General features: G+C 52.1%; 131 protein-coding genes, 4 tRNA genes, 1 other RNA gene, 2 pseudogenes, 1 CRISPR repeat array and 1 riboswitch (2 of these 140 running past the window's edge). Of the genes and pseudogenes, 24 read left to right on the top strand and 114 right to left on the bottom strand.

The features are described from left to right. From HMPREF0721_RS05535 to HMPREF0721_RS05580, 11 genes are all read right to left on the bottom strand, one after another. A protein-coding gene (locus HMPREF0721_RS05535; RefSeq protein WP_006598632.1) for a non-ribosomal peptide synthetase crosses the window boundary here: on the bottom strand, window positions 1–77 show its beginning. It extends 9,601 nt beyond the left edge of the window; only the first 77 of its 9,678 coding nucleotides appear in the window; it begins with the start codon at window positions 75–77; its stop codon lies beyond the left edge, outside the window. Then, a complete protein-coding gene (locus tag HMPREF0721_RS05540; RefSeq protein WP_006598633.1) occupies window positions 74–793 on the bottom strand; it encodes a thioesterase II family protein in 720 nt (239 codons plus the stop codon). Before HMPREF0721_RS05540 ends, HMPREF0721_RS05535 begins: the two co-directional genes overlap by 4 nt. Further along, entirely contained in the window at window positions 790–2,091 is a 1,302-nt protein-coding gene (locus HMPREF0721_RS05545; protein ID WP_006598634.1) for a class I adenylate-forming enzyme family protein, read from the bottom strand. The genes HMPREF0721_RS05540 and HMPREF0721_RS05545 overlap by 4 nt, the downstream gene beginning before the upstream one ends. Before the next feature lie 14 nt (window positions 2,092–2,105). Next, entirely contained in the window at window positions 2,106–3,401 is a 1,296-nt protein-coding gene (locus HMPREF0721_RS05550) for a radical SAM protein (protein WP_006598635.1), read from the bottom strand. 4 nt (window positions 3,402–3,405) lie between these two features. After that, window positions 3,406–4,236 (bottom strand): thioesterase II family protein, encoded by an 831-nt coding sequence (locus HMPREF0721_RS05555; protein WP_006598636.1) that lies wholly within the window; start codon window positions 4,234–4,236, stop codon window positions 3,406–3,408. Continuing rightward, window positions 4,233–4,472 carry a hypothetical protein gene (locus HMPREF0721_RS05560; protein WP_006598637.1) on the bottom strand — a complete coding sequence of 80 codons (240 nt, stop codon included), beginning with the start codon at window positions 4,470–4,472 and terminating at the stop codon, window positions 4,233–4,235. Before HMPREF0721_RS05560 ends, HMPREF0721_RS05555 begins: the two co-directional genes overlap by 4 nt. Next, window positions 4,473–4,712 carry an acyl carrier protein gene (locus HMPREF0721_RS05565; protein WP_006598638.1) on the bottom strand — a complete coding sequence of 80 codons (240 nt, stop codon included), beginning with the start codon at window positions 4,710–4,712 and terminating at the stop codon, window positions 4,473–4,475. 560 nt (window positions 4,713–5,272) lie between these two features. Continuing rightward, entirely contained in the window at window positions 5,273–7,471 is a 2,199-nt protein-coding gene (locus HMPREF0721_RS05570) for an ATP-dependent helicase (protein WP_242821857.1), read from the bottom strand. A gap of 104 nt (window positions 7,472–7,575) precedes the next feature. Then, window positions 7,576–8,745 (bottom strand): 1-propanol dehydrogenase PduQ, encoded by a 1,170-nt coding sequence (locus HMPREF0721_RS05575; RefSeq protein ID WP_006598641.1) that lies wholly within the window; start codon window positions 8,743–8,745, stop codon window positions 7,576–7,578. A gap of 220 nt (window positions 8,746–8,965) precedes the next feature. Further along, an RNA gene (gene ffs, locus HMPREF0721_RS11490) (signal recognition particle sRNA large type) lies at window positions 8,966–9,233 on the bottom strand. Between the two features lie 46 nt (window positions 9,234–9,279). After that, a complete protein-coding gene (locus tag HMPREF0721_RS05580; protein WP_006598643.1) occupies window positions 9,280–9,948 on the bottom strand; it encodes an NUDIX hydrolase in 669 nt (222 codons plus the stop codon). 127 nt (window positions 9,949–10,075) lie between these two features. Between HMPREF0721_RS05580 and HMPREF0721_RS05585 the strand changes: the two genes are divergently transcribed. Further along, window positions 10,076–10,453: a desulfoferrodoxin family protein gene (locus tag HMPREF0721_RS05585; RefSeq protein WP_006598644.1), complete on the top strand. Its 378-nt coding sequence runs from the start codon at window positions 10,076–10,078 to the stop codon at window positions 10,451–10,453. Window positions 10,454–10,599: 146 nt separating this feature from the next. Here the strand turns inward: HMPREF0721_RS05585 and HMPREF0721_RS05590 are convergent, their stop codons facing one another. Together HMPREF0721_RS05590 and HMPREF0721_RS05595 are read right to left on the bottom strand one after the other, a co-directional pair. Then, on the bottom strand, window positions 10,600–12,237 hold the full coding sequence (locus tag HMPREF0721_RS05590) for a DEAD/DEAH box helicase (protein WP_050786967.1): 1,638 nt from the start codon (window positions 12,235–12,237) through the stop codon (window positions 10,600–10,602). A 111-nt stretch (window positions 12,238–12,348) separates the two neighbouring features. After that, entirely contained in the window at window positions 12,349–13,008 is a 660-nt protein-coding gene (locus HMPREF0721_RS05595) for an ECF transporter S component (protein ID WP_006598646.1), read from the bottom strand. A gap of 289 nt (window positions 13,009–13,297) precedes the next feature. Here HMPREF0721_RS05595 and HMPREF0721_RS05600 point away from each other — a divergent pair, with 289 nt between their 5' ends. Next, on the top strand, window positions 13,298–14,548 hold the full coding sequence (locus tag HMPREF0721_RS05600) for a glycosyltransferase family 2 protein (RefSeq protein ID WP_006598647.1): 1,251 nt from the start codon (window positions 13,298–13,300) through the stop codon (window positions 14,546–14,548). A gap of 190 nt (window positions 14,549–14,738) precedes the next feature. Here HMPREF0721_RS05600 and HMPREF0721_RS05605 read toward each other — a convergent pair whose 3' ends face one another. Beyond that, on the bottom strand, window positions 14,739–16,481 hold the full coding sequence (locus HMPREF0721_RS05605; protein ID WP_006598648.1) for a hypothetical protein: 1,743 nt from the start codon (window positions 16,479–16,481) through the stop codon (window positions 14,739–14,741). Between the two features lie 262 nt (window positions 16,482–16,743). On the opposite strand from HMPREF0721_RS05605, the gene HMPREF0721_RS05610 reads away from it, so the two are divergent. After that, window positions 16,744–18,153, top strand: coding sequence for an LCP family protein (locus tag HMPREF0721_RS05610; protein WP_006598649.1), 1,410 nt, complete (start codon window positions 16,744–16,746; stop codon window positions 18,151–18,153). Window positions 18,154–18,205: 52 nt separating this feature from the next. Here HMPREF0721_RS05610 and HMPREF0721_RS05615 read toward each other — a convergent pair whose 3' ends face one another. The 10 genes from HMPREF0721_RS05615 to HMPREF0721_RS05655 all read right to left on the bottom strand — a co-directional run bounded on the left by HMPREF0721_RS05615 (window position 18,206) and on the right by HMPREF0721_RS05655 (window position 26,935). Next, the gene (locus HMPREF0721_RS05615; protein WP_006598650.1) at window positions 18,206–18,760 is read right to left on the bottom strand and encodes a DUF3793 family protein; all 555 of its coding nucleotides are present in this window, start codon (window positions 18,758–18,760) and stop codon (window positions 18,206–18,208) included. Between the two features lie 36 nt (window positions 18,761–18,796). Further along, window positions 18,797–19,228: a flavodoxin gene (locus HMPREF0721_RS05620; protein WP_006598651.1), complete on the bottom strand. Its 432-nt coding sequence runs from the start codon at window positions 19,226–19,228 to the stop codon at window positions 18,797–18,799. Window positions 19,229–19,454: 226 nt separating this feature from the next. Then, window positions 19,455–21,545 (bottom strand): heavy metal translocating P-type ATPase, encoded by a 2,091-nt coding sequence (locus HMPREF0721_RS05625; RefSeq protein ID WP_006598653.1) that lies wholly within the window; start codon window positions 21,543–21,545, stop codon window positions 19,455–19,457. 9 nt (window positions 21,546–21,554) lie between these two features. Further along, window positions 21,555–21,833, bottom strand: a complete 279-nt coding sequence (locus HMPREF0721_RS05630) for a DUF6110 family protein (RefSeq protein WP_006598654.1) — start codon at window positions 21,831–21,833, stop codon at window positions 21,555–21,557. A gap of 278 nt (window positions 21,834–22,111) precedes the next feature. Beyond that, entirely contained in the window at window positions 22,112–22,321 is a 210-nt protein-coding gene (locus tag HMPREF0721_RS05635) for a FeoA family protein (protein WP_040639942.1), read from the bottom strand. A 67-nt stretch (window positions 22,322–22,388) separates the two neighbouring features. Continuing rightward, window positions 22,389–22,526: a hypothetical protein gene (locus HMPREF0721_RS11775; protein ID WP_006598656.1), complete on the bottom strand. Its 138-nt coding sequence runs from the start codon at window positions 22,524–22,526 to the stop codon at window positions 22,389–22,391. 253 nt (window positions 22,527–22,779) lie between these two features. Beyond that, complete coding sequence (locus HMPREF0721_RS05640; protein ID WP_006598657.1) at window positions 22,780–22,989, bottom strand: FeoB-associated Cys-rich membrane protein; 210 nt, start codon at window positions 22,987–22,989, stop codon at window positions 22,780–22,782. A gap of 2 nt (window positions 22,990–22,991) precedes the next feature. Next, window positions 22,992–25,145 (bottom strand): ferrous iron transport protein B, encoded by a 2,154-nt coding sequence (feoB, locus tag HMPREF0721_RS05645; RefSeq protein ID WP_006598658.1) that lies wholly within the window; start codon window positions 25,143–25,145, stop codon window positions 22,992–22,994. A 45-nt stretch (window positions 25,146–25,190) separates the two neighbouring features. Beyond that, window positions 25,191–25,412 carry a FeoA family protein gene (locus HMPREF0721_RS05650; protein WP_006598659.1) on the bottom strand — a complete coding sequence of 74 codons (222 nt, stop codon included), beginning with the start codon at window positions 25,410–25,412 and terminating at the stop codon, window positions 25,191–25,193. A gap of 558 nt (window positions 25,413–25,970) precedes the next feature. Continuing rightward, window positions 25,971–26,186, bottom strand: a riboswitch (cobalamin riboswitch). Window positions 26,187–26,197: 11 nt separating this feature from the next. After that, window positions 26,198–26,935 (bottom strand): NAD-dependent protein deacylase, encoded by a 738-nt coding sequence (locus tag HMPREF0721_RS05655; protein WP_006598660.1) that lies wholly within the window; start codon window positions 26,933–26,935, stop codon window positions 26,198–26,200. A gap of 141 nt (window positions 26,936–27,076) precedes the next feature. Here HMPREF0721_RS05655 and HMPREF0721_RS05660 point away from each other — a divergent pair, with 141 nt between their 5' ends. Next, the gene (locus HMPREF0721_RS05660; protein ID WP_040639943.1) at window positions 27,077–27,295 is read left to right on the top strand and encodes an RDAC family protein; all 219 of its coding nucleotides are present in this window, start codon (window positions 27,077–27,079) and stop codon (window positions 27,293–27,295) included. A 149-nt stretch (window positions 27,296–27,444) separates the two neighbouring features. Here the strand turns inward: HMPREF0721_RS05660 and HMPREF0721_RS05665 are convergent, their stop codons facing one another. The 4 genes from HMPREF0721_RS05665 to HMPREF0721_RS05680 all read right to left on the bottom strand — a co-directional run bounded on the left by HMPREF0721_RS05665 (window position 27,445) and on the right by HMPREF0721_RS05680 (window position 31,132). Then, window positions 27,445–28,203, bottom strand: a complete 759-nt coding sequence (locus tag HMPREF0721_RS05665) for a zinc-ribbon domain-containing protein (RefSeq protein ID WP_040639944.1) — start codon at window positions 28,201–28,203, stop codon at window positions 27,445–27,447. A gap of 448 nt (window positions 28,204–28,651) precedes the next feature. Then, window positions 28,652–29,284 (bottom strand): nitroreductase family protein, encoded by a 633-nt coding sequence (locus HMPREF0721_RS05670; protein ID WP_006598664.1) that lies wholly within the window; start codon window positions 29,282–29,284, stop codon window positions 28,652–28,654. Between the two features lie 11 nt (window positions 29,285–29,295). Further along, window positions 29,296–30,207, bottom strand: coding sequence for a restriction endonuclease (locus HMPREF0721_RS05675; protein WP_006598665.1), 912 nt, complete (start codon window positions 30,205–30,207; stop codon window positions 29,296–29,298). Window positions 30,208–30,220: 13 nt separating this feature from the next. Further along, the gene (locus HMPREF0721_RS05680) at window positions 30,221–31,132 is read right to left on the bottom strand and encodes an HAD family hydrolase (protein WP_040640317.1); all 912 of its coding nucleotides are present in this window, start codon (window positions 31,130–31,132) and stop codon (window positions 30,221–30,223) included. Between the two features lie 176 nt (window positions 31,133–31,308). Here HMPREF0721_RS05680 and HMPREF0721_RS05685 point away from each other — a divergent pair. Then, window positions 31,309–31,384 (top strand) — tRNA-Ala (locus HMPREF0721_RS05685). A 373-nt stretch (window positions 31,385–31,757) separates the two neighbouring features. On the opposite strand, the gene HMPREF0721_RS05690 is transcribed toward HMPREF0721_RS05685, so the two are convergent. The 42 genes from HMPREF0721_RS05690 to HMPREF0721_RS05875 form a co-directional block, all read right to left on the bottom strand. Beyond that, complete coding sequence (locus HMPREF0721_RS05690; protein ID WP_006598667.1) at window positions 31,758–31,949, bottom strand: hypothetical protein; 192 nt, start codon at window positions 31,947–31,949, stop codon at window positions 31,758–31,760. Further along, window positions 31,927–32,052 carry a hypothetical protein gene (locus tag HMPREF0721_RS12590; RefSeq protein ID WP_278224166.1) on the bottom strand — a complete coding sequence of 42 codons (126 nt, stop codon included), beginning with the start codon at window positions 32,050–32,052 and terminating at the stop codon, window positions 31,927–31,929. The genes HMPREF0721_RS05690 and HMPREF0721_RS12590 overlap by 23 nt, the downstream gene beginning before the upstream one ends. Window positions 32,053–32,363: 311 nt before the next feature. Next, window positions 32,364–32,525: a hypothetical protein gene (locus HMPREF0721_RS11780; protein ID WP_156788703.1), complete on the bottom strand. Its 162-nt coding sequence runs from the start codon at window positions 32,523–32,525 to the stop codon at window positions 32,364–32,366. Further along, window positions 32,519–32,743: a hypothetical protein gene (locus HMPREF0721_RS05695; protein ID WP_040639945.1), complete on the bottom strand. Its 225-nt coding sequence runs from the start codon at window positions 32,741–32,743 to the stop codon at window positions 32,519–32,521. Before HMPREF0721_RS05695 ends, HMPREF0721_RS11780 begins: the two co-directional genes overlap by 7 nt. Before the next feature lie 35 nt (window positions 32,744–32,778). Continuing rightward, entirely contained in the window at window positions 32,779–33,255 is a 477-nt protein-coding gene (locus HMPREF0721_RS05700; RefSeq protein ID WP_006598671.1) for a DUF2335 domain-containing protein, read from the bottom strand. Then, window positions 33,224–33,430 (bottom strand): hypothetical protein, encoded by a 207-nt coding sequence (locus HMPREF0721_RS12245; RefSeq protein ID WP_006598672.1) that lies wholly within the window; start codon window positions 33,428–33,430, stop codon window positions 33,224–33,226. Before HMPREF0721_RS12245 ends, HMPREF0721_RS05700 begins: the two co-directional genes overlap by 32 nt. Before the next feature lie 169 nt (window positions 33,431–33,599). Then, window positions 33,600–34,508 carry a GH25 family lysozyme gene (locus tag HMPREF0721_RS05705; RefSeq protein WP_006598673.1) on the bottom strand — a complete coding sequence of 303 codons (909 nt, stop codon included), beginning with the start codon at window positions 34,506–34,508 and terminating at the stop codon, window positions 33,600–33,602. Continuing rightward, window positions 34,508–34,801 (bottom strand): phage holin, encoded by a 294-nt coding sequence (locus tag HMPREF0721_RS05710; RefSeq protein WP_006598674.1) that lies wholly within the window; start codon window positions 34,799–34,801, stop codon window positions 34,508–34,510. The genes HMPREF0721_RS05705 and HMPREF0721_RS05710 overlap by 1 nt, the downstream gene beginning before the upstream one ends. Before the next feature lie 11 nt (window positions 34,802–34,812). After that, window positions 34,813–35,070: a hypothetical protein gene (locus HMPREF0721_RS05715; protein ID WP_006598675.1), complete on the bottom strand. Its 258-nt coding sequence runs from the start codon at window positions 35,068–35,070 to the stop codon at window positions 34,813–34,815. A 16-nt stretch (window positions 35,071–35,086) separates the two neighbouring features. Beyond that, window positions 35,087–36,262 (bottom strand): hypothetical protein, encoded by a 1,176-nt coding sequence (locus HMPREF0721_RS05720; RefSeq protein ID WP_006598676.1) that lies wholly within the window; start codon window positions 36,260–36,262, stop codon window positions 35,087–35,089. A gap of 91 nt (window positions 36,263–36,353) precedes the next feature. Continuing rightward, window positions 36,354–36,824, bottom strand: coding sequence for a hypothetical protein (locus HMPREF0721_RS05725; protein ID WP_006598677.1), 471 nt, complete (start codon window positions 36,822–36,824; stop codon window positions 36,354–36,356). Between the two features lie 13 nt (window positions 36,825–36,837). Next, complete coding sequence (locus HMPREF0721_RS05730) at window positions 36,838–37,308, bottom strand: hypothetical protein (protein ID WP_040639946.1); 471 nt, start codon at window positions 37,306–37,308, stop codon at window positions 36,838–36,840. Between the two features lie 2 nt (window positions 37,309–37,310). Then, a complete protein-coding gene (locus HMPREF0721_RS05735; protein ID WP_006598679.1) occupies window positions 37,311–38,354 on the bottom strand; it encodes a hypothetical protein in 1,044 nt (347 codons plus the stop codon). Next, the gene (locus tag HMPREF0721_RS05740; RefSeq protein WP_006598680.1) at window positions 38,351–40,621 is read right to left on the bottom strand and encodes an RICIN domain-containing protein; all 2,271 of its coding nucleotides are present in this window, start codon (window positions 40,619–40,621) and stop codon (window positions 38,351–38,353) included. The genes HMPREF0721_RS05735 and HMPREF0721_RS05740 overlap by 4 nt, the downstream gene beginning before the upstream one ends. After that, a complete protein-coding gene (locus HMPREF0721_RS05745) occupies window positions 40,614–43,121 on the bottom strand; it encodes a phage tail tape measure protein (protein ID WP_006598681.1) in 2,508 nt (835 codons plus the stop codon). Before HMPREF0721_RS05745 ends, HMPREF0721_RS05740 begins: the two co-directional genes overlap by 8 nt. Before the next feature lie 178 nt (window positions 43,122–43,299). Then, a complete protein-coding gene (locus tag HMPREF0721_RS05750) occupies window positions 43,300–43,674 on the bottom strand; it encodes a hypothetical protein (RefSeq protein ID WP_006598682.1) in 375 nt (124 codons plus the stop codon). A gap of 11 nt (window positions 43,675–43,685) precedes the next feature. Then, window positions 43,686–44,267 (bottom strand): major tail protein, encoded by a 582-nt coding sequence (locus HMPREF0721_RS05755; protein WP_006598683.1) that lies wholly within the window; start codon window positions 44,265–44,267, stop codon window positions 43,686–43,688. Further along, entirely contained in the window at window positions 44,260–44,592 is a 333-nt protein-coding gene (locus HMPREF0721_RS05760; RefSeq protein WP_006598684.1) for a hypothetical protein, read from the bottom strand. Before HMPREF0721_RS05760 ends, HMPREF0721_RS05755 begins: the two co-directional genes overlap by 8 nt. Next, on the bottom strand, window positions 44,589–44,981 hold the full coding sequence (locus tag HMPREF0721_RS05765; RefSeq protein WP_006598685.1) for a hypothetical protein: 393 nt from the start codon (window positions 44,979–44,981) through the stop codon (window positions 44,589–44,591). Before HMPREF0721_RS05765 ends, HMPREF0721_RS05760 begins: the two co-directional genes overlap by 4 nt. Continuing rightward, window positions 44,978–45,280: a phage head closure protein gene (locus tag HMPREF0721_RS05770; RefSeq protein ID WP_006598686.1), complete on the bottom strand. Its 303-nt coding sequence runs from the start codon at window positions 45,278–45,280 to the stop codon at window positions 44,978–44,980. Before HMPREF0721_RS05770 ends, HMPREF0721_RS05765 begins: the two co-directional genes overlap by 4 nt. Further along, on the bottom strand, window positions 45,280–45,558 hold the full coding sequence (locus tag HMPREF0721_RS05775; RefSeq protein WP_006598687.1) for a phage head-tail connector protein: 279 nt from the start codon (window positions 45,556–45,558) through the stop codon (window positions 45,280–45,282). Before HMPREF0721_RS05775 ends, HMPREF0721_RS05770 begins: the two co-directional genes overlap by 1 nt. A 48-nt stretch (window positions 45,559–45,606) precedes the next feature. Next, the gene (locus HMPREF0721_RS05780) at window positions 45,607–46,806 is read right to left on the bottom strand and encodes a hypothetical protein (RefSeq protein ID WP_006598688.1); all 1,200 of its coding nucleotides are present in this window, start codon (window positions 46,804–46,806) and stop codon (window positions 45,607–45,609) included. After that, complete coding sequence (locus HMPREF0721_RS05785) at window positions 46,803–47,426, bottom strand: HK97 family phage prohead protease (RefSeq protein WP_006598689.1); 624 nt, start codon at window positions 47,424–47,426, stop codon at window positions 46,803–46,805. Before HMPREF0721_RS05785 ends, HMPREF0721_RS05780 begins: the two co-directional genes overlap by 4 nt. A gap of 9 nt (window positions 47,427–47,435) precedes the next feature. Next, window positions 47,436–48,569, bottom strand: coding sequence for a phage portal protein (locus HMPREF0721_RS05790; protein ID WP_242821858.1), 1,134 nt, complete (start codon window positions 48,567–48,569; stop codon window positions 47,436–47,438). A gap of 62 nt (window positions 48,570–48,631) precedes the next feature. After that, window positions 48,632–50,302 carry a terminase large subunit gene (locus HMPREF0721_RS05795; protein ID WP_006598691.1) on the bottom strand — a complete coding sequence of 557 codons (1,671 nt, stop codon included), beginning with the start codon at window positions 50,300–50,302 and terminating at the stop codon, window positions 48,632–48,634. Continuing rightward, window positions 50,292–50,627 carry a hypothetical protein gene (locus tag HMPREF0721_RS05800; protein WP_006598692.1) on the bottom strand — a complete coding sequence of 112 codons (336 nt, stop codon included), beginning with the start codon at window positions 50,625–50,627 and terminating at the stop codon, window positions 50,292–50,294. Before HMPREF0721_RS05800 ends, HMPREF0721_RS05795 begins: the two co-directional genes overlap by 11 nt. Before the next feature lie 134 nt (window positions 50,628–50,761). Further along, entirely contained in the window at window positions 50,762–51,079 is a 318-nt protein-coding gene (locus HMPREF0721_RS05805; RefSeq protein WP_006598693.1) for an HNH endonuclease signature motif containing protein, read from the bottom strand. 486 nt (window positions 51,080–51,565) lie between these two features. Then, entirely contained in the window at window positions 51,566–51,817 is a 252-nt protein-coding gene (locus tag HMPREF0721_RS05810; protein ID WP_006598694.1) for a DUF2335 domain-containing protein, read from the bottom strand. 192 nt (window positions 51,818–52,009) lie between these two features. Further along, window positions 52,010–52,435 (bottom strand): sigma-70 RNA polymerase sigma factor region 4 domain-containing protein, encoded by a 426-nt coding sequence (locus HMPREF0721_RS05820; RefSeq protein ID WP_006598696.1) that lies wholly within the window; start codon window positions 52,433–52,435, stop codon window positions 52,010–52,012. A gap of 33 nt (window positions 52,436–52,468) precedes the next feature. After that, window positions 52,469–52,774: a DUF4406 domain-containing protein gene (locus HMPREF0721_RS05825; protein WP_006598697.1), complete on the bottom strand. Its 306-nt coding sequence runs from the start codon at window positions 52,772–52,774 to the stop codon at window positions 52,469–52,471. A 12-nt stretch (window positions 52,775–52,786) separates the two neighbouring features. Further along, entirely contained in the window at window positions 52,787–52,963 is a 177-nt protein-coding gene (locus HMPREF0721_RS11785) for a hypothetical protein (RefSeq protein WP_006598698.1), read from the bottom strand. 18 nt (window positions 52,964–52,981) lie between these two features. After that, complete coding sequence (locus HMPREF0721_RS12410; RefSeq protein ID WP_006598699.1) at window positions 52,982–53,470, bottom strand: hypothetical protein; 489 nt, start codon at window positions 53,468–53,470, stop codon at window positions 52,982–52,984. Between the two features lie 2 nt (window positions 53,471–53,472). After that, a complete protein-coding gene (locus HMPREF0721_RS05835) occupies window positions 53,473–53,727 on the bottom strand; it encodes a hypothetical protein (RefSeq protein WP_006598700.1) in 255 nt (84 codons plus the stop codon). A 17-nt stretch (window positions 53,728–53,744) separates the two neighbouring features. Beyond that, window positions 53,745–54,158 carry a dUTP diphosphatase gene (gene dut / locus HMPREF0721_RS05840; RefSeq protein WP_006598701.1) on the bottom strand — a complete coding sequence of 138 codons (414 nt, stop codon included), beginning with the start codon at window positions 54,156–54,158 and terminating at the stop codon, window positions 53,745–53,747. Beyond that, window positions 54,155–54,529, bottom strand: a complete 375-nt coding sequence (locus HMPREF0721_RS05845; protein WP_006598702.1) for a hypothetical protein — start codon at window positions 54,527–54,529, stop codon at window positions 54,155–54,157. The genes dut and HMPREF0721_RS05845 overlap by 4 nt, the downstream gene beginning before the upstream one ends. Window positions 54,530–54,635: 106 nt before the next feature. Beyond that, a complete protein-coding gene (locus HMPREF0721_RS05850) occupies window positions 54,636–55,352 on the bottom strand; it encodes a rolling circle replication-associated protein (RefSeq protein WP_006598703.1) in 717 nt (238 codons plus the stop codon). Window positions 55,353–55,538: 186 nt separating this feature from the next. Next, entirely contained in the window at window positions 55,539–55,856 is a 318-nt protein-coding gene (locus HMPREF0721_RS05855) for a hypothetical protein (RefSeq protein ID WP_006598704.1), read from the bottom strand. 256 nt (window positions 55,857–56,112) lie between these two features. Next, window positions 56,113–56,322 (bottom strand): hypothetical protein, encoded by a 210-nt coding sequence (locus HMPREF0721_RS05860; RefSeq protein ID WP_040639947.1) that lies wholly within the window; start codon window positions 56,320–56,322, stop codon window positions 56,113–56,115. 11 nt (window positions 56,323–56,333) lie between these two features. Further along, entirely contained in the window at window positions 56,334–56,624 is a 291-nt protein-coding gene (locus HMPREF0721_RS05865) for a helix-turn-helix domain-containing protein (RefSeq protein WP_006598707.1), read from the bottom strand. Between the two features lie 57 nt (window positions 56,625–56,681). After that, complete coding sequence (locus tag HMPREF0721_RS11790) at window positions 56,682–56,834, bottom strand: hypothetical protein (protein ID WP_006598708.1); 153 nt, start codon at window positions 56,832–56,834, stop codon at window positions 56,682–56,684. Between the two features lie 226 nt (window positions 56,835–57,060). Further along, window positions 57,061–57,327 carry a helix-turn-helix domain-containing protein gene (locus tag HMPREF0721_RS05870; RefSeq protein ID WP_006598709.1) on the bottom strand — a complete coding sequence of 89 codons (267 nt, stop codon included), beginning with the start codon at window positions 57,325–57,327 and terminating at the stop codon, window positions 57,061–57,063. Window positions 57,328–57,348: 21 nt separating this feature from the next. Then, window positions 57,349–57,540 carry a helix-turn-helix domain-containing protein gene (locus HMPREF0721_RS05875; RefSeq protein ID WP_006598710.1) on the bottom strand — a complete coding sequence of 64 codons (192 nt, stop codon included), beginning with the start codon at window positions 57,538–57,540 and terminating at the stop codon, window positions 57,349–57,351. A 106-nt stretch (window positions 57,541–57,646) separates the two neighbouring features. Here HMPREF0721_RS05875 and HMPREF0721_RS11495 point away from each other — a divergent pair, with 106 nt between their 5' ends. Further along, the gene (locus HMPREF0721_RS11495; protein WP_083798147.1) at window positions 57,647–57,814 is read left to right on the top strand and encodes a YjzC family protein; all 168 of its coding nucleotides are present in this window, start codon (window positions 57,647–57,649) and stop codon (window positions 57,812–57,814) included. 390 nt (window positions 57,815–58,204) lie between these two features. Here HMPREF0721_RS11495 and HMPREF0721_RS05880 read toward each other — a convergent pair whose 3' ends face one another. Further along, the gene (locus HMPREF0721_RS05880; RefSeq protein ID WP_006598713.1) at window positions 58,205–58,447 is read right to left on the bottom strand and encodes a helix-turn-helix domain-containing protein; all 243 of its coding nucleotides are present in this window, start codon (window positions 58,445–58,447) and stop codon (window positions 58,205–58,207) included. A gap of 136 nt (window positions 58,448–58,583) precedes the next feature. On the opposite strand from HMPREF0721_RS05880, the gene HMPREF0721_RS05885 reads away from it, so the two are divergent. From HMPREF0721_RS05885 to HMPREF0721_RS05905, 5 genes are all read left to right on the top strand, one after another. Then, the gene (locus tag HMPREF0721_RS05885) at window positions 58,584–59,243 is read left to right on the top strand and encodes a helix-turn-helix domain-containing protein (protein ID WP_006598714.1); all 660 of its coding nucleotides are present in this window, start codon (window positions 58,584–58,586) and stop codon (window positions 59,241–59,243) included. 67 nt (window positions 59,244–59,310) lie between these two features. Next, complete coding sequence (locus HMPREF0721_RS05890) at window positions 59,311–59,760, top strand: hypothetical protein (protein ID WP_156788704.1); 450 nt, start codon at window positions 59,311–59,313, stop codon at window positions 59,758–59,760. A 149-nt stretch (window positions 59,761–59,909) separates the two neighbouring features. Next, window positions 59,910–60,284 carry a hypothetical protein gene (locus HMPREF0721_RS05895; RefSeq protein ID WP_006598716.1) on the top strand — a complete coding sequence of 125 codons (375 nt, stop codon included), beginning with the start codon at window positions 59,910–59,912 and terminating at the stop codon, window positions 60,282–60,284. Between the two features lie 116 nt (window positions 60,285–60,400). After that, window positions 60,401–61,423, top strand: coding sequence for an Abi family protein (locus tag HMPREF0721_RS05900; protein ID WP_006598717.1), 1,023 nt, complete (start codon window positions 60,401–60,403; stop codon window positions 61,421–61,423). Between the two features lie 154 nt (window positions 61,424–61,577). Further along, complete coding sequence (locus HMPREF0721_RS05905) at window positions 61,578–62,663, top strand: site-specific integrase (protein WP_006598718.1); 1,086 nt, start codon at window positions 61,578–61,580, stop codon at window positions 62,661–62,663. A 289-nt stretch (window positions 62,664–62,952) separates the two neighbouring features. Here HMPREF0721_RS05905 and HMPREF0721_RS05910 read toward each other — a convergent pair whose 3' ends face one another. The 7 genes from HMPREF0721_RS05910 to HMPREF0721_RS05925 all read right to left on the bottom strand — a co-directional run bounded on the left by HMPREF0721_RS05910 (window position 62,953) and on the right by HMPREF0721_RS05925 (window position 66,192). Beyond that, window positions 62,953–63,330: a cysteine peptidase family C39 domain-containing protein gene (locus HMPREF0721_RS05910; RefSeq protein ID WP_006598720.1), complete on the bottom strand. Its 378-nt coding sequence runs from the start codon at window positions 63,328–63,330 to the stop codon at window positions 62,953–62,955. A gap of 35 nt (window positions 63,331–63,365) precedes the next feature. Beyond that, on the bottom strand, window positions 63,366–64,286 hold the full coding sequence (locus HMPREF0721_RS05915) for a CPBP family intramembrane glutamic endopeptidase (RefSeq protein ID WP_006598721.1): 921 nt from the start codon (window positions 64,284–64,286) through the stop codon (window positions 63,366–63,368). Continuing rightward, window positions 64,287–64,568 carry a CPBP family intramembrane glutamic endopeptidase gene (locus HMPREF0721_RS12810; protein ID WP_083798148.1) on the bottom strand — a complete coding sequence of 94 codons (282 nt, stop codon included), beginning with the start codon at window positions 64,566–64,568 and terminating at the stop codon, window positions 64,287–64,289. It lies immediately after the preceding gene. After that, complete coding sequence (locus tag HMPREF0721_RS05920; protein WP_006598722.1) at window positions 64,525–64,959, bottom strand: hypothetical protein; 435 nt, start codon at window positions 64,957–64,959, stop codon at window positions 64,525–64,527. Before HMPREF0721_RS05920 ends, HMPREF0721_RS12810 begins: the two co-directional genes overlap by 44 nt. Window positions 64,960–65,044: 85 nt before the next feature. Further along, entirely contained in the window at window positions 65,045–65,215 is a 171-nt protein-coding gene (locus tag HMPREF0721_RS11505; RefSeq protein ID WP_006598723.1) for a bacteriocin, read from the bottom strand. A 31-nt stretch (window positions 65,216–65,246) separates the two neighbouring features. Further along, window positions 65,247–65,417: a hypothetical protein gene (locus tag HMPREF0721_RS11795; RefSeq protein WP_006598724.1), complete on the bottom strand. Its 171-nt coding sequence runs from the start codon at window positions 65,415–65,417 to the stop codon at window positions 65,247–65,249. Window positions 65,418–65,997: 580 nt separating this feature from the next. Further along, window positions 65,998–66,192, bottom strand: coding sequence for a hypothetical protein (locus HMPREF0721_RS05925; RefSeq protein ID WP_006598726.1), 195 nt, complete (start codon window positions 66,190–66,192; stop codon window positions 65,998–66,000). A 128-nt stretch (window positions 66,193–66,320) separates the two neighbouring features. Here HMPREF0721_RS05925 and trkA point away from each other — a divergent pair, with 128 nt between their 5' ends. Together trkA and HMPREF0721_RS05935 are read left to right on the top strand one after the other, a co-directional pair. Further along, window positions 66,321–67,676 carry a Trk system potassium transporter TrkA gene (trkA, locus tag HMPREF0721_RS05930; protein WP_006598727.1) on the top strand — a complete coding sequence of 452 codons (1,356 nt, stop codon included), beginning with the start codon at window positions 66,321–66,323 and terminating at the stop codon, window positions 67,674–67,676. Between the two features lie 9 nt (window positions 67,677–67,685). Continuing rightward, window positions 67,686–69,227: a TrkH family potassium uptake protein gene (locus HMPREF0721_RS05935; protein WP_006598728.1), complete on the top strand. Its 1,542-nt coding sequence runs from the start codon at window positions 67,686–67,688 to the stop codon at window positions 69,225–69,227. On the opposite strand, the gene csm6 is transcribed toward HMPREF0721_RS05935, so the two are convergent. The 21 genes from csm6 to hisS form a co-directional block, all read right to left on the bottom strand. Further along, window positions 69,208–70,617: a type III-A CRISPR-associated CARF protein Csm6 gene (gene csm6, locus HMPREF0721_RS05940; protein ID WP_006598729.1), complete on the bottom strand. Its 1,410-nt coding sequence runs from the start codon at window positions 70,615–70,617 to the stop codon at window positions 69,208–69,210. The genes HMPREF0721_RS05935 and csm6 overlap by 20 nt on opposite strands. 20 nt (window positions 70,618–70,637) lie before the next feature. Then, complete coding sequence (gene cas2 / locus HMPREF0721_RS05945) at window positions 70,638–70,961, bottom strand: CRISPR-associated endonuclease Cas2 (protein ID WP_006598730.1); 324 nt, start codon at window positions 70,959–70,961, stop codon at window positions 70,638–70,640. A gap of 4 nt (window positions 70,962–70,965) precedes the next feature. Continuing rightward, window positions 70,966–71,964: a CRISPR-associated endonuclease Cas1 gene (cas1, locus tag HMPREF0721_RS05950; RefSeq protein WP_006598731.1), complete on the bottom strand. Its 999-nt coding sequence runs from the start codon at window positions 71,962–71,964 to the stop codon at window positions 70,966–70,968. Between the two features lie 354 nt (window positions 71,965–72,318). Continuing rightward, window positions 72,319–72,498 carry a YjcQ family protein gene (locus tag HMPREF0721_RS12815; RefSeq protein ID WP_006598733.1) on the bottom strand — a complete coding sequence of 60 codons (180 nt, stop codon included), beginning with the start codon at window positions 72,496–72,498 and terminating at the stop codon, window positions 72,319–72,321. Between the two features lie 22 nt (window positions 72,499–72,520). Further along, window positions 72,521–72,700 (bottom strand): hypothetical protein, encoded by a 180-nt coding sequence (locus HMPREF0721_RS05955; RefSeq protein WP_006598734.1) that lies wholly within the window; start codon window positions 72,698–72,700, stop codon window positions 72,521–72,523. A gap of 184 nt (window positions 72,701–72,884) precedes the next feature. Next, window positions 72,885–73,645: a CRISPR direct-repeat array (repeat unit 36 nt; unit sequence GTCTCCGTCCCCTTACGGGGGCTTTTGTTTTTAAAT). 133 nt (window positions 73,646–73,778) lie between these two features. Then, window positions 73,779–74,870: a type III-A CRISPR-associated RAMP protein Csm5 gene (gene csm5 / locus HMPREF0721_RS05960; protein ID WP_006598737.1), complete on the bottom strand. Its 1,092-nt coding sequence runs from the start codon at window positions 74,868–74,870 to the stop codon at window positions 73,779–73,781. After that, window positions 74,867–75,811 (bottom strand): type III-A CRISPR-associated RAMP protein Csm4, encoded by a 945-nt coding sequence (gene csm4 / locus HMPREF0721_RS05965; protein ID WP_006598738.1) that lies wholly within the window; start codon window positions 75,809–75,811, stop codon window positions 74,867–74,869. The genes csm5 and csm4 overlap by 4 nt, the downstream gene beginning before the upstream one ends. Beyond that, window positions 75,808–76,509: a type III-A CRISPR-associated RAMP protein Csm3 gene (csm3, locus tag HMPREF0721_RS05970; RefSeq protein WP_006598739.1), complete on the bottom strand. Its 702-nt coding sequence runs from the start codon at window positions 76,507–76,509 to the stop codon at window positions 75,808–75,810. The genes csm4 and csm3 overlap by 4 nt, the downstream gene beginning before the upstream one ends. Before the next feature lie 5 nt (window positions 76,510–76,514). Next, a complete protein-coding gene (csm2, locus tag HMPREF0721_RS05975; RefSeq protein ID WP_006598740.1) occupies window positions 76,515–76,913 on the bottom strand; it encodes a type III-A CRISPR-associated protein Csm2 in 399 nt (132 codons plus the stop codon). Continuing rightward, window positions 76,900–79,311 (bottom strand): type III-A CRISPR-associated protein Cas10/Csm1, encoded by a 2,412-nt coding sequence (cas10, locus tag HMPREF0721_RS05980; protein ID WP_006598741.1) that lies wholly within the window; start codon window positions 79,309–79,311, stop codon window positions 76,900–76,902. The genes csm2 and cas10 overlap by 14 nt, the downstream gene beginning before the upstream one ends. Beyond that, the gene (gene cas6 / locus HMPREF0721_RS05985; protein WP_006598742.1) at window positions 79,301–80,065 is read right to left on the bottom strand and encodes a CRISPR-associated endoribonuclease Cas6; all 765 of its coding nucleotides are present in this window, start codon (window positions 80,063–80,065) and stop codon (window positions 79,301–79,303) included. Before cas6 ends, cas10 begins: the two co-directional genes overlap by 11 nt. 180 nt (window positions 80,066–80,245) lie before the next feature. Continuing rightward, a tRNA-Thr gene (locus HMPREF0721_RS05990) sits at window positions 80,246–80,321 on the bottom strand. A 22-nt stretch (window positions 80,322–80,343) separates the two neighbouring features. Beyond that, a tRNA-Tyr gene (locus tag HMPREF0721_RS05995) sits at window positions 80,344–80,428 on the bottom strand. 110 nt (window positions 80,429–80,538) lie between these two features. After that, a complete protein-coding gene (gene fsa / locus HMPREF0721_RS06000; RefSeq protein WP_006598743.1) occupies window positions 80,539–81,192 on the bottom strand; it encodes a fructose-6-phosphate aldolase in 654 nt (217 codons plus the stop codon). Window positions 81,193–81,289: 97 nt separating this feature from the next. Continuing rightward, window positions 81,290–82,225, bottom strand: coding sequence for a transketolase family protein (locus HMPREF0721_RS06005; RefSeq protein ID WP_006598744.1), 936 nt, complete (start codon window positions 82,223–82,225; stop codon window positions 81,290–81,292). Between the two features lie 30 nt (window positions 82,226–82,255). Beyond that, the gene (locus HMPREF0721_RS06010; RefSeq protein ID WP_156788706.1) at window positions 82,256–83,062 is read right to left on the bottom strand and encodes a transketolase; all 807 of its coding nucleotides are present in this window, start codon (window positions 83,060–83,062) and stop codon (window positions 82,256–82,258) included. A gap of 56 nt (window positions 83,063–83,118) precedes the next feature. After that, a complete protein-coding gene (locus HMPREF0721_RS06015) occupies window positions 83,119–83,403 on the bottom strand; it encodes an HPr family phosphocarrier protein (protein ID WP_006598746.1) in 285 nt (94 codons plus the stop codon). A 139-nt stretch (window positions 83,404–83,542) separates the two neighbouring features. After that, window positions 83,543–84,085 carry a YacP-like NYN domain-containing protein gene (locus tag HMPREF0721_RS06020; protein ID WP_006598747.1) on the bottom strand — a complete coding sequence of 181 codons (543 nt, stop codon included), beginning with the start codon at window positions 84,083–84,085 and terminating at the stop codon, window positions 83,543–83,545. Then, entirely contained in the window at window positions 84,082–84,879 is a 798-nt protein-coding gene (gene rlmB, locus HMPREF0721_RS06025) for a 23S rRNA (guanosine(2251)-2'-O)-methyltransferase RlmB (protein ID WP_006598748.1), read from the bottom strand. Before rlmB ends, HMPREF0721_RS06020 begins: the two co-directional genes overlap by 4 nt. After that, complete coding sequence (locus HMPREF0721_RS06030) at window positions 84,863–86,089, bottom strand: THUMP domain-containing class I SAM-dependent RNA methyltransferase (RefSeq protein ID WP_006598749.1); 1,227 nt, start codon at window positions 86,087–86,089, stop codon at window positions 84,863–84,865. The genes rlmB and HMPREF0721_RS06030 overlap by 17 nt, the downstream gene beginning before the upstream one ends. Beyond that, window positions 86,076–87,323, bottom strand: a complete 1,248-nt coding sequence (gene hisS, locus HMPREF0721_RS06035; RefSeq protein ID WP_006598750.1) for a histidine--tRNA ligase — start codon at window positions 87,321–87,323, stop codon at window positions 86,076–86,078. Before hisS ends, HMPREF0721_RS06030 begins: the two co-directional genes overlap by 14 nt. Before the next feature lie 233 nt (window positions 87,324–87,556). Here hisS and lspA point away from each other — a divergent pair, with 233 nt between their 5' ends. Further along, window positions 87,557–88,054, top strand: coding sequence for a signal peptidase II (lspA, locus tag HMPREF0721_RS06045; protein ID WP_006598752.1), 498 nt, complete (start codon window positions 87,557–87,559; stop codon window positions 88,052–88,054). A gap of 42 nt (window positions 88,055–88,096) precedes the next feature. Here lspA and HMPREF0721_RS06050 read toward each other — a convergent pair whose 3' ends face one another. Then, window positions 88,097–88,819 (bottom strand): GntR family transcriptional regulator, encoded by a 723-nt coding sequence (locus tag HMPREF0721_RS06050; protein ID WP_156788707.1) that lies wholly within the window; start codon window positions 88,817–88,819, stop codon window positions 88,097–88,099. 75 nt (window positions 88,820–88,894) lie between these two features. After that, on the bottom strand, window positions 88,895–89,746 hold the full coding sequence (locus HMPREF0721_RS06055; protein ID WP_040640334.1) for a 4-(cytidine 5'-diphospho)-2-C-methyl-D-erythritol kinase: 852 nt from the start codon (window positions 89,744–89,746) through the stop codon (window positions 88,895–88,897). 244 nt (window positions 89,747–89,990) lie between these two features. On the opposite strand from HMPREF0721_RS06055, the pseudogene HMPREF0721_RS06060 reads away from it, so the two are divergent. The 3 genes and pseudogenes from HMPREF0721_RS06060 to HMPREF0721_RS06070 all read left to right on the top strand — a co-directional run bounded on the left by HMPREF0721_RS06060 (window position 89,991) and on the right by HMPREF0721_RS06070 (window position 91,888). Continuing rightward, window positions 89,991–90,713, top strand: a pseudogene (locus HMPREF0721_RS06060) (uracil-DNA glycosylase). Window positions 90,714–90,716: 3 nt separating this feature from the next. Beyond that, window positions 90,717–91,259, top strand: a complete 543-nt coding sequence (locus tag HMPREF0721_RS06065; RefSeq protein ID WP_006598757.1) for a phosphatase PAP2 family protein — start codon at window positions 90,717–90,719, stop codon at window positions 91,257–91,259. A gap of 53 nt (window positions 91,260–91,312) precedes the next feature. Further along, the gene (locus HMPREF0721_RS06070; RefSeq protein WP_156788708.1) at window positions 91,313–91,888 is read left to right on the top strand and encodes a hypothetical protein; all 576 of its coding nucleotides are present in this window, start codon (window positions 91,313–91,315) and stop codon (window positions 91,886–91,888) included. Here the strand turns inward: HMPREF0721_RS06070 and HMPREF0721_RS06075 are convergent. Continuing rightward, window positions 91,803–92,444 (bottom strand): class II aldolase/adducin family protein, encoded by a 642-nt coding sequence (locus HMPREF0721_RS06075; RefSeq protein WP_050786970.1) that lies wholly within the window; start codon window positions 92,442–92,444, stop codon window positions 91,803–91,805. The genes HMPREF0721_RS06070 and HMPREF0721_RS06075 overlap by 86 nt on opposite strands. 198 nt (window positions 92,445–92,642) lie before the next feature. On the opposite strand from HMPREF0721_RS06075, the gene dhaM reads away from it, so the two are divergent. Further along, the gene (gene dhaM, locus HMPREF0721_RS06080) at window positions 92,643–93,044 is read left to right on the top strand and encodes a dihydroxyacetone kinase phosphoryl donor subunit DhaM (protein ID WP_006598760.1); all 402 of its coding nucleotides are present in this window, start codon (window positions 92,643–92,645) and stop codon (window positions 93,042–93,044) included. A gap of 62 nt (window positions 93,045–93,106) precedes the next feature. Here dhaM and HMPREF0721_RS12415 read toward each other — a convergent pair. Together HMPREF0721_RS12415 and HMPREF0721_RS06090 are read right to left on the bottom strand one after the other, a co-directional pair. After that, window positions 93,107–93,301: pseudogene (locus HMPREF0721_RS12415) on the bottom strand (ZIP family metal transporter); the annotation flags it as partial. Between the two features lie 195 nt (window positions 93,302–93,496). Further along, a tRNA-Ser gene (locus HMPREF0721_RS06090) sits at window positions 93,497–93,589 on the bottom strand. 183 nt (window positions 93,590–93,772) lie between these two features. Here HMPREF0721_RS06090 and HMPREF0721_RS06095 point away from each other — a divergent pair. From HMPREF0721_RS06095 to HMPREF0721_RS06105, 4 genes are all read left to right on the top strand, one after another. Next, the gene (locus HMPREF0721_RS06095) at window positions 93,773–94,396 is read left to right on the top strand and encodes a TVP38/TMEM64 family protein (RefSeq protein ID WP_006598762.1); all 624 of its coding nucleotides are present in this window, start codon (window positions 93,773–93,775) and stop codon (window positions 94,394–94,396) included. Further along, the gene (locus tag HMPREF0721_RS06100) at window positions 94,393–94,824 is read left to right on the top strand and encodes a DUF188 domain-containing protein (protein WP_006598763.1); all 432 of its coding nucleotides are present in this window, start codon (window positions 94,393–94,395) and stop codon (window positions 94,822–94,824) included. Before HMPREF0721_RS06095 ends, HMPREF0721_RS06100 begins: the two co-directional genes overlap by 4 nt. A gap of 252 nt (window positions 94,825–95,076) precedes the next feature. Further along, window positions 95,077–95,391: a hypothetical protein gene (locus HMPREF0721_RS11800; protein WP_156788709.1), complete on the top strand. Its 315-nt coding sequence runs from the start codon at window positions 95,077–95,079 to the stop codon at window positions 95,389–95,391. Between the two features lie 153 nt (window positions 95,392–95,544). Then, window positions 95,545–95,895 carry a TnpV protein gene (locus HMPREF0721_RS06105; protein WP_006598766.1) on the top strand — a complete coding sequence of 117 codons (351 nt, stop codon included), beginning with the start codon at window positions 95,545–95,547 and terminating at the stop codon, window positions 95,893–95,895. Between the two features lie 328 nt (window positions 95,896–96,223). On the opposite strand, the gene HMPREF0721_RS06110 is transcribed toward HMPREF0721_RS06105, so the two are convergent. From HMPREF0721_RS06110 to HMPREF0721_RS06125, 5 genes are all read right to left on the bottom strand, one after another. Continuing rightward, a complete protein-coding gene (locus tag HMPREF0721_RS06110; protein WP_006598768.1) occupies window positions 96,224–96,439 on the bottom strand; it encodes a hypothetical protein in 216 nt (71 codons plus the stop codon). Next, window positions 96,439–97,545, bottom strand: a complete 1,107-nt coding sequence (locus tag HMPREF0721_RS06115; protein ID WP_006598769.1) for a hypothetical protein — start codon at window positions 97,543–97,545, stop codon at window positions 96,439–96,441. Before HMPREF0721_RS06115 ends, HMPREF0721_RS06110 begins: the two co-directional genes overlap by 1 nt. Window positions 97,546–97,866: 321 nt before the next feature. Next, window positions 97,867–98,580 carry a hypothetical protein gene (locus HMPREF0721_RS06120; RefSeq protein WP_006598770.1) on the bottom strand — a complete coding sequence of 238 codons (714 nt, stop codon included), beginning with the start codon at window positions 98,578–98,580 and terminating at the stop codon, window positions 97,867–97,869. Window positions 98,581–98,869: 289 nt separating this feature from the next. Next, window positions 98,870–99,022: a hypothetical protein gene (locus tag HMPREF0721_RS11805; RefSeq protein ID WP_006598771.1), complete on the bottom strand. Its 153-nt coding sequence runs from the start codon at window positions 99,020–99,022 to the stop codon at window positions 98,870–98,872. Between the two features lie 70 nt (window positions 99,023–99,092). Next, window positions 99,093–99,383 (bottom strand): hypothetical protein, encoded by a 291-nt coding sequence (locus HMPREF0721_RS06125; RefSeq protein WP_006598772.1) that lies wholly within the window; start codon window positions 99,381–99,383, stop codon window positions 99,093–99,095. Window positions 99,384–99,861: 478 nt separating this feature from the next. Between HMPREF0721_RS06125 and HMPREF0721_RS06135 the strand changes: the two genes are divergently transcribed. Continuing rightward, window positions 99,862–100,299 carry an RrF2 family transcriptional regulator gene (locus HMPREF0721_RS06135; protein ID WP_006598774.1) on the top strand — a complete coding sequence of 146 codons (438 nt, stop codon included), beginning with the start codon at window positions 99,862–99,864 and terminating at the stop codon, window positions 100,297–100,299. A 21-nt stretch (window positions 100,300–100,320) separates the two neighbouring features. Continuing rightward, on the top strand, window positions 100,321–101,496 hold the full coding sequence (locus tag HMPREF0721_RS06140) for a MalY/PatB family protein (RefSeq protein WP_006598775.1): 1,176 nt from the start codon (window positions 100,321–100,323) through the stop codon (window positions 101,494–101,496). Between the two features lie 258 nt (window positions 101,497–101,754). On the opposite strand, the gene HMPREF0721_RS06150 is transcribed toward HMPREF0721_RS06140, so the two are convergent. The 5 genes in view from HMPREF0721_RS06150 to HMPREF0721_RS06170 are tightly spaced (each overlapping or abutting the next) and all read right to left on the bottom strand, a layout consistent with a single transcriptional unit that may run on beyond the window. Beyond that, a complete protein-coding gene (locus HMPREF0721_RS06150) occupies window positions 101,755–102,351 on the bottom strand; it encodes an MptD family putative ECF transporter S component (RefSeq protein ID WP_006598777.1) in 597 nt (198 codons plus the stop codon). Continuing rightward, window positions 102,344–103,828: an ABC transporter ATP-binding protein gene (locus tag HMPREF0721_RS06155; RefSeq protein WP_006598778.1), complete on the bottom strand. Its 1,485-nt coding sequence runs from the start codon at window positions 103,826–103,828 to the stop codon at window positions 102,344–102,346. The genes HMPREF0721_RS06150 and HMPREF0721_RS06155 overlap by 8 nt, the downstream gene beginning before the upstream one ends. Beyond that, window positions 103,821–104,525: an energy-coupling factor transporter transmembrane component T gene (locus HMPREF0721_RS06160; RefSeq protein ID WP_006598779.1), complete on the bottom strand. Its 705-nt coding sequence runs from the start codon at window positions 104,523–104,525 to the stop codon at window positions 103,821–103,823. Before HMPREF0721_RS06160 ends, HMPREF0721_RS06155 begins: the two co-directional genes overlap by 8 nt. Next, complete coding sequence (locus HMPREF0721_RS06165; protein ID WP_006598780.1) at window positions 104,518–106,257, bottom strand: ABC transporter ATP-binding protein; 1,740 nt, start codon at window positions 106,255–106,257, stop codon at window positions 104,518–104,520. Before HMPREF0721_RS06165 ends, HMPREF0721_RS06160 begins: the two co-directional genes overlap by 8 nt. Further along, a protein-coding gene (locus HMPREF0721_RS06170; RefSeq protein WP_006598781.1) for an ABC transporter ATP-binding protein crosses the window boundary here: on the bottom strand, window positions 106,250–107,896 show its 3' portion. The gene runs 99 nt beyond the window's last position; only the last 1,647 of its 1,746 coding nucleotides appear in the window; its start codon lies beyond the right edge, outside the window — the gene reads right to left on this strand; it ends in the stop codon at window positions 106,250–106,252. The genes HMPREF0721_RS06165 and HMPREF0721_RS06170 overlap by 8 nt, the downstream gene beginning before the upstream one ends.

Below are 107,896 nucleotides of genomic sequence, written 5' to 3' on the forward strand. Positions count from 1 at the left end.
AGTGCATAGCGCTGGGATCGGCCCATATAGTATGCGAGCTGCGCATTCGTCATCGGAAATGAGAGCCTGTTATTCATTCGTATGCTCCTTTTTCATCAGAGCATCGGCACGCCCGGCTAAGTAACTGGCTGATATATGCAATAACCGAATCGTTCTGAGCATTCATATAAAAGTGTCCGCCTTCAAAGTATTTAACGCCGTAAAAATTCAATGCGCACTGTTTCCACGCCGTTAGATCGGTCTGCCCCACTTCCGCGTCATCCCTGCCGCAGAGCACTGCAACGGCATCAGGCTTTTCGTTTTCGGCAAGCGGTTCGGGACGATAACTCTGTATAAGCCTGAGATCGCTTTGTACAATCGGGATGAAAAAATCCTCTGCCCGCAGATAACTAAATAATTCCATATTGCTTCCACCCATCGACATCATATAATTGATCACATCGGCTCTTGAATCGCAGTTGATCGCCACCCCTTTAAATTCATCAGGCGCGGCCTGCCCTGAAACGATCAGAAGGCGGACGCGACCCTTTAGTCTGCGTGCGGCTTCATAAGCTACAAACGCGCCCATGCTGTGGCCGAAAAGTATGCAGGGTTCATCATCTGCCAAAACCAGGTCCAGTTCTTTCATGATATAGTCAGCAAACCCCCGCATGTCACCGGGATATGGGATATTCACCTTTTTTCCGCGCCCGGGGTATTCGATCAGGCAACATGTCGCCGGTGCCTGAAGGCGCTGCAGAAAACTATAATAATTGCCAAATCCGCCTGCATGTGGAAAACAAATCATTTTCATAAGGCAAACCCATCCTTCCATGACCTCAGTTCCTGTGTGGAACGAATAAATCTTGTGGGAATTTCATATCCCGCAAGCCGTGTCTCGCAATGCCGGCGAAACGCCGCATCGGATATATCAAAATCCGCCGAATACCGGCAAATCAGATCGTAGGGCGGCTTCTTAGAAATACTGACCACCGCCTTATGGATGCCGTTGATGTCGCCAATGATGCTCTGGATGCGCTGTCTGCTGATTTTTTTGCCGGCAATGATTATAACGTCGTCGGCACGGCCTGTTATGTGCACGCTTCCGGTTTCATCAATATATCCAACGTCGTTTGTAAAGTATGCGTGACCGTCAAGACTGTGAATGCCGGTTGCTTCGTCGACATAGGCGCCGGCCGAACCCGCCGTATCCACACAAATGACAGATTGTCCGTCTTTTTGGGCCACGGAGAACACAATATTCCCAATCGGTCTGCCCACATCCGTGCTGTCATCCCGGCACGTCCCGACGGCCAGGCTCCCAGCTTCGGAACACCCGTACTGCTGAAGAACCGGTACGTCAAATTTTTTCGTCAGTCCCGCGGCTGTTTCAGCCGAAAGCCGGCCGCCTGAAGAAACGATCCTGCACATTTTCTTCCCAAGTGTGTACTGCCCGCCAATGCGAAGCATGGCATCCAAGAAATGTGGAACGCCATACAGGTAATCCGCATGCATCCGTTCAGAGAGCTCCGCCACACGCCGCGGCAGCAGAATATCCGGCAATAGAATGGTGCCGCCGGTTCTATCCGCCGCCAGCATGACGCATATGAAACCAAAGGAATGATAAAATGGCACCGCCGGCAAAAAACGCTCTTCATGCTCTCCGTATCGCATATGGGTCAGGTACCGCTTAAGTTCTATATGGATTTGCTTTTCTGTGCGCAAAACCATTTTCGGTTCGCCGGTCGTTGCCGATGTCATCTGAAGTACTGAGCGAGCGGGTATTTCAAGCGCGACAGGACGCCGGCGGCGTTCAAGCTGGATCGATCCTTGATCCCATATGGCCAACACGTCGGCCATCAACGCAGCTGACTGCAATTTTTTTGCCGCCGGATAATCGCCGCTTACGAGCAGGACCGACGCCTGAAGATGCATTGCCGCATGATACAGCACATAGATGCCGATGGCGGTTTTGCTTTGGCAGCAGATTATCTGCTTTTCGCGGATGCCAAATTTTTCCATCTGAGCAGCGGCCTTGCCAATCGCATCCCAAACAGACTGCTGCGGCACAGATTTTTCGCCAATATAAAAATTTGCCTTGTGATGCCTCATTTTTCCTCCGTTTCTCAATCGTATTTAATAATGGACAGCTGCCTGTCAACAATCCTTCGCTCTGCGTCATCGAGCAGGTCGTAGTATATATTGTCAACATATAGCCTGCCCTTTTTTGTCAGGACATAGGCGTCCGAAACCTCCGCCAACAGGCCGGCTTCCATAAGCTTACTAAGCTTCGGCAAGAACACCTCGCGGCAGACCGAATGTTCAAATTGAGACTTGTTGAGCCTGAGGATTTTCGGGAATCCGACGATTTGCATATAATTCATTTGCTGATCCGTCAAGACTTTTATCTGCGAATAAGACGGCGTCGGCAGCGTGACATACGCATGATACAGAGGATTGCGGTATTTGCATCGGCCTATCAGCCCGAAAGCCCCGGAACCGATCGCAAGGCAATTGCTGACATTGTCCTCCCCGCCGTAATAGGATGTTTCCATGATGATATCGCCGCGTTTGACAAAGCCATAGGATGTTTCCTGGCGATAGCCGCCTTCTTCCAGCATGGCCATATCGTGATCCATCATCGCGAGAAGCTCACTTGTTGACGGAAGCTGAACCGCGCCGTCTTTGATAGACGGCTCAAGCTTATTTTTCATCGGATACAGGTGGCTGTAGTCAATGCCGCCTACATCAAGTCGCATGGCCGTTTTTAGATCCCGTTCGACGATCTGTTTCGGCGTCCGTTCAAATCCATAGTCAGGATAACCATATAAAATATCGACAAATACGTTTATGTTGTTTTTGCGAAGTGTTTCAAGGGTCAGATAGACCTCTTCAAGCGTTGCCTCGATTTCAAAAAAATCACGCAGCGGGCGATAAAACGTCTGTACGCCTGTGCTGACACGTGTGATATTTTCATCCAGCAAAAATGCGATCATTTCGGGTTGATACAGCGACGTCGAGGATCCTTCCATATTGATAGCCGCATTCGGCAGCATGTCGTAATTTTTTCGAATCACGGCAAGTATCCGGGCCAAAAGAAAGGGCGGGATCAATGACGGCGACCCGCCGCCGAAATGGATATTGTTAATAGAAAATCCGTATGGAGCATAATATTCAAGCTCTGCAATGACCTTCTCCACGTACCCATTGATAGCATCAAGATTGTATTCCTTGTCGAATCCGCAAAAACGGCATTTCGAATCACAAAATGGGAAATGCACATAAAGCATCGTGTCAGCGCCGCGATTCCTATCAAGTTCCTGCGCGAATGATTTCTTCAGCTCGGCAGAGCTTCTGTCCCGGAGCAAATCAATATGTGGATAATAATACTGATGCGGAAGCAATATTTTTTGATTAAACATGAATTTACTCAATTCTCTTTTTTATAATCTTGATGGAAGCCGATGGCTCAAAGAATAGGAAAAGATGTTCGCCAGAAACTTGGACGATCTCAAAGGGCGCGTCGATAAACGCGCGCCATTTCTCAGGTTCCAAATGACTCAGCAGATGATCGTCTTCGGCCCAGATCATCGTCGTCGGCACCTTGATCTTTCGGAACGGTTTCTCCGGTTTGTAACGGTGCAGCATGACAGAATCCGCATTGAAAATCCGGACAATGTTCGTTATTTCCCGGGCAAATCCCTCCGGATTGCGCATCGGCAGAGCATACTGATGAAGCATTTTTGCATATACGAACACATCGCTTTCCGATACAACGCCCCTTTTCTCAAATGCGTAATCCGATGCCGACTCGGAAAACAATTCCGTCTGCTCTGTTCCAGAATGCGTTTGCGTCCCCACAAGATAACGAATGATTTCCGTCAGATACTTTTTCGATTTTTCATTATAAAAAAGTGTCGCGCCATCTCCCTGGCTGTCGGGCGTTGCCCCGCTGACCAGAAAAAAATGCTTCGGCAGCGGCGCGCCGTTTTTGTTTATTTCGCCATAAAGCTCATACGCGGCAACCGAGCCAAGGCAGTAACCTAAAATCGCATAAGGCGTTTGAAGTCTTTTTTCTATCTGCCTGTAAAGATCCTTTGCCAGTAATTTCATATCAGAGATAAAGGCATCCCGGAAACGCAGGCCTCTGCCGGGAAGTTCAACCGGACAGACCTCCACGTTGCCATCAAACATTTTTCGCCATTTAATAAACATCATCGCCGAAGCGGATGCCCCCGGAATACAGAATAAAATCATTTTGCAGGCACGTACCTTTCCACCGTATTGACAAAATCATCCACGCCGCCGCCCGCCAGCTTCATCAGATCCTCATTTGCAAAGCGAATATCATACTTTTCTTCTATAACCGTTATCAATTCGATAAATCGCAATGAATTAAGATTGTCAAGATAACTCTGCGCATCACATGCAATCAGGTCGGTATCCTGGGGCGCAGCGATTTTTAAAATAATTTCTTCGATTTCTTTCAGCATTTAATTCTCTTTCTTTCCCGTATCTTTTAATCTTTCCGCAACCGTGACAGTCATCTTCCTAACTGTGTCATTTGAATACAGATCTGTCGAAACCAGTCCGACGTTAAATTTGTTATTAACGTCCTCGAGAATCATCATTGCGGTGATGGAATTTCCGCCGAGGTCAAAAAAATTTTCATCTGGCTCAATACGATCGATCTCGAGAATCCGGCACCATATTTTTGTAATCTCTTTTTCCATGCGATGCTCCTTTTTGTATTAAAATACTAAATGGCCTCTATTATCAGGTGTGGCTAACATTTGACTTAAAAAAATACTGATCCCATCAAAACGAACGGCAATAATCCCGGTGGTTTTATTCCGTCGTCGCCCCCAAAGAGCCTCAAAAGCCACATGGCAGGATAAGGATGTTCAATATTTATCAAGGCTAACTTTTACGATTATACCAATAATTAATCCATATTAAAAGCAAAATGGCTCATGATTTTTAAAAAATTTTAACCGCTCAGACCGTGTCTCCCCCTCTGAAAAGATGTCGCGCGCATTGATATCTACCCCTAATATTGAACAAGCAACAAGAGGGTATTTTTATAAATACCGTTATGGATTCAAACGCAAATGTGTTGGCATTGCACCGTCAGAGAACGTGGGCCAAAATGCCAGGCAGCGAGCTTTCACAATCCCATTCGGGAATGAATGGGCATTGCGGATGCGAATGGGCGGAAGCCTTAAAGCATCAAAAGCAAAATAAAGAGTGGTCTTTTGTCCAGAATTCTATGGACATATCACTGACATGGTTTTTATATCTTTTGCCTGATCGCATCATTGCCCTTGCGGATGAGCCCCCGGGCCTCGCAAAGCGCCAGGTCAATTTTCTTCTCGCCGGCCGTCTCGAAACGCACCGCCGCAGTCCGGCCGGCCACCGACGCGATCTGTCCCCGGCCGAAACGCCTGTGGATCAGCACATCGCCCGGGTGCCAGCGCCGGCTGCGCGACGCCCCGCGCTTGCGCTGCTTTTCCCGGCGCATCTGCGCCAGATAGTCCGCCCCCAATTCCCCCAGGATTTTGCGGCGCCTTTTCTTTGGCTGGGCGGCGGACTTTTCTTCCTCGCCCATATAGCGGCGCACAAAGCGGGAAACCGCCGGCGCATCGGGACCGCTGACCGAGACAAATTCGAGTTCCCGGCGGGCCCGGGTCGCCCCGACATAAAACAGGCGCACCTCCTCGGCAAACAGCGCCCGCCCTTCCGGCGAATCCTCCAGCGCGGCCCGGGATGGAAATTCCCCCTCCACCGCGTCGATCACATACACCTTGTCGAACTCGAGGCCCTTGCTCGCGTGAATGGTCGAGAGGGTCACGCCGGCGGCGGGCCCGGGTGCCTGCGACGAAACGATTTGTGCCAGCTCGTCCAGGCGGTTTAAAAACTGCGTCTGGGTTTGAGCGCGGCCGGCCAAAATCCGGATGATCTTCAGCTTCTGGCGGATGCTTTCCTCCCGGTAGCCCCGCTCGATGCGAAACTGCAGATGCGCCTCGTAGCCCAGCCCGTCCAGGATCAGGCGGATCCCCGGCCCCGGAGCCATCGTCTTCAGCCGGGCGAACCCCTTTGCCTCGGCGGCGATTTTATCCGTCTGCCACTCGGGCAGCCCCGGCAAGGCCAGCAGCACATCAAACACGCTTTGTCCCGCCGGGGCCTGCATCGCCGCGGCCATCTGCTGCCGCGAGAGGCCGCAGTCCATTTTGTAGTAAATGCGCGCAAAGATTCCGCGATCCGTCGGATCCTTGGCCAGCGCGAAGAAATCCCGAATGTCCAGCACCGTGAAGTGAGAAAAAAACAGCGGCCGGTGCTCTTTGAGCCGATAGCGCACGCCCTCCCGTTCAAACAGATCCACCAGGGGCAGCGCCGACTCGTTGTTGCGGTACAAAATTGCCGTCTCCTTGCCTTCACTGCGAATGGCCGCGAGCAAAAAGCGGTAGCTCTCTTCGGCGGAGGCCACCCGCTGATGCACCGGCGGCACACCCGGGGGATTCTGTGTGATCATGTGCTTGGGGGTGCGCCCGCGGTTGAACACGATGAATCGGTCGGACGCCGCGACCAGCTGCGCCGTGCTGCGGTAGTTGGTCTCCATCAATAACACCTTTGCCCGGGGGTAATGCGCTTTAAAATGCAGCAGCATGGCCGGCGAGGCCCCGCGAAAACCATAGATGCTCTGGTCCTCGTCGCCCACCACAAAAAAATGGCCGCCCCGCCCAGTCAAAAGCCGCAGAATGGCAAACTGCAGCGGCGAAGTATCCTGGGCTTCGTCCAGATTGATATATGGATAGCGCCGGGCAAAATCCGCCCGCAGGTCCGGGTATTTTTTCATCAGACCGTAGGCATAGCGCAAAATATCGTCGAAATCCATGACGCGCTTCCGTTTTTTAGTGGCTTCATAGCGCGCGAGGATCTGCGGGAAGCGCACCGCCTCCGGCATCAGCTCCGCGACGGCTTCCTCGTCCAGCATTTGATTTCGGGCCAGGGTCAGCGCCGATTCGATCTCCGCCATATCCGCATCCGTCGGAAAGGTCCCGTGAATCTGTTTGTAAATCTTTCGGAGCATCGGCTGCGTCTCCGCAAGAATATCAAAGGCCCGGCGGCGATATCGCCGCTCGTAGGCGCGAATCACCCCCAGCGCAAAGCTGTGAATCGTCGAGAAGCGCGGCACTTCGCCGGCGTCTCCAAAAAGCCGACGATACCAGCTTGACAGATCCGCAGCCCCGGCCCGGGAGAAGGTCAGGCTCAGGATGTGCTCCGCCGGAATCCCGCACGCCAAAATCATATAGGCCAGCCGGCAGATGATCACCGTGGTTTTTCCGCTGCCCGGCACGGCGAGCAGCAGCGTCGGCCCGTCCACCCGCGCGGCGGCGGCCATCTGCTGGGCGTTGAGGGCCAGACCATGGCGCGCCAAAAAAGCCCCCAAATCGGGGTGCGGATGCTGGGTTGTCTTTCTTTGACGGCTCACGGCGTTACTCCTGTTTTTTAATCCTATTTTACACCAAATCGCGCCATTAAAAAAAGCCAATGATCAAAAAACGATCATTGGCTTCAAAATGGCTGCGAAAAAGATTAACGGCATCCGACGCCGGCATAAACCATATCGACCACGGTGCCCATTTCGTCGCGGGTCGGCTGCACCGGATTGGTGGTCAGCGTGGTGTCCGCCATGGCGCGGTCGATGAGTTTGTCCCGGACCTCTGCAAAATTGTCCGTATCGGCCTTACTGGCCTTCAGACAAGTGGGAATGCCAAGCTTGCCGCAAAGCTCAAAGATCAGGCGCACAAAGGTTGCCGCCGCCGATGCCCCGGCATCCTGCGGCTCTCCGACAGATTCAAGCAGGCGCTTGTAAAGGTATTCGGCACGCTCGTCCTTGCCATTAAAGGCGACGACATAGGGCAGCACCATGGCGCAGGCCAGACCGTGGGGCAGGTGATACTGGGCGCCGACACCGTGGGCGATGGCATGCGCCATGCCGAGGCCGGAACTGTTAAAGGCGATCCCCGCCATGCTCGACGCGATCTGCATGCTGGCTTTGCTGTCGAGGTCGTGCCCGTTTTCGTAGCTGGGCAGCAGGCTCTTGAATACCAATTCGCAGGCCTTGGCCGCATAACAGCGCGAGAAGGGATTGTTGCCCGTCGACACGTAGGATTCCACCGCGTGGGTCAGCACGTCGAGACCCGTGGCCGCCGTGGCCCCCGCCGGAACGGATTCGATCAGTTTCGGATCGAGGATGGCCGCGTCGGGCATCATAATGTCGTCGGTCAGCGGGATTTTCGTCCCGGTTTTCTGGTCGGTAATCACGGCGTATTCCGTCACCTCCGAGCCGGTGCCGGCGGTGGTGGGAATGGCGATGAACTGCGGTTTGACAATGTATTCCCTGTCGGTGAACATCGCCTTAAAATGATAGGTATAATAAATGATCCCCTTGGCGGTGTCGATGGAAGAGCCGCCGCCCAGAGCGATCAGCACATCCGGACGGTCCATCAGAATGTGGGTCAGACCTTTTTCGACAATATCCGTGGAGGGATCCGGCTTCACATCCGGAAAAACATGGTATTCGATGCCCGCCGCTTCGAGCACATCCGTCACCATCTTGAGCAGGCCGAATTTAACCATGCCTTCGTCGGTAACGATGCAAACTTTTTGATAGCCCTGCTGGCCCAGCTTGGCAACGGAGCCAATGCCGTACCAAATTTTCGGCTTCACCTGAAACTGGCGAACCTTATCCATTTTGCTCATTATTTCCCCTTTTTATTTCAATTGTTTTATCGATTTGACGGTATAGAATCTCTTTGAGTCCTTTGCTAACCACACAAAGGGACGTCTTTATTATAGCAGGGGCTCGATTGCCTGTGAATGGCCTGACAAATATTTTGCTAAAGAAGGCGCGTTTTTATCCTTTGCCGGCGCCGTCCGTTTAAAAAATGGCATAAAAAAAGCGCCGAAGCGCCAAATAAAAACGCACACCCCGGGTCGATCAGCCGTGTTCAGACGTTACCCGGACAGTTTGCTCAGGTTAGAGAATTCTGCGGCACACAAGATTGCCTGTTTACTGCTGCTTCCTTCCGGACCTGACAGGGTTCGCAGGGTCTTATTGCGCAGGGTCCAACCATCAACGCCACTTATCCGGGGACAGGCTCCAAGCACCGCCACCTCCGCCGGGGAATTCAACCCTGCTACAGCGGATTGCAGGTTACAGAGCACCGCTACCTCTCCGTCTAGTGCGTTTGTTTATTCTATCGAATTTTGTTTCCCTTGTCAAGCGCCGTCTGCTCAGTCGATGCGGGGCTGCCAGCAGGGATCGGCCGCGGCGGCCAGACACCAGGCGATCATCTCCTCGCTGATTTTGTGGGTCAGCGGCGGCAGCGCGCCCGGGGCGAAAAAGGCCGCGGCGGCCGTCTCGCTGTTCTCTGCGAAATGCCCGCCATCCGTTTCGCAGAGCATAATGATTTTATACATCGAAAAAGGCGCCTCGTGAATGCTCTTCAGCCAGTCATAGATCGCCACCAGCCGCGTTGCCCGGACATTCAGCCCCGCTTCCTCGCGCACCTCTTTCTCGATGTTCTGTCTGACGGACAGGCCCACGTCCGCCCAGCCGCCGGGCAATGACCAGCGGCCATCGTTGAGCTTTTCCTGCACGAGCAGGATTTTCCCGCCTTCCACCACCGCTCCGCGGACATCCACCTTCGGCGTTTGATAGCCGCTTTCGCCGGCAAACATTTTGCGCACGCGGTCCGCCCCGGCCTGAGAATATTCGTTCATGATCTCCACCGATAAATCCCGCATCCGTTCATAGCGTTCAATATCGAAGGGATTTTTCGCATAGGCCAGACCGCTTTGCGCCTCCGCCTGGAGGGTTCTGGCCCAGATCAGCCATTTTTCCAACCGCACCTGGTCCTGGCCGGCGGCACTTTGCCGCTTCGCGTTGTTTTTTATCGTCATGGCGCACTCCTTTAAAATTTATTGTATCACGATTAAATTTTGAAATCAATTTCGAAAATCCTTTGACTTTTAAAAGGGCATCTTCTATAATGATTATAAATTAAATGATGCACTACTGAGGAGGAACATGATGAAAATCTATAAATGCACCAAATCCAACAAAATGGTTTATACCTTGATTGACGCCGACTGCACGCCGGAATGCTGCGGCGAACCCATGACCGAACTGACGGCCAACACTACCGACGCTGCGACCGAAAAGCATGTGCCGGTGATCACCGTTAACGGCGCTGCCGTCGACGTCGTGGTCGGCTCTGTGGAACACCCGATGCTCGAAAAACACTATATTCAATGGATCGCCATCGAAACCGAACAGGGCGTCCAGGTGAAATACCTGAAGCCCGGCGAAGCGCCGAAGGCCAGCTTCGCGCTGACCGCCGGCGACAAACTCGTCGCCGCCTACGAATACTGCAACCTGCACGGCCTGTGGAAGGCCGAAGCATAAACGCTCCCCCATTTCTAAAAAACCCCAACACAAGGCTGGGGTTTTTATTTTTTGTCGTTGGATATCAGGGGATTCTGCCGATGCCGGCATGCCCGAAAGAAAACCCGCGCTCACCGCCGTTGCGAGCGCGGGCTTTGCTTTGCCGCTTAATGCCGGCGCTTAGCGCCCTTGCGGCGGCGTTTGCCGCCGAGTTTCTGGCCGGCGATTTCCACAGCGACACGCTTGCCGGCGATGGCCGCGCCGTTCAGCTTGCGCACGACCTTCCCGGCCAGCGCCGAATCGACGGCCGCATACGTGAAATGGCCGTACATTGCAATCTCGCCCACGGCATCCGAGGCGATGCCCGACTCCCCGCAGATCGCTCCGAGCACATCCCGCTTTTTAGCGCCGTCCTTTTTGCCCACACCGATGAAGATCTTCGTGGTTTCCGCCGGATCGAAATGGGTGCGGCGTTTGCGCCGGATGCCCTTCCCGGTGCCTTTTTCGCCCGTCAGCATCAGATTGATGTCCCGGTCGTCGTGCCTGAAGGGCAGGTGCGCGCGCAGCAGCACTGCCGCCACATAGCGCATCTCAAATCCCTGCGCCGCCAGCTCGTCCACCGCCTGAAGATAGCGGGGCATATCGCTGTCATCGTCCGTCCATTCGCCGAAGCGGTCCTTAAACGCGTCGAGCCGGAGGGCAATGGCCGCCGGCTCGATGGGTTTGCGGGTGTAGCGGGTGATTTTTTTCAGCCGGTACTGATCCCGTCTGCGGGCAAGGGTCAGCGACAGACCGCTTTTGCCGGCGCGCCCGGTGCGCCCGATGCGGTGCACATAATATTCCTCGTTGTCCGGCACGTCGTAATTAAATACGATGTCCACATCGTCCACGTCGATGCCCCGGGCCGCCACGTCCGTCGCCACCAAAATGGCCAGCCGCCCCTCGGCGAATCGGCGCAGCACGGCCAGGCGCGCTTCCTGACGCATGTCCCCATGGATTTTATCCGCCGAATACCCCCGGTCCTGCAGGGCGTTGGTCAGCTCGTCCACATATTTTTTCGTGTTGCAGAAAATCAGCGCCCGCCGCGGCCGGTACACGGCCAAAAGCCGGGTCAAAGCCTCGAATTTCTGCCCGTCCACGATGCTGTAATAACGTTCCTCGATGCCCGCGGCCACCATGTTCTTCGGCGCGATGGCCACCGTTTCCGGATCGCGCTGATAAAGCTCGGCCATTTTGGTGATCGGGGCCGGCATCGTCGCCGAAAACAGCGCCGTCTGCACTGGGTGATCCACCCGGTCCAAAATCGCCTCGATATCTTCGCGAAAGCCCATGTCGAGCATTTCGTCCGCCTCGTCGAGCACCACCATCCGCATCGCGTCGAAGCGCAGCGTCCCCCGCCGCAGGTGATCCATGATGCGCCCCGGCGTGCCGACGACGATCTGCGCGCCGCTCTTGAAGGCGCGGATCTGCTTCGGCATCGACGCGCCGCCAAACACGGCCGCAATGGCCACCCCCTCCGAACAGGTCAGCAGCTTTTCAAATTCGCCGGCCACCTGGAGCGCCAGCTCCCGGGTCGGCAGCAGGATAAGCACCTGGGGCCGTTTTGCCGCCGGATCCACCTTCTGCACCGCCGGAATGGCAAAGGCCAGGGTTTTGCCCGTCCCCGTCTGGGAACGCCCGATGATGTCCTTGCCGGCCAAAAGCCTGGGAATGGCCTGCGCCTGAATGGCCGTCATCTCCGCAAAGCCCATCCGGGCCACCGCGTCCAAAATTCGCTGATCCACCGCTAACGTGTTAAATTTCATAGAACCCTCTTTCATATTGATTTTTTTCTCAATCTTTCATTCGCTCTTACTTCTGGGCATAAACGCAAAAGCGGCGGGCCTTTTAAAGCCCGCCTGACCTCAAAAACCGATTTATTTATTTTTCCGCTTGCTCTGTTTGAACAAAGTGAGCAATGCCTTGCCGATGATGGTCACCAAAACGGCCGAAATGATGGCCTCCGGCACCCCGTTGGCGCCGACCACCCCCATGATCAGCCCAAACACCGCCGCCATCGGCTGGTTGCTGGTCGCCGCATATTGCCCGGCCAGCAGCAGATAAATGCTGCCCATCACAAAGACGGTGTTGGTCATGGCGCCGACAAAACCGGTGATCGGCAGCGCCACAAACTGGTTGAGCTTTGTCTTGCTCAAAGCGACCCACAGCCAGCCGGCGATCACGCCGATCATGATGCGGCAGCCCGCCGCGATCCAAATCGCCTTGACCGCCCCCGTCGGGCCGCTCGCCAGCGCCGGCGAAAAGGCAAAGCTCATCGCCGTCGGCGCGATGGTGTTGTTAATCATCGAGCAGATACCGAACACCGCCCCCAAAATACCGCCGGCCAGCGGTCCCAGCAGAATCGCCCCGATGATCACCGGAATCTGCAAAGTTGATGCCTTGATAAACGGCAGGGGAATAAGCCCCAGCGGCGTGAACGACATCACCAGAATAATGGCCGCGAGCAAGGCGATGGTCACCATCCAGCGCGTGTCGTGCGCCGGGCCGCGATTTTCAATACGGGATTGTGTCTGCATTTTTTACCTCCAACTGCCTCTTCTCCTTGCACATCGGCGAGAATGAAGCGTCTGTTAACTCATCAAAAGCCTCTCAACCCTTCTTTCCCTTGTTAAAAGCTCTTCTGATTTTTCTATTTTAGCACAGACTCTCCGCTTTTTAAATCTTATTTTAAACTTTATCGCACCGCCGAAAACCCGGGAATTCTTGCCATTTCCCGGGGATGATGCTAAAATGAAATGCAGAAAATTGCGGCCTTGCGCTGTGATTTTTTAACGCATAGGGAAAAGATGAAAGAACGAGGCGATTATGATTCAAAATTCTGTTTTAACCATGCTTTTCATTTTAGGCGCGCCCTTCACGCTTTACGGCGTGTATTTTCTCGTGATCGGGCTGATGGGGCTCCGGCGCTGCCGGACCTATCCAGAGGCCGCTCCCAAAAATCGTTTTGCCGCGGTTATCGCCGCCCGCAACGAGGCCGAGGTTATCGGCAATCTGATTGACTCGCTGCGGGATCAGGATTATCCTCGGGAACTGGTCGATATTTATGTGCTCCCGAATAATTGCACCGACAATACGGAAGCGGTGGCCCGGGCTCACGGTGCCAAAACCTATGCCTGCAGCCGCGCTGTGCGCTCCAAGGGCGCCGCCCTCGAAGAATTTTTCGACGCGATTCTTTTACAGAACGACAGCTATGACGGCTTTTGCGTCTTTGATGCCGACAACCTGGTCGATCCCCACTTCTTTTCCGGGATGAACAACGCCCTGTGCGCCGGCGAAGTCATGGCCCAGGGCTATCGCGAGGGCAAAAATCCGGTATCCTCCTGGGTATCCGGCTCCCAAACGATTTTCTATTACACCATCGACCGCTTCCTCAATCTGGCGCGCACCCATTGCGGGCTGAGCGCCCTGCTCAACGGCACCGGCTTCATGGTCGCTGCCGACATTTTAAAGGACGGCGGCTTTCGCACCTTCACCCTGACGGAAGACATCGAATTCACAACCCAAAACATCATCAAAGGGCATCGCGTCGCCTGGGTGCCGGAAGCCAAGATTTATGACGAAGTGCCGGAAACCTTCGGCGCCTCCTGGAAACAGCGGATGCGCTGGTCCACCGGCACCGTTCAATGCCTTGCCCAATATGCGCCCCGGCTGTGGCGCCAATTTCGCCGGACCAAGCGCTGGGCCTGCATGGACATGATTTTATATTTGGCGGCTCCCCTGGTGCAGGTTTTTCAGGCAATCTTTTCTGTCGTCACCTTTATCATCACGGCCATGCTTGCCATCAACCTGCAGAACTTTTCCAACTTGGAAACGACGGTTCTCTCCGGCATCGGCGGCGTTATCCTGACGGTTCTCTTTGCGCTCTGGCTGGTCAAGCTCGAAAAGCATCCCATTCACTTTGTGAAGCGGTCTGCTTTTGTCTCTTTCTGGTTCTGGCTGACGTCCTGGATGGTCATCAACGTGGCGTGCATCCTGCAACCGCTGACTACCTGGGAGCCCATTGTCCACACCCATAATATCCAACTCAAACAACTTCAAATGGAAAACGCCGAATAAGCACAAAACCCTCACCAAGCACCGCAGCGAACGGTGCTTTTTTTGTGCGTTTTTGGGATGCCCGTTTGCCTCGGTAACCGGCACGGCGCCGCGCCTTAAATGCGGGCATTAAAAACGCCCCGCGGCCGGGCTGGGTGCGCCGCGCCGCGAGGCGCTGTGTGCTTTGTTTTAATATTTTTATAATAAAAGCTCAGTTTGAATCGTTATGCGCTGCCATATAACGGCGGATCGCTTCCAAATCTTCCTCGCGGATGATGATCTCCGAATCTCCGCTGTCCAAAATCACTTCCCCCTCGGACACGTCCACGGCGTGTCTGCTTTCCGGCACGCGGCTGGCCGAAACCGTCCGCCTGTCCGCGCTGATATCGACCGAAGCCGGCCGTTTGGCCGCGGGTTCAGTCGGCGGGCAATTAAACAACTGGGCGATGCGGATGAGCCCGTCGACGATCGCATCGTTCAAATGGTCCCGTTTGGTCACAAAACTCAGCTGCCCGGCCAGATTGGCCCCCGCCTCGAGAATGGCCGGATCCGCCGTCTTCTGCGGCAGCCTGTACAAACTGTCGCAAAATGACCGTGTGACCGCCGCGAACGTTTCGCGGTCCGTCGCCGGATCGCTCACCATGTCAATAAAGCGGTCCAGCTCGGCCTCCGCCTCGCTGATGTCGCCTGATACTGCCGCGGCTTTTTCAGGCGCCTCTGTGGCAATCGGCCCCGATGCGGCTACGGATTTTTCAAGTCCTGCGGATGCTTCAGCCGCCTCGGCAGATTCGGTCTTTTCAAAATCGGCCTCGTTTCTGAAGGCGTCCGCCGTTTCAAGCGCCTCTTCAGGGGCTGTGGGTTCCGGCGCTTCAAAAGAGCTGGAGGCTTTGATGCCGTCAAAGGCGTCGCCCTCCTCTTCAGGGATGCTTTGCGCTTCAGCGACTGTTTCCGGCTCAAACAGCGAATCCTCTTCTTCAAAAAGATCAACCGCTTCATCCTCCGGTCCGCCGTCGAATCGAACGGCTTCCCCGGGCGCTTTCATCTCCGATGCGTCGGCTGCCGCCGGCACCCCGGCCTCGTCTTCCTGGCCGGCAAAAAAACCGCCGATGCCGTCAAAGGCGTCGCCCTCCTCTTCAGGGATGCTTTGCGCTTCAGCGACTGTTTCCGGCTCAAACAGCGAATCCTCTTCTTCAAAAAGATCAACCGCTTCATCCTCCGGTCCGCCGTCGAATCGAACGGCTTCCCCGGGCGCTTCCGTCTCCGATGCGTCGGCTGCCGCCGGCACTGCGGCCTCGTCTTCCTGGCCGGCGAAAAAACCGCCGATGCCGTCAAAGGCGTCGCCCTCATCTTCGGGGGCGCTTTGCGCTTCAGCGACTGTTTCCGGCTTAAACAGCGAATCCTCTTCGAAAAAATCGGCTGCTTCATCCTCCGGTCCGCCGTCAAACTGAAATGCGGCATCGGACGTCATCGCCTCCGCCGTTTCATCCGGATCCGCAGCCTGCGCCGCCGGCACATCATCCTCGAGCACGGAGCCGCGCAGCAGCCAGCTTGGCTTTTTTGCCGTTTCATCCTCCGCTGCCAACTGTTTTTTCTGGCGTTTGCCCCAGAAAATGTGCACCGCGACGACAAGTGCAAAATCCGCCGCGGCCGTCATCAAAAGCAGACGAATCGAGATGCCGAAGGCCATCAGGTATTCCACCGCGATCACCACGAGCTCTGCCAGCAGGATAAACAGTCCGGCGGCCCAAAAACGTTTGGCAGCCCCGGTGAAGTCGCCCAAAGCCATGATGATCAGGCGAATGCCCGTCATGAATAATAAAATAATGACGAGGTCGCCGCGAATTTCAGCGCCCCTCTTGACGCCGGACAGAGCGAGCATGCCGAAAACGGCAATCACGATCGCAACGCAGTCCAGAATAAAAAGACGCCCCAGTCCCTCTTCTTTGTGTGACATAATTTCTCCTTATTTGGCAAGTTTTAACGGTTCAAATCCGCCCGGCAGACCGCTGCCGAACGCATTCCCGGATATTATTTAAATTGAAATCTGAAACTAAATTGTTTTTATTATATCAGATGCCGCCTAAAATGTATAATCCTACTTGTAATTTCGGCTAAATTTTCCGTTTTAAACCCGCTTTTGTCCACAATATTGACAATTCATGATATAATAAGGACCATTCTTTTTTAACGCTTATTAGATTTGGAGTAATACGATTTTGGATCAACCACGCAAAAGAACCTCTCGTCAAGTCCGCAGCGATCAGCCGGCTTCGTCCCGGACGACCGGCACCGGACGCCGGCAAAATGCCGCGCAGACGCCGCCCCAACGCCCGGCTGCAGGCGATTACCGCCGGCCGGCTCCGCGGCGCACCAACGATGCCCCTGCCCGGCGCAAACGCCAGCGGCCGGCATCATCGCGCACGGTCTCCGGACAACGGCCCCGCCCGCCGCAAAACACCTCACGGCCCGTCTCCGCCCAAAGCCGCAGGCCCCTGCCCCGGCGCGACGGGCAGCGGCCGCTGGGCAGCCGTCGGCCGTCCCGCAAGCTGCCCCCGGCCAAACGCCGCCCTTCCTTTTTGAAGGCCCACCGGCGTGGCCTGCTGACCTTCCTTCTGATTTTGGTCGCTCTCCTCGGCGTCGGCTATTTCCTATTGACGCGCACTAAGCCGCTGGTTTTTGCCAGCGACAAATACGGCATCAGCGCCGAAGCCGCAGCCCAGGCCCGCAGGCACCGCATCCGCAACGTGCTGCTCCTCGGAACGGACGGCCGCAACAACGTCGACGGCTCCCGATCCGACACCCTCATGATTCTCTCCGGCGATTTTGAACATAAATCGCTGAAAATCAGCTCCATTCTTCGGGATTCCTATGTCTCGATTCCCGGCCACGGCTACGGCAAACTCAACGCGGCCTATTCCTACGGTTCGGCCGACAGCGCCGCCGATGACCAAAAAATCGAAAACGGCGCCGCCCTGGCGCTCAAAACCGTCAACCGCAACTTCGACACCGCGATGACCGATTACGTCGTCGTCGACTTCAGCTGCGTCATTAAAATGGTGGACGCCGTCGGCGGAGTCAAGGTCGACATTAAATCCGAGGCCGAGCGCGAAAGCCTCAACGCCAATGTCGGCGACATCAACGCCAACGTCTCCGGCCACGCCGCTTCGGGCCCTGTCCGCGGCATCGGCACCCAAAAGCTCAACGGGGTTCAGGCCCTGGCCTACGCCCGCATCCGCCATGTGGGCAACGGCGATTTCGAACGCACCCAGCGTCAGCGCGCCGTCCTCAATCAGGTTTTTGCTAAGGCCAAAAAACTCAGCCTGATCAAGCAGTACAAGCTTTATAAGGCCATCAAGCCTTATATCCACACCTCGATGTCCGGCCGCGAAATCTTCAAATATCTCTTCAATGTCGCGCTGATCCGCGGCGCCGGCATCAAGCAGCAGCAGATTCCCGACAGCAACCTGACCTCCGTGGGCATGCTCCGCGGCGTTTCCTATGTCTTCCCCAAGACACTGGAAAACAATATCATCGCGCTGCACAACTTTATCTACGAAGAGGACTACACCCCTTCCGATACGGCCACGGGCATCAGCACGCACATCCAAAATGTCTGGCCTTATTAAACGCAAAAACGCCCCGCCCGGTTAGCCCGGACGGGGCGTTTTATGATGTGAATTATCCCACTGTCAGCCGATCCACGGTGAATCCGCTGCGGTAGCTTCTGCAAAAATGACGGGTGCAGGATTTGTAAATCCGAAAGCGCTTTTGAGCTGAGACTTCGTCGCCGTATACCTTCCAGCAGCCCACGCATTTGCATTGGCGTCCGCGATGAACCACAAACCCGGCGACATCCTCCAGGGGATAGCCTAAAAACAGGCCGATCTCGTGAGGAAAATGCGCTTCGGACTTCAGCCGCGCCGTCAAATGGGCGATGAGCCGCTCCGGATCTGCCGCGGCGTCCGCCGGATAACCGTAATGCGCCAGAAACCGGCGCGCCGCCCCCGTGTCCAGGTGGGCACAAAGCGCCTTAGGACGATAAACGTAAATCAGCGCACGGTCCCGGCTCCTGCGCAGGCACCGCGCCCAAACCCCTTTGGGGCCCAGCGCCGCATTCCAGCGCAAAATCACCCGATCCACTTCTGTCTTGCTGCCGCCGGCATTGAACAAGCTGCCGACCTTCAGACCGGCCAGCGTCGGCGCACAATTACGAATCAGCTGAATATCCGACATGGCTTTCTTTAACCCGGCGAATCGGCTGCAAGTCCCTTAAAGGGCTTTTGCCAGCGCTTCACCCAGGGCCTTGCATTCCGCCTTGGCCTCATCATCCGGCGTTTCGTTGCAGATCACGGAATCGGCCACACGGTCGGCGCCGGCATCGGCGCAATCGTCTTCCCAGGTGCGCATCCATTCGCCATCCCCCCAGCCATAAGAGCCGAAGAGCACGATTTTCTTGCCGCTCAAGCTATCTTTCACGTCGTCGAACATCGGCTGCATTTCGGATTCTTCCAGTTGTTCGGCTCCCATCGACGGGCAACCGAAAGCGATGCCGTCAAATTCGGCCACCTTGCTGCTGTCAAAATCCGCCGCCTGAAAAACTTCGACCTCTGCACCGCCGGCTTTGATACCCGCTTCCACAGCGTCTGCCATGATTTCCGTGTTGCCGGTGCCGCTCCAAAATACTAATGCTGCTTTACTCATTTTTTTCTTCCTTTCTCCAATGAAATTTATATCCTATGTTAGATTTTTCTAACAGAATAGGCTTATTAAATGGCATTCCGAATCGCTCGATCTCGAAATGCCGTTCACACGCTTCGATCATTTAGCTTATACTAACTTTCTTAGTAAAATCTTGTCTTCCCCGAAAATCGGGAAAGACAAACGTTTTTTCGAACGGACATGCCGACGCATCCCGATGCCGCATGGCTTAAGCCACATCATCCTTCAATACATTGGTCATATTGTACAGGCAGATGCCCACCGTGGATGAATTGTGCAAAATCGCGGCCAATCCAGGCATGAAAATGCCGAAAACCCCGCCGAAAATGATGGCCGTATTAAAGCCGACGATAAAACGGCGGTTGTTCGTCAGGCGATTCATCAGCCGATTGGCCAATTGCTTGAGCACCACCAGCTGGTACAAATCGTCCTCGGAAATGGTCACATCCGCTATTTCTCGAGCAATGTCCGCACCCTCTGCAATGGCGACGCCCACATCTGCCGCCGAAAGCGCCGGCGAATCGTTAATCCCGTCGCCGACCATCATCACCGTGCGGCCCAGTGTTTTTTCCGCCTCAACATAGCGGGCCTTGTCTTCCGGCAGCACTTCTGCGTGATATTCGCTCAGGCCGGCCTTGGCCGCGATGGCTCTAGCCGTTCTTTCGCTGTCCCCTGTCATCATGACAATCTTGCCGACACCGGCCGCCTTGAGCCTGCCCACTACGTCGGGCACCTCTGCCCGCAGCGGATCCTCGATGCAGATGACCGCCGTCAGCTCGCCGTTAATCCCCAGATAAAGATGGGAATAATAGGGCGAGAGGCTGTCCAAAATGGCCTGGGCTTTCTGGCTGACGTGAATGGCTTCATCCTCGAGAACAAAGTGATGGCTGCCGATAACGACGCGCGCGCCGTCAATGGTTGAGGCAATGCCGTGAGCCACAATATATTCCACCTTGGAATGCATTTCCTCGTGGGTAATGCCCCGCTCCTCGGCGCCGCGAACCACCGCATTCGCCATCGAATGGGGGAAATGCTCTTCCAGGCACGCCGCAATGCGCAGCATTTCCGTCTCGGAGCGGCCGTCGGTCACCACTACCTCTTTTAACGTAGGGGTTGCTTTAGTGAGGGTGCCGGTTTTATCGAAAATGATCGTATCGGCTTTGGCGATATTCTCCAGGAATTTGCCGCCTTTCACCGTGATGTGATGACTGCTGGCCTCCCGCATGCCGGAGAGCACCGCAATGGGCACCGACAGCTTGAGCGCGCAGGAATAATCCACCATCAAAACGGAAACCGCCTTGGTAACGTTGCGGGTCAAAAGGCCCGTCAGCAAAGCCCCGGCAAAGGTGTAGGGCACCAGCCGATCCGCCAAGTTTTCGGCCCGGCCCTGGGCTTCGGATTTGAGCTTTTCCGAATCCTCAATCATCCCGATGATTTTTTCATAGCGGGTTTCCCCCATCGCCGTCCTCACCCGGATGGTCAGGCTGCCTTCCTCCACGACGGTCCCGGCATAAACCGTGCTTTCCGCTGTCTTGCGGACGGGAACCGATTCCCCGGTCATCGCCGCCTGGTTCACCATGGCCTCGCCGGTAACGACCGTCCCGTCGAGGGGAATCATCGAGCCGACTTCCACGCGAATCAAATCGTCAACATTGATCTCGTCGATGCCGGTTTCCACGCTGCTGCCGTCAGGCTGAACGGCCCAGACCTTTCCGACGTTTAACGCCATGGAATTGGCCAAATCGGAAACGGACTTTTTATAGGTCCATTCCTCGAGAATTTCGCCGATCTTCAGCAAAAAGCTCACCGAGCTTGCCGTTTTAAAATCCGCGGTAACAATCGCTGCGGTTAACGCCGACGCGTCGAGCACCTCCACCGTCAGTCCCTTGCCGCTAAAAAGGGCTTTAACCCCTTTGACAATATAGGGCAGCGAATTGATCAGAGCCAGCACCCCGCGGATCCCCGCGGGCAAAAACGCCCATCGCAACACGCGGCCGGCCACAGCCGAGACCATTTTATCCCAATAGCGGGAGGAAATCTCGAGCCCGGAATCCGGCGCTTTTTCGATTAAAGCCTGATTCGAAAGGTCGATGCCCTCAAGGGCGCGGATGACCCTTTCCCGATCTCCGTGATAAAACACGACGATATCGGCGGTGCGGATCATGATTTTAACGTCGTCAACCCCTTCGGTTCGCATGAGCACCCAGCGAATGGCGTCGGCCTCCCGAAAGCTGACGGGATAGGGCAGGCGCACCCGCATGCGGCCGCAAATATCGTGGGCAATTAAAAACTTTTCCATCGCCCGCCCTTATTTGGCCGCTTCCGTCGTTTCTTCCTTTGTGTGAAGCATTGCCGCCTTTTCGGCCGCCTTTTGTTCGTTCACTTCCTTGGCTTCGGCCACAACATCGCCGGCGCCGGACTGAACTTCCGCCACTTTGTCGAGCACGCAGTCCTTGGCGCGCAGCGCCGCCGCCGTACAGGCGGTATAAACCTTCTTGGCTTCCTTGCTGGCCAAAATAGCCAGCCCCGCCGTGCCGAATACCAAACCGCCCGCAAAATAACCGATTTTTGTTTTGTTGAATTTCATGTCTTTCACCTGTTTTTATAAATTTCGGCAACGCAATATTTTGAATGATGCTTTCTTCGTTTACTACATTCTCCGCGTTTTTTCTTCCGATGAAATTATATTAGCATCTGTTTAAATCCCTGTCAAAGCTTAGCTTCAACTGTTTTTTATCGGTTAAGACTTCAGTTTTTTCTAACTAACCAAGGCGCAACTAATTTTGTTGATTATAATTTTAACATTACTTCTTGGTTGTCCATGGCAAACCGACTTTCCGTGAAAACCGCCCTTATGGGCCGCGATTAAACGATGATTTTATCCGCCATCGATTTGTCGATGGCAACGCGGCTTTCCTTGATCTGGACGATCAGATTCCCCCCCAACTTCTGGATCGGCTTGACCGTCGCGCCAAGAACGAAGCCGAGATCATTCATATGTTTGATCACTTCGTCTTTGCCGCGAATGAATTTAATTTGATATTCTGTGTTGAGATCAGCCAATGATAACGGCATGTCTTCCTCCCGTTCTTCTTTCCATTTTTCGTGTGCGCTTCTTCTTTTGATCTGGCAGCGCGCGGCGTCAGACGGCGCCGCAAAGCACCACAAACAAGAAAACTGCCAGCGTCCCCCGCATCATTTGTTCCGCCCGAAAATGCACTACTTTTTCGAGTTTCACATCAACAGGATCCGACTGACAGTCTTCTTTGCCGCAAACCACAACCGACTTCCCGGATCTATGGTAAATCTTTTGTTTCGGAAAATGGGCGCCGGGCGAGCTGAAAGAAGAGGAACCGAATCGTTTCGGTATTATATAACCCGGCCTCCCGCTGGAACTGCACTACTGAACCAGTTTTGTTCCGGCTATGGCATTTGGCATTTGTCTTTCCCTAAATCATCAAAGAAGGAGGGCAGACCGTAAGGTCTGCGTTTATATATCATGTGGATTTTAACCACAGGGAAAGCTAATTCATTTAAGAAGCTTTCTTCTTTTGGGCGTAGCCGTCAAGCCGCGCCCGCTGTTCCGGCGTCGGCCCGGACTGGCATCCGCCATGACAGTTTCCTGCCGAGGCACAATCCCCGCATTGGAGGTTCCCGCCGTTCTTCAGGGTTTTATGCAAAGACCGGACGGCAGCAACCACCACCGCGAGAACAATGAGCCCGACGATAATGGTTCCAAGCATTTTTATGCCTCCGCTCTGGCCGCATCCAGGAGTTGCTTGTTCGGATCAGGTCTGAACAGCATGTAGCAGATCCCGACCACAACCGCAATGCCGATAACGGTCCAGAAATTGAATCCGACTTCACCGGACACCAGGCCGCCGATTTGGTAGACGGCCATCGATACCAGATAGGCCAGGCCGCATTGATAGCCAATCGCGCCCCAAGTCCATTTGGCATTGCCCATTTCCCCTTTGATCGCGCCAATCGCTGCAAAGCAAGGTGCGCAGAGCAGGTTGAACACCATAAAGGAGAAGGCAGAAATCGAGGTGTAGTCTTTGGCAATGGCTGCCCACAGGGCCGCATTGCCAGCTTCCGCATCCGATGCGTGGTGGTAGAGAATCCCAAAGGTCCCGACCACGTTTTCTTTGGCCACAAGGCCGGTGATGGCTGCCACAGCCGGCCGCCACGTACCCCAGCCCAGCGGGACAAACAGCCAGGCAATGGCGCGTCCCACAACGGCCAGAATGGAATGATCCATATTGTCAACCATGCCGAAGGATCCGCCTTCAACGCCGAAGCCCTGAAGGAACCAGATCACGATGGTGGACAAGAGAATGATGGTCCCGGCTTTCTTGATGAAGTGGGACGCTCTTTCCCAGACGCTTCTGAGCACGTCGGAAACCCGCGGCCAGTGATAGGCTGGCAGTTCCATCACGAAGGGCGCCGGATCCCCGGCGAACGCCTTGGTCTTTTTCAGCATAATGCCCGACACGATGATCGCCGCAATCCCGATAAAATAGGCGGAGGTTGCCACCCAGCCGGAATTGTGGAAAATCGCCCCGGCGATCAGCGCGATGATCGGGAGCTTTGCTGAACACGGAATAAAGGTTGTCGTCATGACCGTCATGCGGCGGTCACGCTCGTTTTCAATGGTTCTGGAAGCCATGACGCCCGGAACCCCGCACCCGGTCCCGATAAGAATCGGAATGAAGGACTTGCCGGATAGACCGAATTTTCTGAACACCCGGTCCATGACAAAGGCAATGCGCGCCATGTAGCCGCAGCCTTCAAGGAAGGCCAGGAAGAGGAAGAGCACAGCCATCTGCGGCACAAAGCCGAGCACCGCGCCGACTCCGGCAATAATTCCATCAAGAATCAGGCTGGAGAGCCAGCCGGCGACGTGCGCCGATTTGAGCAGCCCTTCAACAAAGGGCGGAATGATGGTGCCAAACAAGGAATCGTTCACCCAGTCGGTGGCCATGGTCCCAACGGTCGAGATGGATACGTAATAAACGCCCCACATGACCAGAATAAAAATCGGCAGCCCGAGAATCCGGTTGGTGACGATTTTATCAATTTTATCAGAAATGGTCAGCTGACCTTTATTTTTCTTGTCGTAAACGCCGCGGACCCATTCGCCGATGATGTTGTAGCGCTCGCCGGTAATAATGGATTCCGCATCGTCATCCATTTCCTTTTCGCAGGCGGCGATATCGCCCTTGACGTGTTCCATCTTCGCCGCATCGAGATTCAGATGCGCCGTCGCCTTGGTATCGCCTTCAAAAATCTTGACGGCATACCAACGTTGTTCTTCTTCCGGCAGATCGTGAAGCAGGGCTTCTTCAATATGGGCCAGGGTGTGTTCCACCGCCCCTTCAAATTTGTGCTTCGGCAGGTATTTTTCACCCTTTTCTGCAATGGCCACGGTCTTTTCAATGAGTTCATTGACGCCGGTGCCCTTCATGGCGGAAATCGGCACAACCGCGCATCCCGTAATTCGAGACAGGCTGTCAAAATCAATTTTGTCGCCGTTCTTCTCGACGACGTCCATCATGTTGATGGCAATGACGGTCGGAATGCCGCATTCCAATACCTGGGTGGTCAGATAGAGGTTGCGTTCCAGGTTGCTCCCGTCGACGATGTTAATGATCGCGTCCGGTCTTTCCTGCACGATGTAGTCTCTGGCGACCACTTCTTCCAATGTATAGGGCGAGAGGGAATAAATCCCCGGAAGGTCTGCAATGGTGACTTCTTTATGCCCCTTGAGCTTCCCTTCCTTTTTTTCAACCGTAACGCCCGGCCAGTTGCCGACATATTGATTCGCCCCCGTTAATGAGTTGAATAAGGTCGTCTTCCCGGAGTTCGGGTTGCCGGCCAATGCAATAATTTTTGCCATTTGTTCTCCTATCCTAATAAGATTCGCTCAGTGCTTGACAAAGACTTATAAAACTTCGACCATTTCGGCGTCCGCTTTTCTAAGACTGAGTTCATAATCGCGAACGGTGATTTCAATCGGATCGCCAAGGGGGGCAACCTTCCGGACATAAACTGCCTGTCCTTTGGTTAATCCCATATCCATGATCCGCCTTTTAATCGGGCCGGCTCCATGGATTTTCTTGACCGTCGCGGTATCACCTACCTGAACGTCTTTGAGTGTTGCCATGTGAATCCTCCTTCTTCATTCGGTATTGTCGTGAAAGTTACCGGTTGTCGAACCCACATGCGCGCACACAAAATGAATGGATTAGAGCATCTATTAATCGCAAATGTTTGTTCGAACTCATCTAACCTTGATCTGAGTTTAGCACCTCTAACCCTCTGCTGTCAACCCTTTCTAACACAAAAATGTATTTTTTATGTATTTTTTTGTTTTGAAGACTTGCTTATGTTAGCTTTTTCAAATTTAATTGTGCTAACTTTTGCATTGCGCGTCAACCAGCGCTTTCCATTAGTTTAAATTTATTTTAAAGAAGGTTTGGTTCCGCCATTTTTATGTTCTTAATTTTGCATGGTTATTCAAAAAATCGCATAAAAAAGGCAACGCCCGCAAACAGGCGTTGCCTTTCAAAGAGATGGATTCCATTCCCGCTTGGGGAAGGAGGAATGAATTAATGATGGTTAAATATGAAGATCCGTTCTTCAACCAACCAAAACCCTCTCCAAACGAACAGAGAAGATTGTAAGCAATTATCACAGTTCCAAAAGCCCTGAACCGGGGCTTTGCAGAACGGATCGCTGTGCCGGTCTTCTGGCTTCACGATATCATCCGGCTCCCTTCCCATCGCGCCCAATCACAAACGACAGTGGTCATGAACCGGCTTTTCGCGTCACAGCTGCGATCACAGCACGGGAATCCCACCCGTTTCCCAACATCACAGGATCTTGCTCATATTTAACTGTCCTTATTATAGGGGATACAAACTATGCTGTCAATTAAAGGTTTGAAATTTACAAGTCTGCAACCGCCTCGGCCATGACCTTGGCAATATCGTCCCGGATCACCAGCTCTGCCGCGTTATCCGCCGAGGTGGCCGACTTGTTGATCTCCACCAGATGCCTGCCCCGAAAGTAGTGGATGAGGCCGGCTGCCGGATAGACGATGAGGGAGGTGCCCCCGACGATGAGGGTGTCGGCCTTTTCGATGGCGGCCACCGCCCCGTTAATCTGTGCCGGGTCGAGGGCTTCTTCGTAAAGCACCACGTCAGGCTTGACCGTCGCGCCGCATTTTTCGCATTTCGGCACGCCGGGCTGGGCCATGATCCACTTGTCGTCGTAAAAGGCGTGGCAGTGGGTGCAATAATTTCTCAGCACCGATCCGTGCAGCTCAAAGACGATCTCGCTGCCGGCCTTTTGGTGCAGGCCGTCGATATTCTGGGTAACCACCGCCTTGATCTTGCCCATCCGCTCGAGCTTGGCCAGGGCTTTGTGGCAGCCGTTGGGCTCAGCGTCCGGATAAACCATCTTGTCCCGGTAAAAATCGAAGAAATCCTCAGGATGATGCACGAAAAAAGAATGGGAAACCATTTCCTCCGGGGTGAATTCGGCGCTCAAACGCTGGCTGTAGATCCCGCCGGCGCTGCGGAAATCTGGAATGCCTGACGCGGTGGAAACCCCGGCGCCTCCAAAAAACACGATGTTGTCGCTCGCTTTTAAAATAGCGGTTAATTGTTCAACTTCTTTTGGCATGGTGCTGCCTCCCTTTTCGACCGCGTGGCGATCGTTTTCTAACAGTATAGCGTCGGCGACTTAAATTTTGCGAAAGCTTGACCCGGCCGGCGCTTGTCTTTTATAATGAAGACAATCAAAACGACCGAACGGAGGCAGACCATGGCCAATTTCACCTTGCTCGACGCGGCGGCACTGGGGCGCATTTTAAAGGACCGCCTCGGCGTGGAGCTGCACATTCACGACACCTGCGGCGACTTCTTTATGACACTGGACGCGCCCGACGACCGCGCGCTGGTCTTCATCAAAGCCTACATGGCCCGGGAAGGGCACACGCTGACGGTCGATCCCGGCGGCACATCCTTCTCGGTTAAGGCATAAAGCCCCAACCGGTGCCCTTTTTTGACGACCCGGCGGCCAAACGAAAGCCCTCCTGCATTTCACCGCCGCGATGCGTCATCGGCTGACCGATTGAGCAATCCGTCAAAGCGACAAAAAAGACCAGCCAACGCTGGTCTTTTTTTCCGCCTTTAACGCATAAACTGAATCCCGCGGACGATGGGCGCTTCCACCGCGCGGCTCTTGCACACCTGCACGAAGCAAATGAAGCGCACGATGAAGAGCACTAACGCGACGATCCCCATGATGAGCAGCTGCAGTCCCATGCCGGCCAGCATGCCGCTCAGGCTACTGGATGCACCGTAATAACCGTAGCTGCTATAGCTGCTCGACGAGAACAAGGCCCCGCCGCCGACGATCAGCGTGATCAGCCAGGTGACGACCATCGTGACCAGCGATACCAAAATGCTGAACACGTCGAGTTTGATCTCCTGCCGAATGTGAAACCCGATATAGCTGGTGCGCGCGTCGCTCGCCCTGTCCGCCAGCAATGCGACGATCAGTCCCGCCAACGGGAACAGATAAATCAGCATACAGATCACCTTGTTGTCGGAAATTTCCCGGGGATCGTAGTCCGCTGTGTGATCATAGGGATTGCCGCCGCCGAAATTTCTCGGCGGTGCCGCATTTCCGTCGCCGGCCGGTCGCTTGGGCTGCGCCGGCGCTTCTTCCCAGCCATCGCTTCCCCAATCGGCTCGCGGCGCCTTGGGCCCGCGCTCAAACATCAGGCCGGGCCTTTCCGCCGCTTCAGCCTTGTCTGTCGCATCATTTGCCGCATCATTAATGGTCGTTTCCGCAGGATCCGATGGCGGGCTCACCGGCTGACCGCAATGAGTGCAAAACACCGCGCCCGACATCAATTCTTTACCGCAATGGGAACAATACTTCATCTTCTGCCTCCTTTTTCCATTCACTGATCATTTTTAAAACTCCATTTTATTATAAATTATATTTTAAACCTTTGCAATCATCAATTGCACGGATTTTGTTTTTTGCAGCAAACATCCTTCTTTTCCCCTGCTTCGCACTATGGTGCCAAACGCACAAAAACAGAGACGCCCCAGGGGGACGCTCTGTCTTTTGTTTGAGCGATAAAATCTTTTAATCCATGCACGGTCTCCGACATGTCTGGATTCCCTTGTTTTGCGTGGGGCGGCAGCACAAAAGGTCAGCGTCCCGCGGGCATTCAAAACCACCTTCACAAAAAATGAAGGTGGTTTATTTATCGGAGGAACGCATAAGGCTATAACGCTCTTACTTTTCTTGGTATGGTATAAGGTTAATTTTATTATATAACCGTCATTGTTTTAACTCAATGATTTCTGCCATCTTTTTAAATTAATCGGGTGTTTTTTCAAGATCCTTCCCCGTCTGTCGTTCATCCGTCCACCGGTCCCACATCACAATCTCATCCACCTCCCGCTTGGGCACAAAATAATCCCTGTTCGCGTCCAGATAATACTGCAGGCTGCCGTCCGACCCCGGCGCCACCACGGTCGAGCGATGGGCGGGATAGCCCAGGGCCACCATGCTGTGGATTGCCATGGGCTCAGGCAGTTCCAAAACCGCGGCCAGCGCCTTGCGGTCGATATTGTCCATGATGCAGCTGCCCACGCCGTGATGCCACGCGGCCAGGGTGAGGTTGGCCAGGGCGATGCCCGCATCGGTATCCACCCACCGGCTTCTGCGGCTGCCGTCATAAATCAGTGCGACAACCATCGTCGGCCGTTCGCCGGGCCCCGGGGTACCCAGCGCTTTCGGCAGGGCCGCGGCAAAATGCACATGGGGAAAAATTGCCGCCGCCTGCGCCCGGTCCGTCACAAAAATGGCCCGCAGCGGCTGCAGATTGCCCGCGCTGGAGGACAGGCGCAGCGCCTCGGCCATATCGGCCACCGCCTCGGCTGCCACCGGGCGGCTTTCGTCAAATCGGCGGTACGTCCGCCGGGTTTTAAGCAATGACATGAGATCCATGGGTTCTCCTTTCAAATATCCTCGCTAAAAAAATCATAATCCACGCGTTTAATCGCGTATGTCGTTTCGATTGAAACGCCCAGATTGTGTTTGATCATCAGCCGGGTCAACTGTTTGCCATCTATCAAAACGATGGTCGCACCGCCGCTGTTTTTCGCATAATCTCTTGCCTTTTGCGAATAAGACGCCGTTGTGATAAAAAGCCCTTTAGCCGCGTTTTGTTCAAGCAGCGCGCCGGCAAATTTCTGAATTTCCGGTTTCCCCACCGTGCTTTCAATCTGCCATTGCTTGACCTGAATATATATCGAAGAAAACCCCAGCTGATCTTCTTTGATGATACCGTCAATGCCGCCGTCATTGCTCGCCTGAGTCACAATACCGGCTTCTTCAATCCCTGAACCATACCCCATCGCAAGCAACAGACGGACCACCAGATGCTCAAAGTCAAAGGGCGATAATTTCATCACCTCATCCATCAAATCGCTTTGAAGGGCATCGTTGATCATCGAAAACGCCGCTTCCAATGTTTCGAGTGGCGTCCGATCCTCTATCCTCTCGTTTTGAGACGTATCGTTTTTAACCAGCGGCACCCCGCTCTCAAAGCTTCGAAATTCTGAAAACCGCCGTAAATAAGAAAGATCAATCATGCATGATTCTAAAAGCGCGGCTTTTCCCTTTTCTGAAATAACAAAATGTGCCCGCCGGGGACTCGTGATCAGACCAGCTTTCTTTAAATATGTTCTGGCCCAGCCCGCGCGGTTGCTGAAAACCGTTTGTTTGCCGCTCGGCAAAAGCGCCGATGTTTGCTCATCCGTTAATTGCAATTTTTCCGACAGGCGCTCATTGATCGCTTTTGAAGTCTGTTCCTGTCCATCGGACAAGATACGCAATGTGGGATCGATCAAATCATCGTATTTTAACATAGTATTTCTCTCCTCAGTCCAAATGCCTGGGCGCGCTGCCGGCGGCTTTCGCGATGCGGGCCGCTTCCTCCGCGCGGATCCGCTCGGCAAAGGCCGTAATCTTGTCGCACAGCCACATGTCCGCCGTTTCACCCTCGGAATAATCCGCGGCGGCAAACATCTGAATGCGCCCGTCCATGCGCATCTGCTCCACCTGATGGAGCGCCGCCGCATCGCCCTTGGGATACACGGCGAAGGTCGCGCCGCCGTTCTGATTCACCACGGAAAACGCCGGGATATCGCTGGGCCCGTCGGCGATATAAATCATATTTTTAAAATGCACCCGGCGCAGTGTCTCCGGCAGCTTGGTGTTCACATCAACGCCGCTGACTTTGCCGACGCCCTTGTTGATCTCGAACAGCGCCCGGGTCTTGGTGGTGTTGTCGATGGTGTAGGCAATCTCGCTGATGACCGGTGCGCCGCCGGCGTCCGCCGCCTCAATGAATTCGCAGCCCCAGACCCCGGCCACGTCCGCCATGATGGGCGTGCCTTTAATGATCTCGGTCAGACCGGTGGAGATAATATAGTGCTCCACGCGGATATCAACATCCTGATAATCGGGATTCTCCTCGATGAGCGTGCGGGTTCGGGCAAAGATGCCCGGCACGCCGGGATAAAATTTGAGCTTTTGCCCGTAGCCGCGCAGTTTTTCGTTGCTTAACCCGGCAAAACGGCCGTCTTTGGCGTAGCGGATCATCTGGTTGAGATAGATCGTGTCCGGATTGACCTTCACCCCCTGCTCCTCCCGATATTTTTCCGGCAGAGCGCCAGCCTCCCGCCAAAAGGCCCGGCCGTCCACGCCGTATTCCTCGAAGATCGGATCTTCCATATAGCCGTCGATTAATGTCTTGTCAAAATCCCAAACCATGGCAATGATATTGGCCATCGCGATTGCCTCCTCATCATTTTTGGCCATTATACCACAGCGCAGCGGCCGTTTTTCGCCGGACATCAAAAAACGGCGTGCATGCCGCCCGTCCGCACCGCCAAAATTCCGGCGATTATTTTGAATTTCCGCTTGACAATCCCAGGACAAAAGGCTATTATAATAAAGTCCTTCGCGGGGGTGTGGCGCAGTTGGGAGCGCGTCTGAATGGCATTCAGAAGGCCAGGGGTTCAAGTCCCCTCATCTCCACCATATTGCAAACACTTAAAAACCGCTATTTTAAGCGGTTTTTCTTTTATTTTTTTGCTATTTTCATGTTTTTTTAAATTTCTATTTTTCGGTACTTTTCTGTGCAAAATGTCGTAAATTTGTCGTAAAGTGTCGTAATAAAATTACTGATTTCTCACCAAATTCTTTTTTCAAAAAATAAAGCCAATGCTTATTTATTTGCTCTAACTTTATTTAGATTAATCACTTTGGAGCCTTTGACCAGATTCGAACTGGTGACCCCCACCTTACCACGGCACAAGGATTGACTTATATGTTATAGATAAATAAATTTTACGAAATATTTACGACCAAAAAATACAAAATAACCCCAAGGTATTGACCTCGGGGCTTCCTTTTACTTCTTCCGCCAGTTCTTATACTTTCCGCTTTTCACGCGCAAATCCGTATAAGGCTCATCTTCATCAATAACCCAATTCCGGCCAATCTTTTGAGCGGTCTCGTATCCGCCTTTGCGGGCCTTGATCTGCACCGTCTTTGCGGAAACGCCATGCTTTTTAGCGTACTCAGCTATACTGATCAGTGCCATTTTCCTCCCGCCTTTCTTTGATCCACAAAACCAATGCCCAAATACCTTTGACTGCCGCCATGACAAACATACACAAGGCCAGCGTTTCTAAAAATGCTTTCATTTGACTTTCCAATGGGAATTCTTTAAAATAGGGATAGGTGGAGGGCTTTCGCCCTCCTGAATTTTAGAAGCGTTTGCTGATCCAAGCGACCAGTAGACCGATCCCTAAGTCCACAAGTGCTTGAACGGCTATTTCAAGTGATTTGCTTGTGGGCTTTTTCTTTTTGTGTCCCATTGGCTTCCCTCCTTTTTATATTTATATTATACTCCTATATTGCTAATATGTCAATAAATCTGAGAACTTTTCTCGAAAAATAAGCAAAAAAATAAAGCCGGGGTTTTATCCCCGGCTCATCATGTTTGCATCTGCAATCACAAATTATACGTCATTCGCATCTCAACGATGGCATTTTGAAGAACGGCGCCTTTGCCACATCCTTCCAGGATGTCGTTGTCAAAATTCTCGGTCTCTCCGGCAAAGCCGTTGCAGGCGTCTGTCCACAAACCCTCCGCCATCAGAAGCCGAGTTACCACGCGATACAATTCACTTCGGATTGGCTCTGGCGCGCGGTGCCCAGCAGCATGCTGTGTTCTTTCATGCGGATATACCGCTCCAGCAAGGGCGCCGTGATCTTATTTTCGGATGGCTGCGTGTCGGGCGCTTCCGGAAGGTTCGGCAGATTGAAGCACTTTTGCAACTTGGCATAACCGCTGGCGTAGACAACAATCAAATGCGGGGTTGATTGCAGCACCGCCGCGTTGTCTTGCTTATAAGAGATGCTTGTTTTTATTCTTTCTTTTGGGGCCTCGTTCCTCTAATAAACGTCACTATCACAGAAGCGATACCAAATCCTGATAAAACCGTTCCAGCAAACGCCGATTTGCTCACAATCACCCACACGCCGCTACCGATAAGCACCATACATAATATAAACGCAAACAACATGCCAAGAAAACTATCCCGTGAACGCATTTTCTGCTCTTTCTTTTCGTATTCATGGCGAAACTTGGTTTCTTTCTCGGCCATATCAAAAATTTCACGGGGTGCTTCTGGTAAAATTTCACTATACTGCTTTAAAATTTGCGGAGGTGGTAGAGGCCCGGAAAACGAAAGCATTTCCATTCCCTCAGCTTGTACTAATACAGCTTCGCGCTCTTCTTCCGGCATATCCTCAAGCTGTCGAATCAGTTCTTCTTTTGTTAGTAACTGTCCGTTCGCACCATTCTTTTGGCTAACTGGCGGCTTCTTTTCTGCTTGATTCATAAGTTTCCATCGCTTTTTTTATGCTTCTACCAACCCTTTGCCAATCCGATCGCAATGCATCTCGATCTTTTCTTGGTGAAGAGGGGGGCACATACGGGCACATCACCCCATAAAGATCAAAGATTCTCGAAAATCCCTTCACAAAACTCGGGGAAAAGGATAACCCTCTTTTCATGACAATCCCTCCTTTGTGTCGTTATTATACCGAAGTTTTATCCACGATGCCTTAAATCTCCGCTCCCTTTTTCTCTTTTTTAATATTTACAAAAAACAACCCCCTCGAAAGAGGGGGTAAATGGGAGAAATTATGACCGTGACAGCCCTACCGGAGATGCCCTATTTTTTTATTTAACCCGGATCACCTGGCCCACATAAATCTTGTTCGCATTCCGGATCCCGTTGAGTTTTTGAAGCTTTTGCCATGTGGTTTTATACTTTGCGGCGATTTTGCTTAGCGTATCGCCCCGCCGCACGGTGTAGCATACCTTCGCAGCAGCTTTCTTCTGGCCGGCCGCGCCCAGTTTTTTGTTGACCTCGGCCTGTACCGCGTTGTAGTCATACCCGGCGGCGGCCAGGCGAACCTTTCGGTCGTTGCCGTTGCCCCACTTGCCAGCGAGCACCTCCGCCGCAATGGTGGTATTTGATTTTTTCGCAGGCGCCGGTGCGGGTTTTGGTGTTGGCTTGCTTTGCCCACCGCCAATGATCCCAGCATAAGCGTTCCACGTTTTAATATCGCCATTCAGCACATCCATGTCCATCGGTTTTTCACTATACTGCCAGAGAGCATAAGCGGGCCAAGCGCCTTTCTGCGGAGCCTTCACACCGTAGCTGGCCACCCACAGACCAAAGTTTGCTTTAGCGATCTGCGGATAGCGCCCCAGCGCGGATCCCTGGCAGTAAAAAAGCGGGCGCACGCCGGTCTTTTGATAGACATAGTTGAGCCAGTTCAGCGCCCAGGCGTAGTTATATCTTAGGGCGTTGCCTTCCCAGTCCAAGGCAAAGATGGCTTTGTGTGCGTGGTGGCCGACAAGGGAGAGGAAGTGATCCGCCTCGGCTTTCCATCCGTTATTTTCAGGCCTCGCGTAGTGATAAAATCCACAGGGCTTGCCCGCAGCCTTCACGGCGTTGTAATGCCGGTCCAGCATCGGGTCCTTGAAGGTGCGGCCTTCGCTGGCCTTGATGATATAAAAGTCGTATTTGTGATAGTCAACGATTCGCTGATAGTTGCTGATATCGACGCCATGCATGGTCATTATTCGCCCTCCTGTTCTGTTGCTTTGCCGGTCGGTGCAGTCGGCGAGGGATAGTCATAGCCCAGTGCCTGTGTGCTGTCTCCGGCGCCTTCGGTGGTTGGATCGGTGATGATGCCCAGTGTCGCCAACAAATTCAGCGCGATCCCGAGGCCTTGAATCACATCGTTTTGCGCGATCGCCGGCACCACGCCGATGATGCCCAAAATCTGATAGATGAAGGTCACGGCTGCCGCGACAATAGCCGCCAGGGCCGTCTTATTTTTCAGTCTCAGTTTCCAGTTTATTTTTTTCATGGTTTTCTCCTTTATTTCTTTTCTTCTTTTATGTCATCGATCTGCCGCCAGGCTGTTTTAAGGTCGCGTTCGACGATGGCCATTCTCTCTATTAAGTTATTATGTTTATTCATTCTTTCCGATAACTCCTCTATTTTTTCACTCGTCAACTTCATGCGCTCATCTATCACTTTGTTGTGAGCGCTGTTATTGACCAGGGTCGTGATGATGGTCGGCACCGCCACGCATACGCCCGATACGATGGCGGCTGTTACAATTGGATCTGTCATTTATTTTCTCCTAAAACTAAAGTCTGTAATAGCCCAGCACATACAGATAGGCCTTAAAGTAGCCTGTGCCGAGTTCAGCCGTCGCAAAGTCCTCATTGGCCGGCTTGGCGTTGTTCGTCTGAAAGACGATCGAGTGCACACCCTGTTTGATATATCGCTTGATGTTGCTGGACTGTATCGATGCAAGATCGGTGTTATTTGTCAGAGCAGGCGACCAAGTGTCTTTCCCGCCGAAAGCGTATTTTATTGGGTCTGACGTGTCTAGGTATTCATCATGCATATAGGCATTAGTCATCGTTCCGTAGTTGGCACGCGTCAAAGACCCATCCGTGCAATAGGCGCCAATATTTTTGGGCGCGCCAAGTCCTCGGCCCCATTGGATCCCAAAGGCCGACATATAAATGTACGCCTCGTAGACTTCAAAGTTTTGCGGGATAAAATAGGTAATTATCGACTTGGTCTTCGGGAAAGTATTCACATTAAAGCCTGTCATATACCAGTAGTAGCCGAAGTAGTCCATCCCGCCAATACTAAAACTTGTGTTAGCTTCCGCTGATGATTCAAAAGAAAACATCGTCAAAGCCCCGTCCGCTCCAACTACTCTGCTTCCAGAATCGAGATAAATATTCCCTAAAAAAGTGCCGTTTAAGGCCTGCATTGAGCCATCTTCAAGGATTTTAAAGTTATTATTGGCCGTCACAGCGCCGTTCAAGTTGATCTTGTTGGCCTTGATCCCGACTGCTTCAGCGGTCTGGTTGATTTCACTGATGATGCTGCCTTTTTTGACAGTGGACTTTAGGCCCTCTTCTGTTTGATATAGCCGCGTCTCGACCGTTGAAAAATCATCGGGATGGCTAATCCAGCGATGAGCAATTTTCCCGGCGACCAAAACCGGATGGTACAAATAAAAGTTTGTGCCCGTCCCAAAATACAAAAAAAGCTTGTCCGCCGAAAGCGTCAGCGTGACTTCGATCTTTTGCCAGTCTGTCGTGACGCTTACCGTCTGATCTCCGATCGTGAGGGTGGCCGAGGCATCCGCTTTGATATAGCCGGAAAAGATATATTCCCCTTCTCCTTCGATTTCAAGCTTGCGAAAAATAAAAGGCGTCGCTGTATCGTCAATGGCAAACTTCGCACAACTTTCAAGGGTCCCTTGTGGCGACGTGATGATTGCTTCACTGCGTGAATTCATAACTGCCCCCTACGCAATCCGCCGCCAGTATTTTTTTGTTTCTTTTTTGCCCCAAAGTGAATTCAACATAATGTTCCCAGTGATTTTTGATTCAAACCAGATCGTCGGGGTCATTGAGCTTTGATCGTTCACATATCCAACCTTTACAAGTCCTGACGTATAAGGTTGCAAGCAGCAAATAAACTCGTATTCTGGCGAATGATCTTACGTTAATCACAACGTTGTTAGCGTTTCTTATCGTTACCATGTCTTTGAATTGCTTAAACTCTGAATAATACGTTTTTTCGATCTGCTCCCAGGTGCCGAAACCGTAGTACTCCGCCACTTTTTCGGCGGTGCTCAGGTCAATTCCCGAACCGCTTGTCTGATTCCATGCAAAGGTATAGCCGATGGGCATCTGCTTTTTCAAGGCCGCCAGCTCGATATCCGGATATATCTGCGTCAAAAGATTTGCCATCGATATTTGTTTGATATCACCACCCGATTTGATAAAGAGCGTATCCGCCGTTGTGGTTTCCGCCACATCTGTAATTTTTTTTACTGTATAGTCTTCTTCTGCCATTTTATCTCCCTTCCTATGCTGATAAAAACGTCCCTGAGACGTCTGTCAAGATCGCGCCGGAAGCGTCGGACAAGACCGTCGGTCTAAATCCATAAAAATCAAAGTCACACGAGATGCTATTTCGGATCAAATTGATCGCGCCCGCCGCATCCGCCGCCACCTGTGCGGCGGTGGCTTTGGCGTTGATCCGATCCCCACCGCCAATAACCCCGGTGACCAGGAGGTTTTTGGCCGTCCCGTCGGCGCCGGACACCTGCACCTGCACGGTATCGCCCTCACGCACATCGCAGGTCGTCGGTAATTCTACCGCCTGCATATCCTCATCTGATATGGTCATGCCGCCGAGGTCAACGGTAACAATGCCATCCACGCTGTCCCCGGTGGCCGTGCCGGTTAAGGTTATCACGTTGGCGCTATGGGCCGCGCCTTGCTTGGGCTTTGCGTACTTGCCGAGGAGCACCGCCGCTTTTTCGATGTTATCCATCTTCACACCTCCTTTAATGTCAATTTTACTGTCCAGGCGATGAGGTCGCTCTCAACCGTCTGGACGAGATAATTCTTCTTTTTGCCGTCTTCCGCCCATTCAATCACTTCCCCGGCCTTAACGGGGAAGTACATGCAAGTGCAATCCCTCGTTTTGCCCTGACTGCGGTCGTTTGCGGTGTATTGCCCGACGAGCTTTTGCGCCTGGGCCTGTGTAAATGGGCTCATGTCGCTGACGTCGTGGACATTGGTGCGGGTCCAGCCGCGATAAGCCGACGAGATGGCTGACGTCACCGCCGCGTCCGCGCTGGCCACCAGGGGTTTGCCGTCGCTATTTGGATTTTCCGCCACTACCACGGTGCGGTTATAGGCTTCGCCGGAGCTGTCGCTATCTTCATGCCCGGGGGACAGGATGATCCCTCGTGGATCATCGGCATCTAACGACCAGGCCGGGGTTTTATCCCCCGGCGCGACATAGGCGGCAACGCTGATGTGCCCGTAGCCATCCACCCCCAGCTGATTGTTGGCCTTGTTGCAAATATCCGCTAAAATGGAGCGATAACTGTCCGTGCGTTCATAAATCTTCGCCGCGGTATAAATGGCGTCCCGGCTGCCGGCTTGAAAGATCACACTTTTGCCACAGGCTCTGGCCACGGCGACAATCGCCGTTCTGGTTTGGGTGTTTTGCCCAATGGTATAGAGCTGATAGGCGATATCCGTGTCGAGCATCCAGAGAACGGATTGCAAATCGTAGGTCTTGGCTTCGCCGCCCTCCGGGGCCTGGGTCGTTTTGATGCTTTGCACGCCCAGGGTCGCCACGCCCTGCCCGTCCACCATAATGCGCAGCCAACTGCCGCCGATATAATTATCAGCAATGGTTCCCAAGCTGCCGCTGATTTTTGTGTCGGAATAATATCCGTCAGTCAGGATGATCTTCTCCACGTCGAAGAGTTCCCCGCGAATCACTTCCAAATTGTGGGGATCGATCATATAGATATGTAATTCCGGCTCAAAGTAAGGATCTTTCCATTTTTCCAGGCTATTCATCGCGTTTCCTGCCTTTGTGTGATTTTAATTTCCGTCCACCCTGGATGTTCCAGCGGCCGGCTGATCGCTGTCACCACCACGGGCAGGATTTCGCCCCTGGGATTTCTAAAAGTGGCGTGGCCGGCTTCAAGAAGTGCGTCAAAATCGCTCCAGGCGCCATGCTTGTTCATATCTGTCACCACCGCACCGCTCACATCCAGTTGCCGTTCCCTGGCTTTGTGCAGACGATAAGCATGATACGGCCGGCTGATCACTTCATAATCCTCGGCAGCCCGACTGATGGTGTCCTCCTGCGTCGGGTTCTCATTATGGCCAAGATCGAGGACACAGGAGCCGCCATCAAAGGTCCAACAAAATGCGTGGTTGTTAATAGGTGCTAAGGAGATGGTCTGTGCATCCCAGCTGCCATCGGTTCTGAAAATCCAAATCAACGCTTTAACGGGTGTTCTCAATGGGGATATGGCTTCGATTATGACGTTCCTTTCATCTCTGCTCTTCTCATGGGTATCCACTGGCGTATCCTGGGCTATCAAAAAGCTTTGCACCGTGTCCGATACGGAAACGGTCGGAATGGTCAAAAGATAAGTACCGGCGTCGGATGCCTCTGCAGTGATGCTTAACGTCGTTCGATTGCTGGCATCCGCCACCGCAAGGCTGGCCGATGTCGTGTTGGATATGAGGTCTCTGGCAACCCAGGCCGTCACCGGGATAGTCCCCGAGGGGATGGCTTTTAATTGTTTGGCCGGGATCAACACGCTGCCACTGGCTCCATAAAGGCCTTTGGCCATCGCGCTGACCCCGAAGGCCGAAACGGTCACGGTGCAGCCCCCTTCCTCGAGATCGGAGGTGTAGCGGATCAATAGCCCCGTCCCGGTGAGGGTTGCCGCCGTCACTTGGGCCGTCGGCCGCCAATACAAGCCGAAAGTTTTGGACGCGGCGTTTCCGTGAACGGTGTAGCCTGTCACGCCCTGCCAGTTGCTGCCGTGGGCGCGGACCTCCACCTGCATCTCCGTGGCCATCACTATGGTCCCATCAACCTGATAGGCATCCGGAATTGGAATAGAAACAGTTTTGCTATCACCGGTGGTATTATCAAATGTGAAATTCGGTGCCCAAGCGTCTCCCCAGCCTTCGTTACCACTTTGGCCGTCGAGCGCCGATTTGTAATCGCTCCAGCTGCCAAAAGCGCCGCCGGCTCCCCGCGACCGGAACCGACACCGCACCTGAAAGTTGCGCCAGTCACAACTAAAGGCCATGGCAACCGTCGTCTGGTTATTACCGATATTAGTGCCAATGGACAGCGCTGCCGGCGTTGGTAAACCCGGTTCAAAGACGGATGCGGGTACAAAGGCAAAACGCTGTGCTGCCGATGTGTTGGCCGTCCACAGCCGCACGTTAGTTCCCGGTTTGTTGCTGCCGCCCTGCACATCGAGGCAAAGGTTCATCCCTGCCTGAACGGTTAGCCGATAAGTCGGAAAGGTTTGCCCGGCAATCATCATCTCACCCATACGCACCGCCAGCCAGGACTGCGCCGTGCCATAGTTGGGCGCCCAGATTTGCACGTTGGTTCCAGCTTTGGTGCCGGCGCCTTTGTCATCCAACGCTTTTTTAGCGCCGGCGCCCAAAAAAGTTAACGTTCCGTCATCGTTTTTCTGAGCAATCCAGCGCTGATTGCTGCCGCCATTAGATGGGTGCAGCATGACGTTGGCGCCGTTGGCCGTTGACGCGCCGGATACGTCAAGGACCATGTTTTCTTTAACGCCCGAGACGATCTTATAAGTGCCGCCAGCGGACAAAATATTAATTGGCACAAAGGCCCAGCGCTGCGCATCCGTCCCGTTAGCCGCGTAAATTTGAACATTGGTACCGGGCTTCACATTACCACCGCTGACATCCAAAGCGAAATCAGTCCCATGGCTCTTAACGACATAGGTGGAATAGCTCGTTCCACCGATGATAACCGTTTTGCCATCAGGCACAATATCCCATCGTTGGGCACGACTATCGTTGTTCTCCCATTGCCAAACATTGGTACCACTGGTAATCTTTCCGCCAGCAACATCAAGACATCGCCCAGACAAGGCACAGGCGATTTGAATCCCATTTGTGCCGTCGTCAAAGGTGCTCCATTTTTGAGCGTCACTATCATTTCTCGTATATACTTGAACGTTGGCGCCCGAATTATCCGATGCACCCTTCACATCAATAGCGACGGTCGGCCCCAAGACAGAAATGATTTCATAGGTGCCATCAATAAAGTCAGCCACTGATCATCCCTCCTTGTACTTTACACAAATGAATAATTTTATTTAGAACGGTGTCGCCGATGGCTTCCGCGCTCTGCCCTTCTGCTGCATAGATCTTAAATACCGTTCCGTTTAGAACCGTTTGAGGTTTAAAAGTTTTCTTCAAAATGCCTTCGAGCTTCGAAATCGGCAGGACGGCTTCTGGCCCCGCTTCGCCAACCCCGATGATGGATGGGCTATCGAAAATCCCGCCTTTCTTGTACCAGTTCACGCTGAATTTTGGCAGGCTGCCTTTTCCACCAATACCCCAGGGAGCCGATCCGCCGGATACCTTGAAGTGCGGCAGATTGATATGAGGAAATGAAAGTTTCGGCAAGTGTGGTCTAAAGCCATTGATAATACTTCTGGCTTTGTTAATGGCATTTTTGACCCAGCCCAACAGGCTGGCCACGGGATTGTTGACATGGGGCAGTTTCGGTTTAAATCGATTGATAAAACCCTTAGCACCGTTAATTGCATTGCCTACAGCGTTCTTAATGCCATTCCAGACGTTCGACGTCGTGCTTTTGATCCCATTCCAAACGCCGGTGATGGTGGATCGCACCGCGCTCACCGCGCCGGTCACCGTGCTCTTGATCCCGTTCCAAACGGATAGGATCGCGTTCTTCACAGCGTTCCAGGCGGATGTCGTCGCGCTCTTAAGACTATTCCAGGCGGAAGAAACCGCGGACACAAAGCCAGTAATTCCGGCCTTGATACCGTTAATCACCCCGAGGACAACGCCTTTAATTGCCGCCACAGCTCCATTAACAAAGTTCCGGAACGTTTCGGATTTATGATAGAGCACCACCAAAGCCACGACTAAAGCCGCGATACCCGCAATGATCAGAACGATTGGATTGGCCGCAAGGAAGCCACCTAATGCCGAGAAGGCAGAGCCTATGTTTTTAATAGCGCCAACAATTTTAGGCGCCATCGTCAGAATGTTCCCAACGCTTCCCATTAAAGACCCGATGAACATCAATAGCGGCCCAGCTGTCGCCACGATGCCGCCAATAACGAGAATTATATTCTGTGTGGTCGGTGACAGTTTCATAAAGGCGTTGGCCATCTTAACCAAATGATTCGACACTTTTTCCAACGTCGGGCCTAATGTTGCCATGAGGGTTGTCCCTAAGGTTGTCCCAATGTTCTTTAAAGCGTTCAAACCTTTTTTCGCTTGAGCAGAGGACGAACCACCTAATGTTTTAAGCGCCTTGCTGGTATTGCCAGCTGAACCGTTCATCTTTTGAAGTTCGTCGTTGAACTCTTTCGCGCCGCCTTTGGTCAAAGCCAATGCACCTGTGCCGGCACGCGTGTTCGCCCACAGATTTTTAAATTTTTCGCTATTTCCGCCAACAGAATCCTTCAAAATCCCCAAGACGTCCCCCAGGGATTTCCCAGAGCTCATCAGTTCTCCGAAGGTCTTTCCGGTCTTTTGTTTGAGGATTTGAGCAACGCCCGATCCTTCTTTCCCCAATTCGTTGAGCATAGCCCGAAGGTAAGTCCCGGATTCAGCAGTGGAGATCCCACCTTTTGTCATAATGGCATAGGCAGACGCAACGTTTTTCAAATTGACGCCAAGGGCCGAAGCCGTTGGAATAACGCTGCCCAAAGATTTGGACAGTTCATTAACGGTCGTTTTCCCGTCGTTCTGGGTCTGAATCAAAATATCCGAAACATTCTTCGTTTCAGAAGCTTTCATTTTATAGGCATTGAGAACTGTCGTTAAAACGTCAACCGAATCTTTCGTGGATAAAAACCCGGCTTTTGACAAATTGGCTGCATCCGCCATGAATTTCATGGCATCTTTGGTTTTAACCGATGCAGAAATCGCCTGATAAAGGCCCGCGCTTAAATCGCTGGTGCTTTTCCCGGTTTTATTGGATAAATTCATTATGCCATTCGACAGGGTTTTCATGCTTACCTGTGATGTATCAGCAATGGTGCCAACTTTGGCCATACTCTTTTCGAACGACATGGCCGATTTCGTTGCAAAGGCTAATCCGCCGGCTGCAGCGACGCTAACCGGCATAATTGCCTGGCCGACACCGCTGATGTTTGATCCAAGTGTTTTAAGTTTTCCGCCAACAGCCGCGATCTTCTGGGCGCCGACAGAATCGAATCGATTTAATTCTCTGGTGAGTTCTGCTTCTTTTGCCTTTGTCTCGTCAATCTCCCGCTGTAAAGCGTTCAACTGATTAACATGCTTGCCCTCTGGATCGGATGCTTTCAATTTGTCATAGGCTTGTTTGAGTTGGGCTGATTTATTTTTGGTTTCCTGCAGTTGTCTTTGCAAGGCATTCTGCTTGCGGACGAGTAAATCGGTATTGCCCGGATTAAATTTCAAAGCTTTGTCCATTGCCTTCAGGCTGCGCTGGGTTGCTGAAATTTTCCGGTCCATCTTTCCCAATGCACTCGTTAATTTGGTGGTATCGCCATCAATCTCAATCTTGAGCCCCTTTAGATTGCCATATCCCACATGGTTCCCTCCCTTCTTTAAAATCTGTCGAAATCGGCTTGTGTGGCCTTTTCCGGATAGTTGTAGTTGTCATTAGCTGATTCTGTAAAAATATCAAAAACAAATCCCACTGACAGATGGTCAAGATCTGCCAGTGGGATACCCTCCTGGTAACAGCGATGAATAAATAGTGCTGTCGTTAGTTGCCTTTCGATTGGCCTGCTTTTTTTTTAGCTTTTTCGAGGGTTTCTTGATCGTCCACCCACATTTCAACAATACTTCCGATTATATCAGGATCATAAAGTGCCATCATATCGTCAAAGCCGTCAAACCAGTCCAATACATCATCCGGCACTTTATCCGGATTTGCTTGTTTCGCTGTGATATAAGCAAAGTTTTCAACGACGCCAAAGTCAAAATCATCTTTGATGTTGCCTTCAGGGTCCACACTTTGAATGATATGCTGCATATCCACAATGAGATCCCGCCCGAATTTCATACGATAACGAATGGTCGTGCCGGCGGTGCAAAGCAGTTCAATCTCTTTCCCGTCTATTTGAATAGTTTTCCTCATGATCTACATCCTTATGCTCCAGCTCCAGCCACCGTCGGTTCCGGAACGTTTTTGTACCAATTATTATAGGCTGTCGCTTCAGCATCACCGCAACGACCTTTTACCAGTTTGTCATTGATTCGTGGTGAAACTGTAATGGTGGTTTTTTCCGTTTTGGGCTCGTTTCCTTTATCGGTTGTTTCACCTTCGATGTTTGGTCTGTCACATTTGCAGTTAAACATACAATGGCGAATCTTATTAACATCCCCCTCAAATTCAAACATGAGCGCAAATGCTTTTTGCTTCGCATCACTATATTCATAGGTAGCGCCATTGGTGTCCGTCTTTTCTCCCAGCGCTTCTTTCAGTAAGGCGTCCGGAATCATGGCGCTTTCCAAATCTCCGGAATAACCATTATTTTGTGTCGACACAAAATAATCAACATTATCTGCTCTAAATTTTGTTGTTTCTCCTTGTGCTTCAAATGACACTGAAACAGCGCCCGGCCACGGTTGTGGCTTATCATAGGTCAATTTTCCTGTTTCATCTTCTAATTTAACCATTGCATAATGGACATTGCTCAGCCCATATTTCACTTTGTTTTTTTCAGCCATTGGTTATGAATACCTCCGTAACATATAAACACTCAAACATATTTTCTTCTGTGATGTATGCTTCTTCTTTCTGCCAGGTCAGCCCCTTTTCCCGCAAAGCCTTTTCAACTTTCCGTTCAATCTCAAAATCTTTCTCAGCCGTATAAACTTCAATGTTCAATTGAGACTTGGCTTGATAATTTTGGTTATCCGCGAAAAAGTCTTGGCTATTGGGATAATAGAACAAGATATAAGGCACGTCCGGCGCTTCCCCGACGGGATACGAATAATAGGCGTTTGGCAATCCAATGCTATCGATCATCGAAGCAATTTGTTGCGTCGTCATGAGAGCTTCCTTTTTAATCTTTCAACAAATTCTTCCTGTGCCCATTCGTTGACCGGCTCGATATGCTTACGAGGCCTTGTTCTTCCGCCATTTCTCAGGGCATGACCATTTTCAATCAAATGGGGCAGCCCCGGCACCCTGGCATTGTGAACCTTGAACCCGGCGCCGCCATTCTTTTTGTCAATCTTCGCTTGCCATCCGGCCACGTATTTGCCTGTTGCATGGGGGCCAACAACACTTTGCGCGCCAGCTTTGACTTTATTTCGCGTGGCATTAGCCACACCCGGCGCCACTTCCGCCATGGCGTCCTCGCATTTGTCACCGTACTCTTTGAGCATGTCATTGATAGCCGTCTTAAATTCTGCGCTCTTAATGATACTGCCACTCATGCGCCTTTCCGCCTTTCCACATACAACTCAATGTTGTCGTTCTTCGTCCGATAGGTCCGATAGACTTTATAAGCGACCCCTTCAATCTTGACGGTTTCTTCATCCCGATAATCCGGCGCAAAGAGAATGAGCCGATAGGAAGGATTAAGGCCATTGCGGCCACCTTCAAACCATTCGTTGCCGGTGACCGATGTGATCTCGCAAAACACTTCCCGTTCGGTGGTTTTCGCCCGCAGAACACCGTTGGCGTCCCGCTCATGGGTTTTCCCAACGAGGGTCACGACGCTGGATCGATCCATCAACTCACCTCCCAATTGGTATAACCCGTGGCCATGGATAATTGTTTTTTCTGTTCGTCATAGGCCGCTTTTAATCGGTCATAGTCATCGGGCTGACCAAAGTTCAACCGAACATAGGTGATCACCGCCCGCATGATCAGCGGGTCGGTGTCAGCGGTTTGTTCGATGCCAGCAAGGCCCAAATCGAGCTTTGCGGCTTCGATTAAATCCGTTATTTCTTCGTCAAAGGCGTTAGTTTTGATTCGCAGTGCTACTTTTGCTTTATCGATCAGCGCCATTTCCACTCCTCTTTTAAATAAAGGGCGGTGTCACAGTCGCCCTTGTTTTTATGCTCCGGCCCCCTGAGTGATCACCTGCATACCGTGATAGGTCACCAAATCAGCATTGGCCGTTTGAATCCCGCGAATGCCAATCATATTTCGTTTAAAATAATCTCCGCCTTCATCGGTTTCAATGGCGTAGTTGTCCCACATCGGCATGTCGATGGCGCCAGGCTGGCCGAAATACTGGGTGCCTTTGGCGAAACCATCCAACACACGGAATTTGACAGCGGTGCCGCCGTCTTTGATCTGGCCGGAAAGGGTGGTCCCAGCGTCAAAGGCGATTTCATAGACCGGTTTTTTCTCGTTGGTTCCTCGAACATCGCCAAGTGCCGCCAAATCTTCCTGTCCGATATAGAGCTTCACTTCGCCTTTCTTTGCATTCGCGCGGAAGTTAAGCACCAAACCACGAATATATTTTTCATCTAACTTGACATTTGTTCGCTTTTCAACCAATGCGGATGCACCGATGGCCGCGATAATCTTTTCGGATGCTTTGGCTCTCAGCGCAATCAATGCGCTTTCTTCAATGGCGCCCTGATAATTCAGCGGCGTCGTCTTCTTCACCTGACGTGAAGTTTCATCCAGGACGCCCCATTCTGTCGGGGAAATGGTGACATAATCAAATTCTGCATCCGTTCCACCAATGGTGTTGCCATCGGTCACATCTGCCGCCACTGCGTCGGTTTTCTTATATGCCGCGGTCCAGGCTCCATTACCCGTCAGCGCGATGGCATTGACATCATCAACAATGCCATCCGCCACATCAGCCAAACCATTAACACCTCCGACCTTGGTCGGCTTAGCGATCTTCCCAGTGGACAAGAGCGCCCTGATTTCCATCCGTCCGCTTTCAGCAAACGCCTTAGCTCTTTTTTCTTTGGCTTTGGCATCGTCGTCTGCTCTTTTATTCGCCATCGGATGAACAACAATTCCTTTTTCACCATTGGCGACCTTCTTCCGAGTTTCCAGTTTTTCATACAAGGTGATTTTCCGTTTCACCTCATCTTGCTCAGCCAAAAGCTCGTTAGCGCGTTTTTCCAACTCTTCAAAACTTCTGCCCTGATCACCGGCTGCTGCATTCGGATCGGCTTTGCCATCATCCCCTTCTTTTGGGTCGGCATCATCGCCGTCCATTTCATCCAAAATCTTCTTTAGTTCATCGTTGATTGCTTGCAGGCGTTTCTTTAATTCTTCCAAAGTCATCTGTTGATTTCCTCCATAATTTGATTTTTGAGAATCTTTTTTCGTAAGGCCATAAGTCTCTCCTGCGCTTCTGATCGCTCCGTCAGGCTCTTATCAATCACTCCGTCGATAAAAGCGCACGCGTTAATATTAGTCTCGTCGTTAGCTGGAATGCTAACGGCGGACACATCATAAATTTTTTTAATAGATCCCGATCCCCAAATAATGGTCCGGGTTTCTTTGTCGTAGTACGGCGGTTTTGCCACCGCGAATCCCCACGACATCTTAGTGACGTTTCCGGTAGCAATGGCTTCATACATACTCCTGGCATCTGTTGTTTTGGACAAATCCGCATCGATCTTTAGCCCATGCTCATCCACGTCCAGCGTTAACGTCCCGTTGCTTTGTCTGGCAAAGACCATGCCGCGATGATCAAATTGGAAAATGACATCGCTCATATCACAATCAGAAAAACTTTCCTGAGAGAACTTTTCGTAAACAGTGCCGTCCTCATCTTCATAAAAAGGGTAGCGCTCAAAGGTTGTGGCGTATCCCGTCACCCGGTATTCTTCGCCGCTTTCTGTCTGTGGGGCGGTGACGTTCGCCATCGCTCGGTATTGCCGTTCTTTTCTATTGGGCATCTTTCCCTCCTATTTCATTGAATCGCCTTGATTGGGGTTAACTGACGTTCCGTCTGCATTCACCAGTGAATATTCTCCGCGAATGGTATAGGCCTGGCCCTGGCCATTCGGCAGCGGCGGCAGATTCCAGATTTCTCGAATTTCGTCCCGGTTCATAATTCCACGATCTGACATTTGAGACGACACATTCAGCTTATCGGCATTGCTTAAATACTGTAGCCTGTTGGCTGTAGCCATGATGCTGTTGCCATTCGTGATTTCTCTTTGTGTGAAAACCGTTTTTGTCATCACATCCGAAAACTGAATGGCAAAATGTTCAACACAGCCTTCATAGAATGCCGCCCAGGCATCGCCGTAGGCTTTGTTTTGCAAAATATCTTCATTGACGCCGAAGTAGTTATAGACATTCGTTTGAATCATCGCCATTTGATCTTTGTCGACGGTGTAAGGCGTCGGCTTGATCTGCTGAATGTCCGTGTAGGTATTTGGCCATAATAAAACGCCACCTTCCTCGTTTTGCAAATGCCTGCGGGTGAAGCGTTTGCGTTCTTTTTCCAAATCTTCCGGCTTTGAAAAGTTATTCAGCTTGGCCATAAAGCGATAGCGCGCCGACTCTTTCACGGCTTCACCGATGCCTTGGTTCTGAATATCGATCAAATCCATGGTCTGATCCAAAGCTTCATTCGTTTCTCCAAAGAAGTCATCTGAGTATTGAAAGCGCGTCATCACGCCACAGCGTTCCAGTTCGATGGCTGCCATATCCCCGTTATTAAAACGGTAGCGCAGGAAAGGTTGACCATCCACGTCCCGAATTTCGCAGTTGTTTGGCAGTACCGGAAAGAATCCCGTTGTGAAATCCATCTCTCCAATCACCGGCACGATAAAGGCGGTGTTTTGCATATCCAAGATCGTGGATAGCCGGTATAAGAATTGTCCCCATGTCTGCCAACTGTTTGGGGCTATGGTCAATCGGGTCTGCAGCTTTCGCTGGGCCGTTCCTGTCATCGTCACTCGCAATTTGCTGATATGTCGCGCTCTGGCATCAATCGCCGCCCGCACCAATTCCGATTCATACAGGCTGCCTTCTCGGTTTCTAAATATTGGCGTGTATCCGGTCAAGGTTTCAAAGATGCCTTGATCCATTGGTTGGGTTTGTGGTTTCTTTCCGAAAATCTTGTCAAACAATCCCATTCGTCTTTTTCACCTCATCCTTCATTCTTTAGTTGCTTGCCAATATCGCTATACCACTTTTGCCGCACGGTCATGGCATCCGCCAAGGCGGTCGTGCCGTCGATATGGGCATTCGGCTTGATTTTTATCAGTTTTCCCCGGCCGCGCTCCAGGCTTATTTTGATGGCGCTGTTAAGCAAGTGGCTTTTTAACAAATCATTCGTGCCAATCGCCATATTGCCATCTTTCATGATGCCTTCCATTTCCTGCAACACTGGCCAAAGATTATCCCCTTGATAAACGTCATCCATATGAAAGCCGTACTGCTTCATATCCTGCACTAAATATTGAGAGCTGTACCGGTCATAACCCACTTGCAATGGGTAAATCTGATAATCTTCAATGAGCGAACAAAACCAATTAAAACAATCGTGATAATCAATGAAGTTATCGCCGGAAAGTGTCAAAAGGCCGCGCTCAACATAAATGCGATAGGGCACACCGTCCCGCTCAATGGCTTCGTCAATGCGCTCAGCCGGAAGAAAGAACTGGCAGAACACATAAAGCTTGCCTTGACGCTCAATCACGGCACAACAGGCCGTCAGGTCCGTTGTTTGAGACAGGTCAATGCCGCCAACACAATAGCTATTTCTGAAATCTTCTAAGCGTAAGGTTTCATCGCTGGATATTTGCTCAATGGTCTGGGTGGTCAGCCAGGCGGTGGATGCATTTTGTTTGATATTGCAATACTTGGTTAAAAACTCCGCTTTCTTTGAAAGCGATCCATGGGCAATGGCGATTTCATCTTCAAAGTAAGATGGTTTGACGGAGACGCCCATATTAGGCGCCGCTTTCTTGATTTCCTCAATATCATCCCAGCGATCCACATCGTCAATCATATAAAGAATGGGCAACAAGCGTTTTTCTTCGCTGTCACCCTTTAGAACACGCGTTGCCCGACGCATGAGTTCATCATAAATGCCGTCATTCTCGAAACCTGCGGTTGTAATCCCGATCAATAGCGGCTGCGTTCTGGCCCCAAAGGATGACCGCAGCACTTCATAAAACTTCAGGCCGCCATCTCCCCGCCACGAGGCAATTTCATCGGCGATACCCAAACTAATATTCAAGCCATCAGACTTCTTGGCGTTGAAGGCAATCGGTTTGGCCGAACTATTGGACGCCGCCACATACAAATCTGTCCGTCGCTTTTTCGTCATACTGGCTAATTCCGGTTCTTGCAAAATGGATTGATACAAAGCGTCATAACAAAGGGATGCCTGTTCTAATTTCGGGGCGGCAAAGTAAATGCGGGCGCCATATTCCCTATCGGCATAAAGGTTATAACTGGCTATCGCCGCCGCCAATAAGGTTTTGCCTTGCTTTCTGGCCATGATGATAAAGACTTCTCTAAACCATCGGTTGCCTGCTTCATCAACAATGCCATAGATGAGGCACAACAAAGCTCGCTGCCAAAGTTCCAATGTAATGGTGCTTGGCGCCAACGGCCCTTCATGGTGATGGCAGAAAGTTTCAATATATCGAATCGCTCTTTTGGAACGTTTTTCGTCAAAAAAGAATGTTTTTTTATTTAATCCGTCAATAATCAAGTTGTAGAGCAGTTTGATCCATCGCCCGGCGACGATCTTTCCACTTTGAATCGCTGCGTGATATTTTTCAATATCGTTTTGTTGTTTAGTCACCATCTAAGAATTGTGCCAGCTTACTGTTCTGTTGTGATTCTGGCGTCATTTCATTGAGCTGCTTGATAATTGATTGGTAGTTTTTGTCAGTTGCCGTGAAAAGTCTCGCGGCCGGTCTTTCCCGCTCATAGGGCTCTACATTGGGCGATTGGGAGAACATTTCAACTTCGCCGTTTTTCTGAATATCTTTCCAAAGCTGGTCACAACGCACCCTGAGCCTCGCCGCCTGAACGATCAAGCCCTGGGCAACGGCGAAGCGATTTTCCGGAAGGCTTTGATAAATTTCGTTCAATCTTTTAATTTCTCTATTTACGGTTATCTTTGCCAAACCCCTCTCTCCTTTCTCCTTATTTCCGATTTAGGTAGGGGGTCACGCATTAATGTCCAGTAAATCCTTTGTATGGCGCACCGGTGCCCTTATGGCCACTCTTTCGCGCGCATAGGGGGGATGGGTGCCGACGATTAACGCGGATGAACGCGGCCATATTGGTCAATCCAATATCTTTTTTTGTTTTTTCGTCTATAGCTGTCTAAATCTTTATGGATCGTTGCGTGGCAATCACGACAGACGAGCTCGAGATTGTCCCACCCTAAACAGATAGACGGATCTTGAATGCCTTCGAGCGTCAGTGGCGTTTTATGATGGACGATCTCCCCCGGCGTGATGATCCCCTTACTCAGGCAGCGCTCACACAATCCGCCAACGCTTTGTTTGTATGCTTGACGCGTTTGCTTCCATGCTTTTGATGCATAAAACCTTTTTGCAAATGGCTTAGCCATGCGCCGCCACCTCCTTTTGTTTTCTCGCATTAAAAAAGCCCCGGTGTTTCCGAGGCTTTAGCTATCTTTGAGAAAGAACAAGAATAGTGATATAAGTTTGCAGATTGACTTAGGTGTTACAAGTTCCTTGCACCTTCTGCATACTAAAAGTATAGTATGCTTTTTTCAAGCTGTCAATTCACTGTTTTGTTCACTATAAACGGAACTGCATTTACATTGTGGTATAGATGGTTGGGTTCCAAAAGTCAAGCACTTTTTTGTCGAAAATTAAAAAAGCATCCCCTTTTTGAAGAGATGCTTCTACTGATCCGATTCATCTTGATTTTTTCGTGTTCCATAAATAAAAACACCAACTAACGACGTCAAACTAAGTGCACTAATAACAGAGCCTGCAGCTGGTGAACCTGCTACAATCGCATAAACCCCACCGCCTACACCCGCAAGGCCAATCACAGACCCAAATAAAATTCCTAAAACACTATCCCTTCACTCTGCTTTTGCCTTTATCATTTCCTTTGCACGGCGATGTTTTGACTGCTCTTCTGCCATCGCAATGATTCTTTCTGCGGAACCAGGGACAACCCTATCATACGCTTCTAATTCCTCTAGCGCTGGCAATGGCCCCATGCGCACATACGTTGTTGTAACAATCGCACTCTGTTCAGAGATGTCTTCATTGGTTGATAGTTGATTGGCACTTTCTGGTGGTAATTGGCTCCGATTATCTTCTGTGCTCATAAAGCGCCCTTCTCAAATCGTCGCCCACTTTCCACCAGTCGGAGCTAATCGCTTCAAGGTCTTGTCTTTCTGGCGTTTTTTTTAAAGGCTTCACCTTCGTCCGTGTGGCGCCAAGGTCCAAAACCCTCGAAAATCCTTTCACAAAGCTCGGGAAAATGTATAATTTCCTTTTCATGTTCGCCTTCATATTTATCACTCCTTTGTGGAGTTATTATACCGAAGTGCCGACAGTTTTCTAATCCAACTTTCCGAATATCCCAACTCCTCGGCGATTTCTTTTAGGCTCATCCCTTTCACCTCTTTGAGCGCCCTCACCTTATCCACTGTCTTGGGATAGTAGGCAATGGCATCCTCAATCAATTCGATCTGTTCCGCCACATCCTTTTCCTGCTTATCCAACAATTTTAGATCTGCTTCAATCTTTCCCAGCTCGATTAAAACGCTATACGTTTCCCGACGTCCGCCACCGCCATGGATTGCATCAGCATCAATATAGGATCGATCACTGTGCATCTCTCCCGGGCCGGACATGTCGATCAATCGCTGCTTTTTGCGTTCAAGATATCTCCGGTGCTTTTGTATGAAAGCTTGCTCTTCTTTCAGGTTTCTGCTTTTCAATAATGGCTTCCCCCTTTCGTTGTCCTTATCCTGCTACGCTTCCAGGATGATCAATCCACGCTTTAAGGCTTCTGCTTTTTCAATCTTTGCTCCCCGGCTGTCTTCCCATCCTTTTGTTAAATAAATGGCATCGCACGTCTTCAGAGCCGCCAGGCATACCCTCATGATCTCATCATAGGTAAAGACAGCCTCTCCAATTCCAGCAATCATCTTAACTGGGTTGACGACAACATAGCCTTTTCTTTTCAACCGATCTTCTACCACTTCAAAATTGCGTTGATAAACTGCTCTTGGAAGGCCCGTGATCTTTCCCACAATATAAATGCGTTGTTCCGCCATCGTTCCCTCTTATTAATCTCTTAATCCTTCCTGCATCTTCTTAGTCATCTGCTCGCCGCATAACAGCTTGTGCCACTTGTGCGCCGCCAGCCTTTCCTGTATCGCCAACTTGTCCCAGATGCAGACCGCTTCATAAAACACCAAAAGCCCCAACGCTATGATCACTTCGTAGCCAATAATTCTAAGCATTACTCTTTCATCCTTTGTTTATTCACTTAATATCTGCAATTTCGCCAATTCCGCCGCTAATCGATAAACCTCGCCGTGACGCGAACTGCCGTGCGTATTTTTCACCGAATTCAAAAAATCTTTAATGTCCCCGCGGAAACAACCGCACCGTACAGATATCCCGTGTGTAGACTTGAAAAATGTAGTAAAATCAAATCTGCTGCCAACCGGACCTATCACCAATACATGTCGTGTATCGGAAACCCAGGCGTCGCCGGAAACCTGGGCTTTGCCGGAAACCTGGGCGTTGCCGGAAACCCAGGCGTCGCCGGAAACCTGGGCTTTGCCGGAAACCCAGGCGTCGCCGGATTGTGATAGATTGTTTTCATTTTCAATCCATCCGCCAACGTCTCCAGTTCTCACAACGTCTCCAGTTCTCACATCGCCAAAATCAACAACCGCCACAATCTGATGTAGATCAATGTCAAAAACAGATTTTGTTTTGCCAGTAAATTTATACTTACTCATTTTTACTCTCCTACCGTTCTTGCATCCTGCCACCGAAAAATCATCCCATACCCTGGCACCAAGATGAACTCTTGGCGCCGCCGGTTATCGTACAGCACGATCACGCTTTTCACTTTTGATTTGTCACCGTCCAACGTAGCCTCATAGGCGGTGAACTCTGCCGTCTTTGGCGGCGTCACGGTTTTGGCATGCACCGCCACCATGCCGGCTATTGTCATGCTGGCGGCAATGGCCATTGTCAATATTATTTTTTTCATGGTCTATCTTCCTCTTTTTATCTTCTTCTTGTGCTCCCAAATCCATTGTCCCCTCGCTCGCCACCTTCTATTTCTTCCGCCAGCTCTGCATCTTCATAAATTACAGGGATAATCAAAAGCTGGCAAATCTTATCTCCACGATAAAAAAGCTTTGGTGTGTCGCTTTCGTTTCTCAGCACCGCCATAATGCTTCCGGTATAACCTTCGTCGATCACGCCTTCACAAGTGATCCCATGTTTTAAATTCAGACCACTCTTGCTTTTAAGTAGTCCCACGGTGCCATCAGGCAGCTCGATGTGGACCCCGGTATCCACCACGACGCTCCCACGCGCCGGCACAAATATATTTTTCGGCGTTTTAATATCCAGCCCGGCGTCGATCGGATGCGCCCGCTTTGGCAAACGTGCATAATTGTCTAACTTTACCCTCATTTTTTCTCCTTATCATCTTTCTCCCATCGTTCAAGCAATGTTTTCTCCGCTTCCCATTCACGGTATATCATAAACCAATCTTCCTCCCGCATGGTGACAAGTGTCCTTGTATTGTTCTTTCTATGAAAGACAACAGGGATTTTCCCCTCTTTTGCGTCTCTTATGGCCTGGTCCATCGCATCTTGAATATTTAAGCGCTCCACATGTTTGGCTTCGACATGCATATAAGGCAACCCAATGACGTCTGCGTCGCCATTGGTACCACAATACTGCTGGCCTCGTCTGGCGTCGTAGCCTTCTGCGCGAAAGTCCGCCGCCAACTCTCTTTCATATCTCGCGCCTTTGTCTCTGCTGTTAATCGTCTTTCCCATTGGCCATATTCTCCATGTCTTCTAATTCCTCCAGCATATTGATTTGCCCTTTTAGGTTATCAACGATCTTCTTTTCTGATTGCATGCCTTCCTCCTTTTTTGCATTTCAATTAAGCCGCACCATCGTGTAGTGCTGGTACGGATAGCCTTCAGCGGTGACCCCTTCATAGGTTTGGCTTTTGTCGATGTAATAGCCTTTAAACGGTCTTGGAGATTTCACCCATTGCCTTCTTCGGATCACCTGCTTGGTGATGGTGGGCTTTGGCCAATTTCGACTGCAGGTCCAGCGCTTTCTGCAGGGCGCATCGGGGTCCCTAAAGGTCTTGGCTGTCTCTTTGATGAGATAGGCCGCCAGATCACCATAGTTGCCGCTGTCATCCAGCAGGACAACCTTTGGTCTGCCGTGTTTCCATTTCTTGATGATCTCGAAAAGCTCCGGGCCTTGTTTGAGGATCAGATGGTGATGAATGCGCTTGCCTTTGTACTCCGTCACGGCCAGCCACTGAAAGATGTGGCCGCCTTTGGTGTAAAGCCGGCGCAGGCAGTCCAGGAAGTTTTTGAGATGGCGTTTGGCTTCTTCGGGTGTCGGTGCTTTTTTGCCGTAGGTTAAAGTCATGTGATAGTCTCCGGCTTCACATCCGGCATTGATTTTCCATCGCAACTCATCTTCGGCCTTTTTGTCATTGCGCTGTTGTTGGCTTTCACTGCTGCGCTTTTGTTGACGGCCGCGACTGCCTTTTCGTCTATGGCCATGTGCCCAGTCCTGATACTTGATAATCTCAATGACGGCTCCCGCTTTAATTGTCATTTGCTTGTATGACATATCTACTGCTCCCGCTTGGTACTTATACGCTCTTTTTTATCCGGATGCGTCTAAAGTTAATCATTTGATCAAGTCTTAATCACGCGATATGCCCAGCTCATAAATGCACCACCAGCAGGGATTATCCTGCCGCCGATATGAAAAGTCATCAGCGGGCCGCGTGAACAGACTGATGACTTTTGATATTTACAATTCTTCAATAAATAAGATGTCGTCGTAAGAAAACCACAGCTTCAAATGATTGCCGGATCCGGAATAAATATGTTGTGTCTCAACCGTTTTTCTCAAAGCCGCCGCCAGCCGTCTGATACCATAGGCCACTTTGATGATCTTTCGGCCATCTCGATAGAGGGTAATGGCGTCGATATGCCATGCCGGCTTTTCTGGATCCGGTGCCTCTTCGCTTAAGCCTTTGATCATCTGGTTTCTATAATGCAAGACCTTCTCCATCTCCGCCAGCTTGGCTAATAATGCATGCAACGCTTCGATTTCTTTTTTAGGCATTGGCTTCTTCCTCTTCTTCACTATCGTTGAGTATTTTCCGATAGTTGATGTCGACAAGCGCCTGCAAACTGCCGCCATCCATCTTATTTAATTCTAAGTCCATCTTTATCTCCTCTCTCCTGATTTCAATCCAAAAAGACAAGGGCGCATAATTTTGAACGAGCAAACATTTTTATCAACATTGAACAATTCACATTTATCTTTGAAGGAGGTGCGCCCTTGACTTCCCGCGCAAATCGCGGTATTATAATGATGTCTACTGCTCCCGCAAGGGAGCTTTTTTTTTATTTTTGTTCTTTTTGGCGGTCCGCTGCCAATCCAGTACATACAAGATAAATGGCAGCAGCATCACCGGCAGCAGAATGCTTGCGTTTTTAAGCATCGGGGCAAAGTGTTCACAGAGCACCGCCACCGTCATCCCGGCGGTGTAGGCCCAGAGCAATTTCTCTTTGATGTCCAATGTCAACTCACCTCCTTTTATGCGTTCATAGCCGTTGCCATCTCGGTCCCCACCACGATAGAACTGCTGCTTTGCAGGCACCAGTTGAAAAATGGCAGCTTTGGAATTTTCGTGTATTTGCTGCGTTGCAAAATCCCGCCAATTGCAAAGGGGATATGGCCCTGCGCGGCTAACTCGCGAAACGCCTGTTTATCCATCCCGAGAAATTTAGCGGCATCTTCTACTGTGATATAGTCTCGATCCGGCGACGCTTCCATCAGAGCGATCAGTTCTGATTGTTTGCGTCTGATATAGTTGCTTTGTATCATGTTCTTTTTTCCTTTCCGGCTTCACTCCTTACAATTAAAAGATCGTATCCAAGCGCTTCAAGCACTTTCACCATCTTTTAATGCTTTGACCGCTGTGGCCAATGCGTCTGCACATGTCTTGATCACATACATCTCTTTTTTTAATGTTTCAATTTGTCGGTACACTTCAGCTAATTTGATTTGCACATTAACAGTTACTTCTTCCGCCATCCTCTCCTCCTTTCACTTCTTTCCTTTGTGCTATACTTACTCATAAAAAAGGAGTCACATTATGCCTAATCTAAATCTCTTTATTACCGCTAAAGATCAGCAAACCATTGCCTTTGCTCTCGTTAGTCATATTGAGCAAAACCTATCTTCTCCGCCAACAGCAGATGATCTACAATTGAAAGCGCAATACGAATCGATTATTCAAAATTTGATGGCGAGACAACCTCTAAGCGATCAAGAAAATAGAACTGCTGCTTTGCAGGCACCAGTTGAAAAATGGCAGCTTGGGAACTTTCGTATACTTGCTGCGCTGTAAAATCCCGCCAATTGCAAAGGGGATATGGCCCTGCGCGGCTAACTCGCGAAACGCCTGTTTATCCATTCCGAGAAATTTAGCCGCATCTTCCACGGTGATGTAATCTCGATCCGGTGACGCTTCCATCAGAGCGATCAGTTCTGATTGTTTGCGTCTGATATAGTTGCTTTGTATCATGTTGCCTCCTCCTTTCTAAGCTCAGCGTCTTACAATCAAAAGATCATACCCAAGCGCTTCAAGCACTTTCGCCATCCCGTTGATCGGCGCTTGTGTCGTTTTGCGCTCCCAACTGATTAAGGTTGTGTACGGGACGCCACTTAGATTCGAAAGCTCTTTAATCGTCAACTTCTTTTCTTTCCGAATGGCTCTAATTTCTTGTTGAAAATCCATATATTGAATTTCTCCTTTCGCCGTGATACTATATGTTGTATGAAAATATTATTCACACCTTCATAACGTTTAATGCTTTCAAATTTCAGAGAAAGGAGGCTTATTGATGAGTAAAAAACTTATTAAACCCGGTACGGATAATCAGACACCTGGCAAATATCACGAAGTCGGTCCTCGTGGTGGTAATGTTCCCAACGGACACCACGCAACAATCGAATCTGGCGATCGTTTGCCACCAACAACCAAACCAGGCAACAAATGGCAAAAAGATTAATTCACAAGGCCGTCATTTCTGGCGGCCTGTTTTTATACGCCGCCGCCAAAAGCAAAAGCATCGACCAAACAAGTCAATTTGTATCCATGATTCAGCGTAATGCGCGTCATTTTCCCAATATTTTGTAATATAGTGATGAATCATTTTTCCTCCGCCATCTCATCATCCGCAAAGAAAATCTCCAAAATTTCATCCTTTGTCAGATTTAACAATTTTGCCATCCGGTAAATATCCTTCAGACGAAACATCCAGCCTCCATCCGCCATTCGGTTTCTCAGTGTCCCCCTTTCGATCTTCAAAGCTTTAGCTATCTTAGATTGGTTGTAGCCCCGATCGAAAAACATTGTTTTAAGTTTGTGAATATCTGTTTGAATAAGGCTTTCCTCCTTTCTAAGCCCTGGGGGCTTTATGTGATTTAAAATCACCTATCTGGTCAAAAAAAATATGGTCCCTTTGTTTCGCGTCCATTCTCAAAATATCCGCGATCGCCATAATTTCAGAAGCTTTAAACTCGGTCTGATTATTCAGCTTTTTATAGAGACCTTCACGAGAAATCCCCATTTTATCAGCAATAGCCTTAATAGAAATTCCCGAATCGCCTATAGCTTCTTTTAACATCTCCGTATTCGTCATTGGTTCTCCTTTCTTTTGAAATGTGATTTTTAATCACTTTCTTAAAGTATAAACCCTCAAAACAGCTTTGTCAACATTTTTGTTGATTTTTATTCACGCAACGAGTATAATTTAAATCACACATAGGAGAATTATTATGATAGATTTATACAAGAATATAAAAAAGAGAAGACAAGAACTGAAAATATCTCAAAGCAAACTTGCGGAATTGGTCGGCTATACCAATCGTTCCTCTATTGCGAAAATTGAAGCCGGGAAAATCGATCTCCCCCAATCAAAAATTGTAGAGATTGCAGAAGCATTGCGAACAACTCCGAAAGAACTCATGGGCTGGGAGGATGAGAAAGCCGAGATAAAAAAGATCAACTGGAGTGACAACGTTGTCCCCATGGCCATCAACCGCGATGTGGTTTCCATCCCCGTGCTGGGCTCGGTGCCCGCCGGAGTCCCGGTGGAAGCGGTTGAAGACATCATCGGCACCATCGAAATCCCCCGGGAGTGGCTGGCCGGTGGCGCGGAGTTTATCGGGCTGCGGGTCACCGGCACCTCCATGTATCCCATGTACCTTGAAGGCGACACCGTGGTCATCGAGATCAAGCACGACTGCGACAGCGGCCAAGACGCCATTATTTACGTCAATGGCTATGACGCCACCCTCAAAACCGTGGTCAAAAACGACGACGGCACCATCACATTAAAACCCCGCAACCCCGAGTGGCCGACCAAGACCTACGGCCCCGGGGATGATCCGATTGAAATCCTCGGCCCAGTGGTCCAGATGCAAAGGGAGGTGTGAATAGTTCAACAATAATTATTTGCAAAACTGTAAGATTGATAAAAAACGCGTTTTCAAGGAGCAAATCATGATCAAAAAAAAGAGAAGTCCCGCTAAAATCATTTTTTTCTGCATCTTAGGTATCCTCATTTTAGTTGTTGCTGTTAGCGTATTTTCAAAAAATGGCGACACTTTAGATCAGGACCTAATCGTTAAAGATAATGTTAATTTTAACGGCGACAAAATCGGCGAATGTGCTTATATCAATGTAACTGACGACTTTTTCAAAACGATAAAAGCCAAAGATATTAAGTGGTTTGCCGATCATAAGGTAAAAGGACAAGAAAAAAAATACGATTATATTTATATTGTTGATAACTCCGGCGATGCCATCCTTTTCCCCGGCTCTTTAATTTACACAGCCTATCAAGGGAAAATAGATGATAGCGATCACCCGAAGGATGGCGCTATGAAAAGCATCATTGGCACCTGGGAACGAAAGAACGGAAAATACCATTACACGAAAGGTAAAAACTAAGTGCCGATATCGTTTGTTCGCCAGCGTTGAAAAATTCGTAGAAGCTGATATAAATGTTTGAAAATCTAAAGAGAATTGCTTGGAATTGGCGTTTGTTTATGAAATTTCATGGGAAATAAACGCTATAGTATGGAAGAAAGAATAATGAAATGACTGGAAAAATCATTAAAATACCAAATGAATATACCGTTATTATTAATCTTGGAGAAAAAGATGTCTCCGTTCACGACAAGATCATTGTTTTTGAAGTGGAAGATGACGTGATTGATCCTATAACAAAAGAGCTTCTCGGATCCTTTGAACTCAAAAAAGCAGAATTGGAAGTCTCTGAAGTGTTTCCAAACTTTTCCGTCTGTCATCACTATGAAAAAGAAGACACCGGGATTTTAAAAGCGTTATCACCTATGACTCCTAATATCAAAAAAGTTCCTCAAAAACTCAATGTGGATTCACATGACGGCATCTATCTAAAAAACCCTAAGATAAAAGTTGGCGATATGGTACGGACCGTAGAATTATTTTAATTCTTCTGTTGACATAAATCCATAAAAGCAGTAATATTTGAGTAACAGAAATGGTTGCAGACTGATGCGACTGTGAAAACTCCCTTACTGCTTTGCAGGAGGGAGTTTTTCACTTTATGAAATATGATAAGCCTTTTAAAACTTATGAAGAACTAATCACTCTTATGGAGAGTCGGAATATATCGGTTCAGGATCACGAATTTGCCAAACATGCTTTGAGTAACTTTTCCTATTATACCCTCATTAACGGCTATAAAAATACCTTTCAATTAGATTCAGATTCTGAGAAGTTTTATGATGGTGTTACCATAGAATTGCTTTATACCATTCATCTAATTGATAGCAGCCTGAATAATATTCTTTTTAAATATATTTTATATATCGAAAAATCTTTCAAAACAAAGTTGTCATATATTGTTGGCAGAGATTATGGTATTCACACCAATAGTAAATATGATAAGAAAGATAGAAGTGATTATCTTCATACCTCACACTATCAATCTTCCCCAAAAAGATACAATACTCTCAAAAGCCTGAGAAATGCCTATGAGAATTGTCGAAAGAACACTTCTACTGAATACTATAAATTAAATAAAAACCATGTTCCCCCCTGGATTCTCATTAACGATATTTCTCTTGGACTATCGATCCAATGGTATAACATCTTAAAACCAAAAGTCAAAGAAGAAGTTTGTAATGAATTGATAGCCACCCACGAATTGACATCAGAGGATAAAAAGGAATTTTTTAAAAATGCGATTTATCTTTTAAAAGATTTTAGAAATGGAATTGCTCATGGTAACAAGACATTTGCCTATAAAGTAGAAAATAACATTCCCAAAAGGCAAACACTTATTCTTGGAAGTGATCTGATAAGCGATTCAGAATTTAATAAAATCAGTTCAAATGAAGTGGGACTTTTTTCTGCAATAATTAGCATATTGCTGTTACTTGCTGATGAACGATTAATATTTCGATTTGGGATGGACCTATACTCACTTATTTCGCCATATGCTGCACAATACGATTTTGCGGGCAAAGATCTTTATAAAGTTTTCAGACTTCCAAATGACTTTTTTAATCGGATTAATAATTATTTAAAAAACAAAAATCTTCCTTCATTAAACCGCTTTCAATAGTAAAAACGCCCCGGCTCTGCAAAGCCGAGGCGTCAAGACATACCGGATCAGATGATACAATACATCCCTGAACAAGATCATTGTACCATCCGCCCCGGGAAAAATCAATTCCCGGGCATTTTTATGCCCAAAATTCAGAAAGGATGGTGCCTTTATGCCGCGCAAGAACAGCAAGAAAAAGAAACGCAAGGATGGACTGGTCGAAATCAAACGTAACTGCGGCACCGATCACCTCGGCCGGCAAATCCGCAAAAGCTTTTACGGCAAAACCAAAAAAGAAGCCGAAGAAAAATACATTCAGTTTATGATGGCCGGTGCCGATCCAACGCCTGCCAAAAAATACAGCTTTGTTGATTGGATGGATCGGTGGCTGGCCGACTATAAAGAGCCCAATGTCTCCGATCAGACTTATCAGCGCACCTATTTGCCAATACGCCGGGAGCTTGCTAAAAAGTTTCCCCGCCGGCAACTTCAATCCTTTCAGCCCGCGGAATGGCAGCACTACTTCAATGCGGCAGCCTTCCGATCAGGCTCCTATCTCAATAAGCGCAAAATGTTTTTAACCGGACTGTTTCAGGCTGCCGTCGATAATGATTTAATTGATAAATCCCCAATGCGCGGTGTCATCGTACCAAATGGGGCCCCTGCAAAAGAAAAACGAGCCTATAACCACGATCAATATGAAAAGGTCCTTGCCTTTGCCCGGTCTGATCCGGACGGCCTCGGCCCGTTCATCATGCTCAAATACGGCCTGCGCCGCTCTGAGCTGCTCGGCCTCATGTGGAAGGACATTGATTTTACTGAAAAGACCTTGCATATTGAACGCGCCGTTCGCATGGATCACGGCATTGCAGAACTCGGACCGACGAAAACAAAACGATCCAATCGTACCCTTCCGCTCGACGATGATTTCATCGAGCACTTAAAAATGGTGCCGCGTTCATCCATCTATGTTATGGGGGCATTTGGTGATGGCAACAAGCCGCGCAATCCAGATACCTGGGCCAGAGAGCGCTTTGGCGCCTATTGCGCGCGATTAACGGATGCTTTGCCGGATATCCCTGTGCTTAGCCCGCATGAATTGCGTCACACCTTTGGCAGCATCCTGTATAACGCCGGTGTTGATATTGTCACCATCAGCCGGATGATGGGCCACAGCAAGATCGATGTAACGGTTAATACCTACGTCCATTCCGATGTGGAGGACCTCCGAAATAACCTGCTTAAAATTGCCAATTAATAATGTGTGAAAAATGTCGTAAATATGGCCCAAATTCCCGCAAAGCAAGTAAATGAGCCACTGTCCCTAACCATGGCATTCAGAAGGCCAGGGGTTCAAGTCCCCTCATCTCCACCATATTGCAAGACAGCCGTCCGGATCACCGGGCGGTTTTTTTATTGCCGCCGTTTAACAGCACAACCAAGAAAACGCCGGAAGGGCTTTGATAACGCACAATGAGTTTCGCAAATTTAATTCGGTTTATATTGAATAGTTGGAGTAACAAATATAGCAATTCCCGTCCAGAAATTCATAAATGTATCGATAGATATTTTTTTATTTTTTCTGTGGGATCAGGGTCTGCGACAAAGAGCTTATTTCCTCTTTTTCTAACTACAGTTACATAATGGAAATATTTTTCTTCAGTAATTATATGTGCAATAAAAGGATAAGGTATGTCGTCCTTATCAAATAATGAGCTATCTGCTCGTATCGCCTTGGTCTCCATCCCCATGAGTTCCGCTGTTTTAACTAGTCCAAGTGCCGTAGTCCCTTCTTTATCGGTCTTCGAAATATCTCGCAAATAAGCTAATGATACGTTTGATCCAAAATTTTTTAGTATCATCGCTAAACAAGCAACGCCACAATCCTTTTCATCAACTTGTGACACATAATTTTTATAATACAAGTTTGAAATTCTCCTTCGATAATAAAATTTGTTATTTAAAATTGAAAGTTGATGATAGCCATAACAATACAATAAATAGAAAAAATCCAAAATACCACAGAAGTAAGAGTGCATAATTTAATTGGTGCAGTGGTTGTATTCAGTGAAACATAATTTATTATTGTGCGATTTTTTATAGTACGGACAATCCAAACGATAAAAACAACCACTGCAAAAAACAATAGCGCACAACAAAAAATAACCGAATTTCTCTGTGATAAACAGCCAACAAAATCCAATAAAACCGCATCCGTAAAAATATGGAGCCCAATCGACCAAATAATTCCATACGCCATCGCAAGATAGCCAAGAATGATACCCTGACAAAATGCACCTAAAAACTGATCGAAATTACAATGCATCAAACTGAATAGTACGGAAGAGAAAACAATTGCTTGAACCTTTCCATAACTTTGGAGAGAATTCATGATAAATCCACGGTATATTATTTCCTCGACTATAGGCGCCACCAATGAAGTATAAAAAATCCCCGATAAAAGTGTATCTCCTCCAGACGCCGCGGCAGCAACATCAGCTGCTGAAATTTTCATATAATTGCTAAAAATAGAAAGAAGATGCTCACTAATAGCCCCTGAAATTATATTTAAAATAAATCCCAAGGATAAGGCTGAAAGAAAAACAAAGATGGGCATTCGCTTATGACAAGTAAAGATTTCGGGAAAACTTCTTTGCTTTTTAAAGAAAAAAAGCAATAGAAAAAAGCCTATGCCTACTGCGACAATCGCGTCAATTCTTTGTGCAGCAAGATAGTTGTCAATGTATTTTTCAGTCCTATTTGTCATAAGATGCGGTATCAGCCGATCTACACATTTTGAAATATTATCAGTTAAAATCAAATACCATAAAATGCCAAAGGTCAGATAATTAATTTCTTTTCGGATAGTTTGGACGTCCATTTATGCTCCCAGAAATGTTGCTATAATTGCCGCACAATTAAAAACGATATGTAAAATAATTGGCATTTTAATATCTTTCGTTTTTTCGAATAATAATGATGTGCATAACCCCAAACTAAATATCGGAATCATTGCCAAAGAAAATTCTACACCGTGCCCAATTGTAAAAAGAACACTAATCGCAATTATACGGACGGCCGCATTCAAAGATTCAAAAACATAACCTTGGATGATTCCCCTAAAAACTATTTCTTCTAAATAAAGGAACGATAATTCCAACATTTAAACACCAAAAAAACGGTCGAAAGGCAAATCGTTTTGTAGAAATAATTGATAATATTTGATTGACAGAAGAATTATTCTGCATTGATTTATGCATCATCATGTTTATATGGGAAACCCCAAAATTAGCAATTAAACATACTGCGATTGCCAAAAATAAAAAAACAATATTCTTAGCCGTTATTTTTGATGCAAAATCATATTTTCCTAATTTATAAAAAGCATAGGAAAATAAGAAAAGCACAAGTATTTCTGCGAGGATTCCAACCAATTCCATCCAATTTTTGGATGATAGCAGCAACCCGTTAGGAATTCCGATTACAAGCCCATATGCTTCAAAAATAATAATACCTAATCCTATCCAAAGAATATTCTTTTTAATCTCATCCATCAAAGTCACTTCCTGCCTCCCTGATTCTTTTTCTTCTGCAATGGTGAATCAGAAAAGCCTGAAGGACTTCTCTGATTCACCATTTTTAATTAATGTTTTTTGCGGCGTTTATTTCTTTTTTTAGCTTTCGAGTATCCTTTTTGAATCCCCTTAATAAAATCGGAAATTTCCGATGCAACAGTAAAAGCAATACCACCCCCTCCTCACCTGAAACATTAGCCAATTCTCTTTCTGTTAATGTGTTAAATTCACTCATTTTTCTCTCCTCATTATATAAAGAATACAAACTACTTTTTGTGGCGATGAGATTGAATCCATCTATTTCTTCTATGTCTTGTGTAATGTGTCATTGTATAAGCATCAGAACCAATCATATACCCAATAGCATACCCGATAAAACTGCCTCCCTTTATCTTTTGAAGCTCTTCCCCACTTAAATTTTTTTCATTATTGTTCATAATAATCTCTTCCTTTACATATAGATCGTTGCTATAGCTATAAATCTGTAAATATTTATAGATTAATTATAATTATTTGTAATTTTAGAATCAACAAAAAGTTAGATTCACTTTATTCCATTTTTTTATATAGATCTTTCAAAAATCTTTTTTCATATATTTTTAAATTTTATAGCTGTTATGCCTACCGTTATCTTTTGCATTCATAGGTCTTATCTCTTCAAAGATATATCTTTGTTGTCACATTTTCACTTTTATTCCACCGAAGAATGATTCCAATAAAAATAGATGCTCCCTGCGTATAACAGAGAAGCACCCGTATGCTGTTATTAAATTTTATTTGGTTTAGTCTTTGAATATACATATTAATGCAGACAAATTTTGGCACTCAATTTAAGCAAAAAATATTAGTGTATACCAGTTTTTGATGAATCATATTTCTATTTCCCATATTCAAAAGATTATATATTATTATATGGCTTCGATATTTAATTACTTGTGGCACGCAAATGTCGCTGATTTTTTGATCATTCGTGCCGTTTATCTAACGCCTATTCCCTTTGCGAAGCCGCCGTCCGGATCACCGAGCGGTTTTTTTATTGCCGCCGTTTAACAGCAGAACCAAGAAAACGCCGGAGGGTCTTTGCCTTCCGGCGTTTTTCGCGTCGTCGCGCCTCTCCGGGCCCGCTTCAAAAATCGCGGTGACGTCTCCGGTCGTCAGCTTTTTACGACCGCCCTTTTGGATGCCCACGCCCGCTTCATTTTCCGTTTTCATCGCTTTTACCGCTCCCCTGCCTCCCTTTAAAAAACTTTTCCAGCGTTTTCGTTTACTATGCTATAATAAATCCGATTCAAAAGTAACGGCGGCGCGCCGCCCGAAAAAAGGAAAGCGAAAGAAGAGGCATGCAAATTATCATTGTCGGCTGCGGAAAGGTCGGAAAGACTTTGACCGCTCACCTTTCAAAGGAAGACAACAACGTCACCATCATCGACACCAACCCGGAGAGGGTCCGCGAGGCGGCCAACGTTTACGACGTCATGGGCATTGCGGGCAACGGCACGAGCTACGAGGTGCTCCAAAGGGCCGATGTCCGGGGGACCGATATCCTCATCGCCGTGACCTACAGCGACGAGGTCAACCTGCTGTGCTGCGTGCTGGCCCGCCGGTTTTCCGAATGCAAAACCATCGCCCGGGTGCGCGATCCGATTTACCTGAGAGACCGTGCCTATATCCAAAAGGCGCTGGGCCTGTCGATGACGATCAACCCCGAATACGCCGCTGCCCGGGAAATCTCCCGGCTGCTGCGATTTCCCACCGCCATCGATATCAGCAGCTTCTCCAAGGGGCGCATCGAGATGTACCGCTTCAAAACGCCGGCGGCGGGGCCCCTCGTCGGCCGTGCGGTCAAGGATGTGCCGCTGCTGCGCCAGGATGTGCTCGTGTGCTGCCTCGAGCGGAACGGTCAGGTGGCCATCCCCGACGGCAGCACCTGCATCCAGGCCGGCGATGTGCTCTCGGTGGTGCTGCCGCCGGACCGTGCCTCGGACTTTTTCCACCGGATCGGCTTTAAAACCAACGCCGTCAAAAACGCGATGATCGTCGGCTGCAGCGAAACGGCCTATTATCTGGCGCAGATGCTCATCAAAACGGGCATCGGCGTCAAAATCATCGAGCAGAACCGCGCCCGCTGCGAAGAGCTGTGCGAAAAACTGCCCGCCGCCGCGATTATTAACGCCGACGGCAGCGACGAAAACGTCCTGCGGGAAGAGCATCTTTCCGATATGGACGCGCTGATTGCCAGCACCGGCATCGATGAAGAGAATATCATCCTCTCCCTTTACGCGATGAACAAGGTCAAAAAGAAGGTGATCACCAAGATCAGCCATCTGGATTTCAACGAGGTGATCGCAAGCCTTTCGCTGGATTCCATCGTCAATCCCAAGCGCATCACCGCCGAATCCATCCTGCGCTACGTGCGGGCCATGGCCAATTCGGTGGGCAGCAACGTGGAGCGGCTTTACAAATTGGCCGACGGCCGGGCCGAAGCCATGGAATTCACCATCAAATCGGGCAGCCGCCTGACCCACATCCCCTTCCGCGAACTGCGCATCAAGCCGGACACCCTGGTCGCGGGCATCATCCGCCGCGATCATTTCGTGATTCCCGGCGGCGAAGACACCCTGATGCCCGGGGATTCCGCCGTGGTGGTCACCACCAATGCCGGCTTCCGGGACATCGCCGACATTCTGCTGAATTAGGAGGCCGCCGTGAATTTTCCGATGATTCGCTACGTGCTCAGCGCCGTGCTTCGGGTGGAAGGGCTGCTCTTTGCCCTGCCGCTTATCACTGCGGCCGTCTACCGCGAATGGGCCGTCGCCCCGGTTTATCTCGTGCTGCTCGTCGGCTGCGTGGCGGTCGGCCAGCTGTTCTCCAAAAAACCGAAAGACATGGCGCTCTATCAAAAGGACGGCTATGTTATCGTCGCCTTTGCCTGGATTTTGCTCAGCCTGGTGGGGGCGCTGCCCTTCGTGCTCACCGGCGAGATCCGCGGCTATATCGACGCGCTGTTTGAAATCACCTCCGGTTTCACCACCACCGGTTCGTCGATCTTGAAGCATGTGGAGGTCCTGACCCACGCGAGCCTGTTCTGGCGCAGCTTTTCCCACTGGATCGGCGGCATGGGCGTGCTGGTGTTCATCCTGATGCTGATGCCCGGCGAGGGCGGCACCCACATGAACCTGATGCGCGCCGAAAGCCCGGGGCCCAACGTCTCCAAGTTTGTGCCCCACGTCCGGGGGACGGCCGCCATCCTCTACAAGCTTTATATCGGCATCACCGGTGTGCAGATTGTTTTGCTGCTCCTCTTCGGCATGCCGCTGTTCGACACGCTGTGCATCACCTTCGGCACCGCCGGCACCGGGGGCTTCGGCATTTTAAGCGCCAGCTGCGCGGATTATACCGCCGCCCAGCAATGGATCGTCGCCATTTTTATGATCCTCTTTGGGATGAATTTCAGTTTTTACTATCTGATTTTTTACCAGCGCAAAGTCCGGCCGGCGTTTCGCATGCAGGAGATCCGGGGCTATCTGGCCGTCATCGGGGCAGCCATCGTCTTCATCACCGCCCAGCTGATGCGCCAGACCGACTTTTATCGCCACTTTCTTGACGCGCTGCGCGCCGCGACCTTCCAGGTGGGCAGCATCATCACCACCACGGGCTATTCCACCGCGAATTTCGATCTTTGGCCGGCCGCCTCCAAATGGATTCTCGTGCTTTTGATGTTCATCGGGGCCTGTGCCGGCTCCACCGGCGGAGGCATCAAGGTCTCCCGGGTCATCATCCTGCTCAAGACCATCAAGAAGGAGCTTTTCACCCTGACCCATCCCCGGGCAGTGCGCAAGACGATGTTCGACGGGCACGTGGTGCCCCACGAGGTGCTGCGCGCCATCAACGTCTTTCTCGCGGCCTATCTGATGATCTTTTGCCTTTCGGTGTTCGCTATCAGCCTCGACGGTTTCTCGCTGGAGACCAATTTTACCGCGGTGGCCGCCACGATCAACAACATCGGGCCGGGGCTCGCCGGGGTCGGCCCCGCCAAAAACTTTGCGGCTTTCAGCGCCTTCAGCAAGCTGGTGCTCACCTTTGATATGCTCGTCGGCCGGCTGGAGCTTTTTCCCGTGCTCATGCTCTTCATGCCCGCCACCTGGCGCAAATCCTGGGCCCGCGACGGGAAAACCCAAAAATACCGGCAGCCTTGGCTGCCGGTATTTTTATGCCCGGACGATGCTTTTATTTTCCCGCGTCGATAGCTTGAACGATTTCCTGATTCATCGCCTGATAGGAATGCCAATCGGCTTCTTTGATGCCATAGCCGGTATAGCCAAATAAGCGTTTGATTAATTTCAATATTTCGTCGGTCGTCAGCCCGGTTCGATGTTCGATCACGTCCTCTGTGACGGAGACCATCTCATGGGCCGAATCGTTGCGGATGGCCTCTTCCACTTCGCGGATCTGTTTGGCCGCATCCCGGATGGCGCGATTTTTGCAAAATTCCTCAATCAATTTTAACAAATGGTCGGAAGAAATGTTCCTATTCGCAACCCCGCTTGAATAAGCTTTTTGAAAAACCGAAAAAATTTTTTCGTCTTGTTTTAATCGTCCCTTATGCCATTTACAAATTTTGGCGCCCCGAAATCTTTTTTCTCTTTCTTCCTCGTTCCATCCTTCTTCCTCGCATTTCCGCCTAACCCATCCGGGGAAATCCCCGTAAACATATTGATTGATATCGATTTTGCATTGACAGCGCAAAATCTGCTCGAACAAATCGACGATCAGCGGCGTCAGGGCGCGGCAAAAATCCACATACTCCCTGCGGTCTTTTTTGATCCAGAGCAGCAGGGCGTATTCAAAGGATTTTCGCGCGTCGCCGCTTTTGACCGGCGTAACATCCATGCCGGTTTTCTTCTCTAATTTAGTAACTGTTGAAAAATCCAGCAGCTGCCGGGCCCGGGCCAGCTTTAATTTGTCCAGATACGCCGGATCCGGCTCGGGCATGTCTTTTGCCACAGCCATCGCAGCGCGATAATCGTAGTCTTTCACCAGCTGCTTGATGATCTCCTCGTCTTGAATATTCTTGAGCGAACGGCATTCAAATTCGTGGCAGCGGTTCTTAAAATCCGGTGCGTTATCAACGTCCACTTCCCAGGCGAGCTCGACGTCAAAGCCCTCGTGCGCGTGTTCGTTCATTTTCTTTGTCGGCGTATCCACCTGAATCAGACGCGTCTTTCGGGAAAAGCCGCGAATCGTCTGGAGCACCTCCAGCCCGCTTTTCATCGCCGGCGTCCCGGACGACACATTGAGCAAAAGCTCATCATCCTCCGCCATTTCATCCGTTATTTGACTGATTTTTTCCCAAAATTCATCGAAAAAAATATCAAAATACTGGACATTTCTTAACTCCGGGCGCTCGATGATTTCGATTTCCGGCATTGCGCGATTTTGAAGCCGAGCCAGCTTTTCAAGACAATACATATAACGATCGTCCTTCTCGTGAAATTCCATCATTTCCGCCGACAGATACAAAATAATTTTATCCGGGCAATAAACCCGGGCAATGTGCAGCATCGCTCCGTCGTAGCCATTGTTCCACGAGATCGGATCCGTCCCGCCAACCGGCGAAAATAAAATTGTTTTTCCCATTTGATAACTCCTTTTCTATCTTAAATCAAAATGACATCTTCCTGCATCACGCCCGCATTGACTCCCCAAGTTTGGATTTGCCCTTCGCCGACGATTTTATACACGCGGATGCTGTCTTCCTCTCCGCAAAAACGCGGCAGTTTTGCCAAAAGCTCTGCGTATTTCTTTTGGGACAAACGCGCTTCGAAGGCCGAACGCTGGACCCGATCGCCATAGCCTGCCAACAGCTTTGAAAGCCGGTACCGCTTTTTGTTGTCGATGATATCGTAAATAATCAAAGCAAAAATTTGACGGCTTCGCGCGCGGCCGGCCGCTTCCCCCAAAAGATAAGATGCGCTTTCCATCAGATCACCTGATCAAAATGGGATCGTAAAGGGCGGCATCTTCCGCTTCGATCGCTTTGGCCAAGCGCCCCGCCTGAAATCCCAATGCCCGCCGGAAGGTCACCGGATAATCCAAATAATGAAGGTAGCGAATGCTGGTCTGCATTTTCTTTTCCATCTTGTTCAAAAAAACAGCGAGCCCTTTTTTGGTCAAATAGCAGCCGCCCGCGTCATCGCTTTCAAAATCGCCGACGGCCAGCTCGTGACCGTTGAGCAAGCTCATCGCCAACGAATCCACCAGCACGGCACGCCATTCTTCCATTAAATCGCTGGCCAGTGTCGGATGCTTTTCGGCATCCTGATGCATAAAGCCGAAATAAGGGTTCAGGCCGTGGGATTCGATTTCCCCGTAAAGCTCATTGAGCAAAATGGCATAGCCCAGACTGATCAGCGCATTAAAAGGATCTCTCGGCGGTCTGCGGCTGCGCCCGGAAAACGCAAAATCCGAATCGACGCAGCGCGATAAGCCTTTAAAATAGGATTTCGCGCCATGCCCTTCGTATCCCATGATTTCCGGAATGGCTCGCTCGCTTGCAGCGCGTTCCTTTGCCCATTGGATGTGCATCACTTCCTGATTCACATCGACCGCGTGATTCCTGGCATAGCGCCGAAGCATCACCGCTTGATTGTTCAATTTGGCGGCGACCATCCGCCGGCTGAGATCAATGGCAAAATCGCTGTGATACAGCTTTGCCTGCCGCCGCTGCAGTCCCGCCTTTTGATAGCCCGTGGCCGTCAGCCGGCCGAAATAATGCCCGCCTTTCGAAAAGAAAACCACGTCGATTCCCTTTTTCATGCAGGTCTCCATACACTGGGTTGTGAGCTGGGCCGGCGCCAAAAGCGTAATGCCCTCGAGGGTTTCGACGGGAATGGACCGGCTCACGCCGTCCTTCGTGTTCACAACGATGCGGTTCGCCTGGGATTGAATCACCGCGCCGTTCTCACTGACATAAAGCAAACTCATACACACCTCCGATTTAAATTTTTCTGATGATTAAAGACTTTCGGCCGTCCCCTGTCGGGGCTTTTGTTTTTAAATGGCAAAAGACATCAGAATGATGAAGCTTCAGGAAATGTCTCCGTCCCCTGTCGGGGGCTTTTGTTTTTAAATACGATGATGAGAAACGAATACCTAACTTTTAACGAGTCTCCGTCCCCTGTCGGGAGCTTTTGTTTTTAAATGAAATCCGCCGCTGGAAAGACGAAAGCACAAAAGTCTCCGTCCCCTGTCGGGGGCTTTTGTTTTTAAATCCCAGTTCCCCTTTTACGTATCGCAAATTTAATGACAGTCTCCGTCCCCTGTCGGGGGCTTTTGTTTTTAAATTTGCACATCTGTAACATATCCGTCATCAGCCATCATTTGGATACACAACCGCCACCGTTCTTCTGAAACACCAAGCGTTTTGGCGCTGATAGAATCCGGATCAAACTCCGGATAATTCATAGACTTTTCAAGAATGGACAAAATGCGATAAATGATCTTAAAACTTGTGCTCATTTTCTACCCCCGTTCAGGTGCTTTAAAAATAATCTGGGACACAATCAAAGTCAAAATCTCCCACTAACTTTTTATACTTATCTTGCAATATTTTGGGCCACGTACTTTCATCGTCAGCATTATAACCATTTATGTACAAAATCTTATAGAATTCTAAGGTATCTTTAGCTTCTAAGGCTTTGTCGATAACTTCTTGTTTCATAGCAAACCCCGAATATAATCATACAATTCTTTATCCTTTTTCTTGAGGACACTTGGCTCTAAGCAATAACACCGATAACCTTCAGAAAAGTACTCACCCAAAACATTTTTGTTCAAATAACCATTAATATAAGCTCCTTCTCCTCTAAAATCATAAGGGTATATATATCCTTGATAGCCCGAGAGTCTCCGTCCCCTTACGGGGGCTTTTGTTTTTAAATAAGCAAATCAGTTGGGCAAAAGATATCAGAGCAGAAAGTCTCCGTCCCCTTACGGGGGCTTTTGTTTTTAAATAGGAAGTAAAAAAATGATAAGCTGGAAAAATGAAAATGTCTCCATCCCCTTACGGGGGCTTTTGTTTTTAAATATTGACTACTACTCTTTAAATGGCGGTCAAGTGTGGCGTCTCCGTCCCCTTACGGGGGCTTTTGTTTTTAAATCGTGGAATCAAAATTATTTATGGGGGTTTGCCCGAAGTGGTCTCCGTCCCCTTACGGGGGCTTTTGTTTTTAAATGTGCCTATGAAAATTTATATTAGCCAGCCACTGGTCGGGTCTCCGTCCCCTTACGGGGGCTTTTGTTTTTAAATGAGTAAAGGAGGAAGTAATGAAGACAGTGTATATGTCTCCGTCCCCTTACGGGGGCTTTTGTTTTTAAATGATCTTGGCGGAACAATTCGATATCTGCCAGGAAAGTCTCCGTCCCCTTACGGGGGCTTTTGTTTTTAAATGACAAATGGTTTTTTATTAAACTCGCCGTTGGCAATGTCTCCGTCCCCTTACGGGGGCTTTTGTTTTTAAATCATACGCTGTGTACGATAGAGACGATAGCTATAAAATGGTCTCCGTCCCCTTACGGGGGCTTTTGTTTTTAAATGCACGCGCTTTTTTCGTGTGACCGGCGTTAAAAGGTCTCCGTCCCCTTACGGGGGCTTTTGTTTTTAAATCCTCCCGCCGGCATCCGTCTGCCGGTGCGGGCCGGATGCCTTTTTGCGGGGCAAAGAAAAATCTGTGTAAAAAAGGAGACTGTGTTGGGCCATTTTTGCGCCAAAGGCCCGATATGCGGGCATCGGCGCAAAATCATTCGATAGCCAGCCGGCATTTGCCAAATTCATAAAGCTTGCCTCCATATCGGGCGCACTTCACAATATGAGGAGAAACCTTCTGATTCCGCTCATGATGATGATTGCGGGGCACCTTCGTCTGTTGAAAAATCTGCCGGATCGTTTGAATCCCCGCCTGCCGCCCCAGCGCCGCATAGATGACGGTCTTGGTGGCAAAGCCGGCATTGCCGCCGAGATAAACCTCGCTGCCGGTCAAACGGTCCATCCCCAAAAAGGCGCTTAAAAAGCATTTTTGATACACCTCGTCAAAGCGCGCGACCGCTTCCAGCAAGGCCTCCTTCGTGAGGGCGCATCGGCTGGGATCAATGGTCAATGAAAAGCGAATCCGCGTCCCCGGGCGCAGGCTTTCTTTTAAAATCGGAAGGGTTTTCTCTTTACCGTCGGGTTTGTGCTCCAGCCGCTGGCACAAAATCAAATCTTTTAAGGTCAGCGGCTCACTGTCGCTGACGATCAGGCCGGAAAGTTCGTCGTTCACCGCATCCTCCCGGCGGGTGCCCGGCCGGCCGAGCGTGTGGAAGGCCCTGGCCTCCAAAGTGTCAATCTCCCTTTTCAGATAGTTGTTTCTATTGCCTCGGCCGCTTTTTAAAGCGTCAATCTCCGCTTGCCACGCCCGGTGGTTTTGCCAGAGGCGCGCGGTGAGCAGAACAGTGCGCAGCATCCCTTTGACGCTGCTGCCGGGCACATAGGGCTTGCCATAGGGATCTTTAACGAAGGCCCAAACATTATAGTTTCGGCTCGTTTCAATCGCGCCCGTCGGCAATATATAGCGCACACAGGTATCGAGCTCCTTCCCGCTGATGCGGTTTTTGCAAATCCAGCTGCCTAAATCCTGATTTCTGCGACGACCCGGCGGCGGGCAGAGAAAATCTTCAAAGAAGGAACCAAGATTCTTTTTTTGAGCCAGCGCGTAAAGCTTGGGCATAGCCATCACCACAATTCGCCGCTTCTCGGGAAAAAACACATATTCCTTTTTGGAAATTTCTTCCCCGCTGCCGATGGATACCGGTCCCTGCGCCGTTAACGTCATCCGAAAGGTTTGTGCTTTCATCGGCTCACCTCCATCCAAAAGGGTTTCGCCAGGCGATACACCGGGTGGCTGCCCGCCCCGGTGCTCACGTCGGCAACCTGCCCGGCAAAGCGCGTTTTAAAACAAGAGCCCGCCGCAAACACATAAAGGTCTCGCTTGCGCAGCTGCTCCCTGGCATAGGCCGCCGACGCCACAAAGCCGCCCCGCCGGACCAGTTTGTAACTCGCGCCTGCGAGCGCGGCGGATAGCGCCCCATCCGCCGGCAAGGCGTTGCTTAACGTCATATGCAAAGAGCCGCCGGCCGCTAAACGGTTCACGATCGCCCGGGGAACCGGCGCCTCCTGCCAGGTGAATTTGCCCAGGCCGGAAGAACGCCTGCCGCCAATCCCAACGAAGGACAAACTCGTCAGCAGGTCGGCCATCAGCTGCCGCTCTTCCTCCCCCGCCGCGCGCACCAAAATATAAAGCCCGCAATCCGGATTAAAATAAAAATGCTTAACGCGATAGGGTTCAGGCTCTTGTTGCCCCGAATCGCGCTCGTTTTGAAGGCAGACCTGTGTTTTCATATCGAAGCGGCCGAGCGCCTCCAAATCCCTGGTCCGTGCCAGCGGCATTTCCCCCTTTAAAAAGGCATCAAAACAATCCACCGCGACATAGGCCATTTTTTTATACGCCTTTTTAACGCTGGAATCGCCGGCTTCTGCTTTGTTCTCGATGTGAATAAACGGCTTGGGCAGATAATAACGCTCATCCATAAAAGGCATCCCGTCCGAAAAATTCAGCCGATCGTCCCGAACGGCGTTTAACAGCGCTTCGGCACAGGCTTCATCCCTTTTGAGCGCTTCAATAAAAAGGGCCGAAAAAAGCGTGTCCGCGCCAAAGGTCGAGCGCCCATTTTCAAGCCGCTGATCCCCGAAGTGGACCCCGGATGAAAATTCAAATTGAATCAAGGCCGTTTTCATTGCGGGCCTTCTGCGCTGGGCATATTCGCCCGAACCCTCTGAAGCGCCTCGTTGCAGCGCGCAATCAGATCCGCCGGCAAATCGCCGATGGCTTTTTGGGCCGACAGCTTTAAAAACCGGATTTTGCCATAGCCCCGGGAGCCGCTGCCGCCCAGATAATCCATTTCCAGCAGGCACATTCCTTCCGCCAATGTCGCCATATCCGCTTCGATTTCTTCGGAATCGCTTTCCCGGTCCACGTCGTAAATCAAATTGAGATCGAAGACCGACCCGCGGACGGCCCGCTCCAGCTGCCGGGGATTGGCCACCGCCGTCGCCCGGTTGATGGTGTTTTCGAATTTGATTTCCACCATGCTCGAAAGCCCCTGATCCCGCAGCGCCTCTTCATTGACCAAAAATTGATCCGAAAAAATCAGGCGGCTGCGGCGCAGGCTGCCCTTTTGTGCCGAACCGAACAACCGCAAGATCCGCTCGTCGTCCTGATCCGCGCTGGCTGCCACTTTTGTATTCAATTCCCGGGCCAAAAGCGCGCGCATCTTCCCCTTTAAAGAGCTGCCCGGAATCATCGGCAAATTGGTTCGAACGTCGCGAACCACCGGCGAATCCACCGCGCCAATCGCCGCAAACGCCGTGCTGCCGCCGATATGCATCCCCGTGACCACTTTGATTTGTCCTGTGATTTGTATTTTTCCAAACATCCCCCTTAGCGCTCCTTCCCATAATCACTTATCTCTTTGGTTGTCATAAAATATTTATAAAAAGCTACCAAAGCCTCCATGTATCGGCTGAATAACAAATAATTTTTTCTACTCGCTTCAATCTCATCTAAAATTGAAAGCAAACCGGCCTTTTTAATAAAGAACCACGTGTCTTTGTCTTTTCCTGCTTCATAGAGAAACCGGATTTTCAAGTATTCAATACGCTCAACCATCTCCGCTGACAATTCATCTTGTCGCTGAATTAAAATTTCATTATAGATACTGGACGTCATCGCCAAAAGATCCCGTATTTTCGTCGTCGATGGTAACTGTTTATTTTGATACAAATCCTGAATCACATGCGCGGCGCGCGGTACATAAGTCTTTGGATTAATGCTCTTCATCGTTTTCTTCTTCCTCCCTTGTTAAATAAGCATAAATATAAATCGCAGTTTTGAGCTGCCTGGCATCTTCCGGATTCTGCACCCACCTGACAACGTGCGTTTCAAAATGCGCATAAGCCGCTTTAACGGCTTCCGGGGCTTTTTGATCCGGCTCCAGCCGGGCCAGCAGATAAACCAATCGGGCGAAATTAATTTTGTCGTCCCTCCTGCGGATCAAATCGAGGATGCGATACAAAAAGCCTTTTCCCCGATCTTCCGTGCGGTCGAAGAAAGCCCTCAGCACGCGAAGCTTCTCGCCGATCACTTGCTTCTCAAAGGTCTCCCAGTCGGTGGTGCCGTCGCTGACGACCGCCTCGCCGTCGTCGCCTTTCGCCCGATGGGTTTTGCCATCGTCAAAAATCGTCACGGCGTTTTTCCTCGGGTAATGCTTGGATTGATCCTCCAGCGCCGCCACCTCTTCGGCCATGGCACTGATGGGATATTTGGCCGGATAAATCCCGATGCCCGCCGACAGCGTCAACGTGCCATCGCTGTAGGCCGCAAGGGTGTTTTTCAAATCGATCGCGAGGGCAATCACCTGATCCCAGGCGCCGACAATAAAAACATCGTCGCCCCCGGAATACACAATCGTCGCCGCACGCTTCTCAGGACGCGCGTCTGTCAGCGAAAATTGGGGCGAGGCTAAAATCTTATTGATATAAAATTTGAAAAACAGCGACAGCTGCCGGGACAAGGTCGCCGTCCGCGATAACGTCACATAGCGGTTTTGATTGGCCGGGTCATCGAAGCCTGCAACAAAGCTATGACCCAAATTGTCGACGTCTGCCCGCAAAACGGCGATGCGCCGGATGCCCTGCGCCTGTTTGGCAAAAGCCTCGAAGGTGTCTCCGGTGGTATAATCCCCGACCCATAGCTTTGTGGCAAGTCTTTCGCCTGTAAGCAATTGGTTTTTGCCGTAAACCCGCACAAAGTCCAAACTGGATGCCATCGCGTTTTTAACGTCCTGTTCTGTCTTCGCTGCTTTGAGCACACAGCCAAAAGGCAAGGGCAAGCCGGTTTTATCTTCCTGGCTCTGCCGCGTCACATAAAAGAACACATCGTATAAAATGTTGGCCGACAACTGCTTGAGCGCCTCGCACATCGGGCATCGCCCGCTTGCGTTCACGGCGCCGATTTTTTTGCACACCGCGCATTCCCGGGCGTAATTTTTCTCCCCCCGTTGATTGAGCGCTCTAATATCATCCGGCGAATAACGCTGCATTTTCTGCTTTGAAAGTTTTGAAGACACCGCCCGGAACAAAGCCGCATAACGACCTTTCGGCTTATCACAAAGCGCATGGCTGCTGCAGGGCACATAGCCGCCGGCGATATAAAGCGCGGCGCCGAATTGCGCCAAAAACCACTGATTGGCCGAGGCGAGGCCGTTATCAAACGTCTCTTTGGCCTGCTCCGTGTTGGGCAGCAGCAGATAGCAATGGCCCCCGCCGGCATAAATCAAATTGCAGCGCGTCAGAGAAAGCCGCTCCAGCAGCGAATCGACGATGTGCTCCACGAGCAAATCCAAATAAAAGGATCGGGCGCGGAGCATCCGAAGGGCATCTTCCGACGTAATGGTGTAAATAAAGGCCTGAATGCCCGACAGATCCAGCGAGGCCAGCAAAAAGACCTCCCGATCGTAAAATGCCGTTGCCTGTTTGAAGAGGACCTCCCGATAATCCTGAATAGATTGTGCTTTTAAATACTGACCGATGCAGGCGGCCATCGCGCCGGTCATCTTCATGCGATCGTAAAGGGAAATATCCGGAACTTCCCCTTTTGCCGTTGAGGCCGGAACAAACGAAAGGTTGGCTTCCAGCGTTTCCAAAATAGAATTGATGTATGCGCCGGGATGCTCCCAGTCGATTCCCCGCAGACGGTCTGTCATGCCGGCCACAATCTGATCGTATTGCTCCCGGCTGAAAACCGCTTTTTCCGCCACCGGGAAATTGATCTGATCGGCTGTGTGATCCTCCCCGACCGCCAAAATCCCCGGCGCATACCATTTGTCGCCGCGGTTGCCGTTCAGCAGATTAAAAACCGGCTGCAACGGCGTCTGCTGATCGAATCCAAATTCCTCCGCCTGCTCTTTTTCTCTTCGGTCGGCGGCCGAGGCCATATTGTCCGCCATATAAACAATATAGGCCGGAGCATCCGCCGCCAGATGCGCATTTTTTAAAGCATCGCTATGGTGATAGCGAACGCATGCCAGCAGGTCGGCATCTTTCACGCCAATCTTTTCTTTTAAAAAAGCATATCCCAGCTCGGAATGATTTTTTCTTTCTTCCCCCTGCCGATAAACAGCCTTGCCGATATCGTGCAGCAAACCGCCGATAACCAAGCCGATTTCATCATGATTCATGTCTTCTCCGCCTTTCTTTAATCAAATGCATGGCCCCCATTCCCATGGCCGATTTCACACCCACACCGGAAAATTCGCCGAATTCTGCCAGCATCCGCGCGTATTTCGCCATGGCAGAAGCGCCCTTCACCTTGATGGTCACCGTGCCCATAAAAGCGGGGATCGCCATGCCTTCCATTGGAAATTTCACGCTTCGCAAACGGTATTGAACGATCTCGCTTTCCCGGCACAATTGTTCCAGCGTCTTTTCATCCGCCATCTCAATCATATCGTTCGAAGCGCTGTATTTTTGCATCAGGCTCTGAAAGATCAGCCGCACATCCGGAAAAATCTGATAACGCCCGCTTTGTTTAAACGCTGTCGCCGATTGAAAGGCCATGTGCAAATAGCGGCTGTAATCCCTTTGATAAAAATGCGCCAATAATTTTTCTTGGGGTATTTCCCGATAGGCGCGGCTCAAAACCGAAATCTTCATCGGCTTGCCGGTCAGTTCAAATTCTGAGACGTTCCGCGATAAAATCGGTTGAATAATTTGCTCATTCGCCCTTTGATTGGTCGTTCGAATATGCCACCGCCACTGCCCGTCTTCGCGCAAAAGGCACTGACTATAAGGATGGCGCCGCTGCCGGTGCAGGGCCTGGGCATCGTCCGAAGCGATCCATTCCATCAAAACGCCCTGCAAATTAGACGATTGATAATAACCAAAATTCGGACTGTCGGCTTTTAAATCTAAAATGAGTTCTGATAACATCATTTCTCACATCTTTCCTTTAGGTTAATAACATTTTAACATAAACGGTTTGCAATGAAATATAAATTTAATTTTTTGAATTACTGCTCGTTTTTTCTCATGTTTCCTCATTTTTTCTCAATTTTACGAAGTCTCCTCTTCGCCCACAAAAAAAACAGACCCGAAGGTCTGCGATCTTTTAACTGGAGCCTTTGACCAGATTCGAACTGGTGACCCCCACCTTACCACGGTGGTGCTCTACCAACTGAGCTACAAAGGCGCGCGTTATAAATTTAAAAAAATGGTGGGGAAAGATGGATTCGAACCATCGTAGACTCAGTCAACGGATTTACAGTCCGCCCCCTTTAGCCACTCGGGCATTTCCCCATGTTTTCGGAACTTCTATATCATACCCAACCCGTCCCCCAAAGTCAAGCACAATTCGCCAAAAAATAAAAAAACGGGAGGCCGACGACGGCCGGCCTCCCAGGGGCTGCTCATTCGCCGAAGACGGCGATATAGTCTTTCTTGAAGTTTTCGATGCCGCGGTCGGTCAGCGGATGGGCGATCATCTGGTCGATCACCTTCATCGGCACGGTGCAGATGTCGGCCCCGGCGGCCGCGCAGTCGACGACGTGCATCGGGTGGCGCACCGACGCGGCGATGATTTCCGTGTCGATGCCCTGCACGTCAAAAATTTCCGCGATGTTCACCACCAGCTCGACCCCGTCGGTGGCAATATCGTCCAGACGGCCGAGAAACGGCGACACATAGGCCGCGCCCGCCATGGCCGCAAGCAGCGCCTGGCCGGCGGAGAAAATCAGGGTGACGTTGCAGCGAATGCCTTCGGCCGAGAGCACCTTGGTGGCCTTGAGCCCTTCGGCGGTCATCGGGATCTTCACCACCATGTTCGGGTGAATCTTCGCGATTTCGCGCCCCTCGGCGATCATGCCCTCGGCGTCGGTGGTCGTCGCCTTCACTTCGCCGGAAATTGGCCCGTCGACAATCGACGTGATTTCCTTGATGACTTCGTTAAAATCGCGGCCTTCCTTGGCGATCAGCGACGGGTTCGTCGTGACCCCGCAGATCACACCCATGTCGTTGGCTTTGCGGATGGCGTCCACATTGGCCGTATCCAGGAAAAATTTCATAATACACGCTCCTCTTTATCTTTAAATTCTCGCCCCGATCGGCGATTTTGGCACAATTTAAAACGGCTGCGGCCGAAACCGGAACCGTTTTTCTGTTTTACTTGCGGGCGATGGCCGCTTTGGCCGCCGCCGCGATATGCTCCGCGGTAAGACCGTAATGTTCGAGCACCTCCAGAGCCTTGCCGGACTGGCCGAATGCGTCGTCGATGCCGACCTTCTCCACCGGGGCGGGCGCCGTTTCCGCCAGCACTTCGCACACGGCGCCGGCGAGCCCGCCGATGACGGAATGTTCCTCCGCGGTGACGATGGCGCCGGTTTCCTTCGCCGCCGCTGCGATCGCGTCGCGGTCGATGGGCTTGACGGAGCCCATATTGAGCACCCGGGCGCTGATGCCGTCGGCGGCCAGGCGTTCGGCGGCGTCGAGGGCGCGTTCCACCATCAGCCCGATGGCCATGATGGTGACGTCGCTGCCTTCGCGCAGGGTCACGGCCTTGCCCAGCTCAAACCGGTAATCCTCCGGCAGAATCACATTGGTGGCCAGACGGCCGAGGCGGATATAGACCGGCCCGTCGATGGCGATGGCCGCGTCCATCATGCGTCTGGTTTCAACGGCGTCCGCCGGGACGAGCACCGTCATGTTGGGCAGCACGCGCATCAGCGCAATGTCTTCCACCGACTGGTGGGAGCCGCCGTCTTCCCCGACGGAAACGCCGGAATGGGTGCAGGCCACCTTCACGTTGAGTTTGGAATAGCAGATGCTGTTGCGGATGATTTCGAAGGCGCGGCCGGCGCCGAAAATGGCAAAGGTGCTGGCGAAGGGAATTTTGCCCGTCGTCGAGATCCCGGCGGCCATGCCCATCAGGTCGCATTCGGCGATCCCGGCGTTAAAATGGCGGTCCGAGAAGGCTTTCTTGAAGGTGCCGGTTTTGGTCGCGCCGGACAGGTCGGCGTCGAACACGACGATATCCGGATTTTCTTTGCCGAGCTCCGCTAAATAATTACCGTAAGTTTCTCTTGTCGCTTGTTTTTCCATTCGGTTGTTACTCCTTGTTCGAAAATCCGATTATGCCAGATCCTTCAGCGCCTGCGCCACCTCTTCGGCGTTCGGGCCCTTGCCGTGCCAGCCGACCTGGTTTTCCATGAAGGAGACGCCCTTGCCCTTCACCGTTTTGCAGACGAGCACGGAGGGCTTATCGGTACAGGCTTCGGCCTGTGCCAGCGCGCCACGCAGCTGATCGAAGTCGTTGCCGTCGGCCACGTTGATCACATTCCAGCCGAAGGCCGCAAATTTTTCGTCGATGGGATAGGGGCTCATGACGTCGGTAATCGGACCGTCGATCTGCAGGTTGTTGTTGTCCACAAAAGCGGTCAGGTTCGATAGGCCGTAATGGGCTGCGGCCATGGCCGCCTCCCAGACGATACCCTCTTCGATTTCGCCGTCGCCGAGCAGGGCATAGGTGCGCCAGCCGGCTCCGTCGATCTTCGCGCCCAGCGCCATGCCGACCGCCGTGGAGAAACCCTGGCCCAGCGATCCGGTGGACATGTCCACCCCCGGCACGTGATCCATGGCCGGGTGCCCCTGGAGCATCGCCCCCAATTGTCTTAAATGATCGAGCTCTTCTTTGGGGAAGAAGCCCCTTTCGGCCAGCGTGGCATAAAGCACCGGCGCCGCATGCCCCTTGGACAGCACAAAGCGGTCGCGGTCCGCCTTTTTCGGATCCCCCGGATCCACATTCATCTTTTCATAATAAAGCAGGGTCAAAATTTCCACCGCGGACAGCGATCCGCCGGGATGCCCGGAGGCCGCTTTCCCAATGCTTTTAACGATGTCTCTGCGAATTTCCTTTGCAATAGGTTTCAGATCTGCCATAAAATGCTCCTTCTTTTGCAATGCTTGCTGGTTCACGATCGCCGACGTCTACCCTTTTATTCTTCTTCGCCAAAGCCGTTTTCGGCCAAAGCGGCCAGCGCTTCAACCGCGGCCTCTTCGTCGTCGCCATTGGCAGTGATCACCATTTCGGTCCCCTTGGACAGCCCCATGGCCATCACCGAAATCACCGATTTGGCATTGCCCACGCGGGTCTCGTCCCGTGCGTCCGCAATGGCAATATCCGATTCGAAAACGACGGCTTCCCGGCAAAAGTTGGCTGCCGGTCTCGCGTGAAGACCGGTTTTATTGATGATTTTAACGGTTTTGCTGTACATAGCCATACTCCCTTTTCCTTTTGTTCATTATACACTCCCCCCATTTTCACTGTCAAAAGAATCGCACGGGGAAAGACGCACTTTTCTTTAATTTCCTTTTTGGATTTTAGTGAAATTATTTTCACGTTTTTTTCATCTGTTTATTTTAATGCGTGACGTCCGACTTGCGCAGCGCGTCCAGTTCTGTGAAGACCCCGCCTTCGATCTGATCGCCCAGACGATGGTGCTGCGCCGCCTCGCTGCCGCGGTCGGGCGCCGCCCCGCCGATCTCGCCCATCGCCCGGACCAGTTCCCGGGATGAGATGCGCACCGCGCCACTGCCCAGAACCATCTGCTGCACCGCGCCGTCGGAGGTCACCACTTCCACCAGGCGCCGGCTGCGGCGGCGCTTCTCCGGGGTATCGCCCAAAAGCTCCACCACGCGGCGCTCGATATAAGCGTCGGCGGTGATATCCCGGCCGGTAAACACCACTGTGATCCCCAAGCGCTTTTCCTCCCGGGTCTTCGGGTCCTCCCGGGCATAGGCGTCGAAGACGAGCACGGTCTCGCAGCCCTTGAAACCACTGTAATTCGCCAGGCGATGGATCAGATCCTCTCGCTCATCCGCCAAATCGAAGACCGCCCGCTTTTCGAGCTCCGCATGCTGATAGATCACGTTGTAGCCGTCGACGATCAAATAGCGGTTCACGATTCGGCCCCGTGGCGCTGCCTGGCAGCCTCCGCCATCAGAATCCCCGCCGCCACCGAGGCGTTAAAGGAGTCGATGCTGCCGTAATTGGGGATCGATGCGGTAAAATCGCAGTGCTTTTTCACGTTGGGGCTGATGCCCTTGCCCTCGCTGCCGATGACCAGCGCGAGCTTTCCGGTGAAATCCCGGGTATAATAGGGCGCGCCGGCCATATCCGCGGCGGCCACCCAAAAGCCCTGGGCCTTGAGCGTCTCGAGGCAGCGGGCGAGATTGCCCACTTTCACCATGGACGTGGCGTTCATCGCGCCAGCCGAGGCCTTCATCGAAACGGCCGTCACCGAGGCGGATCGCCGGTCCGGAAAGATCACCCCGTGAGCGCCGCAAAGGTTGGCCGAGCGCACGATCGCGCCGAAATTGTGGGGATCGAGCACATGGTCCATAACGACGACAAAGGCGTCTTCCCCCGCGGCCTCGGCCTTCGCGAGCACGGCCGAAAGCGACTGATAGGCAAAGGGGGCCGTCACCGCCGCAATGCCCTGGTGATGCCCGCCGTCGGCCAGAGCGGCAAGCTTCGCCTTGTCCACCGAGTGGACGATGATGCGCCGCTTCTTGGCCTGATCGATCAAATCGCCCAGCACGTGGTCGCGGTTGTCCTTCATCACGTAGAGCTTGTCGATCTGGCGGCCGGTGCGCAGGGCTTCCCGCACCGGATTTTTGCCGACGATCACAAAGGCATCGGCATTTTCGCCGCGCCCTTCCCGGGGCTTTGCGCCCGCGTTATGCTTTTGTTTCATGGCGTTTGCCTCCACTCGTGCCGCCGGCCCTACCGGCGATGGCTTCCCGCCGGCCGCAGCGCGGCGGCAGCGGTCCGTAATACTGATAGCAATAGGTTTTGAGCATGCTGTTGTAAAGCTTGCGGTTTTTGGTCGCCCGGCGGCCGAAGGCGGCCTCAAACTCCGGATAGGCGGTGAGGATAAAATAAGACCAGTCGGGAAGTTTTTCAAAGGCGGCGCCCATCTCGCGGTAAAGCTTTTTCACCCCGGCGGCGTCCGACAGGCGCTCGCCATAGGGCGGATTGGTCACGATCACGCCGTAGCGCCGCTTGGTGCACACCTGCTGAAAGGGCAGCTTCTGAAACGCCACCAGGTCTTCCACTCCGGCCATCCGGGCGTTCGAGCGTGCCTGTTTGAGAACCCGGCCGTCGATATCGCTGCCCAGCACGCGAAAGCCTTTGCCGTTTACGGCGCGCTCGGCCTCGGTGCGGGCCGCCTGCCACCGCTTCGGCCCGATCGCCGGCCACGCCTCGGAGACGAAGTGCCGCCGCATCCCCGGGGCAATGTTTTTGCCGATCATCGCCGCCTCGATGACGATGGTACCCGAACCGCAAAGGGGATCGAGAAAGAAACGCTCCGGCTGCCAGCGGGAAAGCTTCACCAACGCCGCCGCCAGGGTCTCCTTCAGCGGGGCGCCGCCGGCATGGGCGCGGTAGCCCCGCTTGTTGAGCCCGCTGCCGCTGGTGTCCAGCGACAAAGTGACCACATCCTTCAAGATCTGAATATGGATGGGGTAGGCCGCGCCGTCCTCCGGGAACCAGCCGACCCGGTAATGGGCGCCCAGCCGCGAGGCCACGGCCTTCTTCACGATGCGCTGCCCGTCGGATTTTGAAAAGAGCTGCGACTTCACCGAGGTGATCTTCGCCGCGGGAAAGCACCCGTCCGCCGGAATCACCCTCTCCCAGGGCAGGGCGCGGGTCCCCTCGAACAGTTCGTCAAAGGTGGTCGCCTCGAAGCGGCCGATATCCCAAAGCAGCCGGTCCGCGCAGCGCAGCCAGAGATTCGCCCGGGGAACGGCCGCCGCATCCCCGACAAAGTGGACCCGGCCGTTCTCCACCCCTTCGACGGCGTAGCCCAAGGCGGCCACCTCGTCCTTCACCAAACTTTCCAGGCCAAAGGCCGTCGTCGCCGTCAGGTGCAGCGGCCACGCCGCAAACTCATTCGCCGTCAAAGGCCTTCACCGCTTCGTCCCGGCCGAACACCATGAACCCGGCGTAGCCCGCCGCCTCGCAGTGGCCGATCTGCTTGCCGAGCTTTTTCTTCTGGGTGATCAGGTTCACGCTGTAGCCCGCTTCCCGCAGCTCGTCGGCCTGAGCGATCACCGCGGCCATATCGGCGTCCGCCCGGTGGAAAAGCGCCGCGCGCCGCTCCGTCTTTGCCGCGCCCGCTTCCCGTTCCATCAACAGGCCGACAATGCGTTCAAAACCGATGGAAAAGCCCACCGCCGGCACCGAGGTCTTGGTGTAACGGCCGATCATGTTGTCGTAGCGGCCGCCGCCGGCAATAGAATAGCCCACATCGCCCCAGCGCACCTCAAACACCTGCCCGGTGTAATAACCCATGCCCCGGATCAGCGTGAAATCAAATTCGATGCGGTAACGCCCCGCCGCAAGAGCCGTCGTCGTTTCGATCACCCGTTTCAGATCGGCCACGGCCGCGGCCCCATCCACCCGGTCATCGATATTGTCGAGGTTCACCTCGGCCACGGCGTCCACAAAATCGGATACCATCGCCGCGTCGTAGCCCTTTTCGGCCAGCTCCGCCTTCACGCCGTCGGTTCCGATCTTATCGGCCTTGTCGAGAGAGATGCACACCGAGCCCACATCCCCGGCATTAAAGCCCGCCGCCGTGATGAAGGCCGTCAGCAGGCGCCGGTCGTTGACCTTGATCGTAAAATCGTCGAAGCCCGCCGCCATCAGCGCCTTGGCCGTGGTGGCAATGAGCTCGATCTCCGCCGTCACATCGGGGTCGCCGATGATGTCGATATCGCATTGCTTAAACGCGCGGAAGCGGCCCTTCTGGGGGCGTTCGGCGCGGAACACGTTGCCGATCTGAATCGCCTTGAAGGGCAGCTCCAGCTGCTCGGCGTTATTGGCATAAAACCGGGACAGCGGCAGGGTCAGATCGTAGCGCAGCCCTATGTCGCACAAATCCCGGCTGGTGGCGCCGGCCTTCGGGGCCAGCTTGTCCCCCCGCTTTAAAATCGTGAACAGCATCTTGAGGTTATCGCCGCCCTCGCTGCCGAGCAGCAGATCGATGTTTTCCAGCGCCGGGGTTTCGATCCGGGAAAATCCGTGGGCGCGGTAAATGCCCGCAATGGTCTGCTCCAGGTGATCCCGGACGCGCATTTCCGCCGGGAGAATATCGCGTGCGCCGCGAACCGGCTTCGAACTGATTTTTTCCATAAACTACCATCCTTATTTTTATTTTTTAAATTGCTGTTTTGATGCGATTGTCCGTCAGGCCTGCACCCGCCTCTGCGGCCGTGGCAGGAATAAGCCTAAGTGTATCATTTTCCCTTTTAAAGGGCAAACGCCGCCCGCGCTTTTCAAAAAAAAAGCCCCGTGCTATAATGACAGCAGATTCCCGGGGCGGCCCGATGCCGCCTTGCATTTTTAACCCATGCGAAAGGACCCTTATGATTTTCTACCTCATCGCCTGCGCGATCATCATCGCGGCGGATCAGCTCACCAAGCTTCTGGCCGTTCATTTTCTCGCGCCCATCACCACGCTGCCGCTGATCCCCAAGGTCTTCCACCTGACTTATGTCGAAAACACCGGCGCCGCCTTCAGCCTGCTGGCCGGCCGTTCGGTCTTTCTGATCCTGCTGACCGCCGTCCTGATCGCCGCCCTGATCGCCCTGCTGATCCGCCAGCACAAAACCCGGACCGCCCGGCCGCTCAACTTCGCGCTGACGATGGTCATCGGCGGGGCGCTGGGCAATCTGCTCGACCGGCTGCACTACGGCTACGTGGTCGATTTCTTCGACTGCCGCATCATCGGCTTCGCCGTCTTTAACGTCGCCGACTGCTTTGTGGTGGTCGGCTGCGTCCTGGTGGTAGCGAGCATCCTGCGCGCCCCCGGCCTCGCCGAGGAGCCGGACGCCCGCGAAAAAAAACGCCAGCCCCGCGCATAGGGCCTGGCGTTTTTTTATGGCTTTTTTATTTTTATGCGCCGCTTATGGCCTGCCAAGCGGCTCGAAGGCCTCGTCGTCCGCCAACAGCTCCAGCATATCCCTTTCGGTGATGCTGATGTGGCGTCTGGCGTAGCGTGCGGCCGCTTCCGCGTCGCCGGCCTCGATATTGTCGATGATATCCTTGTGCTGGCCGGGCAGGGGCTTTTTCTTGTCGATACGGTGGACGTATTCCACGCGGAAGCGCAGCATCTGCTCCCGCAGCGTGTGGATCATGCTCTTCAGGCGGCCGTTGCCCGACGCCCGGTAAAGCACCTCGTGAAAGGTGATGTCGTTGTCGATGATGGCCTCACCGTCGTTATCGTGCACCCCCGCCTCGAATTTCTGATTGCTGGCCCGCAGGGCGGCGATATCCTCCGGCGTCGCGTGGATCGCCGCGAGTCTGGCCACCAGCGCTTCCAGCGCGCCGCGGATCTCCATCATCTCCTTCAGATCGGTGATGGACATCGGCGTGACATAGGCCCCTTTGCGCGGCACCATCTTCACCAGGCCCTCCAGCTCCAGCTTGCGAATCGATTCGCGCACCGGCGTCCGGGAGACGCCCAGCTCGTTGGCCAGTTTGACTTCCATCAGCCGCTCGCCGGGCTTGAAATCCCCGTGAACGATGGCGCTGCGGATGGTCTCGAAGACAACCTCCCGCAGGGGCTTGCAGGATTCCGCATCCATCTGAAGCCTGTGATGCCATTGACTCTTTGCTTGTTCTTCCATCTTTGCCTGCCTCTCGTTTGTTTTCATCTGCTCATCGGATCGATCGCCGTTCCAAAAACGCATCGTCTCCGACCTTTAGCCCTCCGGCCGGTAGATCTCGGCCGTAAACACTTGACGGCCCGCCTCAAAAGCCGGTCTGGCCGCCCGGGCTTCGGCCGTCGTCTTAAAATAGCCGATCACCGTCGAGCCGCTGCCGCTCATCACGGCAAAGCGCGCGCCCGCGGCCAAAAGCCGGTCCCGAATCGTCCGGATCTCGGGATACGCCTCGAAAATCACCGGTTCGAAGGCGTTGGCCGCCCAGCGCCCCGCCGCGCCGAGATCCTCCGACGCGAGGGCGGCCAACAGCTTGTCCGTCGTGTCTTCGCGCGCGTCGCCCGCCGCATCCAGCCGGGCAAAGGCCCAAGGGGTCGGGATGTCAATCGGCGGCTTCACGCCAAGGATCGAAAACTTCGGAAAATGCGCCAGCGGTTCAACCCGCTCCCCGATGCCGCTCACCAGCGCCGGCCGGTTCACACAGCAATAAGGGATGTCCGCGCCGATGGCCGCGCCAAAGGCAAACAAATCCGCCTCGGCCAGGGGCAGCTCCCACAATGCCGAGAGCCCGCGCAGCGCCGCCGCCGCATCGGCCGATCCGCCGGCGAGCCCCGCCTGCATCGGAATCTGCTTGGTCAGATGCATCCTGGCGCCCCGGGCGACGCCAAATTTTTTTTGCAGCCGCCTGGCGACCTGCATGATCAAATTGTCGTCCCCCGTGGGCACCGCGGCATGGTCGCAACTCAATGAGAGCTCAGGCGCCGGCGCCAGCGTCAGCACATCACAATGATCCGCCGAAAAATTGACCATGCGCATCAGATGGTAACCGTCGGCGCGCTTGCCCGTTACCTGCAGGGCCAAATTGATTTTGGCAGGTGCTTTGATTGTTATCATAATCACTCCGTACGCATAATGATACTGTATACAAGTATAACACAAGCATTTGAGAAAACAAGCCGCCTGGGCACTTTTTTCATCGGCATCGGCGCCGCGTTTTTGCCGATTTTTAACCATTTTCGGCCGCCCGTCAAGATTCATGCTTTATTTTTCAAACTTTTTCTTCTATAATTTTAATCATACCGATCCATTCAGATCAAACCGTAGTCATGTTTTAAGTTTTCATCGGAGGGAGGCCCGAATGAGCATTCATTTCAAAAATGACTGGGAAACGCCGCTGCAGGGGGAGTTCCAGAAAGACTACTACCGCCGGCTGCACCAGTTTTTGCTGCGCGAATACCGCACCCAAACCGTTTACCCCAATATGTACGATATTTTTAACGCCTTTCACTACACGGCCTATTAGGACACCAAGGTCTGCATCATCGGCCAGGACCCCTATCACGGCCCGGGCCAGGCCCACGGCCTGTGTTTCTCGGTAAAGCCCGATGTGGCCGTCCCGCCGTCGCTGCGCAATATTTATCAGGAGCTCCACGACGACCTCGGCTGTCCGGTGCCGAATCACGGCTGCCTCGTCCACTGGACGAAAGAAGGGGTGCTCCTGCTCAATTCGGTGCTCACCGTGCGCGCCGGTCAGGCGGCGTCCCACCGCGGCCGGGGATGGGAAACCTTCACCGACCAGGCGATCCGCCTGCTCAACGCCCGGGAAAAGCCCGTCGTCTTCATTCTCTGGGGGGCCTTTGCCCAATCCAAGATTCCAATGATCACCGCCCCCCAGCACATGATCATCAAATCGCCGCACCCGAGTCCCCTCTCTGCCAGCCGGGGCTTTTTCGGCAGCCGGCCGTTCTCCCGATGCAATCAGTTTTTGGATCAGGTGAACATCGCGCCGGTCGATTGGGCCATTCCGCCCGTCAAAGACCGCACGGCCGCCGCCCGGGCCATGGCCCACACCCGGGGATAACCCATGGATCACCAAATCCTCGTCGCCATTTCGCATCTGGCCTGCCCGCCCCTGGATGTCTTCTTTAAGAGCCTGACCTTTCTGGGCAACGGCGGCCTGATCTGGCTGATGCTGACACTGGGGCTGCTCCTTTATCGCCGGACGCGGCCGACGGCCTGGATCGTGTTCGTTTCTCTGCTCGCGGCGGCACTGATCACCACCCGAGGACTCAAGCCCCTCTTTATGCGGGTGCGGCCTTATCTTCGCTATCATTTCCCCATCATCATCGCGGCGCCGGGGGGCACCTCGTTTCCGTCGGGGCACACCGCGTCTTCCTTTGCCGCGGCCTGGGCCTGCTTCCGCCTGTATCACGAACGCCATCCGCGATGCTGTGCGGCGCTGCTGATGCTGGCCGGCGCCATCGCCTTCTCCCGGCTCTATCTTTATGTGCACTATCCCAGCGATGTCCTCGCCGGCGCGCTCTTGGGCATGGCCGTCGCCGAGGCCTGTGTGCGGCTGGCCAACCGCCGTGCTTTTTCACGCAAAAAGGACTCCCCCGCGTTTTGATCGGAGGCGTCTCGCCGCCGTTTGAATGCGTCATGTTGTCCGAAGGGGCTTTTATGTTCAAAAAAAGTTTTCACAGCCGGCGCATGACCGGCGATCTCACCGTTTTGCTTCTGGGGCTGGAGCTGGCGCGCCACCTGGGATTTGCGGCGGGGCTCTTTCCCTACACCGCGCTCTGGGGCACTCCGCTCACCACCGAGCCGTCCCTGCACGCCGCGGAGAGCGGGCTGATGGCTTGCCTATTGCTGGCGATGGCCGCCTGCTTTAAACTGGGGCATCACCGTTTTCTCCGCCGGGGTGCCGGAGGCCGGCCGCGGTTTGTCCCCCTGGGGCGCCGCCTCTGGTTCGGCTATGCCGTGTTGATTTTCGGCGCCCTGCTCACCTTGGGCTATTGGCGCTGCCATCCCCTCGCCCTGCGCCTGATCTCCGGCTGCGGCGGGGTGCTATTTTTGCTGCTTGCCCTGCGGCTGCTCCAGTTGGTCCGCCGCGACAGCCGCCGCGCCCGAAAAGCCCTCGCCCGTCGAAACAGACCGGCAGATCCAGCCGTCACGACCGATGATAACCGGCCAGCGCCGCCGTCGCCGCGTCGATCTGCGCATCCGTCAAAAGGACCGGCGCCCCCAGAGGCTTAAGCTGCACATAAAGCCTGGCCACGTATTCGATCTGCTCCGCCACGTCAAAGGCCTCGGCGATGTCTGTGCCCAGGGCGAGCAGCCCGTGGTTGCCCAGCAGGCAGGCTTTGCCCGGTCCCATGGCGGCAAAGGCCGCGTCGGCCAGCGCCTGGGAGCCAAAGGGATAATAGGCCGTGCAGGGCACTTCCCGCCCGGCGTAGCCCACCAGATAATGAATCGGCGGGATGGCCTCCTGCCGGCAGGCCAGCGTCGTCGCATAGACCGAGTGGGTGTGGATGATCCCGGTGATCTCCGACCGGTGCCGATAAAAAATCCGGTGCAGATCCACCTCGCTGGAGGGTCGCCGCGCTCCCTCGACCCAGCGGCCGTCCAGATCCACCACGGCCACATCCGCCGCGCCCACCGCGTCGTAATCCAGGCCGCTGGGGCTGATCGCCATCAAGCCGCTGGCCGGATCGTAAAGGCTGACGTTGCCGAAGGTCCCGGTGACCAGCCCCGCTTCCCGCAGTTTGCGGCCGAAGGCCGCCACCCGTTCTCTTTCTGATTTTAATTGCATGATTTTCCTCTTTTCTGCTTTAATCGGTCGCTTTGTTTGTCTTCGCAGCTGAACGCCGGCGCCCGGCGATTTTTTTATTATAACAGGATCCGCCTGCCCGCGCGAAAAATTCTCGTGAAATTTTGATTGGGGGGTTATCAAGGGCGGACAAAAAGTTTACAATAACATCAAATTTGAACCCAAATTGGAGGATACAAAATGGCAACAGGCATTTTAATTGTTTCGCACAGCGAAAAACTGGCAGAAGGCATTGTCGAGCTGATTTCCGAAATGGCGAACGACTCGGTCGTCATCAAACAGGCCGGCGGCACCGAAGACGGCCGCCTCGGCACCGACGCCGTGCGCGTTCAGGCCGCGATCGAATCCATGGCGGACTGCGGTGCCATCCTGATCTACTGCGACCTCGGCAGCTCCATCATCAGCTCCGAAATGGCCATCGAAATGCTCGACGATGACGCGCTGCGCGAAAAGGTGCAGATTGTCGACTGCCCCATCGTCGAAGGGGCCTTTACCGGCGTGGTGCAGGCGTCCCTCACCGAAGACGCGGCGGAAATCGTCGCCGTTTCCGAACAGGCCAGAGAACTGCGCAAGCAAAGCTGAACCCCCGGGCATTCAAAAAGAGCCGGCCTCAACCGAGACCGGCTCTTTTTGCGTCGCAACCCTCAGCCCAAAGCCACATCCAGGGCGAGCATCACCGTAAAGCCCAGCGCAAAGCACAGGGTGCCGACGTTGGAATGCCTGCCCTCCGACATCTCGGGGATCAGCTCCTCCACCACCACATAAATCATGGCCCCGGCAGCAAAGCTCAGCAGATAGGGCAGCACCGGCACGATCACCCCCGCCGCAAAACCGGTCAGCGCCTTGTCGACGCTTTCCTTGAGCGCGCCGCGCATAAAAAACACACAGGCGGCGCCGGCGGTCGTCCCGATAAAGGGGATCGCCAGGCCCTGCACCACGGTTCCATTCACTGTATTCACCTCTTAACTGCTTTCGTGATCGGCCGCCATTAAAAAAACCGATGACCGAAGCCATCGGATTCGCATCCATCAACATGGCGGAGAGGGAGGGATTCGAACCCTCGATACGCTTAATCACGTATACACGCTTTCCAGGCGTGCTCCTTCAGCCAGCTCAGACACCTCTCCATCTAAACCGCCCTACCGGCAATCTTTCTTTTTGAATGCTTTAATAGTATAGCGAAGCGGCAAATCTTTGTCAAGGCATTTTTACGCTCATTTATGCCCCCTCGGCGCGGGATTTGAGACGGATTTGCAATCCCGCAGGCAATTTGCGCCAATCTGTGCTATGATAAAAATAAAGGAGTCGCCATGTTACACATTCTTGGATCGGCCGCCGCGCTCAAGGCCACTTTGCTGAGCTTCGGCCCGTGGACACCGTTGGTTTATTTTTTGCTGCAGACCGCCCAAGTGGTCATCGCCCCGATCCCCGGCGGCGTCACCACCGTCATCGGCGGCGCGCTCTTCGGTTGGTATAAGGGCTTTCTCCTCAGCGGCAGCGCGGCCATGCTCGGCTCGTTTCTCGCCTTCGGCCTGGGCAGAAAACTGGGCCGCCCCTTCGTGATGCGCTTCCGCGACCGGAAATGGGTCGCCCGCCTCGAGGCGCTGGAAGAGGACAAGCTCGACCGCTTTTTATTCTTTCTGTTTCTTTGTCCGGGATTCCCCGACGATTTTATCTGCCTGGCGTCCGGGGTGACCAAAATTACTTTCCGGCGCTTCGCCTGGATCTGCACCATCGGCCGGCTGCCCGGCTTCTTTCTGATCGCCCTGATCGGCGCCGGCATCATGAAAAACGATCCGGTGCAGCTCGCCCTGCTGCTCGCGGCCTACGGCGGCCTGACCCTGGCTCTTTATTATCTGCAAAAACGTGTCGCCGCGGCCATCGACCGCCGCCGGCCCCATCCCGATGCTTCCCAAGAAAGGAGTTCCCCATGAAAATCATTCTCGATGTTGATACCACCCCCCGCGCCGCCCGCAACATCTGCGACACCATCGCTCAGCAATTCGGGCTTTCCCTCGTCTCGGTTTCCGATATCGACCGCGACGCCGGGGATCCCCGGGAGCGCACGGACCGCATCCTTGCGGCGCTCACCCGAAACGATATTGTCGTCACCGACGATTACACCCTCGCCGACCGGATTTACGAGCACGCCATGGCCGCCGTCAGCCCCAAGGGCTTTGTCTTTACGGCGGCCAATATGGACGAGCTGCTTTACGAGCGTTATCTCAAAAATAAAAAGGCGGCCGAGGCCCCGACGCCGGCCCCCTCCAAGCGCGGCCTGGCCCGCAGGGCCCGCGCCGAAGAGCGGGCCTTCACCTCGCTGATGCTCGATTTGATCTCGCCGGTTTCCAAGGAGTTATAGCACCGCATGGCCGAAAAAGACGTCCCGGACGGGACGTCTTTTTGGATGTGCCGGGCGCCCGTCACGCGGATTTAATAAATTTCACCGAGAAACCTAAGGTTATGCCCGCGCATCCCTGGCCGGCTTTCGATAGAACTTCATCAGCGCGCCAAGCGTTAAGGATATTCGATTTTCTAATGAAGGATCGCACAAAAATCGAAACGTAAAAAGAACACCACGATGGCCATGAGATAAATCCGGCGGCTGCAGTAAATGCTCTACGCCTGCTCTTACGAACGAGGACATCAAAACCGCGTTCCTATCTGCAGCGAACAAGTTGCCGAATCAGCTGACAAAATTCACGCCAGACAACCGGCACGCGCCGGCGAATCACGCCGCAGTCTATGCCGAAGACCCTATCCGCGTCATCTTGAAGAACGATCAGGAAATCAAAGCCTGATGCCGAACATCAAACAAGCTCCCGATCATCAGTTTTTCGCCAGCGGTCGGGAGCCTTTTTCATCTCATGAAACCGGAATTCAAATCTATCGAAATCTTAACCTGTTAGCGGCTGTTGTATGCCGTTAATAAAATCCTCCGAAATCCTTGAAAACAAAGGATTTTTTTCAGTTTGCTCACCCGTTGCTGTTATACGGTTTCACATGGTGTTACCCTTGCTCTCAGTGCCTCATAAGGGCAAAAGCAAGGGAAGGAAAATCTGGTAAAACAACATAACAACATGTGGCAGCCGGGAACCTGTGGCATAGGCGATTATTACATTCCCTGCCTGACGATCCCGAGGAAGAACAACGGCCCATCGGCGCATGGGGACGGCGGCATCTTCGGTATATCCGCGAGTACCGCAAAAGACTATACAACAGCCTGCTTCTCGGCGGGAAGCTCAACAACTACCTTGCCGATCTGAATAAGCAAGCGGAGAAAATGTTCTCTTGGCTGGTAAAGGAGCTTGACGAAAAGGAAGGTATCACAGAAACGCTCAAGGAAGAAAATCAGATGCTCTGGGTACAGCGGATGAACGCAGTCCGGAAAACGGCAATAGGGATCGTCAATAATGATCTGATTTGTGCATAATTAACACATAAGCGGCAAGGAGAAATCTCTGCTACTGTATCATATCATTTATCATTGTATAATCAATTCCTTTCTCATACTCCAAAGCAGGATAGAATAGAGAAATTGGGAACCACAGCATAACTATTTCTGATATTTTTGAAATTGTGACATATATTTGCTGTGCAAGTATGTATCGTTACTATATTCTATTACGGTTATTATATGGCGGATCAATATAGATGTAGTCCACCTTGCCCCGATGCGTTTTCTCTAAAAGATATAACGCCTGCAGGTTATCGCCCTCGATAATGAAATTCCATGGGAGAGACAAATCTTTGCAAAGTCGTCATTCTGGATCGGCGCAGAATACGGGAATATTCTCCTCCAGCATTTCGTCAACAGCTTCGGAGTGTTCTTCCCACACAAGTCCGTATTTTTTGTCACGGAGTTGGTTTTCTATTTCATTGAATGCACGGATAGATTCGTCATCGGAGTGCTGTTCTTTCAACTGTTCCAAAAACGCAATCATCCTATCCCGTTTGATTTTTGACAAATTAGCCATTACTCTTCCTCCGCTGCTGCATGAGACTCCTCAGTAAAATCAATAGTTCCAACCACAAAACGGCTTTTTTCAAAGATTTTATCTATAGAGCCACACATACGATCAGTGATATTTTGATATGTCGTTAAATCTTCTTTAACAAACCGAACTGCTTGATTCATAGAACGCTCAATTCCCAGCACACCATTCATTGAATCAATAAGGCCACTAATAGATGCTTTGCTGCCAATAGCTGCTTCTTTCATACCATAAAGACTTTTCAAGTAACTTATCAATGATTCTTTGTTTTCTTCTTTTGATGCAAATTTATTCTCAAGCAGGCCTAATGTGTTCTTTTCTATTTCGTCCCAGAGAGAATCAATAGTCGAGTTATGTATTTTCAACTTTTTAGCAAAAGTTTCAACATAACCGACAACTTTTTTTGTTTGCTTGCGAACAAATGAAGCCGTCCCATTTCCTCCGTTTTTGTTCACTCTCTCAATTTCAGCTGTACAAGAAGTGGTGCCAGAATTCATTTCATTCATGTCAGTATTCATAGAGTTGATCTCATCAGTTAGTTTTTCGGCATTATTTTCGATATCTGTCAAAAAATCAAGAAACCCTTTGTCAGATTCATCTTCTAAAACTACAGCGTCTTTATGTTCAAACCAGCTCGGATTCTCAACGCCCTGTAGAGTTAAAAAGTCTTTGACAGGGTTACTGTAACTTACAGAACCATCTATCGCACCGCAGAGATTTGTCTCGAGGTATTTTATCAATTCATCAAATTTCTTGAAATGAGTTGTATAGTCCTTTGCCCTATACTGTTTCAAATCAAAGGGAAGTCCAGATAAATCGTCCTGCGTAATTATTATAGTTTTCTTGTTAAAAGAATGAGCCAAACTAAGTTCATACATAACATTAGCATTTAGCCCAGTCAAATCAGCAATCACGATGTCTGCTTCATATAAAGGCTGAATAATATCTTTCAAAACATTTTGCTGATTTCCTTCTTCTCCGGCATTGTTGAATTCAAATCTTTCAGAAAACTGCATTTTAAGCATTTCATATACTTCAAAGAACTCGTCTTTGAACGGCATAATCACAAATACTTTTTTCTTTTCCATTGCAAAAACTCCTTCCTGTTATTTCTGGCACAATAGATACTTTTTGTTATCGCCTCGACCAACTACTTTTATCAATCCGAGAGCTTTGCAACGGTAAATGTGCGTGTCTTTTTAAGTCCGAGCAGGTCGCTGATTTCTTTTTCGGTGATTTGTCCGTTTGCTTTGATGTAATCTAACTATATTATACTCACAAAATTCACTATATCAAACGCGAATAGCGAATTTATAGCGAATATTCGCTCGGATAAACGAATATTCGGATTGCGGTGAATATTCTCTAATACAAATCAGCAGCTGGGTACGCAAATACCCGGCTGCTTGCTATATGTGCGCACCGCCGAAAGCGGCAGTGTTGCTGTCTGTTGTCTTATCGTTCTCCCTGGCGCAGGAAGAACGCTTCGGAGGCTTCTGTGCCTCGTCCCGTATCCTGTAAAGCTGTGCCACAACGCTTCTGCGCTCCGGCGGTTTCTTTTCTTCGGCTGATTTTCCCTCGGCCTGTTGCTTCCGTTCTGCAAGCACCCACTCATACTGCTTTACTATGCGCTCAGCCTTATTGTAGGCGGCCATAAGTGCCTGTAGCCCTGTTCCTGTACCATGCGGGAAATTCTGTCTTTGAGATCGCTGGCTTTCTGCTCGGCGGCCTCCATTTTTGCTTCTTTCGCTTTTCTCTCCCTGCCCTTGAAAATACCAATGCTTTCTGCACGATGGTACGGAATAAGCCCAGTAGCCACCCGTGTTCGCAAATGAAATATTTACTCTTATTTTGAGCTTGATTTCGAGTCCCTTATCCTCCGGAACGCCGACGACCAGCGCCGGGTCAGCGGTGCAGTTCCAGTCCTGCCGCGCTTCATTGTCAGCCCGCATCTCATCAGCCATGGAATTGTTCTTACTGATCTTCTTTATCGACAGGTATACATCGTTTTGGTCGAATACTTTTAGCCGCTTTTCCTTTTTAACATGAATGTTGATCTGTGCGGTCAACGACTTCCTATAAAAAGCCTTAGCTTTTAAAAAAGGTGTCTTTGTCGTAAACATGTGCTGCTCATGGATTTCCCATTTTTGGAATTACCGTACGGCCTTTGCGGATTGCTCCATCTTCTCCTGTGACCTCTTTCTTTGTCCGCATCCGTTTTCCCGTTTCATCGAGGCACACGGCGCGAGCGGCAACCTTATTATCCGGTGTCTCTAAAAGCCGTCGTTCGAAAAAGATCAGGTGAATGTGATAGTTGGTTTTTGTCTTGTTTCTTCGCGCTTCTTCCCTTTACACCCGAAGGGCACTTTTTATACGAAAGGAAATATTGTTCCAAAGCGGACGTGGAGGCAATCAGATCGCATTTACCTTTAAACCGGCGATAAAAGATCGCCGGTGAATACCGTTATCGGTGATCTCGTCGATCGTGATTTTATCCATGGCTTTCTGCGCCGATAGTTCCCGGATGGATTCAGCCAGAATTTCTTTGGTCGTTTTACGTTTCACACGCTTTCCTTTCTTGCTGCTTTCTGCACCGGATCAAAGGCGAGGCACCCGGTTAAATATCGGGCAGTCGTTAGCCGCAAGCCTCCTCGGACGGGACTGTGCGTTTGATTTCATTTCTGCCGTTCCCACGCCGATCTTGATTTTTATGATAGCAGAAAAACCACCCGCTTTGCAGAGAGCTCGTCTGACGGCTTTTGCCGCAAAGGCAATCTCTCATCCCGCCGGCCGCCGTCTGCCGGGAGGGCTGCCGGGCGTTTCGCATCGGCTGCCCGTCGTAAAACAGGGAAAAGACCGAAGCCAAAAGCAAAAATCCCAGGAGTAAAACCACTTCCAACAACGATTTAATCAATTTGCGTTTCATATCGGCCACCCTTTCTGTTCAGTCTGCCGCCGGTGCAAACCGTCGATGCACCGGTGATTGATCTTAGGATAGCGCATTTTGTTAGATTCGTCAAACTATTTTTATATTTTCTGTTTTCTTCCCGGGCATGCCCTTGCCGGACCGCCCGATTTCGGTCGGATTCGCACCCGGCCGGCTTAAGGCGAAGCCTCTATTGATCGATCGCCGCCGGGGTAAGCCTGGCCGATTGCCATCCGCGAACGCGCGCGCCCTGATGGGCCGCCCGCAAATCAAAAGCCCTCGGCCCATTTATCTCAGGCCGCCCGACTGCCGATCGGCGGTCTCGCCCGCGATTTCTCATCGTGTGCCGCCGCGGAGAACGCATCCCGCACAAAAACCCTCCGCCTTGCGAAATTTTTACCTTCGGGTATAATAAATCATAAAACCGACCGGCTTACCGTGATTGCTCATGCGGCAAGCCGGCGAATCGAGGTGACTCATGAAAATTTCAACCAAGGGCCGCTACGCCCTGCGGATGATGCTCGATCTGGCCTATCATCAGGACGAGGGCTACATCGCCCTCAAGGACATCGCCCGCCGCCAGAATATCTCCAAAAAATACCTGGAGCAAATTGTCTCGCTGATGCGCGGCCCGGACATCCTGGCCACCAGCCGCGGCTACAGGGGCGGCTACCGCCTGGCCCGCCCGCCAAGGGACTACACCGTCGGCGAGATCCTGCGCCTGACGGAGGGCTCCCTGGCGCCGGTGGCCTGCCTGGAGGAGGGCGCCGACAAATGCCCCCGGGCGGCCGGCTGTGAAACCCTGCCCGTCTGGCAGGGGCTTTACACCCGCATCACCGACTATCTCGACAGTCTGACCCTGCAGGACATCATCGACCACACCCGGGAAAACGCCCCGATGGACTTTATGATTTAACACCGATCTGAAAGGAACCCCATGACCCGTTTTGACTTTACCACCCCCATCGACCGCCGGGGCAGCGGCGCCATCAAATACGGCCCGCACCCCAAATTCCCCGACGCCGACGTGCTGCCCTTCTGGGTGGCGGATATGGATTTTGCCGTCGTCCCCGCCATCCGGGACGCTTTGCAGGCCAAGCTTGACCACGGCGTCTTCGGCTACGAGGGCATCAGCGATGCCTATCGCGACGCTGTGACCGGCTGGTTCGCCCGCCGCTTCGGCTGGCAGCCGGACCCGAAGAGCCTGATCACCACGCCGGGGATCGTCTTCGCCGTGGCCACCGCCATCCGCGCCTTCACCAAGCCGGGGGACGCCGTGCTGATTCAAAACCCGGTGTATTTCCCCTTCGCGGGACTGGTGAAAAAAAACGGGCGCAGGCTCGCCGAAACCACCCTGACGCTCAAAGACGGCCATTACAAAATCGACTTCGCCGAGTTTGAGCGGCAGATCGCCGACAACGATGTGAAGCTTTTCGTGCTCTGCTCGCCCCACAACCCCACGGGCCGCGTCTGGACCCGGGAGGAGCTTTCCCGGATGGCCGCCATCTGCGCCGCCCACGGCGTGATCGTCTTCTCCGACGAGATTCACTGCGATTTCGTCTGGCCCGGCCGCCGCCACACGCCCTTCGCGAACCTCTCCCCCGAGGCCGCGGCCATGACCGTTGTCGGCACTGCCCCCTCCAAAACCTTTAACCTCGCCGGGCTGCAGGGCTCGAACCTCTTTATCGCGGACGCATCCCTGCGCCGCCGCTACCAAAAAGAACTGGCCGCCCAGGGCTTCGACGCGCCGAATAACCTGGCGATGGCCGCCACCGTCGCCGCCTATAACGCCGGCGAGCCCTGGCTCACCGGGCTGCTCGCCCATCTGGCCGGAAACATCGCCGCCCTGCAAAAGGCCCTCACGGACACGCCCATCCGCCTGATTTGCCCCGAAGGCACCTATCTGATGTGGCTCGACTGCCGGGCCCTGGGCCTTGCCGACGACGCCCTTGAGGCGTTCTTTGTGGAAGGCGCCGGGCTCTGGCTCAATGCCGGGATCACCTTCGGCAGCGCGGGATCGGGCTTTATGCGCATGAACCTGGCCTGCCCCCGGGCCGCCCTCGATGCCGGCATCGCAAGGCTTGAAGCGGCGCTGGCCCAACGCGGAAAGTGAAGCCGAAGACATCATCACCGCATTCGCCAAAAAAGCCTCTGAAAATTTTAAAATTCAAAGGCTCTCATCTGCCGGAAACGCCTGTCGCGACAGGCGTTTCTGGCATTTTTTGTATATCGGGATTCAATCCGTTTGTGCTTTCGCTTTGCAAGGCCGCAAGGCAGTCGTGGATGGCCGCTTCCCCCCTAAGCCGCAGCCTGCCGCCCATGCGCTTTGGCGGGCGCCGTCGTTTCGGGGCCAACCATGATGCCTGCCTTATTACAGGACGCCGGCTTTCTCAAAATGCTTTTTCAGCAGGCATTTCCCAAGCCACGCGCCGATCAATCCGCAAAGAACCGAGAGCAGGCACAGCCCGACAAGGCTCATCGGCGTCACCCATTCGATCACCTTGGCGATATAGCTTCTGCCGTATCCGGCAAAGGCTTTGGCCCAGGCATCCTTCAGGAGAACAACCGAAATAAACGCGACCAGCGTCAGACCGCAGGTATAAACCGCATGGGCCGCCGCCATTCCACGAAACCGCTTCCGCCCCAAAGCGCCATAGAGAACCTCGCCGATCACCCCGCAGACCAGCATGGTAACCACGTCCAGCGGCAGCCGCCCCATGATCAAAAAGAACACGGCAATCACGGCGGAAGCCAGAAAAAAGGTTCCGGTTTTCGGCACTTTCGACAGCAGCAGCATCATGACGATGCCCGCCGGAATTCCGGCGATGGCCGGTGCAAACAGATAGGTAAGCGGGTTCATACCCAAAATCATCACCACGACGAACATGCACGCAAACAGCAGAATCGCCATGACGCCGATCAAAATCAGATCTTTCACCTGTAATTTTTCTTTTACTTCGTTATTCATTGTTTTTGCTCCTTTCAGAAAATAATAGCCGATAAATCCGTTTGCGGTTTTCCCTACAGAACGGGATCAGCGCGGGGGCACCGCCGCGCTGCAGATGCAGCAGCCAATCGCAGGTCTCAAGGAGAAATTCCCCGTCGTGCGAAATGACCAGCACGGTCTTTCCCCGCTGCGCCAGATCCCTCAAAAGCCTGGAAACCCGCCGCATATTGCGGCCGTCTAGCCCGCTGGTGGGCTCGTCAAACAAAATCATTTCAGAATTTTTCATCAGCGCCACGGCGATCGTGACGCGCTGCTTCTCGCCGCCGGACAGGCTCCCCGGATGCCGATCCTCGTGTGCGAGGATGCCCAGCCGGTCCAATATCTGCCTGGCCGCCTCGTTTGCCGCTGCCTCGCCTTCCCTGCCGATCGTCAGTTCCCCCAATACGCTGTCGGAGAACAGCTGATAATCCACATCCTGCATGACGTAATACGATTTGCGGATCCGCTCCCTTTTGCCGCTCTTTTTCCCATCGAGCAGAATATCGCCGCGCTGCGGCTGCTCCAGCCCGACGCACAGCCTGGCCAAGGTGCTTTTGCCGACGCCGTTTTCGCCGACGATCCCGATCACCTCCCCGGGTGGCAACGAAAAGGCCAGATCCTTGAAAAGGGGCGGCCCCTTTCGGTAGCGAAAGCAAATCTGTTCGCCCTTCAGCTTTTCGGAGGCATCCGGCGGCGCGGTTTCCCTCATTTCCCGCCGGAAAGGAGAGACGCACCGCAGTCCCAGCCGCCGGCTTTCGTCAATCCCCATCCGGCCAAACTCATCGGCGGACAGCTCCAGCCGCTTTCGCCCCTTCGCCAGATAAACCATCCGATCGCAGAGTCCCTTCAGCCAGTCAATTTTGTGCTCGGCAACGAGGATCGCCGTGCCCGCGCCTTTCAGTCTCAGCAGGATTTGCCTCAGGCGGCGGGTGGCTTCGCGGTCGAGGTTGGCCGAGGGCTCGTCCAGAACGAGAAGCTTCGGCCGCAGCGCACAGGCCGAGGCGATGGCCACGCTCTGCTTTTGCCCGCTGGACAGCTCCGTGACCCTTCTGCCCAGCAGATGCGTGATGCCCGCAAGCCCGGCGGCCTCGAGGACCCTTGTTTCGATTTCGTTTTGCGGCAGACCCAGATTCTCGCAGGGAAACGCGATCTCCGAATCCACGTCCAGCGTAAAAAACTGTGACCGGGGATCCTGAAAGACGGAGCCCGTCAAAGACGCGATCGCCTGCATGCTCATGCCGGCAACCGCCTTGCCGTCCAGGAGGATTTCCCCCTGCATCTCACAGGAATAGAAATTCGGCAGAAGCCCGTTCAGACACCGGGTCACCGTCGTCTTGCCGCAGCCGGAGGCGCCCGTCAGCAAAACGCACTCGCCGTCCTTGACCGACAGCGAAAATTGGCATAGGCTCTCCGCTTCTGCTCCGGCGTATTTCACGCTTACATTTTTGATCTCAAGCAAGATAACCCCCCGCCCATATCCAAAGCAAAACATCCCACAGGATGATGCCTGCGGCGAAAACATAGTCCAGCGGGCGCAGAGCCACGGGCACCAGAGCGCCGCGGGGCCCCTCGAGGCTGTAGCCCCTGCAGAGGGCCGACCGCGACAGCTCGTCGCTCACCTTCAGGCTTCGCATCAGAAGCGGGATCAGATAATTCTCCATCGACCGGATCGGATGCAGCGGCGAAGGCTTCATGGACCGCAGCCGCAGGCTTTCCCGGATGCTGCCCGCTTCCGCCTTCAGGGTCGGAAAATACCGGAAGGCGACGGCCAGCGGGAGGATCAGCTTCCGCGAGAGCCGCATGTTGGCCAATGCCATCAGCAGCTCGCCCAGCTTGACCGCCCTCGCGAGAATCAGCCCGCACAAAAGCGGCGGCTCATACAGCAGGACGATCATTTTAATCATCGAGAAGGTCGCACCCGCAATGGGAAGCCCCCGCCGTTTTGCAATCAGCTCCCAGGCGATGACCGCCATATAGGGCAGAGAGCCTTTAAAGGCCGCCTTTCTTTCTCCCAGGCCGAATAGTGCGGCCAGCAGGAGCATCCCCACCGCGTAAATCGGGCGCAGACGATGCTTCGGCAGCATGAATGCGAGCATACTCGAGGTGACCGTGAACAAAAGCCATACGCGGGGGTCCGGCTTCCGCGCCCTAAACATGAAGCGTCCAGCTTTTCATCATGTGCTCCTTTTCCCACATGTCCATATAAAGCCCCTCCCTGGTCAGCAGGTCGTCGTGGGTGCCGATCTCCGCGATTTTCCCGCCGTCCATCACGACGATCTGATCCGCAAAGCGGATATAGGAGAGGGTGTGGGCAATCATAACGACGGTCTTCCCCTTCGTCAGGGTGTCCAGGCCCTTTTGGATGGCAAAGGCGTTTTCCGGATCGATGCTGGCAAGGGCCTCGTCCATCAAAATGATCGGCGCGTCCTTCAGGATGGCCCGTGCAATCGAGATCCGCTGCTTTTCGCCGCCGGACAGGGTGCTCCCGCCGGAGCCGACCGGGGTGTCGTAGCCCGCCGGCAGCGCCGCGATAAAATCGTGACAGCAGGCGGCCTTTGCCGCCGCGACGACCTCTTCCCGGGTGGCGTCCGGCTTGCCCATGCGGATATTCTCCGCAATCGTGCCCGAAAAAAGATAGACATCCTGGAAGACGACCGACAGCTTTTTCAGCAGCCCTGCATAAAAGACATCCCTGACATCGGCGCCGCCGATTTTGACGGCGCCGGCCGCCACGTCCCAAAAGCGCGCCAGCAAGAGAAGGAGCGTCGTCTTGCCGCTGCCGGAGGGCCCGACCAGCGCCGTAAACGCGCGTTCGGGGATCACGGCGTGAATGTCTTTCAGCGCGTACGCCTCCGAGCCGTCATAGGCAAAGGCGACCGCCTCGGCCGTCAGCTCGCAGGATTCCGTCACTTCGTTCTCCCCTTCGGGAAGCGGCGCCTGATCGTGCAATTCCCGGATATGATCCAGGCTGATGTCCATCAGATTCAATATGCCGAAGTCGAGGAGCAGCGCCTCCACGGGCTGATAATAGCTCGCGCTGATGATGGCGAAGAACAAAAATACCGGCAAGGAGGTTAAACCCGCGAAATAAAACAGCAGGCCGCAGACGAAAATCAGCGCCATTCCCAGGCGCACAAAAAGCTGAAACCACATCATCGGCGGCAGGGCCCCGAGTTCATACGCTGCCGAAGCGTCTTTATAGTCCCGCAGGCCCTGATCCATTTCTTTAAAAACGCGGTCCGTCATCCGGTAGGCACGGATCGTCTCCATGCCGGACAGGTATTCCAGCATCCGCCCGATGCAGTTTTGACTCTTTGCCTGCCGCTTCCCGCCGTCGCGGATCAACTTCTGTCTGCCGGCCCGGTAAACAAAATAAGCCGGAACAAAGCCCGCCATGGCGCAGAGGGCCAGCCGCCAATCGGCAATCAGCATCACGGCGGAGGTGCAGATCACCACGGTCAGGCCCGCGATAAACCCGGACAGGGTGCTGATGCAGTACATCTCCACATAGCTCATATCATTCGTAAAAATGGCGGTCAGCTTCCCGGCGCCCTCGTTCTGAAAATCGCCCAGCGGAAGCTTGGTGAGCCGTTTCGTCTCCTTCACCCGCAAATCGCAGATCATTTCGTAGCCCGCCGAGGCCTGCAGGCTGTTCACCGCGTATTCAAATACGTATCTCAAGACCAGCAGGGCCCCCAGTATCCCGCCGTCGATCAGCAGCTTCCGGCGCCCAAAGCTGCCGGAGATCAACGCCGTCATGGCCAGCAGGAGCACGACATAGCTCCCGCCGATGCAAAGCGCCTTCAGCACATCGAACACCACCGCCGCGATCAGCGCAGATTTTTTCCGTCCCGCAATCCGCAGGATGCGTTTGATTCGGTCAATCATCGTCGTTCCTCCCCGCAAACCATCGCTCAGACATGATAAATGCCTGCCACATATTCGCATATTCGGCCGATTCCGCCAGCAGCGCCGCATGCGTGCCGCGGGCCGCAAGCTCGCCGGCCTTTATCACAAGGATTTGGTCCGCATCCGCAACGGAGGACAGCCGGTGCGCGATGACGAGCACCGTCTTGCCCTTGACCAGGGCGGAGACCGCCTTCTGCAGCTGGGCCTCGTTGTCCGGATCGCAATAGGCCGTCGCCTCGTCGAGGACCAGCACCGGCGCGTTCTTAAGCATCGCCCGGGCCATCGCAATGCGCTGCTTTTCCCCGCCGGACAGGGAAAGCCCCTTCCCAAGCTTCGTGTCGTAGCCGTCGGGCAGAGCCATAATGAAGTCGTGGCAGCAGGCCGCCTTTGCAGCCCGCACAACCTCTTCGGGGGGCGCGTCCGGCCGGCCGAGCCGGATGTTTTCCCGGATGGACAGCTCAAAAACGGCGACGTCCTGCGTCACGAAGGAAACGGTCTCGGCGAGCTGCTCCCGCGGCAGCTCCCGGATATCGACGCCGCCGATGCGGATCGCGCCGGCCCCGACATCCCAGAAGCGATCGATCAGCTTGGCGATCGTGCTTTTTCCACCGCCGGACGGCCCCACCAGCGCCGTCACTTTGTTCTCTGCCGCCTCGAAGGAGAAGCCGTGCAGCACTTCGCTGTCGCCATAGGCAAAGCTCACGTTTTCAAAGGAAACGGCGTGGCCGTCGAGCGCCTTGAAATCACTCGGCGCATCCAGCTCCGGCAGGCACAGCATCGCGTTCAGGCGCTCCGCAATCTGGGCATTAAAATGGAGCATATCCGTATAGATCGCAATCTTGGACAGGGGCGCCGCAAAGCAAAGGGCGACAAACCAATACAGCAGCAGCCGGGAAAGGCCGAAGGCGCCCTGCAGATACAGATACCCCGCAACCGGAAATACAAAAACGATGCTGGCGCTCATGACGACGGTGTTGACCGTCATCTGGTGCCGGCAGTCCCGAAACCACTTCACCATAAAATCCCTGTATGCACGGGTCGCCTGCTCAAACCGGGAATAGGTTTTATCCTCCGCCGAGAACACCCGCAGCTCCTTGATCCCGCCAATAAATTCCACCATGGCGGTATTCATGGCCTGCGACGTCTGAAACATGCCCGGAAAATTCTGGTTCTGCAGCTTCCCGATGGAACGCAGGCAAAGCGCAAAAATAACGATGGTCAGAAAAAGCGCCAGCGCGATGCGCACATCCAGAACGATCATGCAGATGCCCATGATGACCGGGACGAAAAGCCCGCCCAGCATTTCGGGGAAATGATGCCCGTAAAACATTTCGAGCTGCTCCACATCGTCGAACAGCACGCTTTTCAATTTGCCGGCCGGGTTCTCGTCCAGATATCCCTGATGGACCCTCGACAGCTTTCGCAGGATCCGGCTCCGGATCTCGTACAGCCCGTCAAACGCAGTGCGATGCGACAGGCGGGTCGACGCGGTGTGAAAGATGACCTGCAGGAAAATGCCGGCAACCAAAAGAACGATCCCCGGCAGACACCCGTGAAAATCCAGCCCCTTCAAAATGGCATTCAAAATCAGGTACAGGCCGAACATGGGCAATACGCC

This window comes from Pseudoramibacter alactolyticus ATCC 23263 (assembly GCF_000185505.1).
Classification (GTDB): Bacteria; Bacillota; Clostridia; order Eubacteriales; family Eubacteriaceae; genus Pseudoramibacter; species Pseudoramibacter alactolyticus.

Excerpts from the sequence above, each read along its gene's own strand:
- HMPREF0721_RS05540 (WP_006598633.1), bottom strand. The coding sequence starts at position 793 with ATGAAAATGATTTGTTTTCCACATGCAGGCGGATTTGGCAATTATTAT.
- HMPREF0721_RS05545 (WP_006598634.1), bottom strand. The coding sequence starts at position 2,091 with ATGAGGCATCACAAGGCAAATTTTTATATTGGCGAAAAATCTGTGCCG.
- HMPREF0721_RS05550 (WP_006598635.1), bottom strand. The coding sequence starts at position 3,401 with ATGTTTAATCAAAAAATATTGCTTCCGCATCAGTATTATTATCCACAT.
- HMPREF0721_RS05555 (WP_006598636.1), bottom strand. The coding sequence starts at position 4,236 with ATGATTTTATTCTGTATTCCGGGGGCATCCGCTTCGGCGATGATGTTT.
- HMPREF0721_RS05560 (WP_006598637.1), bottom strand. The coding sequence starts at position 4,472 with ATGCTGAAAGAAATCGAAGAAATTATTTTAAAAATCGCTGCGCCCCAG.
- HMPREF0721_RS05565 (WP_006598638.1), bottom strand. The coding sequence starts at position 4,712 with ATGGAAAAAGAGATTACAAAAATATGGTGCCGGATTCTCGAGATCGAT.
- HMPREF0721_RS05575 (WP_006598641.1), bottom strand. The coding sequence starts at position 8,745 with ATGAGCAAAATGGATAAGGTTCGCCAGTTTCAGGTGAAGCCGAAAATT.
- HMPREF0721_RS05580 (WP_006598643.1), bottom strand. The coding sequence starts at position 9,948 with ATGACGATAAAAAACAACGCGAAGCGGCAAAGTGCCGCCGGCCAGGAC.
- HMPREF0721_RS05585 (WP_006598644.1), top strand. The coding sequence starts at position 10,076 with ATGATGAAAATCTATAAATGCACCAAATCCAACAAAATGGTTTATACC.
- HMPREF0721_RS05590 (WP_050786967.1), bottom strand. The coding sequence starts at position 12,237 with ATGAAATTTAACACGTTAGCGGTGGATCAGCGAATTTTGGACGCGGTG.
- HMPREF0721_RS05595 (WP_006598646.1), bottom strand. The coding sequence starts at position 13,008 with ATGCAGACACAATCCCGTATTGAAAATCGCGGCCCGGCGCACGACACG.
- HMPREF0721_RS05600 (WP_006598647.1), top strand. The coding sequence starts at position 13,298 with ATGATTCAAAATTCTGTTTTAACCATGCTTTTCATTTTAGGCGCGCCC.
- HMPREF0721_RS05605 (WP_006598648.1), bottom strand. The coding sequence starts at position 16,481 with ATGTCACACAAAGAAGAGGGACTGGGGCGTCTTTTTATTCTGGACTGC.
- HMPREF0721_RS05615 (WP_006598650.1), bottom strand. The coding sequence starts at position 18,760 with ATGTCGGATATTCAGCTGATTCGTAATTGTGCGCCGACGCTGGCCGGT.
- HMPREF0721_RS05620 (WP_006598651.1), bottom strand. The coding sequence starts at position 19,228 with ATGAGTAAAGCAGCATTAGTATTTTGGAGCGGCACCGGCAACACGGAA.
- HMPREF0721_RS05625 (WP_006598653.1), bottom strand. The coding sequence starts at position 21,545 with ATGGAAAAGTTTTTAATTGCCCACGATATTTGCGGCCGCATGCGGGTG.
- HMPREF0721_RS05630 (WP_006598654.1), bottom strand. The coding sequence starts at position 21,833 with ATGAAATTCAACAAAACAAAAATCGGTTATTTTGCGGGCGGTTTGGTA.
- HMPREF0721_RS05635 (WP_040639942.1), bottom strand. The coding sequence starts at position 22,321 with ATGCCGTTATCATTGGCTGATCTCAACACAGAATATCAAATTAAATTC.
- HMPREF0721_RS05640 (WP_006598657.1), bottom strand. The coding sequence starts at position 22,989 with ATGCTTGGAACCATTATCGTCGGGCTCATTGTTCTCGCGGTGGTGGTT.
- feoB (WP_006598658.1), bottom strand. The coding sequence starts at position 25,145 with ATGGCAAAAATTATTGCATTGGCCGGCAACCCGAACTCCGGGAAGACG.
- HMPREF0721_RS05650 (WP_006598659.1), bottom strand. The coding sequence starts at position 25,412 with ATGGCAACACTCAAAGACGTTCAGGTAGGTGATACCGCGACGGTCAAG.
- HMPREF0721_RS05655 (WP_006598660.1), bottom strand. The coding sequence starts at position 26,935 with ATGCCAAAAGAAGTTGAACAATTAACCGCTATTTTAAAAGCGAGCGAC.
- HMPREF0721_RS05660 (WP_040639943.1), top strand. The coding sequence starts at position 27,077 with ATGGCCAATTTCACCTTGCTCGACGCGGCGGCACTGGGGCGCATTTTA.
- HMPREF0721_RS05665 (WP_040639944.1), bottom strand. The coding sequence starts at position 28,203 with ATGAAGTATTGTTCCCATTGCGGTAAAGAATTGATGTCGGGCGCGGTG.
- HMPREF0721_RS05670 (WP_006598664.1), bottom strand. The coding sequence starts at position 29,284 with ATGGATCTCATGTCATTGCTTAAAACCCGGCGGACGTACCGCCGATTT.
- HMPREF0721_RS05675 (WP_006598665.1), bottom strand. The coding sequence starts at position 30,207 with ATGTTAAAATACGATGATTTGATCGATCCCACATTGCGTATCTTGTCC.
- HMPREF0721_RS05680 (WP_040640317.1), bottom strand. The coding sequence starts at position 31,132 with ATGGCCAATATCATTGCCATGGTTTGGGATTTTGACAAGACATTAATC.
- HMPREF0721_RS05690 (WP_006598667.1), bottom strand. The coding sequence starts at position 31,949 with ATGGCACTGATCAGTATAGCTGAGTACGCTAAAAAGCATGGCGTTTCC.
- HMPREF0721_RS12590 (WP_278224166.1), bottom strand. The coding sequence starts at position 32,052 with ATGAAAGCATTTTTAGAAACGCTGGCCTTGTGTATGTTTGTCATGGCG.
- HMPREF0721_RS05700 (WP_006598671.1), bottom strand. The coding sequence starts at position 33,255 with ATGAATCAAGCAGAAAAGAAGCCGCCAGTTAGCCAAAAGAATGGTGCG.
- HMPREF0721_RS12245 (WP_006598672.1), bottom strand. The coding sequence starts at position 33,430 with ATGAAAAGAGGGTTATCCTTTTCCCCGAGTTTTGTGAAGGGATTTTCG.
- HMPREF0721_RS05705 (WP_006598673.1), bottom strand. The coding sequence starts at position 34,508 with ATGACCATGCATGGCGTCGATATCAGCAACTATCAGCGAATCGTTGAC.
- HMPREF0721_RS05710 (WP_006598674.1), bottom strand. The coding sequence starts at position 34,801 with ATGAAAAAAATAAACTGGAAACTGAGACTGAAAAATAAGACGGCCCTG.
- HMPREF0721_RS05715 (WP_006598675.1), bottom strand. The coding sequence starts at position 35,070 with ATGACAGATCCAATTGTAACAGCCGCCATCGTATCGGGCGTATGCGTG.
- HMPREF0721_RS05720 (WP_006598676.1), bottom strand. The coding sequence starts at position 36,262 with ATGAATTCACGCAGTGAAGCAATCATCACGTCGCCACAAGGGACCCTT.
- HMPREF0721_RS05725 (WP_006598677.1), bottom strand. The coding sequence starts at position 36,824 with ATGGCAGAAGAAGACTATACAGTAAAAAAAATTACAGATGTGGCGGAA.
- HMPREF0721_RS05730 (WP_040639946.1), bottom strand. The coding sequence starts at position 37,308 with ATGGATAACATCGAAAAAGCGGCGGTGCTCCTCGGCAAGTACGCAAAG.
- HMPREF0721_RS05735 (WP_006598679.1), bottom strand. The coding sequence starts at position 38,354 with ATGAATAGCCTGGAAAAATGGAAAGATCCTTACTTTGAGCCGGAATTA.
- HMPREF0721_RS05750 (WP_006598682.1), bottom strand. The coding sequence starts at position 43,674 with ATGAGGAAAACTATTCAAATAGACGGGAAAGAGATTGAACTGCTTTGC.
- HMPREF0721_RS05755 (WP_006598683.1), bottom strand. The coding sequence starts at position 44,267 with ATGGCTGAAAAAAACAAAGTGAAATATGGGCTGAGCAATGTCCATTAT.
- HMPREF0721_RS05760 (WP_006598684.1), bottom strand. The coding sequence starts at position 44,592 with ATGACGACGCAACAAATTGCTTCGATGATCGATAGCATTGGATTGCCA.
- HMPREF0721_RS05765 (WP_006598685.1), bottom strand. The coding sequence starts at position 44,981 with ATGAGTGGCAGTATCATTAAGAGCGCAGAATTTAAGACGGCTATCAAT.
- HMPREF0721_RS05770 (WP_006598686.1), bottom strand. The coding sequence starts at position 45,280 with ATGGATCGATCCAGCGTCGTGACCCTCGTTGGGAAAACCCATGAGCGG.
- HMPREF0721_RS05775 (WP_006598687.1), bottom strand. The coding sequence starts at position 45,558 with ATGGCGCTGATCGATAAAGCAAAAGTAGCACTGCGAATCAAAACTAAC.
- HMPREF0721_RS05780 (WP_006598688.1), bottom strand. The coding sequence starts at position 46,806 with ATGACTTTGGAAGAATTAAAGAAACGCCTGCAAGCAATCAACGATGAA.
- HMPREF0721_RS05785 (WP_006598689.1), bottom strand. The coding sequence starts at position 47,426 with ATGCCCAATAGAAAAGAACGGCAATACCGAGCGATGGCGAACGTCACC.
- HMPREF0721_RS05790 (WP_242821858.1), bottom strand. The coding sequence starts at position 48,569 with ATGGATCAAGGCATCTTTGAAACCTTGACCGGATACACGCCAATATTT.
- HMPREF0721_RS05795 (WP_006598691.1), bottom strand. The coding sequence starts at position 50,302 with ATGGTGACTAAACAACAAAACGATATTGAAAAATATCACGCAGCGATT.
- HMPREF0721_RS05805 (WP_006598693.1), bottom strand. The coding sequence starts at position 51,079 with ATGGCTAAGCCATTTGCAAAAAGGTTTTATGCATCAAAAGCATGGAAG.
- HMPREF0721_RS05810 (WP_006598694.1), bottom strand. The coding sequence starts at position 51,817 with ATGAGCACAGAAGATAATCGGAGCCAATTACCACCAGAAAGTGCCAAT.
- HMPREF0721_RS05825 (WP_006598697.1), bottom strand. The coding sequence starts at position 52,774 with ATGGCGGAACAACGCATTTATATTGTGGGAAAGATCACGGGCCTTCCA.
- HMPREF0721_RS11785 (WP_006598698.1), bottom strand. The coding sequence starts at position 52,963 with ATGCTTAGAATTATTGGCTACGAAGTGATCATAGCGTTGGGGCTTTTG.
- HMPREF0721_RS12410 (WP_006598699.1), bottom strand. The coding sequence starts at position 53,470 with ATGAGTAAGTATAAATTTACTGGCAAAACAAAATCTGTTTTTGACATT.
- HMPREF0721_RS05835 (WP_006598700.1), bottom strand. The coding sequence starts at position 53,727 with ATGAAAAAAATAATATTGACAATGGCCATTGCCGCCAGCATGACAATA.
- dut (WP_006598701.1), bottom strand. The coding sequence starts at position 54,158 with ATGAGGGTAAAGTTAGACAATTATGCACGTTTGCCAAAGCGGGCGCAT.
- HMPREF0721_RS05845 (WP_006598702.1), bottom strand. The coding sequence starts at position 54,529 with ATGGGAAAGACGATTAACAGCAGAGACAAAGGCGCGAGATATGAAAGA.
- HMPREF0721_RS05850 (WP_006598703.1), bottom strand. The coding sequence starts at position 55,352 with ATGTCATACAAGCAAATGACAATTAAAGCGGGAGCCGTCATTGAGATT.
- HMPREF0721_RS05855 (WP_006598704.1), bottom strand. The coding sequence starts at position 55,856 with ATGCCTAAAAAAGAAATCGAAGCGTTGCATGCATTATTAGCCAAGCTG.
- HMPREF0721_RS05865 (WP_006598707.1), bottom strand. The coding sequence starts at position 56,624 with ATGATACAAAGCAACTATATCAGACGCAAACAATCAGAACTGATCGCT.
- HMPREF0721_RS11790 (WP_006598708.1), bottom strand. The coding sequence starts at position 56,834 with ATGGCGGAAGAAGTAACTGTTAATGTGCAAATCAAATTAGCTGAAGTG.
- HMPREF0721_RS05870 (WP_006598709.1), bottom strand. The coding sequence starts at position 57,327 with ATGATACAAAGCAACTATATCAGACGCAAACAATCAGAACTGATCGCT.
- HMPREF0721_RS05875 (WP_006598710.1), bottom strand. The coding sequence starts at position 57,540 with ATGGATTTTCAACAAGAAATTAGAGCCATTCGGAAAGAAAAGAAGTTG.
- HMPREF0721_RS11495 (WP_083798147.1), top strand. The coding sequence starts at position 57,647 with ATGAGTAAAAAACTTATTAAACCCGGTACGGATAATCAGACACCTGGC.
- HMPREF0721_RS05880 (WP_006598713.1), bottom strand. The coding sequence starts at position 58,447 with ATGACGAATACGGAGATGTTAAAAGAAGCTATAGGCGATTCGGGAATT.
- HMPREF0721_RS05885 (WP_006598714.1), top strand. The coding sequence starts at position 58,584 with ATGATAGATTTATACAAGAATATAAAAAAGAGAAGACAAGAACTGAAA.
- HMPREF0721_RS05890 (WP_156788704.1), top strand. The coding sequence starts at position 59,311 with ATGATCAAAAAAAAGAGAAGTCCCGCTAAAATCATTTTTTTCTGCATC.
- HMPREF0721_RS05895 (WP_006598716.1), top strand. The coding sequence starts at position 59,910 with ATGACTGGAAAAATCATTAAAATACCAAATGAATATACCGTTATTATT.
- HMPREF0721_RS05900 (WP_006598717.1), top strand. The coding sequence starts at position 60,401 with ATGAAATATGATAAGCCTTTTAAAACTTATGAAGAACTAATCACTCTT.
- HMPREF0721_RS05905 (WP_006598718.1), top strand. The coding sequence starts at position 61,578 with ATGCCGCGCAAGAACAGCAAGAAAAAGAAACGCAAGGATGGACTGGTC.
- HMPREF0721_RS05915 (WP_006598721.1), bottom strand. The coding sequence starts at position 64,286 with ATGGACGTCCAAACTATCCGAAAAGAAATTAATTATCTGACCTTTGGC.
- HMPREF0721_RS12810 (WP_083798148.1), bottom strand. The coding sequence starts at position 64,568 with ATGTTGGAATTATCGTTCCTTTATTTAGAAGAAATAGTTTTTAGGGGA.
- HMPREF0721_RS05920 (WP_006598722.1), bottom strand. The coding sequence starts at position 64,959 with ATGGATGAGATTAAAAAGAATATTCTTTGGATAGGATTAGGTATTATT.
- HMPREF0721_RS11505 (WP_006598723.1), bottom strand. The coding sequence starts at position 65,215 with ATGAGTGAATTTAACACATTAACAGAAAGAGAATTGGCTAATGTTTCA.
- HMPREF0721_RS11795 (WP_006598724.1), bottom strand. The coding sequence starts at position 65,417 with ATGAACAATAATGAAAAAAATTTAAGTGGGGAAGAGCTTCAAAAGATA.
- HMPREF0721_RS05925 (WP_006598726.1), bottom strand. The coding sequence starts at position 66,192 with ATGAAAACGGAAAATGAAGCGGGCGTGGGCATCCAAAAGGGCGGTCGT.
- trkA (WP_006598727.1), top strand. The coding sequence starts at position 66,321 with ATGCAAATTATCATTGTCGGCTGCGGAAAGGTCGGAAAGACTTTGACC.
- csm6 (WP_006598729.1), bottom strand. The coding sequence starts at position 70,617 with ATGGGAAAAACAATTTTATTTTCGCCGGTTGGCGGGACGGATCCGATC.
- cas2 (WP_006598730.1), bottom strand. The coding sequence starts at position 70,961 with ATGGAAAGCGCATCTTATCTTTTGGGGGAAGCGGCCGGCCGCGCGCGA.
- cas1 (WP_006598731.1), bottom strand. The coding sequence starts at position 71,964 with ATGAGTTTGCTTTATGTCAGTGAGAACGGCGCGGTGATTCAATCCCAG.
- HMPREF0721_RS12815 (WP_006598733.1), bottom strand. The coding sequence starts at position 72,498 with ATGAGCACAAGTTTTAAGATCATTTATCGCATTTTGTCCATTCTTGAA.
- HMPREF0721_RS05955 (WP_006598734.1), bottom strand. The coding sequence starts at position 72,700 with ATGAAACAAGAAGTTATCGACAAAGCCTTAGAAGCTAAAGATACCTTA.
- csm5 (WP_006598737.1), bottom strand. The coding sequence starts at position 74,870 with ATGAAAGCACAAACCTTTCGGATGACGTTAACGGCGCAGGGACCGGTA.
- csm4 (WP_006598738.1), bottom strand. The coding sequence starts at position 75,811 with ATGAAAACGGCCTTGATTCAATTTGAATTTTCATCCGGGGTCCACTTC.
- csm3 (WP_006598739.1), bottom strand. The coding sequence starts at position 76,509 with ATGTTTGGAAAAATACAAATCACAGGACAAATCAAAGTGGTCACGGGG.
- csm2 (WP_006598740.1), bottom strand. The coding sequence starts at position 76,913 with ATGAAGAGCATTAATCCAAAGACTTATGTACCGCGCGCCGCGCATGTG.
- cas10 (WP_006598741.1), bottom strand. The coding sequence starts at position 79,311 with ATGAATCATGATGAAATCGGCTTGGTTATCGGCGGTTTGCTGCACGAT.
- cas6 (WP_006598742.1), bottom strand. The coding sequence starts at position 80,065 with ATGATGTTATCAGAACTCATTTTAGATTTAAAAGCCGACAGTCCGAAT.
- fsa (WP_006598743.1), bottom strand. The coding sequence starts at position 81,192 with ATGAAATTTTTCCTGGATACGGCCAATGTGGACGCCATCCGCAAAGCC.
- HMPREF0721_RS06005 (WP_006598744.1), bottom strand. The coding sequence starts at position 82,225 with ATGGAAAAACAAGCGACAAGAGAAACTTACGGTAATTATTTAGCGGAG.
- HMPREF0721_RS06010 (WP_156788706.1), bottom strand. The coding sequence starts at position 83,062 with ATGGCAGATCTGAAACCTATTGCAAAGGAAATTCGCAGAGACATCGTT.
- HMPREF0721_RS06015 (WP_006598746.1), bottom strand. The coding sequence starts at position 83,403 with ATGGCTATGTACAGCAAAACCGTTAAAATCATCAATAAAACCGGTCTT.
- rlmB (WP_006598748.1), bottom strand. The coding sequence starts at position 84,879 with ATGAAACAAAAGCATAACGCGGGCGCAAAGCCCCGGGAAGGGCGCGGC.
- hisS (WP_006598750.1), bottom strand. The coding sequence starts at position 87,323 with ATGGAAAAAATCAGTTCGAAGCCGGTTCGCGGCGCACGCGATATTCTC.
- lspA (WP_006598752.1), top strand. The coding sequence starts at position 87,557 with ATGATTTTCTACCTCATCGCCTGCGCGATCATCATCGCGGCGGATCAG.
- HMPREF0721_RS06050 (WP_156788707.1), bottom strand. The coding sequence starts at position 88,819 with ATGGAAGAACAAGCAAAGAGTCAATGGCATCACAGGCTTCAGATGGAT.
- HMPREF0721_RS06055 (WP_040640334.1), bottom strand. The coding sequence starts at position 89,746 with ATGATAACAATCAAAGCACCTGCCAAAATCAATTTGGCCCTGCAGGTA.
- HMPREF0721_RS06065 (WP_006598757.1), top strand. The coding sequence starts at position 90,717 with ATGGATCACCAAATCCTCGTCGCCATTTCGCATCTGGCCTGCCCGCCC.
- HMPREF0721_RS06070 (WP_156788708.1), top strand. The coding sequence starts at position 91,313 with ATGTTCAAAAAAAGTTTTCACAGCCGGCGCATGACCGGCGATCTCACC.
- HMPREF0721_RS06075 (WP_050786970.1), bottom strand. The coding sequence starts at position 92,444 with ATGCAATTAAAATCAGAAAGAGAACGGGTGGCGGCCTTCGGCCGCAAA.
- dhaM (WP_006598760.1), top strand. The coding sequence starts at position 92,643 with ATGGCAACAGGCATTTTAATTGTTTCGCACAGCGAAAAACTGGCAGAA.
- HMPREF0721_RS06095 (WP_006598762.1), top strand. The coding sequence starts at position 93,773 with ATGTTACACATTCTTGGATCGGCCGCCGCGCTCAAGGCCACTTTGCTG.
- HMPREF0721_RS06100 (WP_006598763.1), top strand. The coding sequence starts at position 94,393 with ATGAAAATCATTCTCGATGTTGATACCACCCCCCGCGCCGCCCGCAAC.
- HMPREF0721_RS11800 (WP_156788709.1), top strand. The coding sequence starts at position 95,077 with ATGCTCTACGCCTGCTCTTACGAACGAGGACATCAAAACCGCGTTCCT.
- HMPREF0721_RS06110 (WP_006598768.1), bottom strand. The coding sequence starts at position 96,439 with ATGGCTAATTTGTCAAAAATCAAACGGGATAGGATGATTGCGTTTTTG.
- HMPREF0721_RS06115 (WP_006598769.1), bottom strand. The coding sequence starts at position 97,545 with ATGGAAAAGAAAAAAGTATTTGTGATTATGCCGTTCAAAGACGAGTTC.
- HMPREF0721_RS06120 (WP_006598770.1), bottom strand. The coding sequence starts at position 98,580 with ATGTTTACGACAAAGACACCTTTTTTAAAAGCTAAGGCTTTTTATAGG.
- HMPREF0721_RS06125 (WP_006598772.1), bottom strand. The coding sequence starts at position 99,383 with ATGAAACGCAAATTGATTAAATCGTTGTTGGAAGTGGTTTTACTCCTG.
- HMPREF0721_RS06135 (WP_006598774.1), top strand. The coding sequence starts at position 99,862 with ATGAAAATTTCAACCAAGGGCCGCTACGCCCTGCGGATGATGCTCGAT.
- HMPREF0721_RS06140 (WP_006598775.1), top strand. The coding sequence starts at position 100,321 with ATGACCCGTTTTGACTTTACCACCCCCATCGACCGCCGGGGCAGCGGC.
- HMPREF0721_RS06150 (WP_006598777.1), bottom strand. The coding sequence starts at position 102,351 with ATGAATAACGAAGTAAAAGAAAAATTACAGGTGAAAGATCTGATTTTG.
- HMPREF0721_RS06160 (WP_006598779.1), bottom strand. The coding sequence starts at position 104,525 with ATGTTTAGGGCGCGGAAGCCGGACCCCCGCGTATGGCTTTTGTTCACG.
- HMPREF0721_RS06165 (WP_006598780.1), bottom strand. The coding sequence starts at position 106,257 with ATGATTGACCGAATCAAACGCATCCTGCGGATTGCGGGACGGAAAAAA.